Source organism: Gottfriedia acidiceleris (assembly GCF_004138285.1).
GTDB classification, from domain to species: Bacteria; Bacillota; Bacilli; order Bacillales; family Bacillaceae_G; genus Gottfriedia; species Gottfriedia acidiceleris_A.
Window position 1 is genome coordinate 461,371 of the sequence record NZ_SCFN01000005.1, and the last position, 115,343, is coordinate 576,713.

Below are 115,343 nucleotides of genomic sequence, written 5' to 3' on the forward strand. Positions count from 1 at the left end.
GGAAGCTAGAAAGTCGACCGAAACGACAAGTAGTAATTCATTAAATGTATAATAGAATGTGAAGGAGATGAGTGAAAATGCCTACCGACACAAATAATGAACAAATTGCATTTCAACTTATATTACATTCCGGTAATGCTAAGAGTTTATTAATGGAAGCAATGTATAAAGCTCGTGATGGAGAGTTCGAGGAAGCTCGTGGGAAAGTAAACGAGGCGAATGCGGAACTTAGGCTGGCTCATCATTCACAAACTTCACTTATACAAAGTGAAGCAGGTGGGCAACAATACAAAATTAATATTCTTTTAGTACATGCACAGGATCATTTAATGAACACTCTTACAACAAGAGATTTAGTAGAGGAAATTATTTACTTGCATGAAAAAATTTCACTTTAATAATTGATAAAAAAAGTGGTGTAGATTAATTCTACATCACTTTTTTTCATAGATCACATAGAACAAAATGTATAATTTAAGTAAGAATCGTAAAAGTGTTTTAAAACACTACAATTTAATGTACATAAATCTCGACACACTAACAGGGTAACAACACACTAAAACAATTTAAGAAGATTGATGAACTATATTTAACACACTAGACGTTTTAAGTTCTTTTCCTTTTAAAGCAAAGAAAAAAGATTTATGACTATGATTCCTTATAGGACAAGGTTTTAAAGATTAAATTATATATTTTTCATTTAATCAGAAAAAGTTGGCACGCCATTTGCTATATAAAGAGTGTACAAAATAAATTAATTTGTAGTTGCTAGAACGATTTGTTTCTTACTTTCAAACAAATCTGTAAGCGCTATACTAATTCTAAAAATTGGAGGAATAACAATGAATATTTTATTAGCTTGTTCAGCGGGAATGTCTACTAGTTTACTAGTAACTAAAATGGAGGATGCAGCAAAAGTAAAAGGGATTGACGTAAAGATTTGGGCAGTTTCAGGTGATGCTGCAAAAGAAAATTTAGATAAAGCAGATGTTCTTTTATTAGGACCACAAGTACGTTATTTAGCTTCTGAAATGAAAAAAGTTGCCGAGCCAAAAGGGATACCAGTTGATGTAATCAATCCAGTACATTATGGGCTTATGAATGGTGAAGCTGTTTTAGAATTAGCACTTAGTTTAAAAAAATAGTCATGATTGTTGCATAAATTTTAAACAAAAGGGAGTCTTAAAAAATGATGAATTTTGTAGATAGATATATAATGCCAGCTGCAGCAAAGTTCGGTAACCAACGTCATTTATTAGCAATACGCGATGCGTTAATCGGTATGATTGCCATTACTATGGTCGGTTCATTTGCAGTTTTATTTAATAATTTAGGTGGAGCGATCAAAGGTTACGACAAAATGATGGAAGCTCTTTTTGGAGTGAACTGGAAGACATTAGGTGGAGACATTTGGTGGGGAACATTCGCATTTATGACTGTTTTTGCAGTTGTAGGGATTGCTTATAAATTAGCTCGTTCTTATGGTGATGAAGGATTTGAAGCAATGCTTGTCGCATTAGCGTCATATTTTGTACTAGTGCCACAATCATTAAATACTGTAACCGTTACATTAGAAAATGGAAAAACAGCTACTGGTAGTGTTTGGGGATTAGTGAACTCTACTTATACTAATTCAACTGCACTTTTTACCGGAATTATCGTTGCAATTATCGCAACTGAAATTTTTGTTCGTTTATCAAGAGTAAAGCAATTAGTTATTAAATTACCAGATGGTGTACCACCAGCAGTTTCAAAAGCATTTGCAAAGCTATTACCAGGTATGCTAACAATCTTTGTGATCGCGATTGTTGGATTGCTATTCAGATTATATTTATCAGATGGAGTATATTTTAATGATTGGTTAAGCTCAGTACTTGTTAAGCCATTAACGAATGCTGCAGACTCTTTACCGTTTGCAATCGGTATAGCATTCTTTATTCATTTCTTCTGGATGCTTGGCTTACATGGACCAAATATTCTAGGTGGAATAACGACACCATTATTTACAGCTTTAGGAAATGAAAATATTGATTTAGCAGCAAAAGGTGTTACAAAGTGGAGTGAATATAATGTAATGGCCGGCCAGTTCTTTGATGCATTTGTATTCTTAGGTGGATCAGGAGCTACGTTAGGGTTAATCATTTCAATGATATTAATAAATCGAAAACGAAATAAACAAATGATTGGATTAGGTGGGGCACCAGGTTTATTCCAAATTAATGAACCAGTTCTTTTCGGATTACCGATCGTGTTAAATCCAATGTGGTTAATTCCATTCATTGGTACACCAATTATTTTAACCGTTATTTCATATTTAGCGATTTCTTTAGGTATGGTTCACCCAGTAACTACGAATATTCCATGGGTAACACCACCAATTTTAGGTGGGTGGTTGATTACAGGGGGACATTGGACAGGTGCAGCCTTAGCAGCATTTAACTTAATTATCTCTGTAGTAATCTATTTACCTTTCGTTGCACTACAAAGACGAATGGAATCTAAAAAAATGAGAGAAGCAGCAAATAATCAAAGTGCTGCTATGTAATGCAGTTTGAGGAGGATACGAAATGAGTACTTTAACGACAATCGAGCAAACAGCATTCCAATTAATCTTACACGCAGGAAACGCAAAAAGCTCATTAATGGAAGCGATGCAGGCTGCTCGAGCGGGTAATTTAGAAGAAGCAAATAGTAAGATTGAAGAAGCAAAGGTAGAATTAAATCTTGCGCATCATGCACAAACTTCATTAATTCAAGGTGAAGCACGTGGAGAGAATGTTGAATTAAGTATCTTATTAATTCATGCTCAAGATCATTTAATGAATGCATTAACGATGAGAGATTTAGTAACAGAAATAATTTTCCTACATGAAAAATTAAATAAATAACAGAAAATAGAAAAGTAGTTTCCTAGAATGATCGAGCTACTTTTCTCCTATCATATAAAAGGAGTGAAGAAAATGAGAAACGGTATTAAAATAGCAACAATTGGTGGCGGTTCAAGTTATACTCCAGAATTAGTTGAAGGATTTATTAAACGTTATGATGAACTACCTGTAAGAGAGTTATGGCTAGTGGACATTGAAGAAGGTAGAGAGAAACTTGAAATCGTTGGAAACCTTGCGAAAAGAATGGTAGAAAAAGCAGGAGTACCAATGGAAATTCATTTAACTCTTGACCGACGTGCTGCTCTTAAAGATGCTGATTTTGTCACAACACAATTTCGTGTAGGCTTACTTGAGGCTCGTATGAAGGATGAGCGTATTCCATTAAAATATGGGGTAATTGGTCAAGAAACAAATGGTCCAGGTGGTCTGTTTAAAGCACTTCGTACAATTCCGGTTATTTTAGATATCGTCAAGGATATTGAAGAGCTTTGTCCAAATGCTTGGCTAGTAAACTTTACGAATCCTACAGGTATTTTAACAGAAGCGATTTTAAGATACACAAATTTCCGTAGAGTAGTCGGTTTATGTAATGTACCAATTCATATCCACATGAACATTGCAAAAGGTCTAGGGGTAGAAGCTGAGCGTGTGCATATTGATTTTATGGGATTAAATCATATGGTTTACGGAACGAAAGTATTGTTAGATGGTGAAGATGTAACAAGTCGTGTTGTAAGTGAGTTTGCACGCCCTGCTGAAAGTATGACGATGCAAAATATTAAGGCAATGGATTGGAATCCTGATTTTATTGAAGCACTTGGAGCGATTCCATGTCCGTATCATCGGTACTACTATCAAACGAAAGTAATGCTAGAGGAAGAGCTTGATGCAGCGAAAAAAGATGGTACACGTGCTGAGGTTGTAAAAAAATTAGAAGAATCATTATTCGAATTATATAAAGATCCTAATTTAAATATTAAGCCACCACAATTAGAAAAACGCGGCGGAGCTTATTATAGTGATGCTGCATGCCGATTAATTTCATCTCTATATAACAATAAAGGTGATATCCAACCTGTTAACACAATGAATAATGGTGCTATTGCATCAATTCCAGATGAATGTGCTGTTGAAGTAAGTGCCGTTATTACAAAAGATGGCCCAAAACCACTTACGATGGGTGACTTGCCGGTTGCAGTACGCGGTTTAGTTCAACAAATTAAATCATTCGAACGTGTCGCTGCTGAAGCTGGAGTAACCGGTGATTATAAAACAGCATTACTTGCTATGTGTATTAACCCACTAGTTGGATCTGATAATTTAGCAAAACAAATTCTAGATGAAATGTTAGAGGCTCACAAAGAGCATTTACCTCAATTCTTCAAAAACGAAAAAGTAGCAGCAAATTAACGATTAAAAAGAGGGATGTAGCTCGAATGAAAGAGTACATCCCTTTTTATCATACTAAAAGAAAAAGGGGAATGAATGATGACGAAGCTAATTGTAAATGCAGATGATTTCGGATATTCAAAAGGTGTAAATTATGGCATTATTGAAGCTCACTTGAATGGAATAGTGAATTCCGCGACTATGATGATGAATATGTATGCTGTGGAGCATGGAATTGAATTAGCAAAATTACATCCTACTTTAGGATTAGGTGTACATCTTGTATTAACTGCGGGCAAACCTTTATTAGCGGATCTACAAACAATCGTTGATCAAAATGGGGATTTCCTTAAAAATAGTTATTGGTATGACAATCCAGTTATTAATGTTGAAGAAGTTGAAAAGGAATGGGATGCTCAAATTCAAAAGTTTCTTTCTTATGGATTGAATCCTTCACATCTAGATAGTCATCACCATGTACACATGATCCCAATTCTACACCCAGTAATTGCAAAACTATCTCAAAAATATGATCTTCCAGTCCGTATTTCTCCAAAAAGTCAAATAGACGGAATCACGCCTTTTACGGATCAATTGTTAATCGATTTTTATGGTAGTGATATTCCAATAAACTATTTTGAGACAATAGAAGACAGATTAAATAATAGTATCGAGTCAGTAGAGGTTATGGTACATCCTGCGTTTGTAGATAATCATTTAAAAAATGGTACATCTTATTGCTTTGAGAGATTAACAGAACTAGATATCTTAACGAACTCAAAACTTCCTGAGGGAGTAGAGTTAGTAAAGTATTAATATAGAGTAAAAAGCCAGTTTCTTCAACGAAGTAACTGGCTTTTTACTTATTTTATATAAAAGTCTTCATCTAACCTGCTTATATCATTTCTAGAATAAAATTCCATTAAGTAACATATTTCATCATCAGGTATGATAATGTCACAAGCATCCTCAATTTGTTGCAATATTTTTTTTATTTTTAAATATAGCATATAGTCACTATTTATTTTATCTTCTTTATCTTTAAATGGGATTAGAGGCTGTGAGTTTTGAATTCGATCAATCATGCAACTCATATGAATTACAATTCCCATTAGATCCTCGTTTTTGAAAAATTTATCTGTCTGAACTTGTATATCATTTAAGGCACGTCTAATTACACTAATTACTTTTTTAGCATCCTTTAAAGAAATAGTCTCTTGTAATGTTTCAGCCATTTTTAAATACGTTTCTTCATAAGTTATCAATTCTTGTATTGTCTTTGTAGCCTTCATATTTAATACATCTTGTAAATGAAACGTATTAAATGGAACATTTATATCAAAATTCGAAACAATACAAACGATACTTCGTTCTTTAGATATATCATTTAACATTTTTTGTAATTCGTCTTTATTTAAAAGGCTAATTGGTACGATTTCTAGCATCTCTTTATCATAGACCAAGTTATTCGCTAGTATATTTTTAATGGCTATTGCACTTCCCTGACCAGTCAGACATGCAGTTAAAATCACAGAACGATTAAATTCAGGTTGTTTCGTTTTATTCGCATGAGAGTTGATGAAGAAAGTAGTTAAGTTTCGCACGTCCTGATAAAGCTCGTCTAAATTATAACCTAGTGTCGCTTTTCTAGAAGCTTCGATTACATGTGCAGTACTTACCATTTGAATTAAGCGTACAGGAATTGAAAATTCGGCTTCAATTATGTCGCCGATATAAGATAGTGACCCCATATCGATACAAAGTAGAATTCCATTTAATTTACCTAAAGATTTAATATAATCTTTTACTCGAATTAAAAAATCTTGTGGTGGTTCACTTAATGGCATATCGATTCCAATAACTTCCTCGTTTTCTAACAGTTCATTTGTTACATTTGCCATTTCTCTAGCAATTCCATTACCGTGAGCTAATACAATTACTTTTACATTGGAACTAGTCACTTTATAATCTTCGTTTCCATATACAAAAAACATCGTTATAAATGCTACTTCATCAAATGGGATTGAAACATTTGAAAAATCTTCAATCATTTTTACACATTCAATTGAAACGGAAAACTCTTTCTTATATTGATCTCGGATTTGCGTTATATTTGGATGATAAATTTTCTTGTTTGACTGTATACGTTGTAATAGCGTTTGTATGTGTAGGCTAAGTGCAACAAGTATTTTTTCATTAAATCTCTTACTTAATTTTTCTTCTGCTAGTTTTAGTACCTTTTCACTTAGTGTAACGATTTCAGGCTTAATTATTTTTTGGACGTTTTCTTTACTAGATAGTTTGCGATTAATAGAAGTTAAATAATGCGTAAAATAACTTTCAATATCGTTTTCCATTAGTAAGGATAACTCGTCCTGAGCAACGCCACGTTGTTTCAGTTCTTCATATTTCGTATCAATTCGGTCATAAATTGTATCTGCAGAATGATCCAATTGTTGGTTACTAGTAATACCCTTTGTTGGTGAAAATTCAAAATGCTCGTTTAACAGTGTGACTGCATGCTTTACTTTTTTTTCAATGAATAAGCCTTCCTTCACATACCAGTTCAAATCAGTGCTATAAATACGTATTTTGTCATGTTTATGAGTAATAAAATCTGCATAAGCCTTCGCGCAAGCTAATTGGATGTCGGCTTTAAGTTGTCCGATATTGTTTTGACAAGGATAAAATAGAAAAGAGCGAATAGTATTTGCACTTACAACGATCTCTTTTCCAAGACGAACACTTTCTTCCGTGAAAAATCGTTTAATCAATGTCAATCTCTCTTCGTATGTTCGATCACGAAGAGCTGGCAATGTTATGACCATAGGAATCCGGCGCGTAAATGTAGATAATAAAGTGGACCCGGGATCCTCTGTTGTTGCTGAAATGATTAAAACATTCGATGTTCGCTCATTTTCTGTCTCTCCTAGTCTTCTATACAACTTATAATCAATGAACGTAAATAACATTTCTTGACCTTCAGGAGTAAGACGATGAACCTCATCTAAAAATAGTATTCCATTATTTGCTTTCTCAAGTAGACCTTTTTGTTCTGTTGCACCTGTATAAGCACCTTTTCTTACACCAAAAAGCTGACCTAATAATAGTTGTGGATTATTTGCATAGTCTGCGCAATTAAAAATAATGAATGGAGAATCCTTTTCTAAAACATTCGTACGAATTGCGTAATCGTGCATTCTTTTAGCAAAAGCAGATTTACCAACACCAGTCTCACCGAGTATTAATGTGTGCATACCATTTGGAGGATAGAGAATAGCTGATCTTGCTTTTTCGATGGCAGGTCTTAAACTAATATTTTCCTCATAAAAATATTCATATTTATATTCTGAACTTGCTATCTTAATTTGAGATTTATTCGTTTGTTGTAAAGTATGAGATAGAAGCTTAAATACGACCGGTCTAGAATTTGTTTTAATTAATAATTCTTCTTTAACTAATTTATTTAAATCACTGCTAACGTTTGCTCTATCTAAACCGAGCTTTTGAGCAATCTCATTAGCAGTAAAACCTTGCTCCTTACTTTGAAGAAAAACTTCATATATCTGATTTTTTCTGTTCATAATGGCCCACCCATAATAAAGAGTTGTATACTTTTACTATACAGGAAAAAGTAAACGTTTTCACTATATTTAAATTAGTGTAACAATTCGTCAAGTACTATGAAAAAGTTAAATATCGAGTAAAATAGTAATAAGGGAGTGAAGTAGTATGGAAATGAATTTAATGCAAAAACAATCATTGAAACTTGCAATGACTCAGGAACTACGACAAGCCATTACAATGCTTCAATTTAATGCCCAAGAGCTAACTGATTTTTTATTTGAGCAATCATTAGAAAATCCCTTAATTGAGGTCGAAACTCCTTATAACGATTACACTTCTTCAAAAGTCAAACAACAAACTACTTCCAGCGGACAAGGAATGGAGTTATATACTCGAAGAACAGAAACATTACAAGAAGAACTTGTTAGTCAGTTAAATGAGTTGAAAATTGATAATGAGGAATATAAAATTATTAAATATTTAATTTATAACTTAGATAAAAATGGTTTTTTGATGGAATCAGATGAAGAACTTATACACGAATTAAATATTTCTTTCGTTCAGTTACAAATCTGCATTGAAATACTTCAACGTTTTGAACCCTCAGGAGTTGGAGCAAGATCCGTTAAAGAGTGCTTATTGATTCAACTAAATGGCCTTGAAGTTGATACAACAATTGCAAAACAGGTCATTAAAGATTATTTTGATCTATTTGTTAATAAAAACTGGAAAGAAATTGCTAAGAAACTTAAGATTAGCTTACCTGATTTACAAAGGGAAATTGACTTAATTTTAACCCTTCAGCCAAGACCAGGTTTAAATTATTTCCAAGACCAAGTAAATTATGTAGCTCCTGATTTAACAGTCGAAAAAATAGGCGGGGAATTTGTTGTACTGATTAATGATAAAATTATGCCGCGTTTAAAGGTACTTAATGAATACTCTTCAATTTTAAATGGTCAACATGAGAAGGAAGTTTCAGTTTATTTAAAGGATAAAAATACTCAAGTTAACTGGTTAATGAAGAGTTTGGAAGAACGAAAATCAACGATGTTAGCAGTAATGAATTGTATTCTTCGTAAGCAAATTGGTTTTTTTGAAAAAGGTCCTGCAAATTTAAAAACCCTTACTTTAAAAGAGATAGCGGAAGAACTTTCATTACATGAATCGACAATAAGTCGTACTTGTAAAAATAAATATGTACAGACACCGTTTGGTTTATTTGAAATGAAGAAATTTTTCCATCAAGGTGTAAGTGTAGATGGTGAGGAGCTTGCGTCAACGAGTGTTCAGGTATTCATCAAGCAGCTAGTAGATGGAGAAAACAAAGAAAAACCATTTTCGGATCAGAAGCTAGTTGAATTATTAGCTGAAAAACATGGAGTGGAAATCTCTAGAAGAACAGTAGCTAAATATAGGGATATACTTAGAATTCCTGGTTCATCAAAACGAAAGCGCTTTAGTTAAAAAGGAGAATTGGATGTCGGTTAAGTTAACTTTATTTACAAAAGAAAATTGTGGATTATGCGAAGAAGCAAAAGATGCAATTCGTTTGGTTCAATCGGAATATGAAATCGAAGTAAATGAAATTGATATTTATTCTGATGACGCATTATTAGAGGAATATCAACTAATGATCCCTGTTATTCAAATTGATGGGGAAACCGTTGCGTACGGAAAAATTCATAAGATTGACATATTAAATGCCATAAATGGGTAGTTATCAGTTGAAAGAAATGAATGACCCTGTTACAATGTAAATGTAGCAGGGTTATTTCACTTCTGGAGGAGTAAATCTTGTTCGAAAAAACAACGTTGAAAAACGCTGTAATTTTTTTAAAACAAGTGGGACATAATATGTCATAGTGGGACACATTTAGACCCGAGTGAATACTCTGTGAAAGAGGAGATGAAAATGAACCATATTTTAAAGCTACAACAAAAATTATTACCTGATCTAATACCTGTTATCCAAAAGAGATTTCAAATCCTACAATATATACGAATTATGCAGCCGATCGGTCGAAGGAATTTGTCTGCTAGCGTAGGATTAACAGAAAGAGTACTTAGATCAGAAGTTGCTTTATTAAAAGAGCAAAGGCTGATTAATGTCGCATCTTCTGGCATGACATTAACGGATGAAGGACTAAGCTTACTTCTAGATCTAGAAGAACCAATGCGTGAACTATTCGGTTTGAAAAATATCGAAGACTTGCTTAAGGATATGTTTAATCTGAAGGAAGTAATCGTTGTTTCAGGCGATAGTGACGATCTGGACTGGGTAAAAAAGGAGATGGGTCGAGCGGCTGTTGGCTGTATAAACCAAAGGCTAGAAACAAATAATATTGTTGCTGTTACTGGTGGTTCCACTTTAGCTGCCGTGGCTGAAATGATGAATGATGACTCTAAAGATCTAAATACCTTATTTGTACCAGCACGAGGCGGTTTAGGTGAAGAAGTAAGAAATCAAGCAAATACGATTTGTGCAAAAATGGCTGAAATGGCAAAAGGTAATTATCGATTACTTCACTTGCCAGATGAACTTAGTGAAGAAGCCTATCTAACTATGATGGAAGAACCAAGAGTAAAAGAGGTTCTAAATTTAATTCGATCTTCTTCAATTGTCGTACACGGCATTGGAGATGCATTTACGATGGCAAAACGAAGACAATCTTCATCAGAACAGTTAGAAATCTTAACTGAATCTGAAGCTGTAGGAGAGGCATTTGGATATTACTTTAATGAAAATGGTGAAGTTGTTTACAGAGTAAGAACAATCGGTTTACAACTGAATGAATTGGAGAATATACCTTATGTACTGGGAGTAGCTGGAGGATCTTCTAAAGCAAAAGCAATGGCTTCTTTCTTAAAGAAAGGTCATGTAAACATCCTCGTCACAGACGAAGGAGCAGCAAAAGAGTTAATTAAAGGATGTACCCTTTAAAATAAAAAAAGCTTCTACCTATTAAAAGGAGGAAATTAAAAATGGCAACTAAAATTGGTATTAATGGATTTGGACGTATCGGACGTATGGTTTTCCGCGCAGCTTTAAACAACCCAAACGTAGAGGTTGTAGCAATTAATGACTTAACAGATGCTAAAACTTTAGCTCACTTATTAAAATATGATTCAGTTCACGGTTCAGTAAACGCTGATGTAACAGTTAATGGCGATTCAATCGTTGTAAACGGAAGCGAAATTAAAGTAATTGCTGAGCGTGACCCAGCAGTTTTACCTTGGAGCGATTACGGAGTAGAAGTTGTAGTAGAATCTACTGGTCGTTTCACAGATAAAAAAGATGCTGAAAAACACTTAGGTGGATCAGTTAAAAAAGTAATCATCTCTGCACCAGCTTCTAATGAAGATATCACGATCGTAATGGGTGTAAATGATGACAAATACGATGCAGCTAGCCACAATGTAATTTCTAATGCTTCTTGTACAACTAACTGTTTAGCTCCATTTGCTAAAGTATTAGACGAAAAATTCGGTATCAAACGTGGTATGATGACAACTGTTCACTCTTACACAAATGACCAACAAATTCTAGATTTACCACACAAAGATTTACGTCGTGCACGTGCTGCTGCAATGAGCATGATCCCAACAACAACAGGTGCTGCTAAAGCAGTTTCATTAGTATTACCTCAATTAAAAGGTAAATTAAACGGTGGTGCTGTACGTGTACCAACTGCTAACGTATCTTTAGTTGACTTAGTAGTAGAATTAAATACTGAAGTTACTGCTGAAGAAGTAAATGCTGCATTCAAAGCTGCTTCTGAAGGTGAATTAAAAGGTATCTTAGGATATTCTGAAGAGCCATTAGTATCAATCGACTATAACGGTTGCACAAACTCTTCTACAATCGATGCATTATCTACAATGACTATGGAAGGCAACATGGTTAAAATCCTTTCTTGGTACGATAATGAAACTGGTTACTCAACTCGTGTAGTTGACTTAGTAGCTCACATCGCTTCTAAAGGTCTATAATTTTAATAAAAATTAATATGAGGGCGAGGGGAATTTCCTCCCCTCTTTTGTTTGATAAAAATCCTCTTTTGTCACTAATCCAACACAATATTAAAAAATACTCTAGAAATAAATTCCAATTGATGTACATAATCTGTTAAAATTGCGGTGACAATATCACAGAATAGATACGACTTTGCATGAGACGGATCGACCAGTGGAATTGAACATGGATGAATAAAAACAGTACTGGAGGCACCTACTATGAACAAAAAGTCATTACATGACATTGATGTAAAAGGGAAACGCGTATTTTGCCGTGTAGATTTTAACGTACCAATGGCAAATGGTGAAGTAACAGATGATACTCGTATTCGTGCTGCTCTTCCTACGATTCAGTATTTAATAGAAAACGGAGCAAAAGTTATTTTAGCATCTCACTTAGGACGTCCAAAAGGACAAGTAAATGAAGACATGCGTTTAAATCCTGTTGCTACACGTTTAAGTGAAAAATTAGGTAAAAACGTTATTAAAGCTGATGAAGCATACGGACCTAAAGTTCAAGAAGAAATTAGCAAAATGAACGAAGGCGATGTTTTATTATTAGAAAACGTTCGTTTCTACCCAGGCGAAGAGAAAAATGATGAAGCTCTAGCAAAAGAATTTGCTTCTTTAGCTGATGTATATGTAAATGATGCTTTTGGCGCTGCTCACCGTGCACATGCTACAACAGCTGGTATTGCTAAACATATCCCAGCTGTTGCAGGTTTCTTAATGGAAAAAGAAATTAATGTTTTAGGTAAAGCACTTTCTAATCCAGAGCGCCCATTTACAGCTATTATCGGTGGAGCGAAAGTTCGAGATAAAATTGGCGTAATTGAAAACTTATTAGAAAAAGTAGATAACTTAATTATTGGTGGCGGACTAGCTTATACTTTCTTAAAAGCTAAAGGCTATGAAATTGGTAAATCTCTTTTAGAAGAAGATAAAATTGATTTAGCAAATGAATTTATGCAAAAAGCAGAAGCTAAAGGTGTTAAATTCTATATGCCAATTGATGCAATTGTTGCTGACAAATTCGGTGAAGATGCTAATACTAGGGAAGTTGATATTGATAGCATTCCTGCAGATTGGGAAGCTCTTGATATTGGACCAAAAACAACTGCTCTTTATGCAGATGTCATTAAAAGCTCTAAATTAGTCATTTGGAATGGACCTATGGGTGTATTTGAAATCGATAAATTTGCACAGGGAACTAAAGGTGTAGCACAAGCATTAGCAGATTCTGATGCATACTCAATTATCGGTGGTGGAGATTCAGCTGCTGCTGCTGAAAAATTCGGCCTAGCAGATAAAATGAGCCATATTTCTACTGGTGGCGGTGCTTCATTAGAATTTATGGAAGGTAAAGAACTACCTGGAGTTGCATTATTAAACGATAAATAAGTCTTATAGCTTTACAATATTTAGTAATTGAAATAGAGTAAGATTTTATGTCTTACCAATTGTTAGGAAGGTGTTTCTCATGCGTAAACCAATTATCGCAGGTAACTGGAAAATGAATAAGACGCTTAACGAAGCGATGACATTCGTTGAGGAAGTAAAAAATAGCATTCCATCATCTGATAAAGTAGATTCAGCAGTTTGTGCTCCTGCATTATTTATTGCACCTATGTTATACGGCGTAAAAGGAACTGAATTAAAAATTGGTTCTCAAAATGTAAGTAATCAAGATAGTGGAGCTTATACTGGAGAAATTAGTCCAGTAGCACTTAAAGATTTAGGTGTAACTTATGCTATTATCGGACATTCAGAACGTCGTGAATATTATGGCGAAACAGATGAGTTTATTAATAGTAAAACAAAAAAAGCTTTCGAACATGGTCTTACACCAATTCTTTGCTGTGGCGAAACGCTTGAAGAACGTGAAGGCGGTAAATTTGAGGAAGTTATTCGTACTCAATTAACAGCTGATCTTGCAGGTCTTACTGATGAGCAAGTAAAGAATTTAGTAATTGCATATGAACCGATTTGGGCAATTGGAACAGGGAAATCTGCTACAGAAAAGGATGCACAAGATTCATGTAAATTTGTTCGTGATGTTGTAACAAGTCTTTACGATGAAACTGTTGCAGAATCTGTACGTGTACAATATGGCGGCAGTGTAAAACCTGAAAACATTAAAGAATATATGGCTCAACCTGATATTGACGGTGCGTTAGTAGGTGGAGCAAGTTTAGAACCAGCTTCTTTCCTTGCATTATTGGAGGCTGTTAAGTAATGAGTAAACAACCAGTAGCGTTAATTATCCTAGATGGATTTGGTTTGCGCGATGAAACATTTGGAAATGCTGTTGCACAAGCGAAGAAACCAAATTATGATAGATATTGGAATAAATATCCTCACGCACAATTAACTGCTAGCGGTGAAGCAGTAGGTCTACCTGAAGGACAAATGGGTAATTCTGAAGTTGGTCATTTGAATATCGGAGCTGGGCGAATTGTTTATCAAAGCTTAACGCGTGTAAATAAGGCAATTCGTGAAGGCGAATTCGAAAAAAATGATACATTCATCGATGCAATTAAAAGTGCAAAAGAAAAAGATAAAGCATTACATATTTTCGGTCTACTGTCTGATGGCGGTATTCACAGCCATATTAATCACATGTTTGCTTTATTAAAATTAGCTGCCGAAGAAGGTATGAAAAAGGTATATGTACATGCTTTCCTTGATGGACGAGATGTTGGTCCAACTACAGCTAAAAAATATATCGATCAAACAGAAGCAAAGTTTAAAGAATATGGTGTCGGAGAATTTGCAACAATTTCTGGCCGTTATTATTCCATGGACCGTGACAAACGTTGGGATCGTGTAGAAAAATGCTATTGTGCAATGGTATATGGAGAAGGGCCAACTTATACAAGTCCGTACGAATTAATTGAAGATTCGTATGCGAACGGTATCCATGATGAATTCGTTTTACCTTCTGTAATGGTAAAAGAAGATGGAACTCCAGTTGCAACAATAAGTGATGAAGATTCAATCATCTTCTACAACTTCCGACCTGACCGTGCAATTCAAATTTCAAATGTATTTACAAACGATGATTTCCGTGACTTTGATCGTGGAAGTAAGTTCCCGAAAAATGTTCATTTCGTTTGCTTAACTCATTTTAGTGAAACAGTTCAAGGTTATGTTGCATTTAAACCAACAAACTTAGATAACACTTTAGGTGAAGTTCTGTCTCAAAATAACTTAAAACAATTACGAATTGCTGAAACGGAAAAGTATCCACACGTTACATTTTTCTTTAGTGGAGGCCGTGAAGCAGAGTTCCCAGGTGAAGAACGTATTTTAATTAACTCGCCAAAAGTTGCGACTTACGATTTGAAACCGGAAATGAGTGCTTATGAAGTAAAAGATGCATTACTTAAAGAGATTGCTGCAGACAAGCATGATGTAATCATCTTAAACTTTGCAAATCCAGATATGGTAGGACATTCAGGAAAACTTGAGCCGACAATTAAAGCAATTGAAGCAGTTGATGAATGTTTAGGAGAAGTAGTTGATGCAATTCTTGCTAAGGGCGGAAAAGCAATCATTACTGCTGACCATGGAAATGCTGATGAGGAAATTACACCTGAAGGTGAACCTATGACTGCTCACACGACTAACCCTGTACCAGTTATTCTTACTGAAGAAGGTATTACGTTACGTGAAGATGGTATTTTAGGTGATTTAGCTCCAACTGTTCTTGCTTTATTAAAAGTAGAACAACCAAAAGAAATGACTGGTAAATCGCTTATTAAATAAGTGAACAGTTAATATAAAAGTTATTAATTATGCGTATAACGCAACAAAAGGAGAGATTTTATTATGTCAATGATTATTGATGTTTATGCTCGCGAAGTATTAGATTCTCGTGGTAACCCTACTGTTGAAGTAGAAGTCTATACAGAAGATGGTGGCTTTGGCCGTGCACTTGTACCAAGTGGTGCTTCAACTGGTGAATATGAAGCTGTTGAATTACGTGATGGAGACAAATCTCGTTACCTTGGTAAAGGTGTTGAGAAAGCTGTAGCTAACGTTAATGATATTTTAGCTGAAGAAATCGTTGGATTCGAAGTAACTGATCAAGTTTCAATCGACCGTCGTATGATTGAGCTAGATGGTACTGAAAACAAAGGTAAATTAGGTGCTAACGCAATCCTAGGTGTATCTATGGCAGTAGCTCGTGCAGCAGCTGATGAATTAGGTTTACCATTATACCAATACCTTGGTGGATTTAATGCGAAACAATTACCAGTTCCAATGATGAACATCATCAACGGTGGTTCTCATGCTGATAATAACGTAGACTTCCAAGAATTCATGATCTTACCTGTAGGTGCTGATAGCTTTAAAGAAGCAATTCGTATGGGTACTGAAATTTTCCACAACCTTAAAGCTGTATTACATGACAAAGGTTTAAACACAGCTGTAGGTGACGAAGGTGGATTCGCTCCAAACCTTGGTTCAAACCGTGAAGCTTTAGAAGTAATCATGGAAGCAATTGATAAAGCTGGTTATAAAGCTGGAGAGCAAGTATTCTTAGGAATGGACGTTGCTTCTTCTGAATTCTTTAACAAAGAAACTGGTAAATACGATCTTGCAGGTGAAGGACGCACTGGTGTATCTTCAGCTGAAATGGTTGATTTCTACGAGCAACTTTGCAATGATTTCCCAATCCTTTCAATTGAAGATGGTTTAGATGAAAATGACTGGGATGGTCACAAATTATTAACAGAACGTTTAGGTAGCCGAGTACAATTAGTAGGTGACGATTTATTCGTTACAAACACTAAAAAATTAGCTGAAGGTATTGAAAAAGGTATCGCAAACTCAATTCTTATCAAAGTTAACCAAATCGGTACATTAACTGAAACTTTCGATGCAATCGAAATGGCTAAACGTGCAGGTTACACAGCAGTAGTTTCTCACCGTTCTGGTGAAACTGAAGATAGCACAATCGCTGATATCGCAGTTGCTACAAATGCTGGTCAAATTAAAACAGGTTCTGCTTCTCGTACAGACCGTATCGCTAAATACAACCAATTATTACGTATTCAAGACGAGTTAGGCGAAAGCGCAGTATACCAAGGATTAAAATCTTTCTACAACTTAAGAAAATAATTTAATCAAAACTAAGTGCATTAACAAAAAAACATAATCCATTATAGACACGTTAAAAGAGAAGGATCGTCACCTTCTCTTTTTTTATTTGAATTTAGCAAATTCCTTTGAGGTTTTGCAGTTCCTGTCCTTTAAATTGGACTAATAATTCAGAAAAAAGTATAAACTAAATAAGGGATTGATTATTAAAGAATTTTAATGCTAAAATAAGAATATATGTTCTTGGGAACGTTAGTTCTTGTGTAATGATAGTTATACTGAAATCAGAGTAAATTAAAAATAAGAGAGGGGAACAAATGTCTACAACTACTTCAACAGCTTCAAATCCTTCAATGGCTTCTTTGTTAAAAAATCCTTTTATCCAAACAATTCTTACAGCAGGTTTGTTTATTCAAATTGGAATTTGGGTTCGGAATTTTGCAATATTATTATTTGTTGTGGAAAAGACAAATGGTGATGCTACGGCCGTATCACTTATTTCAGTTGCTGAATTTGCGCCGATTTTTATTTTTTCTTTTATCGGTGGAACTTTTGCCGATCGTTGGAAGCCAAAGCGTACAATGATTTGGTGCGATCTTTTAAGTGCAGTATCTATATTTGTAATACTGCTTGCTCTATTATATGGAACTTGGAAGTTTATATTTTTTGCTACACTTGTTTCAGCAATCTTGTCCCAGTTTTCTCAGCCTTCCAATATGAAATTATTTAAAGTTCATGTACCAGGAGAGCAAATGCAAGCAGGTATGTCTATATTTCAAACGATGATGGCAGTGTTTATGATTTTAGGTCCAGTATTAGGTACATTCGTATTCCAACAAGCTGGAATGCATGTTTCGATGGGAATTGTAGGTATTGCTTTTCTTATGTCAGCTTTAGTATTAACAAGGTTACCTAAAGATCAAGAAGAAGAAAAGGCAGAACATACAACATCATTATGGGAAGAGATGAAGTTAGGATTCCGATACGTTTGGTCTCGAAAAATTCTTGTTTATTTAGGTGGAGTATTTGCAGCAGCAGGATTAGGTATAGGCCTTATTCATCCTCTAGCTATTTTTTTAGTAACTGAACGACTAGGATTAGATAAGGAATATTTACAATGGATATTCGCTGCAAATGGAGCCGCTATGATTATTGGTGGTGGCCTAATCATGGTAATTTCTAATAAGTTAGCTCCGCATGTTTTATTATTAATCGGTATGGCGGTCAATGCGATTGGAATATTTGTAATTGGTTGGTCTGAGATGTTCTGGCTAACGCTTGTTGCTGAATTCTTTATCGGACTATTTATGCCTGCATTGCATATAGGTATTAATACTATTATTCTAAAAAATACTGATGAAAAGTTTGTAGGTAGGGTAAACGGTATATTAACCCCATTATTTATGGGGGCTATGGTCATTACGATGAGCTTGGCAGGAGTTTTAAAGGAGCAATTTTCATTGTTCTCTATTTATCAATTTTCCGCTTTATTGTTTATCATTGGAATACTTATTATGGTACCAATGTTTAAGATTATGAAAAATGTAGTAGTCGAAGCAAAGTCATAAAAATTTAATAGTAAAATGTTACCTGGTTATTTTTAATAATCAGGTTTTTTATTTGTTGTCATTTAACTGATATAGATTTATTTTTAAGGATTTAAAAATTTCTAAAAAGAGAAGGTTGTTGACCTTCTCTTTAAAACTGTTTATCGTCTTTTAGTAAATTACTATCTTATGAGGATTTTAGAAATTTTGGCGACTTTCTCATGATGTTCCTTTTCTACATAATAATCATATAATTCTTTAGCATATTTGTTTATAAAAAAGGTATGCTCATTTAGCTGGAAAAAGGGTAAGGCATCTTTTTCTATGAAGTTATAATACTGTTCAAGATTATTCTCTATACGGAAGATCAGAAGCTTGTATATTAATTGATAAAAGTGATTTTTCAACTTTTTTGATAGTAGAATCCCTTCTTGAGCCTTTTTAAGAATCACGTTTTTTCGTTGTAGCTTTCCTTCCAAACTGCTTTCCACACAATTATAGAGGCGATTCATATATGTGATAGAAGACTTATTCGACAGACAAAGTGCTTCTTTATAGTACTTATGTGCATTTACATAATCTTTTCTTTTAAAATATTCAAAGCCCAAATTGTTTAAGAGCACTCCTTTTCGATCATGTGCATTTAGTAATTCGCTATGATAAATTAGATTCTGATAAGATTCCGTCAACTCTTCTAAATCAAAATGCATATCGTTGCCAATCTGTAAAAGCATCATAGACTCCGTTGCGATTGCCATGATAGAGTTATTCGTTTCTCTGAAGTATCGAAGCGCTTTTTCTGCGCAAGCATAAGCCATTATTTTAGAATCGATACAGTGATATGCTAGTGCTAAGTCATAATGATATTCTAGATTGCCATACTCATCCTTACTGATTTTACGCAAGATTTTAATAGCTCTTTGGTGATTTTCGTTCTTTGAGGTAATGCAATTGCATATATAATAAATGCCCCATACATGATACAGTAAGTTTTTTTCGAAAGGGCTAAGAGTCGGATATTCTTTTTGGACATGCTGTAAAATGGTAAATGTTTTTTCAAAATCTTCCTTTAGAATAAAGTACCTTGCCTGAAGTAGCTTATATAAGGCAGCATATTTGGAAAAAACAATCGTCGGGATTTTTTCCAGTTCGTTATTGGTTTCCTCTATTTCTTTCATCTTTCTCATAATAATCGCCTTATGCCAACGATGAAGGTGATTTTCCATATTCTCAAGGCGGCCGATTTCCTCTTGTATATCTATTTGCAAGCGTTCTGATAGTAATTCGATAATCTCCGAAGAACAGGCAGTTTGACCTCGCTCAATTTTACTAACGTAAGAGAGAGTGCAAATGCCTTTTCCTAATTGATCCTGCGTAAGTCCGGCTTTTTGCCGATAAAATTTGATGATTTCTCCCTCTAACATTTAACCCGCTCCTTGTGTCCTAAGTAATCTGTGTTACATCTTTTAGAGCGTTTTTTACTAAAAAGATATAACAATTACGTTAAAAGGTAAGTGAAAAACTTGTTTGTGCTTAATTTGTCTGAATGTATACGAACCAATTATTAAAGATTGTTCGGATCAATCATCAATTACAGGGCTGCTCGTAATTGACGTTTATCTATTTGTTTTTTTATAAATCATAATCTAATTATTTCGAATTACAATACAAAAAACAATTGGGTTAATCTAGAACGTCTATTAAAGGATTTTCATTTCAAAGGTCTTTTTTTTTGTTATTTTTTTAATGAAATGACCCAATTGTATTTTATGAAAATGATCATTCCTGTAACTAAATTGCTAAGTTGAGGTTAAACTGTAGAGGGAATTTTGTCATTAGATGAATCGAAAGTAGGATAAAGCTGATTAAAAAAAAGCAAAGGAAACTAAAAAGAGTGATCCTGTAGAAGATAGGAGAGAACATTTACAAAAATGGAAAGCCATGACGAAAAAGAATTCGTTCATGGCTATAATAAATATTAAACTATTTAATTTACTCCTACGGATGTGTATGCGTCCATTACAGCCTTTGTTTGAGTTGATGGTACGCCATTTTTATCTGGATACAAGTCACGTGAAGCTTGAATAGCAGCTTCGCGCATTTCTTTAAATCCAGAAGATGCTGTTAAGTATTTTGTTAAAGCACGGTAATAGATTTTTTCTACAGTAGCTCTACCTAATTTAGTGATTGTATATCCGTTATTTGTACCACCATTAGCTATTAAGTAAGCTGCTTTGTTGTTAATACCGCTATTTATATGAACGCCACCATTATCTAAATCACCAAGGTAACGGTCTTGGTATGTATCAGGATAATGACCTGATGGCATATATTTCGTACTTGTTTTCTTAGAAGCAGGGTCACTCATAGAGCGAAGTCCTCCGTCATTAGGAATGTTAGGAGTAGTTATATCTTCTCCTAGTTCCCATTCTGTCACTCCTGTAGTGTATTGTTGAGTGAATTCACCGAAGATATCAGCTAATGACTCATTTAAGGCTCCAGATTCACCTTGATAAGTTAAGTTTGCCGTATGTTCGACAACACCATGTGTCATCTCATGACCAGTTACGTCTAATCCACCAGACATTGAACCATATTGAATCCCATCACCATCTCCGTAAAGCATTTCTACACCATTCCAAGCGGCATTATTCCATTTTGCACCAACGTGAACCGAACTGATTAACGCCATACCTTTGTCATCTAAGCTATTACGTTTGTGTATGTTTTGATAGTATTTGCTCACTTTATCAGAGTTTATGTGTGCTGAAACAGCAGCAGGATTAAGGAACATGTTATCAGCCCTGTTTGTTGTCACTTCCCATCCTGTAAATCCCAAAAGACCTGAGGCGATGTTGAAAAGCAATTCATCCGTACGATGTGCGTCAAAAGTAGCAATTGGAACAACAGTAGGTGCAGCACTAGAACCAGTTACAGAACCACCATATAAATAGCTTGTACCTGTTTTAAGATCCTTACCAACAGGGAAAGTTTGCATTTTTCCATGTGCATCCAACCCTTTTGCCATTACTGGTGATAGCGACGCTGGATCTGCTAAGTTATCAATAGCATCAAAGTTATTAATAATTTCTCCACTTGTAGCATCTACAAAGTAATGAAAGTATCCTGGTGCTGGAACAGAAGTTGAAGCCTTAACTAAATACGCTAAGTAATACTTCCCATTATATGGATAGATCGTTAATTGCGCATCGATTTTGTCATAATTATTTACTGTACCGATTTCCTCTTCAATACCCTCTTTAGCAGTTGCAACAGCATCTTCCTCGGAAATAGTCGCTTCTGTTGGAATAACTGAACGAGCTAACTTTTGTGTGACATTACCAAATGATGCATAAACATTGTTATTTGCGTCAAGAGCGACAGCTTGTCCCGATCCATAGATTGGAATTCCTTTGTACTGTTCAACTGTTCTTACATGGTAAGTATTAGTCTCGTTGTCAGCTTGTTCGCTTACAATCTTGAATTGTTCCCATGCAGATCCCGATTTCATTAGATCTACTACTTTTGAATTAAGGTATGTCTTTACAACCTCTTCCTTACTTAATGCTTGATTAACTGTTGCTGCACTTGCTTTTACATTTACAAATGAAGGCAAAGTTGTTAACCCTCCTCCAAAAGCCACCGTTAAAGCCATTAAAGCTGGAATTGCCGCTTTTTTACTCATTCTTTTCTGTTGTTTCTTTTTCAAAAATCTCACTCCTTATGTGAAAGTAATGTTGAAACAATTTAAATTATTGGGAAAATTCACAATAAAATCAATCGTTTTTAAGAAACTTCAATTTGAGATAATTTTGGCCAGTTATTTAAGCTTTTTTTAAAGTTTCGAGCAAAATCATCAAAATTCTACACCGTTTTTTAAGGAAAATATCTCGATATCAATTTACTGATAATTCGGTAATAATGAATGCAAATAGATTTGTTTTGAAGAGGGGAATAAAAATGAGGAGAGCATTTCATAAAGTCATCCTGTTTCCTTGTTTATGCTGCATGTCCTTTTATGTAGGGTCTCAAATAGTAGGAGAAACGGAAGCGTTATTTTCAAGTCAACTTTCTCCAAAACCTATTACAGTAGCCGCAGCATTTGTTTTTCCAGCAACCATCGAAGAGTTGGATAAGCGAGCAGAGGATCTTGAAAATCAGATGCAAGGAAATTATGAATCGATTATGGCAAATACACCAGACCAATCATTACGAAAATTGCGTATCAGACTAACCGAAATCACTACGATTGAACATAAATTATACCAACAATCGAATAGTTTACAGCTTGTGTATGATGAAATGTCTTCTTATGACAATAGGTTGCAGGACCAAAAAATGACAGGAAATCAAACATTCGGTTACGTGCGTGAAGGATTTCAGAAAGTAGATCGCATTATAAAAGAGGTGCAAGATGAGATTGACTTTCAAAAAATAGCCGACATTCGTTCTTCTATTACGTTGCAAATAAAGGACTTAGAAGAAAAGGAAAAAGGCTCTAGAGATCATCTACAAGACACTGATAAAACCGAGATTCCAGCAAACAATCAAGTAGCAGAAAAGAACTCAAATATGGAAAAGCAGGTGACAGAAATTGATAAAGAAAATATTGCGAATAGTAAGTAGTCTAGCGGGAAGTATTTTCCTAGTTTTTGTATGTATATTAGCATTTGTTGTCCTTTCTTCCAGAATAGCTGGAGGAGAACCGACGATTTTAGGATACCAAATCAAAGTAGTTTTATCTGGATCGATGGAACCAACATTCCAAACAGGATCTATCATTTCTATTAAGTTACGAAACAACCATTCTACTTATCAAAAAGGAGACGTTATTACATTTCACAAAGAAAAAGAGTTAATTACTCATAGAATTATTGACATACACAAAGTGAGTGGAAAAGTCCTGTATAAAACAAAAGGTGATCATAATAATGCCCCTGATTTATGGGAGGTTTCAAAAGAGGATATAGTTGGTCAGTATACGGGCTTTACGATCCCATATATAGGCTATGCAATGGATTTTACTAAATCCAAAGAGGCGGGTGCTCTTTTATTAATTGTCCCTGGTATACTACTGCTCATTTCTGCAATGCGTTCAATCATTGGTGCAAAAAAAGAGCTTGAAGTAGAAAAAGCGTAATTATACTGGTTAAATCTCGTGTGTATCCTTACCAAATACGCACGAGTTTAATATATTTTTTTACATAATAGAGGAGGATTTTAAAATGGGATTTACACAAAAGATTACAAAAGGAGTTATGACTGCGGCGCTAGGGATGTCATTAATCGGTGGAGGAACATTTGCATATTTTAATGACGCAGTTGATACACAAAATACATTTGCAGCGGGTACATTAGATTTAGGGATGAATCCTAATGCGGTAGTTAACATCAGCGATATCAAACCAGGTGACCAAATCTATCGTGAATTTACACTGGAAAACAATGGTACATTACAGATTGGTAAGGTCTTACTAGATACAAAATATACTGTTGAGGATGTCAAATCAGATAATAAAGAAGACTTAGCGAAAAATATTAAAGTGACAATTATGTACAACACAAGTAGTGCGACGAACACAGTTGTTGAAACAACACTGTATGACCTTCAAAACCAACAACCAGATATTACTGCAATAGATACTGGGCTTGGATATACTAAACAGGACGGCATTGTTCCTGGAGATAAAGAAAAAATCTTCGTATTATTTGAGTTTATTGATAATGGAGAAAACCAAAATGAATTCCAAGGTGATAAGCTACTGGTAAATTGGAAATTTAATGCACAGACAGAAGGTTCAACTTACCATGATGATACAGACTCAGATAGCAATTAAGAGTCAGGGTTAAGGGAAAAGGAAATTTAAAAAAGACCCACAAGGAAATACTTGTGGGTACTTTTAGTTTATATGGATTTTTGTGATAGGCTCTTTGTTTTATATATTTAATCAATTATTTCTGAAGTTTTTGTATTAATAATAGCCAGTTAACCTAGTCTATTTATTCCTTCTCGTCCTTCTAGCAAATCCAAATGCGACAATGAGTGCTCCAATTGAGTCTGCGATTATATCTGTCATTGTATCAAAATTACCACCGCCTTGAGTATTAGTTCCGAAAAATTGGTCGCTACTGAATTCCCAAATTTCCCATATGGCTCCACAAAATACTCCAAATGAAAAAACAAATAGAAAAATGAATCCGGCGGACATTTCACTCCGATACTGTTTGGTTGTCAATTTTCCCATTAAATCATTTGCTAAAAACGCGACTAGCGTGCCACTTAGAAAATGTAAAAACGTATCCCACCAGCCTAAACTATAAAATCTAAGCATTGAACCAAGACATAGGGACCCTATTAAAAAAGCAAAATAAGAGATAATAAATGAAAATGCAAATCGAATTTTAAAAAACTTATCTAATATGAGTGGCACGAGTGCACAAGCGAAGCCACCTAGTGCGATTGGATATCGATAAGAATCGTCCCTCATGAAAAAAATGACGAATAGGACAAGCATTACAATTGCAAAGACAATGCTTAAGATTGTTTGTATGCCTCTTTTCATTTCGAATCCCCCATTCATTCTGTTTTTATCTCTATTCAAACCTCAATACAAAACATGATTAGTTTAAAATCCTAAAAATGAGCTTAACTTTGACATAAAAGGTTCAACAAATGAACCTATAGAATAAGGAAATTTGGTTTAGTATTGAATTATGGATATGAGTGGCAATTAGTTGGGAGGATAATTATGAACTTTTTCGCATACTTAAAAGATTTTTTTTGGTATACTATTAAAACATATTTACTTCCATTTATTATTGTTATTGCTTCAATAGTAATTGTTTTTTGGAGATTATTAGGTGATGAATTTACATTTAAATACATACGATTAGAAATAATCTATTTCATTTGTTTTTTCTTATTAGTATCTTTTACAACATATGAGATGAAGGGGCATAAAAATGAATAATTGGGAAGGATTAATTTCGGCGAAGGATCGAACAAAAATCTATTTGCGAAAATATATTCCTGCTGAACCAATTGCTGTAATTCAAATTGTACATGGAATGGCAGAACATGGTGGGGCTTATGAAAAATTTATTGAATATTTAGTTCATAATCAGTTTGCAGTCTTTATACATGATCAAAGAGGTCACGGGAAAACAGCTGCGCTTGAAGATGATTTAGGTTTTTTTGGTGAAGAAATCGGCTGGGATGAAGTTGCTAAAGATATCATTTTTATAAGTAAGATGATTAGAAAAGAATTAAAAGATATCCCTTTAATTCTATTTGGACATAGTATGGGGTCTTATTTAAGCAGACGAGTAGTTCAATTAAATGGAGGACTATACGATGGTCTAATTATTTCAGGAACCGGATGCGATCCAGGAATACTAAGAAAATTAGGCGTCTTTATTTCAAGTGCTGAGGCATTTTTGATTGGTGCTAATAAGAGAAGTAAAATTTTAGACTTCTTAACTTTTGGGAACTTCAATAATCATTTTAAGTTTCCTAAAACAAAATATGATTGGTTAACAAGAGATGAAGCTGAGATTGATCGCTATATAAAAGATCCATTTTGTGGTTTTATTTGTTCTTCAAGTTATTATCGTGAACTGTTGAAAGGGATCGGTATTATACATCGTAAAGAGGAAATAAAGAAGACACCAACTTCAATGCCAATTTATATTTTTTCTGGAGATAAAGATCCAGTTGGTCAAAATGGTAACGGTGTAAAGAAGGTTTATGGGTTATATAAAGATATTGGATGTACAAATGTAAAGTTGAAATTATATGAAGAAGGTCGCCATGAGATGCTTCATGAAACCAATAAAGATGAAGTTTATCAAGATGTAAAAACTTGGATAGAAGAAACGATCTTAAAACATTAAATAAGTGTTGTACTCTCATATTGAAGTATAGTATTCTTCATAGTAGAATAGGAAGTAACAGTATTTTACTGTGGAGGTGAAGAAATGCATACGTTTTTATCTGTACTTTTAATTATTGTTTCAGTACTTATGATTGTTTTAGTTCTACTTCAATCTAGTAAAAGTAACGGTCTATCAGGTGCGATATCTGGTGGTGCTGAGCAACTGTTTGGCAAGCAAAAAGCTCGTGGTTTTGAACTAGTTTTACAACGAATAACAGTTGTTGTAGCAGTTTTATTCTTCATTCTATCGATTGCTGTAACATATTTTAAACTGTAATAAACAAGCTGCCTACAGGGGTGGCTTTTTTATTTTGTTAAAATTGTAATAAATAGGACATCATTTTTGATATCTATTTATACTGTAGTTAAGAGTAGAAAATAAGGTAATTTAAGTAATAGTTGGAAATATGTTCAATAATTAATATAGAGATGTTGATTAGGATTAAAAAAAATACAGCCAAGTTTTGGCTGTATTTTAGTATGTAGATAAAAGTTTAAAAACTTAACCCTTCATTGCAGCCCATTCTTCTTTACTTGGACCGTACATTCCAGGAATAGCTAATCCTGCTTGTCTCATTAATACAGTCATTTGGCCACGGTGATGCGTTTGGTGTGAAATTGCCATACGTAGTAATGCATAAATAGGCATTTCAAGGAATCCAAAAGCGTTAATAATTTGATTTAAATCTTTTTCTTTCCATTCTTTTTGTGCTGCTTCAATCATTGCTTTACTAGCTTCTGCGTATTTTTCAGTAATTTCCTTCGCAGTTGCAGGCATTTCTTCCTTGCTCATAGATGCTTCGAATTGTAAACCAGATTGTGAAATGATCGCTTTAATTGCTGTAGTTATATGCCAAGCTAATTCTCCTAAAGAACTAAAATCTTCACCAATTGATTGATCAAGTGATTCATCAGTCATAGCATTTAGTAATTTGATCGTGTTTTCTTCTTCCATTTTCCATTCAGTAATAAATTCTTCAACATTATTAAACATAACGTATCCTCCTCTTGTTGGTTAAATTACCAACATTATTATTACCACACCTTTTATTAAATCATAACAAGTTAATTAAAAAAACTGTTTATTGGTAAATCTTTGCAATGAAAGGTAAAATAAAAGAATCTTTACGTAAAATTAGTTAAATCTTATTATTGATAAATTAAAATTGAGAAATGAGAAGATGACAATTAATTATTTAAATGAATGAAATCATTTAAAGGTATTATAAAAGTAACGAAAGAAAAATGGATAGAAAAGTTTTGGAGTGAGTATATATGAGAGTAACAATGCCGAAGCCATTTACATTTGAAGGTGGAGATCGAGCAGTTTTATTATTACATGGATTTACAGGACATTCTGCGGATGTTCGTATGCTTGGCCGTTTTTTAGAAAAACAAGGTTATACTTGTCATGCACCACATTATAAAGGACATGGTGTACCACCAGATGAGCTTGTTCATACTGGACCAGAGGACTGGTGGAAGGATGTAATGGAAGCTTATCAATATCTAAAGGATAAAGGACATCAAAAAATTGCAGCGGTAGGTCTATCTTTAGGAGGAGTATTTGCATTAAAGCTAGGTTATACTGTTCCATTGAATGGTATTGTCACAATGTGTTCGCCAATGTACATAAAAAGTGAAGAAATTATGTATGAAGGTGTCCTAGCTTATACAAGAGAGTTTAAGAAACGTGAAGGGAAATCTCCTGAACAAATTGAAGTAGAAATGGAAGAGTTTAAAAAAACTCCGATGAATACATTAAAAGCTCTTCAAGGTTTAATTAAAGAAGTGCGTGAAAATGTTGATACAGTGTATGCACCAACATTTGTCGTACAATCTACTGTAGACGAGATGATTAATACAAACAGCGCAAATATTATTTATAATGAAGTACAATCTGATCAGAAAAAATTAAAGTGGTACGAAAATTCAACGCATGTTATTACGCTTGGACAAGAAAAAGACATGTTACATGAAGATGTGCTAACATTTCTTAATGAATTGGAATGGTAGAATGAAATCTTTCTGGACAAACTTAAATTATATACCCTTTAGCAATTAGAAAAAGGAGGGAAAAGTATGAATCAACAATGGAAAGAAAAATTATTGGAATTGATGAAAAGAGAAGATTATAAGCCTTTAAATATACAAGGGATTGAAGAGGCTATGGAGTTGACTGATGCAAGTGACTTTCGAGAAGTAGTAAAAACGCTCGTTATTTTAGAAGATGAGGGGTATATTGTACGTTCTCGAAATAATAAATACAGTTTACCTGATCAATCTAATTTAGTTAGAGGTAAATTAACCGGCCATGCTAAAGGCTTTGCGTTTGTCATTCCAGAAGAAGCAGGGGCAGAAGATGTATTTATTTCACCGTCAGATTTAAATGGCGCTTTACATGGAGACATCGTTTTAGCTCGTATTACAAAAGAAAAAAGTGATGCACGTAGAGAAGGTACAATTGTAAAAATTGTTGAACGTGGTCAAACGAAAATGGTAGGTACATACCAAGCTCAGAAAAGTTTCGGATTCGTTATTCCTGATGATAAGCGATTCGGAAGTGATATTTTTATAACAAAGAGTAATTCTCAAGGTGCAGTGGAAGGTCATAAAGTTGTTGTAGAACTTACTCAGTTTCCTGAGAATGGTAAAAATGCAGAGGGTATTGTCGTTCAAGTACTAGGACATAAAAATGATCCTGGTGTTGATATTCTATCGGTTATTCATAAGTTTGATTTACCTCAAGAATTCCCTAAGGAAGTAATGGATCAAGCGAATGCTGTACCAGATGAGATTGATGAATCAGCAATTGGCACTCGTCGCGACTTACGTGACGAACAAATTGTAACGATAGATGGAGCTGATGCGAAGGACTTAGATGATGCCGTTACAGTAACAGCGCTTGAAAATGGTCATTACAAGTTAGGGGTACATATTGCAGACGTTTCATACTATGTCACAGATAGCTCACCAATTGATCAAGAAGCACATGATCGTGGAACAAGTATTTATTTAGTTGACCGAGTTATTCCGATGATTCCGCATCGTTTATCTAATGGAATTTGTTCATTAAATCCAAAAGTAAACCGATTTACACTTTCATGTGAAATGGAAATTGACCAAAAAGGTGAAGTTGTTAAGCATGAAATCTTTGAAAGTATTATTAAAACAACTGAACGAATGACATATAGCGATGTAAATAAAATATTAGATGAGCAAGATGTTGAATTACGTGAACGTTACGAACCGTTAGTCCCAATGTTTGAGGAAATGGCTCAATTAGCGAAAATTTTACGTAATCGACGAATGACTCGTGGAGCAATCGATTTTGATTTTAAAGAATCAAAAGTATTAGTTGATGAAGATGGTCATCCAACTGATGTCGTCATTCGCGAGCGTTCAACTGCAGAAAAACTAATTGAAGAATTTATGCTTGTAGCGAATGAAACTGTTGCTGAGCATTTTCACTGGCTAAATGTACCGTTCATGTATCGCGTACATGAGGATCCAAAAGAAGAAAAATTACAACGATTCTTTGAATTTATTGCATCATTTGGCTATACAGTAAAAGGCGCTGGAAATGAAATTCACCCGAGAGCGTTGCAACAAGTTCTAGATATGGTTCATGGGCAACCAGAGGAGACAGTAATTTCAACAGTTATGCTTCGTTCGATGAAACAAGCGAAATATGAGGCTGATAATCTTGGCCACTTTGGATTGGCAGCGGAGTATTATACTCATTTCACATCTCCAATACGTCGTTATCCGGATTTAATTGTCCATCGATTAATTCGTAAATATTTAATCGAAGGAAAAATGGATAATGAGACAAAACGTGAGTGGGATGATAAATTACCTGCAATCGCAGAGCATGCATCCAATATGGAGCGTCGCTCAGTTGAAGCAGAAAGAGAAACTGATGATTTGAAAAAAGCAGAGTACATGCTTGATAAAATTGGTGAAGAGTATGAAGGTATTATTAGCTCTGTAACAAATTTCGGTATGTTTATTGAACTGCCAAATACGATTGAAGGATTAGTTCGAGTTGCTGATTTATCAGATGACTACTATAACTATGACGAGCGTACGTACGCAATGATTGGTGAAAGAACAGGGAAAATCTTCAGAATCGGTGATGAGGTATCAGTTCGAGTAGTTAATGTTAATAAAGAAGAACGAGCAATCGATTTTGAAATTGTTGGTATGAAATCGAACAAACCTCGTAGAAGCGGCGATAGAGGGCCGGTTAATCTTGGCGGTGGCTCTGGTGGCGGCAGAGGAAGAGGTGGACGCGGAAGAGGTTCTTCAGATCGAAATGGAGACAGCTCTCGCAGTGGCCGTTCTCGTGGAAGACGTGGCGATAGTTCACCTCGAAATGAAGAGAAAGATAGCGGACGTGGTGGTAAATCATCGAGAAATAAACGCGATGATCGTTTTAATCCAACGAAAAGTAAAAGTAAAAGCAAAAAGAACAAGCCTTTTTACGAAAAAGTAGCTAAAGGTAATAAAAAACGATAGTAAATAAAAAAGCAGTGGACAAAATTGTCCACTGCTTTATGTATACAAACATATTTTATGGTAAAATAAGTAAAGATAGAGAGGTGTTATTTATGCCAAAAGGTGAAGGGAAAGTAATTGCTCAAAATAAAAAAGCGTATCATGATTACTTTATCGAAGAAACGTATGAAACAGGTATCGTATTACAAGGTACTGAAATAAAATCATTACGTGCTGGAAAAGCTAATCTAAAGGATTCATTTGCTCGTGTTCAAGGTGGAGAAGTATGGCTTCATAATATGCATATTAGTCCATATGAGCAAGGTAATCGCTACAATCACGAACCATTACGTACTCGAAAATTATTGCTACATAATAGAGAAATCGTAAAGTTAATCGGTTATACAAAGGAAACAGGCTATACTTTAGTACCTTTAAAAATCTATTTGAAAAATGGCTATGCTAAGCTATTACTTGGATTAGGTAAAGGTAAGAAACAATACGATAAACGTGATGATTTAAAGAAAAAAGAAGCAAAACGTGAAGTAGAGCGTGCATTTAGAGATCGTCAACGAATCTAATTGGATAATTGTAGAAGCATTGGAATTCTGTTTTTCTTTTAGAAACAATTGTTAATTGCAACTTGTGTTGGATATGCTATAATAAGTTTGTAAGTTAATCAGCAACATAAATTGCACGATGTGCAGATTTTATAGATTATGAAGCCTTTGCTTTATGCTTCGTAAGTCACTCATAGCGAACATATCTGAATAAGTTATGTGAGCATTTTATATGGGGACGTTACGGATTCGACAGGGGTAGTTCGAGCTTAAGTCGCGAGTCGAGGGGTCGGCCTCGTTAAAACGCAAAAGCCAATAACTGGCAAAAACAACAATTTCTCTTTAGCTGCTTAATTGCACTAAAGGCTCCTCCTATGTATCGCCCATGTGCATAGCTTAGAGGGGTTCACTCATTAGTGGGCTACGCCGGACCTCACCGTCTGAGGGGAAAGGAAGAGATTAACCAGACTAGCTATCAGGAAGCCTGTCATTGGGCCAAATGGTATGCGAAATTCTAATACAGTGACTACGCTCGTAGAAGCTTAAGTGCCGATATTCTTGGACGTGGGTTCGACTCCCACCGTCTCCACCAATACATATTGTTTGGTGGTTTTTTTATGCTTAAAATTATGAGAAATTATACCTCTTAAAACGTTAATTTATTAATGTTTTAAGAGGTTTTTTTATTTTAGGAATTAATGCTGGTTATTATAGTCAGAAAATCAAAATGGATAATTGTTGAAGCTTTGGAAACCAATCTAATGTTTTAGAAACAATTGTTAATAGTAACTTCAGATGGATATGCTATAATAAGTTTGTAAGTTAATCAGCAACATAAATTGCACGATGTGCAGATTTTATAGATTATGAAGCCGTTGCTTTATGCTTCGTATGTCACTCATAGCGAACATATCTGAATAAGTTATGTGAGCATTTTATATGGGGACGTTACGGATTCGACAGGGGTAGTTCGAGCTTAAGTTGCGAGTCGAGGGGTCGGCCTCGTTAAAACGCAAAAGCCAATAACTGGCAAAAACAACAATTTCTCTTTAGCTGCTTAATTGCACTAAAGGCTCCTCCTATGTATCGCCCATGTGCATAGCTTAGAGGGGTTCACTTATTAGTGGGCTACGCCGGATCTCGCAGTCTGAGGGGAAGGGAAGAGATTAATCAGACTAGCTATCAGGAAGCCTGTCATTGGGCCAAATGGTATGCGAAATTCTAATATAGTGACTACGCTCGTAGAAGCTTAAGTGCCGATATTCTTGGACGTGGGTTCGACTCCCACCGTCTCCACCAATACATACTGTTTGGTGGTTTTTTTTTATACTAAAATAATAATTCGTAAACCTCTTGAAACTTTGATTTATAAAAGTTTTAAGAGGTTTTCTTTTTTTCCTCCAATAAATCTGTTTTTACTAGTCCTGTTTATCTCTTAGAAGCGAGGATGTAGAATGACTAATATTATAGAAAAGAAAGTTAAAACTAGCGTTTCGGTTAAACTCATGAGAAATTTCTTACAGTTTTAAAAAGGTATTTAGTTATGTCGTTTATGTATGAAAGACATTAAATTCATTTAGGAAAATATTGTATTCTAAAATAATGAAATGAATTTAATTATAAAAATGCTAAAATTCCCCCAAATTTGAATGTTTTGTATTCATTTTTTTAAAACCAAAGTATTTAACTGTTATGTTAAGTTGATGGAACTAAAAAAATGGCATAAAACGACAATTCAAAGCATTAAAACAGTAAAATACCTTTTTTTTGTAGCAAAACCTATTGTTTTTTTTCGTCAAACGACGACAAAATATCGCAAATTCCCCCAATACATAGCTACCTTTTAGTGGAGTATTATTAAGTGGAAGATTAGTATTTGAATATTGTAAATACTTAAATACTTAATCAAAGTTGACTTAAAATGGGGGGAAAACCATGAAAAAGAGACAAAAGAAACGAACATTTTCGGCTGTTGCATTAAGTAGTGCAATGTTACTAAATGTCTTATTACCGCAAAGCGTAATTCTTGCACATGCGGAGTCGAATGTCGATCAAAAAAGCTCAAAAAGCTCATCTGATGGAAAATTTTCAGCAGATGAAGTGAATCGCATTTTGGCTGGATTGACACCAGAACAAAAGGCTAACATAAATAAGCTCACTGGAGCAGACAATGCCAAAAAAATTCGTGTCGATCAGAAAGATTTGAATAGTCCTGAAAAAAATATTAAAGTACTAGTTCAATTTAAAGAAGATCCAGCTAAGATCCAAATCATAAAGCAATCGTTGGCTAAAGGCGGAGCAACTGTAAATAGTCAAGCTTTTGCAAACGAATATTCTGACGCACAAAATAAGGTCAAAGATTCTCATGCCAAATTTAAGAGCTTTGTAAATGCACAGCCTAAAACGCAAATAGTTGGCGGGAAAACTGTTAAAACGGGTATTAGTATAACGAGAGAATATACAGAAGCATTTAATGGAGTTGCTTTATCACTACCTGCAAAATTAGTTGAAAAAATTGCAGAAAATCCAGAAGTTGCTTCTATTTGGTCTCAAGTAGAATATACGGTTGCTGAAGGAAGTGCTCCACAAGCTCAAGAGGCAAGTGGATCTGTAGGCAAGCCAACATCAGCGCTTTCCTACTTAGGATTAGATAAACTTCAAGCTGAAGGTAATACAGGTATTATTAAATCGGGTCCTCGAAAAGGCCAAAAAATTAAGGTTGGTGTACTCGATACTGGTATTGATTACAATCACCCTGATTTGAAGGCTGTCTATAAAGGAGGACATGACCTTGTAAATAATGTAGGCGTTGATGAAAATGGAAATGTAAAATATGTTGATGACCATGATCCAATGGAAACAACTTATGATGATTGGGTAGCTGATAGGGAGCAACCGGATGTAATTTCTGGTCCACCTCCTGCAGATTACAAGCAGTATATTACATCTCATGGAACGCACGTTTCAGGGACAATTGCTGCAAATACGACAAATAATAACGATGTCTATTCAGCGAATGGAGTAGCGCCAGATGTAGACCTTTATGGATACCGTGTATTAGGACCAGGTGGCCATGGTACATCAGACTCGGTATTAAACGGTATTGATCTAGCTGTTAAGGACCATATGGATGTTATCAATCTTTCTCTTGGTGCAAATGTTAACGACCCAATGTATCCAACTAGTATTGCGATTAACAATGCTACTTTAGCGGGTGTTGTTTGTGATGTTGCAGCGGGTAACGCTGGTCCAGGTACAGCAACTGTCGGTTCACCAGGAACTTCTGCACTAGCGATAACGGTTGGTGCAAGTACGATTCCAGGTGAGATTCCTTCGATGACACTAAAGAACGGATCAGCTTCATACAAAGCTCGATTATTTGGTAAAAACTTCGCACAAGCAGACGACGCGTTTAAAGGTAAAACATTTCCAATTGTTGATGTTGGCTTAGGGAGTGCGGCAGATTACAATGGGTTAAATATGTCTGGTAAAATTGCGCTTGTGAAGCGTGGCGGTGAGTTTTTACAAACAAAAATGGCCAATGCACATAAAGCCGGCGTAGCAGGTATGATCATTTGGAACAATAATGCCGATGAAGAGAACCAAGGATTTATTAATAGCTTCTTAGGCGTTAGCATGGATAATGTGTATTCCATTTCATTGACTCAAGCAGAGGGACAAGCTCTTTCTGATGCGATTTACAAGGATCCTAAATCAGCAACAATTACGTTCCCAGATACACTGGATGCGCCAATCGCAAAGAAAGGTGACGAGTTGGCAGGCTTTAGCTCAACAGGACCAGTAAAAGATTGGACAATCAAGCCAGATGTTGTAGCGCCTGGTGTTGACATTTCGTCGACTGTTCCATATGACCTTTGGGAACCACAATCAGATGTAAGTGTAGACCAAAGAGATTATAAGTATTCTTATGAATTAATGTCAGGTACTTCAATGGCAACGCCTCATGTTGCAGGTATTTCAGCATTGATTTTAGCTGCAAATCCAGAATATACTCCGGCAGATGTCAAGTCGGCATTAATGAATACAGCTAAAGATATAAATACAGATTCAAAAACTTATAGCGTATACCAAGTCGGTGCTGGACGTGTTGATCCTGCACGCGCAATTAATGAGGATGTAAAAATCCAAGTTTTAGATAAGGCATATGCTGTTAATTCAGATTCGATGCTAACTCAAGTTGATAACCTTACAGGAAGCATGTTCTTTGGCTTTAAAGGTAGAGGAGAAGGATCAACGAACGGATCTGATGATGTGATTTCATCAAAAGATTTTAACGTAACGAACAAAGGAACAAACGGTAAAACATTTAACGTAAGTACAGAGTTCATTTCAACAAAATTTGCTGAATCGAATAAAGTAGGTCCTGGCACAGGAAATGATGTCAAAATCGCATTTTCTACTGGTGGGTCAAACGTGACATCTATTAAAGTTGATGGTGGTAGTACCGTAAAAGCAACAGCAAAAATTACAGTACCATCAAATGCATTGGATGGCACTTATGAGGGATATATTAACCTTGTAAATGCGGCGGACTCATCGGAGTCTTATCGAGTTCCGTTCACGATTGCCGTAGCTGAGAAAGGCATTGATTCGTTTAAAGTGACGACGAAGGCAATGACACCGAATAGCCTAACGACTTACAACTTATCGGTGAATAATGCAATGAAAGACTTCTATATGGTCTTAAAAGATAAGGACGGAAATTATTTAGGGTTGACGAACTCTCTAGTGGATGCAAGCGAGATTACTCCAGGAGTCCAATACAACAGTCGAATCACACTCTACCTGGGGCAATATCTTCCATTTACGAAGCCATATGATGGTTCATATGATCCATCCGGAGTAGCAACAAAACCTGCAGTGATAAAAGAGGGAACTTATTCTCTTGAAATGATCATGACGGATGAAGCAGGAAAACGCTATACAAAAGAAGATACACTTTATGTAGACAACACACCACCAACGATCAAGATGGACAGTGATTCAAAACCAGGAATTTATGAAATCGATACGACAGGTTACCAACCTGGTCAAGAGATTAAAGGATTTTATGGTTCAGTCTACGATTCAAACGTCGAAGTGATGAAAAATAATGGCGAAACCACGGTGCCAAGTCCAAAAGATGGGTCACCTGTACCTGTCGACCAAGGGTTGAACACAGTTCTCGGTTTCCAAGATAGTGATTCGCCAACTGTAAGGTTCGATACGGATGAGAAAGGTCGATTCCATTTCGGCATTACGCCTGAGGACGTAGCGTCAAAATTCGGTAGCTATTTCTGGGTCTACCCACTTGATTATGCTGGGTCTGGTGATCCATCGATGACGAAACAGGAATATTATTTCATTAAAAAAGGTACCCCATATTTAACAGTTACCAATTCTGGAGGTGTTGATGCGGGGCCAGGCAATGAAGATAAAGTTGTTGTCGATGCGAATAAACCGTTCAAAACGACAATCGCAACAAAGCACAGCGTGGGTATGACAGGCGCTAAAATCACACTCAATAGTAATAACGTTTACAAATTTAGTAATATAAGATTAACAGATGAGTATAAAAACTATTTAAACAGCAAAGGGATTGACCCGACTAAGGTATTAACTGTAGGTGAACCTTATACTGATCCAGTCTGGCAAAGTGGTAAAAACACAGATATTACGATATCTGGCATTGGTGCAAACGGTGCACTTGACCATGATATGAATATTATCGAAGCAGATGTAACCTATGATAACCCAGATCCGATTACAGGACCATTTGAATTTTCGTTTTTGCGATCCACTTTAACGTTATCAGGTGAGGATACGAAAGTTACGTGGTTCCCAACAAATGTACCTTATATCAGACAGTCAATTTCCGTGCTTAGAGGTCAATTGGCGGCTGAAGCTTTTGCAAGAAACAACGTAAGCAATGAATATCCTCAATTCACAGTGGATTCAGGAGCGAAGGTAACGGTTAAAGATGTGAAGGGTAAAACGTTTGAAACGGATAATCCTACATCGTTTAATAACACAATGGCTTATACGTTTATTAACCCGTATTATGCTGTAACAATGGATGTAAGTGACTCTCCATATTCTGTCGAAGCGAGTGTACCAGGACATTTCAAAGGATATGAGAAAACACCAGTCATTGGTGAAAACAAATTTGGCTACCAATCAGGAACAATAAAAGATATCAGAGGTCTTTTCCCGATTCTTTCAGGTGGAGATGTTAATGGGGATAACGTCATTGATATCAATGACATAACTTCGGAGATCCAAGCTTATAACGATTATTCGTTCCTAAGTGCGCTTCTTGGTGGAAACGATCCAGCAGTTAAATCGTTATTAAGAAACGTTCGTAACAATGATATTAACTATACGGGTTCGATGATTGCGACAAGTAAAATTGATTACAATGATTTCTATTTTATTTTCAAAAACTTTGGGTTGAAAAATCAAAGTGCGATCGACGCAGGGTTAACGGTTCCAGAACCGCAACTAAAGTTAACGGAAGATGTGACGATTGGAACAAACAGAGGAAGTTATACAGATCCAAGATTCGATAGCCTTGCAAAAACATTCACCTTACATGCTGGTGATGGAATCGAACAAATAAGAGCAGCGCTAAATTTTGCAGGTCCAAGACAAAAAACAACTGATACGACCATTCCAAAGTTACAAGACTTACAAAATGGTTCGTCAATCTCTCTCATCCCAGTTAGTGATGTGTTTAAAGATGATGTGGTATGGAGAAAAGCGATCACAAAAGTGATGCTAGATTCAACAGACGTAACAAATTTAGTGAAAATCTCAGAAGCATATACGTATTATGATCAATTTGGCGCGTTAGCGGTTATGCCTTCTAAAATTACGTTACCTGGTTCTTTATTTACGACGGCTAAGAATTACACGGTTACGATCAAGGCTACTGGTTATCAAGATGTAACGAATAGCTTTACGGTTTCAACGGTACCAATTCCGACGCCTACCATTCCAGAAGTGACTGACCCATCAAAAGCACATGTAGGTAAGGATTTAACGTTTACCTTTACAGATGATGCGAATTGGCGTAATGGAATTAATAATATAAAGGTGAGAACACAAAACAACGCAACCCTTCTAGATATCACAGATTTGAAAGACGCTAGTGGGAACAAATATTACGACATTAGTGTACCAGGTCAAATTACGTTTAAGGCAGATTTATTCAAGACGAATGATGCAGCTGTTAGTCAAGCTTCGCCAATCAATCCAGGTGGAACGAACTGGTTGCCTCAGTTGTATAAGTTTGATATCAGCTCAAAGGGTGCAGATAATACAATTTACCCAGTTAAAACAATCGGACTTGATTCAAACGGTTTTTATACTCAAGCAGTTGGATATGGTATTACGTTTGATAGTCAAGGTGGGGCACCAGTTGATCCAATCGCAGTTGGATTTAGACCGGGTAAAACCCATGTAAATAATGATGTCATTTACAATCAAGCTGGATATCAAAGCAATCCTAGTACAACAAGACCTGGCTATAAATTTATGGGTTGGTTTAACGATCCATCTGGTACAAGTATTTGGAACCCAACTGATAATATAAGTGCAGATCAAAAAGTTTATGCGAAATGGCAAGTTAATTTTACGCAAAACTATTCACCAGTTGATGTTACGAAACCAAATGGACTGAAGTTTGACGGAATCAGTGAAGCAAGCGGTATTGGTTGGGTACTTGGTGAAGGAGATTTGAAAGTCAATATTCCAGATTATGCAGCGAATATCCCTTGGTTAACGGGTAAAAATCAAATTGCCAAAATCGAAGCCACTTACTATAAATTAAAGAGTGATGGAACGGCAGAGGCTACACCGACAACTTATACGTTAGATCCAAGCACATATGACATGTCAACGAATGATCGAATTGGAACGCTTTCATTTACGACTGCGACGGAAAAATTTGCAAGTGAACATCCAGATCAAAAATTTGCGTTTAGTGCAGCACCAAGTTTATCAAATGCAGGGCAAATTAGTGGATATAATTTAACACTTACTGCAACGACTGGTGAAAAGATCGTGATTCCAAATATTAAACTTAGTTACAGACGTCATATTGACTTAAACGGCGGAACGGTAAAGAACTCAAGTGACTTATACTTCGCCGATGGCCTAGTGAATGGGATTGCTAATGCACCTAGTATGCAATCAGCATTATCACATATCACAAATGGAACGCTTTCACTAAGTGAAAAATTATATCTAGACAGTGCAAACTCAATTGACAAAGTAGCACCGATTTCACAAACTATCGGTATTTATTTAACAGATAATGCAACTTACTATGTATGTTGGATTAAAACACCGCCAAAAGTATTGAAGGATACAGTTGGAAACACTGTAGGTAGCGATATTACGTTACCATTTACAGATGATGGAACATGGAAAAATAATATCAAAGCAGTAAAAATCGGTTCAAAAGATTTAGTTTTAAACAAGGATTTCACAATTAGCAATAACGCAATTACGTTAAACCATGATCTATTCACAGCAGGACAAAAGGTCAATGTGACGATTGTTTCTGAAGGTTATGCGGATGCAGTTGTTACCGATCAAGTAATCGGATATCAAGTAACGTTTGTATCAAATGGTGGTGATCCTGTTCCGGCTCAAATCGTAGATCGAAATGCAACAAAGCCACTAGATCCTACAAAAGTTGGCTATAAGTTCTATGGCTGGTATACAGATCAAAATTTAACAACACCATATGATTTTTCAAACATTGTAACAAAACCAATTACACTTTATGCAAAATATGCTTTAGTCGGATCTCTAGTTTTAACAGATACGACAGATAACGCGCTAGGTAACGATATTACACTTGAATTCGTTGATTCTGAGTGGGCAAATGCTATTACTGGAATTAAAGTTGGTGCAGTTACTTTAGATGGAACAAAATATAAAGTAGATAAGGCTACACGTACGATTACAATTGATAAGAGTGTCTTCACTAAAACTGGAGATTTCAAGATCAATATCAGTGCTACTGATTATGCAGATGTAAACGTAACCCAAAAAGTGGTGAATGGATATAATGTACATTTCGTTCTTTCAAGTGATGCTCCTAAAGAAGTTAAGGATGCAACAAAAGATCAAATTGTATCACGCAGAATAACAGCTCCGACTGTTAATGGCTATGAATTAGCTTGGTTCGCAGATGCAGAATGTACAATTCCTTGGGATTTCACAAGCTCGATCTATTCTACAAAAACACTTTATGGACAATGGAAACTAGCTAAATACACTGTAATCTATGACACGCAAGACGCTGGACTTGTAGTATCAGTAAAAGCAGAGTACAACTCATTACTTGATGAATCAAAACCAACAAGAACAGGCTATACTTTCCTTGGTTGGTACAAAGATGCAGAAGGTAAAACACCATGGAACTTTGAAACTGATAAAGTATCAGGGGACATGATCTTGTATGCGAAATGGAGTATTAACTCTTACAAGATTCACTATATTAGCAATGGCGGCAGTCAAGTGGCTGACAAAACTGCAAATTATAATAGCGTTATTAATTTACCAAAACCAACAAGAACGGGCTATACATTCGTTGGTTGGTACAAAGATGCTACATTAAAAACAGCAGTTGGACCAAATGTAACATTAACAAGTAATATTACACTTTATGCAAAATGGAACATTAACAAATACGCTGTTAAGTTTAACAGTAATGGTGGAAGTTCTGTAGCTACTAAAACAGTGAATTACAATTCAACAGTAGGTCAACCAGCATCACCTACTAGAAAAGGTTATGTATTCCTTGGATGGTACAAAGATGCTTCAGGTAAAGTAGCTTGGAACTTTGCGAAGGATCGAGTTACAACAAACACGACAATTTATGCGAAATGGGTAGCAATTCCAGCTAAACCATCAAATGCTAAAGTGACAAAGTACGGAAAAACTTCAGCTAAATTAACGTGGTCAAGTGTGTCAGGTGCTACAGGTTATGAAATTGTTAAATCAACTTCAAAAACTGGTTCTTATAAGCACTTAAGTGACGTAAAAACGACGTCATACACAAATACTGGATTAACTAAGGGTAAAACTTACTATTACAAAGTCCGTTCATTTAAAATTGTTGGATCGAAAAAAATCTATAGCGACTGGTCAAGTGTTGTAGCGATCAAACTATAAAAAATGTAATAACAAGCAGTACAAATTCTCTCAAGTAAAATTAAAAAGGGTGTTGATAAGGTAATTGATTTAACACCCTTTTTGAAAAGTAAGCAGGTAAAACGATTAGTATAACTTTTTTCATATAAACTTTCCCTTAAAAATAATAAAAGACAAGAATACAATTTTAGTATTCTTGTCTTATTTTTTATTTTAATAAAACCGTAATTATATTAAAATACAATAAAATTTTTGATAACAATTATTGGCACCACGAATTAGTAAATTAATTTTTTTTAAAAAATATTTAAATTCCCCCAAATTTGAACAAAATGGATTCGGTTTTGTTAATTAACAATATTTTGCTTAATAAGAGCTTTTTTTACAAAATCTTATAAAATTTTATTGAATTTAATAAAAATATTATAGTTTTTAGTTGGATTATGTCGCTTTTTGTAATTAATATACGAAAAAAATATAGTGAAAAGTGCCCAATTCCCCCAATGTACGATTTGATAATCGTCGAGTAATATTTATTTATATTTAAGTGTTTAGAAAATTTTCAATACTTAAATTACTAAAAATAGAAAAGCAATTTGCTTATCAGGGGGGAAACTAATGAACATCAAGAAAAGATGGATTAAAGGCGTATCATCTTTATCACTTTTCGGACTTATTATGTCAAACATGTCATATGTAAAAGCCGAGGATTTAGCGCAACAATTACCGATCATTACAGATGACAAAGATCCCAATCAAGGTATTTTAGTAACGAATAGTGAAAACAATCTAAATACACTGAACTTGACGGAAGATATGATCACGGCTCTTAAAGAAAAAGGTAAAAAAGCATTAGACGCTGAACATACAAAGGCTCAGAAAGACTTATTTAAGAATAAAGAAACAATTGATGTTGATACACATAAACCAGATGATTTAGTATCAGTAATCGTTCAGTTAAAAGGTCAAACAGCTTCTGAGATGACAAGTGGTATTGGTGTCAGCCAAATGTCTATAAGTACTGCAACAAGTCTAGTACAAAAAGATATTCAATCAACTAAGAATGAAATTATGAGCTCATTATCAATTAGTAAAGTGAAGAGTGATAATGGCCTTAATTTTAAACAAGAATATACAAATGTTTTTAAAGGTTTTAGTATTGATAATATTAAGTACGGAGATATCGATACAATTAAATCATTGTCAAATGTTAAAGCAGTTACTTTACAAAATAAATACTACCCAGCAGTTAACCAACAACATGAATTAACAGGTATTAAAAATGTTTGGAACGGTTCAGCAGTTGGACAACCTTCTGGATATAAAGGGGAAGGAATGGTTGTTGCAATCGTTGACACAGGTGTTGACTATACGCATGAAGCATTCCCTGATCCAAAAGATATGAGTAAAGCTCGAATTAAAACGGGCAAATTCAAACGTGATGATGGAACGACTTCGCATAAAGTTGTTGATGGATACGACTGGGCGGATCAAGATAGCGATGTAATCCCACACGTAGAGCTACCGGATAGTAATACAAGTTCACACGGTGTGCACGTTGCAGGTATTGCAGCAGGTTCTGGACCAGTCATTCAAGGAGTTGCACCGGAAGCACAAATTATCGCAGAAAAAGTATTTTCGGATTACTCACCAGGTGCATTTACTGAAGATATTATTAAGGGGATTGACCATGCAGCGTCATTAGGTGCAGATGTAATTAACATGAGCCTTGGTTCATCTTCCTCATTTGACACAAGGGACCCTAATGATCCAATGGGAATTGCCATTCGAAATGCTACTGATGAAGGCCATGTTGTAGTAGTTGCAGCTGGTAATGCATCAAATGCATATGCAGATCGTGTAGGTGGAATGGGTCAATCAATAAAGATTGGTCAAACACCTGATTTAAATAAAATCGGAAATCCTGGAGTATATCCAGATTCATTTACAGTTGCGGCAGCTAACAATATCGTATCAAATCATAAGTATACATTTACATCAAATGATGCTCTAACATCTGGTGGAACAGTAGGCTCATTTACTGGCGATGGTCTTGATGATTGGCACTGGAATAATGACGCAAGCAAGGAATATAAGTTAGTTTCATTAGGCAAAAATACCGATGGAACGCCAAAAGTTGGTCAGCCATCTGATTACAGTGGATTAGACGTAACAGGAAAAATTGTTTTAATTCAACGCGGTACGATTAACATGACTGATAAAGTAGTCAATGCTCAAAAAGCTGGAGCTGCAGGTGTAATTATTTACAATGCACCAGGTAAAGCGCCATTAGATAATCCAATTGGTTTTGGATTAATTCCATTTACATTTATCAGTAATGATGCTGGAGTCAAACTAGAAGATGCATATTCTAAGTTAAACACCGTTATTGGACCTGGACCTGGACCTGGTATTGGAGGACTTGCGGTCGTTGCGCCGAAGCCTCTTACGCTTAAAATTACAAACGAAAAAATAGGCTCAGCATTTAGTGAGTCAAATCCAGGTGAGCCAACAGACTTTACATCTTGGGGAACTACAAGTGATTTATTATTAAAACCAGAAATCATGGCACCTGGTCATGCAATTTATTCATCTGTTCGTGTAACAGCAGATAAACACGATACGTATGAAAACGAAGATGGTACGTCAATGGCAGCTCCATATGTAACGGGAGCGGTTGCAGATGTGATGCAAGGGTTAATTGCAAAAGGATTCCAACCAGGAACAAGAGCATTTGCACAATTAACAAAAAATCTAATTATGAACACAGCAATTCCAGCAAAAAGAGACTATATAAACGATAACAATCCAGCAGATCGTCAGGATTATATGACAGAATACCAACCAAGAAGACAAGGTGCTGGTATGATTCGACCTGATTTAGCTCTGAAATCGCCGGTTGTTGTAACAAATAAAGATGGTACAGGAAGTGTTAGCTTAAGAGAGATTGGCGACACGACTACTTTTACGATTACTGCACAAAATCTTACTGACAAAGCAGTAACGTACAAATTGAACGGTACTGTTATGACAGATGTCTTAAAAGATAGTAAAAAAGCGAATTCGGATAATATTCGTAGTCGTTATTTAGATGATGCAAAATTAACGTTTGATGAAAATGAAATTACAATTCCAGCAAATACAGTTAAACGAGTTAATGTAACAGTATCACTTGCGGATACAACTACTAAAAATACGTTTATTGAAGGATATGTCTATTTAACGCCAACTGATCAAGCACTTCCAACATTAAACGTTCCTTATAATGGATTTTATGGTAAATGGGATGAGCCAAATGTAATCGATACAAAAGATACAAATGTTTGGACAGCATCTACAAATGGAACTCAACTGGCACTCCAAACACCTGCAGGTATTTTTGGATATGAAACATTATTTGGTCCACCAAGAACTCCTGGAGAACTGGCTCTAGGCGATAAATATTATGTAGTTAATGGTAATCTGCTACCGATACCAATCGTTGCTTTACTTCGAAATGCACGTAATTTAAAAGTGGATGTTGTAGATAAAGATCATAATCTTATCACACATCTAGCAAATAATGACTGGGTTAAAAAGACAGATCCATATTCTGGAGGAACTCCTGGACAAGTGGCTTCGGAAGTATGGCCATTTTGGAATGAAGCTGTAGAAGTTCCAGATGGACAATATTATTTTGCGCTAACTGCGACAGCAGATGCGCCGAATGCAAAACCACAAAAAACAGTTTATATCCCAATGTATAAGGATACAACTGCACCAAAAATGAATATAACTCGTTCAGCAGATTATGACGAAAAAACGCATCCGGAAACAACAGATTCAAATAGCTATACTGTACGTTGGAAAATGGATGATGGCGATGCAGGAAATGTTGATGGTAATGTATTCATGGCCTTAAACGGTTCAGAGCAAGATGGCTATCAACAAAATGTAAAACAAAGTGCAGATGGAACATATGAATTAACAGTAAACGGTTTAGTAGAAGGATTAAACGTAATTCATGTTGCACCGGTGGATAAAATCGGTAATATGGGTGACGCTCATACAATTATTGTGAGAAAAACAAGTAAGCATGTATGGATTGATACAACATCAGCAACTTTAAATGACAATATTCCGAGTATGAAATGGGAAGCAAACGTTAAACCGGGTGACAGCTATAGTTTAGGTTTCAAAGCTGTAGGAGCTACAGACAGTGTTAAAAAGATCCAAGCAGTCATCTTAAAGAATTATTATGATAATAGTACGATTGTTGGGGACCCAATTGATATTGACATGGCGCAAAGTGTTACACAAACGCCATACTTCAGCAATTATAGTGAATATTCAATTAAAGGAAATGTTACAATTCCATCGACATTACCTAAAGGAGCTTATGCAGTTAAGTTTTTACTAATGGCAGAAGGCGAAAAATGGAATGATCCAGGTGTACCAGCGATCGGAATTGAGACATATGTTGATACTGATGCTCCTACAATTACTTCATTGAATACTACTTCAATGAGAGCGGTTGTGAAAAACGATGGTGATCCTGTAGCGCTAATGCTAAATGCTTCTGTGAAAGATGCAGTTTCGAATTCGAGAGGGTATAAAGTAGAGTATTCTGTTGATGGCGGTGCTCCAAAATCAATGGGAGCGTATTCAACTTATAGTACAACATCGACTCAAACGTTTAGATATCCAGTTGTATTACCAAATGCAAGTGGTCAACATGATATTAAAATTATTGCGACAGACACGTTAGGAAATAAAAGCGAATATCCATTAACAGTAAATGTTGCAGCGACTAAAGTTACTGTAAATTACACGCTAAATGGACAAAGTAAGACACAAGACATCGCGATTCAAAAGATTGCTAGTTCAAATATAGCTCCAACTATTACATTAGTAGATAGTTTCAGCTCTAAATCAAAAATTTATGATTCTAATTATGTGTTCAATACTGAAGGTAATGACCCATCGTTAATGGGCTATATTCAAACACCAAACGGTAATCTGAATAGTACCGATACTGCACTTGCTCCTATTTTAATAGGTGGTAATTCGCAAAATAGAGCACAAGTGTTTTATACAAAGACGGGAATCCCGAGTTGGAATATACCAGCTGATAGTTATACTTTCTCAGGACTAGCAACAGGATACAATGATATTGGAGCATATCCTCAAGGAGATAGTGATATCCCAGTTACGATGGTCGATTGCTTAGGTAATGAAACACCTATTAAAGTAAAGCTACACAAAAATGCATATATTCCAAAGGTTAAGCTTAATGATGCGATTATTGACAACAATAACAATCAAACGGCAACATTCTTCACGTATGATTCAAACTTTACGGTAAAAGGAACAATTACTGGTGTTCAAGATCGTTTCTTTGCTACTTGGACTGATTGGCAGCGTGTAGGAGATGGGTTTAATGCTAACAAAAATTTATTTGATCCTACTTCAGACTGGGGTAAATCACCAACTACTTCTGCTGGTGAAATCTATCCAGGGTACGAAAATGATCCAGGAGTAAAATCTTTTAGCTTTAATACAGGTGAACTAAAACCTGGACCTAACTATTTTGAAATTGATGGTGGCAGTATCGTTGGAAGCAATCCAGCTAAAACTTTAGGAGGTACTCATCCACTTGTTAAAAACGTGGTAGTGTATCGTCTTGGTACGGCAGAAGGAGCAGATTTACCATTAGCAACAATTGCAGCTAATGCCTTAACATGGGATAAAATCAATGGAGAAAACAAGGATCAATCATTAATCTTAACGAATTTAGCATTACCTAATTATGATGATGCGAATCATTCGGTAATTAGCTGGAGTAGTAGTAATCCAGCAGTAATCAGAAATGATGGAACTGTTATTAGAACAACTGAAGATACTAATGTAACACTGACTGCAACAGTATTGGTTGGTGGCGCAAGTATAGTAAAAACATTTGACGTAACAGTTGCCGCTAAAGAAGTTAATGATGAAATTGCAGCGAATGAAGATGCATCAAATATCACTTGGGATGTTATTCGTGGTGATAACACAGATTTAAACAACCTAACAGATGCACTATCACTTCCAACATTCGGTTCAAATGGCTCAAGAATCGTTTGGACTTCAGATGATCAAAAGCATGTGACAAATAAAGGAAACGTGTATAAACCATTATTTGACGAAGATGATGCACATGTTGAACTAGTAGCAAAAATTACAAGAAACACATCTACAGTGTATAAAACGTTTAATGTAACAGTCTTAAAAGATACAGCTAATAAAGAAAGAACGCTTGTATTAAGAGCATTTCATGAAGTTCAAGTTGGAGATTTACTTGGTGAAAATAAGGTAGTAACTGATATTACGAAAGACTTAAATTTACCAACAACTTATGGTAATGATGGAGTAACAATCACATGGCAATCTAGTGACCCAAGCGTAATAGCTCCTGATGGAAAAGTGACTAGACCAGCAAAGAATACAGATGTTACTTTAACTGCGATTTACCGTTTAGGTAATGCTTCTATAGCAAACCAATTTGGTTTCGTGGTAAGAAGTGAGGATTCGGACAATTCAGCAATTGTACAAGCAGCAAAAGCTTCACTTGTATGGAATCTAATCAAGAAAGAAAATACAGATTCAAATGCTGTTACAACAAATCTAAACTTACCTACAAACGGTAGCCAAGATACAACGATTACATGGTCTTCAAGTGAACCATCAGTAATTAAAGAGGATGGAACAGTAACTCGTCCTACTTACGAAGCTGGAGACAAGACAGTAACTTTAACGGCGACGATTTCAAAAGGTAGCGACAAAACAACAAAAGAATTTACGATTAACGTATTAAAACAAGAAGATCATACAGCTCCTACATCAGTAGTAATTAATCCAATTGGAGATAATGACGAAGTATTAACTGGTAAAACAGAAGCAAATGCGACTGTCATTGTAAAAATTGGTAATGAGGAAATTGGAACAGGAAAGGCAGATTCAAACGGATCATATCAAATTCAAGTAGGTAAACAAAAAGCTGGTACAGTTCTTTCGGTTACTGCTAAAGATTTAGCAGGAAATGAAAGTGATGCTTTCAATACAACTGTATTAGACAAAACAGCACCTAGCGTGGTTGTTAATCCGATTGGAGATAATGACGTAGCATTAACTGGTAAAACAGAAGCAAATGCAACAATCATTGTAAAAATTGGTAATAATGTAGTTGGATCAGGAAAGGCAGATTCAAACGGATCATATCAAATTCAAGTAGGTAAACAAAAAGCTGGTACAGTTCTTTCGGTTTCTGCTAAAGATTCAGCAGGAAATGAGAGTAATGCTTTCGATACGATTGTATTAGACAAAACAGCACCTAGCGTTCCGGTTATTAACCCAATTGGGGATAATGACGTAGCATTAACTGGTAAAACAGAAGCAAATGCAACAATTACAGTCCAAATTGGAAGTAATGTAATCGGCTCAGGAAAGGCTGATTCGAACGGAAATTATCAAATTCAAGTAGGTAAACTAAAAGCAGGCACAATTCTAACTGTAACTGCTAAAGATCAAGCAGGTAACGAGAGCGGAGCTTCTAATACAATTGTACTAGACAAAACAGCACCTACTTCGCCAGTTATTAACCCGATTAATGATAAAGACGAAACTTTAACTGGTAAAACAGAAGCAAATACAACAATTACTGTTAAAAATGGAAGTAACGTAATCGGTTCAGGAAAAGCAGATTCAATCGGAGCGTTTAAAATTACGATAAGTAAACAAAAAGCAGGTACAGTTCTATCTGTAACAGCAAAAGATCAAGCAGGAAACGAGAGTGTTGCTTCTAAAACAACAGTATTAGATCGCACAGCTCCAAAGGCACCATCTATTACTAGCGTATCTGTAAGCTCAAAAACAGGTATTCAAATAAATGGTAAAGCAGAAGCAAATGCGACGATTGTTATTTCAATCGGATCAAAAGTTGTATCGAATGTAAAAGTTTCAAGTTATGGGACATTTGCTGCAAAATTACCTAAACAAAAAGCAGGTAAAATCTCAACTACCTTACATGCGGTTGATAAAGCAGGCAATAAGAGTGGTAAGGTAGTACGTCAAGTAACTGTTAAGTAAGTAAAATTACAAAAAGGGTGTTTAGAAAAAAGTATAAACACCCTTTTTGTAAAATGAATTAGATCAACTTTTTTCAAAAACTAAACTTTCCCTTAAAAATAAAAAGACAAGAATACAATTTTAGTATTCTTGTCTTATTTTTTTATTTTAGTTGTATTTATATATAAGAGTAATAAAAAAAGTCCTAAAAACGTTATTATTTCTTCTAAAAAATGAGTGATGAATCTATTAAAAAGAGATAATTAATTCTTAAATTTAAGAATTTACGATTAATTGCGCTATTTCCATTGCTTGCTCATTTAAATCCATTTTAGAATAATAGTTAAATAATTCCTTCTTAGAGCGCTCCATTAAAAATGAAAATCCACTTTTCATAAACATAGGTAACGCTCTGTTGTTTAAATAATGATAGTATTCCTTTTCTTTCGACTTTAAGAAATAAAGTAAAAGCTTAAATAAATGGATATATAAAGTGTAACTATGCTTTTTTGCTGTAGAAAGGCCGGTCTCTGCTTGTTGAATTAGTTCTTCCACGTTAGATGCAGCATCTTCAAAGGAACTTCGAATATAGCCTTCTAAAGAAAGTAAATATGATGAACATTCTGAATCTTTCAGATGCATAGATTGCTTATAGTATTTACTAGCTTCTTTATAATTTTTACCTCTGTAATATTCATATGCTAAATTATGCAAAACCTTTGCTTTTCGATCAGGTGAATTACATAACTCACAGCTTCTAATCAAATTTTTAAACCGAATAATAATCTCTTCATCCAAAGTCTCACCTTGTACTTGAATAATCATTAACATTTCAGCGTCAATCACTCGAAGATAGTTATTGATTTGTTTAAAAAATTGATGAGATTTTTCAGCATAATAATAGGTTAATACAGGTGCTTTTAATGTATGATAAGCAACTGCTAAATGGTAGTAATATTCAGGATTTTTATAATTTGTATTATCGATCGACTTTAGAATTTGGATTACTTTAACATATTCTTGTTTTGCTAAATAATAAATTCCTAAAATATGCTTTAATAAATTGCTTTCATATTGTGCTAACTTGGCTTCTTTTTTTTGAATCTTTTTGATGATTTTATAAGCTTCATTGATCTTATTATGAGTTAGATAATATTTAGCTCTTAGTAACTGATACATGTCGTGGTACTCTGAAATTTGAATTAATTCTTCCATTTCAAATTCATAATTTATTTGATCCATCTCTTCAAATAATTGCATGATGATTACATCGTGCCAATGAAGTAGACGTTGTTTGATATTCATAAAATTAGCTACTTCAAATTCCATATTAATGCCTAGTCTTTTAGATAATAAATTAACAATTTCAGGCGCGTATTTTGTCTGTGCACACTCTATTTTACTTATATGGGTAACGGAGCAAATATCTTTTCCAAGCTGTTCTTGCGTTAGTTTGTACTTTTCTCTATAAAACTTGATGATTTTTCCTTCATACATAACTAATTCCACCTCCCATTTCAGGTTTTCAAATATAGTAGTTGATACTAAAATTCTACATTTATCAACAAAAATAGTATATTTAGAATACCGGTATAGGCTGTGAAGTAATACTTAAAGATATGTTAAGGAAAAATAAAATTTGGATAAGTTTATTGAGAAATTATGGATGTTTGTTTATTCGTTTTTCAGTAACAGTAATGAATGTTTTTGGATAATATTGTATGTCTAATCGGACAATTTGAATGAATCATTAAAAACTGTAGGCAATTTTTACATACAGATTTTAATGATTTTTTTTTATAAATACACCAAATCGAAAATTATCTATACGAACTACTGCAATCTGTTACCAATTCTGAAGAGTAATGATAATTGCTTAGCAAGAAAATGAGGTGTATAAGGCATGTCATTTCTTAACCAAGATACAATCGTACCGATTAGAGCGGAAGAGCCGTACCAGATAATAATATCTCTTTGAATATCCATCTTAACGTGTAATGAATCAATTTCTCTTCGTTTTGTTATTGTTTCAGTAATGATATTTAATAATTGCTGAGTAAAGATTGGTGTTTGAGTTGAAGCAAGAACAACTTTATAGAACTTAGCATTCTCAGCTATATGTTCAAGTAAATTTAAGAGGCTTAACGAATCGATTTCTTCTATCGATTTATGATTGATTTCTGATCTCCCCAAAATTTGCTCGATCTCCTCACCCATTTCCTGAGCCATTTTTTCCAACATATCTTGAATATCACGATAATGCAGATAAAATGTTACTCGATTAACTGTTGCTCGTTCAGCTATGCGGTTAACTGTTATTTTGCTCATTTCCATTTCCTCAAGCAAATCGATAAAAGCGTCCTTAATTAATTGGCGTGTACGAGTAATTCGAGGATCCACTCGTTTTTTTGTACCTTCTTTCAAATTAAATCACCTTTCTCAATAAAATTTACAATTATTTCAGATGTGTTTATTATGTTCGAAATTAACTACAGAACCAAAAAGAGTGATAACTACAATACATTTCTAGAAATATTGTCGGTTGTAAGAATTAGCTATCTAATTATAATGTAATTTATATCATGTTAATTATTAAACACTTTGTAAATTATGTCCATGATAAAGAGAGAAAGGATTGATGGGGGATTGAGTAAAAATTCTGTAACAGATACAAATTCGATAAAAAAAGGACCTATTATGTTTATTTTGATTTTAGGTGCCTTCCTTGCAACATTAAATCAAACGCTTATGAGTGTTGCCATTCCTGAGCTAATGGTTGATTTTCATATCAAGGCAGCAACAGCACAATGGTTAACAACAGGATACATGCTTGTAAATGGTGTATTAATTCCGATTACTGCGTATTTAATGCAGCGATTTACAACACGCGAACTTTTTCAAGCTTCAATGGTTATATTTTTAGCGGGAACGATTGTTTCTGCAATTGCGACAGATTTTCCAATTTTGTTAACTGGACGCTTAATTCAGGCAGCGGGTGCTGGAATTATTATGCCACTACTTACAAATGTTATTTTGACACTTTTCCCTCCAGAAAAACGTGGAGGAGCAATGGGGATGGTTGGGCTTGCGATTATTTTCGCTCCAGCAATAGGTCCTACACTTGCAGGGTACGTTATGGAAAATTACAAATGGGAAACGATGTTTTACGGAATGATTCCATTTGCGGTTATTGTAATCGTACTAGGATTTATTTATTTACGTAACGTATCAGATCGAATCATCACTAAATTTGATACTCTTAGTGTTACTTTATCTACTATTGGATTTGGGGCATTACTTTATGGTTTCAGCCGTGCTGGAACATTAGGTTGGTCAGATTCAGAAGTAATCAGCACGGTTGTTGCTGGGGTTGTTGCATTAGTGCTATTTGCATGGAGACAAATAATCTCACAAAATCCTTTACTTGATTTACGTGCATTCAAATTTAATGTGTTCTCATTAACGACAGTTATTAATATCGCAGTAACAATGGTTATGTATGCTGATATGATGCTACTTCCACTTTATCTACAGAATGCTCGTGGCTACACACCAGTAGAGTCTGGACTTCTTCTACTACCAGGTGCCCTGGTAATGGGCTTTTTGATGCCAGTTACCGGAAAGCTATTCGATCGGGTTGGTGCAAAGTGGTTAGCTATTATTGGAATGATCATTACGATTGCTACAACCCTTGGCTTTACAAACTTAACTGACTCAACTAGCTACACTTATCTAGTTCTTATGTCTACGGGACGCCGAATCGGTATGGCTTTAATGATGATGCCGATCCAGACAGCTGGTTTAAATCAATTGCCAAAAGAATTAAATGCACATGGAACAGCAATAACAAATACAATTCGTCAAGTTGCCGGGGCTGTTGGTACTTCACTTCTTGTTACAGTAATGACAGACCGTACTAAAACTCATATGTTGGATTTAATTCCTACAGCAGCTACAAAAGGCTTAACGCAAGCTCAGTTAATTAAAGAGGCTTCAATTCAAGGAATTAACGATGCTTATTTTGTAATCGTCGGAATTGGTATCATCGGCTTACTACTTTCCTTCTTTATAAAGAAAGGGAGGCAAATAGCTTCTGAAGAGACGACAACTCATTTAAAAAAGGTAACAGTAAAAGCCTAAGTACAATACAGACTAATTGGAGGAATTGATATGAGACTTCAAACTAAAGTAGCGGTAGTAACTGGAGCTGGTTCAGGAATGGGGAAAGCCGTTGCTGTCCTATATGCAAACGAAGGTGCACAAGTAGTCGCGTCAGATATTAATATAGAAGCAGCAAATGTTACAGTAGAAGAAATAAGATCAAATGGCGGAAATGCCATCGCTGTTATGGCAAATGTTGCTCACGAAAATGATATTCAAAACTTAATTGATACTGCTGTAAATACTTATGGTACAGTGGACATTCTAGTTAATAATGCAGGAATTATGGATAATTTTGAACCTGCAGGCGATATTGAAGATGACAAATGGGAAAGAATTTTTGCTGTAAATACTACGAGTGTAATGCGTGCAACTCGAAAAATCTTACCGATTTTCTTAGAGAAACAAAGTGGAGTTATTGTTAATGTAGCTTCGGCAGGAGGACTTCAAGGAGCTAGAGCAGGAGCGGCTTATACAGCTTCTAAGCATGCAGTTGTTGGTTTCACTAAAAATACTGGATTCATGTACGCAACGAATGGAATCCGTTGCAACGCGATTGCCCCAGGTGGAGTTGAAACAAATATTGGTTCTTCAATGACAAATATTAATCAATTTGGTATGAAACGTATTCAAGTAGGCTTAGGAGTAAATCCACGTGTAGGTAAACCAGAAGAAATTGCAGCCATTGCTCTATTTCTTGCTTCTGATGAATCGAGCTTTGTGAATGGAACTGTTATTACTGGGGATGCAGGTTGGACTGCTTTCTAACTTTGAGAAAAATATAATGAAAGTAAAAGGCCGTCTGATATTTTAGACGGTTTTTTATTTTAGTGAAATATATTTTGAATTAATAACGGAGTTATTAGGGGGGCTTGAAAATATCTCTTTATTGTGACAGAAATATGAAAAATAAAGGAAGTACACAAAATATTCAGATTAAAAGCACTTGTTGGTTAGATTTAGATGTTAAATTAAAAATATATTAATATTTTATTGGCTTCAGCAATGTTATTGAAACTAATACTAAATTAATTTACCGATTAAATTTCAAAGAAGGAGTGTTAAGTATGAAAAAGAAAATTATTTGTGTTATTTGTTTGGCTCTTCCAATTTTCGCAACATCTGTAGAATCAGCTTCAGCGACACAAAAGTATGAAGGGAAACTCACTGGTTATTTAGAAACTAAAAATTCATTTAATACTTCTAAAGGATGGTTACATGTAAAACATGAACAATATAGTGCAGCGGGTAAAACGATTAAAATAACACCATTAAAGAAAAGTATAGTAGGGTTATACATCCCAGTATATAGTGCTTCACAAACACTTCGTGGAAATACTTCAGTAACATATCAAGAAGGGGTAGGCAATGGTCAGTATAAACTTTCATTTGAAGTTATTAAAGGCGAGGATAAATCGTATGTAGGTGTTAAAGGCCAATTTTGGTAAGGGAAATTGGCCTATATGAAAATAAAACTAAATAATCTATTTATATTACTACTATCTACATTATTTGTATTTTTTGTAATGAGAGCATTTCTTGGAGAATTTCTTTCAAGGCTTATTCCCTATGCAAATGCCTTTTTTGGATATAGTCTATTTTTAAGTATAGTATTAATTGTTAATACGATCATAAATATGATTTTGTACTATACAAAAAATAAGAAATTCTATATTAGTAAATTTGGTTTCGGAGCATTTACACTTACTTATATAGTATTTTTGGTTTCTGTTCTTTTTTCAAGAAACTCACTGGGAAATCATTATAGAAACAATTATATACCTTTTAAAACTATATTAGGGTATTTAGGCGGTAAAGCTGACTTTATTTATATCTTTTCGAATATCGTGGGGAATATTGTAATTTTTATTCCTCTAGGATGTATAGTTTATTATTACTTTTATAGAAAGATGAAAGTTTCTATTTGTATTTTAGTTTCAATATTATTAGTAATACTTATAGAATTTTTACAAAAAAAATATGTTGTAGGAAGTTTCGATATTGATGATATACTATTAAACTCACTTGGGATTTATTTAGGTATAAAAATATTAGTAGGAGAAGGTAACAAAATATCTAAAAACCTTCTTGAAAAATCAGATTAGGACAGTATATAAAATTAAGTGTAGATGGACCAACTCCACCAATAATTCGTTGGTGGCTTTTTTTGGGAGAAGAGTTATAAAAAAATAACCCCTCATCTTAAAAGACGAAGGGTAGTTGCTCAGAGTTTATTATCCAATCTGTTTCTTAACGTCTTTATCATCAACCCAAGCCTCTAACTGATCTCGACCTGGTATGTTTTCGATTTTATCAGCAGAGAAAACAGGGTCCAAACCTTGTTTCTTTTGAGAAACATAATCTTTTAACAAAGCTTTTACAACTTTAGCTAAACGCGTAATTGCGTAAAGATTAACTAATACCATTAATCCCATAAAGATATCTGCTAAAGACCAAATTAATTCAGCGCTATATAATGCTCCGAATAATACCATTCCAATAACAGCAAAACGATATACGTAAATTGATTTTTTCGAGTGCTTCATGAAGCTTATATTTGATTCACCGTAGTAATAGTTACCCATAATTGTACTTAATGCAAATAAGAATACTGAAATTGCAACGAATGTTGCAGCAAAATCACCAAGGCTTACACGTAAAGATTCCTGTGTTAAAGGAATACCTGATAGTTCTGATGTTTTATAAACGCCTGAAACTAATACGATCATTGCTGTAGATGAACAGATGATAAATGTATCTACTATTACACCTAAAGCTTGAATAAAACCTTGTTTTATAGGGTGAGTAACGTCAGCCGTTGCAGCTGCGTTTGGAGCAGAACCCATACCAGCTTCGTTTGAGAACAATCCACGACGAATACCGTGAAGTACTGCAGCGCCCATTACACCGCCAAACATTTGTTTAAACGTAAAAATTCCCTCAGAGAAAATTGCACCAAATACATCTGGTAAAATATCGAAATTTGAAATCATTACCCATAAAGCTAAAATAATGTAAACACCAGCTTTAATTGGTACTAAAACAGTTGAGAATTTTGCAACTGAATGTACGCCACCAAAAATGATTAGTGCTGTAATAATAGCCAGTACAATCGCAGTTGTTTTTGTATTTATGCCAAATTCATTATTAATCGAAGCTGCAATCGTGTTTGCTTGTACTGCGTTAAAAATAAGACCAAAAGATAAAGTAATTAAAATACTAAAAATAACACCAAGCTTTCGATTACCTAAAGCTTTTTCCATATAATAAGCAGGTCCACCACGCCATGAAGAACCATCTTTCACTTTATAAAGCTGAGCTAATGTACTTTCTACAAATGCTGAAGCTGAACCAATTAATGCCATTAACCACATCCAAAATACTGCACCTGGTCCACCTAATGCCACTGCTGTTGCAACACCGGCAATATTCCCCGTACCAATTCGAGCAGCCATTCCGATCATAAATGCTTGTAAAGAAGAAACAGTCTTTTTGCTTTTGTCTCTGTTTCGACCATCAACTAATAATCGAATCATTTCAGGGAAGAATTTAAACTGAATAAATCCTAAATAAACTGTTAAAAATAGGCCGATTGCAACTAATAAAATCACAATTAATTTAGCCCATAGATAGTCGTTGAGTACTGTAACCAATTCTGTCATGAATACCTCTCCTTTGTAAGAATATTCGCAAAATTATCCGATAATTTTGACTACAAAGTGTAATAATAAATTATTCTGCCGATTAAGGCAACATATTTTTAATATTTGTTGAATAAAAAAAGGAAATATTAAAAAATGATTAAAAAAGTAAGTGTTCACTTACTTTTTGTTGACGAATACGAAATCGATGAATATACTAGAAAAGTGAATAAACACTTACTTTTTTTGTAGCATGTAAAATACTAAGAATTAATGCCTTTTTAACAACGTTTTTTAAGGAGGTAAAAAGTGAATAAGGGAGAAAGAACAAAACATCACATCCTAGAAAAGTCTATCCAACTTTTTGCGAAGAATGGTTATGATGGTACGACAATTAATCAAATTGCAAAGGAAAGTAAAATTTCCGAAGCGACGATTTATAAGTATTTTAAAAGCAAGCTGGATGTATTAATTACTTGTGTAAAACCAGATATTCAAGACGTTTGGATGGAAGAGGATTTTAGTAAACTTTCAATTGAGGAATTGCTTAGGTTATATGTTGAGAAAAGGATTAAATGGGTAGAAAAGAATCGAAATCAAATTGAGATCTTGATTAGTGAGACTTTACGACACCCTGAGTTATCAGAAATTTTCTTCCAACAGATCTATCGTAAAACACCAATTGAAGAAGAAATAGAATCAAGAATGCTTGCAAAAGAAACAAATTTTCATTTAGAAATTCCTATACTAAGTTTAAGTATGATTACGACGATTATATCGATACTTAATCTACAAAAGAGTGTTCTGGATAAGGATCCAATGCATATTACAGATGACGCCATAAATAAAATGGTGCAATTAATTTTATTTGGATTAATAGGAAATAAAAGTCCTGAATAAACATGGAAATGAGTTTAACGGGAGAATAGTTTAGTATTACCTTTTATATTTTTAATAAAAGGGAGTATTAAACTATTTAAATGCAATAAATTGACCGAAATACATATTTGGTCAATTGGTCTAAAAGGGGAGTGAGAATGTGTTTAAACAAGAATGGAAAAATATTTTAAAGAAGCCAATGACAATTGCAACAATTATTGCGATTGGTCTTGTACCAATGCTATACTCATTAATTTTCTTATCGGCTTATTGGAATCCTTATAATAAAACAGAAAAATTATCTGTCGCAATTGTTAACAATGACAAGGGTACTGAGTTTAATGATAAAAAGCTTAATGTAGGGAAAGATTTTGTAGAAGGATTGAAAGATAATAAGTCATTCAAATGGAAAGTTACAAGTAAAAAACAAGCAATGGAAGGATTAAATGATGAAAAATATTATTTAGTCATCGAATTACCTTCTAATTTCTCTAAAAATGCAGCTACTTTATTAGATGAAAAACCGCAAAAAATGAAATTAAATTATTACACGAATGCGGGTAAAAACTATGTAGGTGCACAAATTGGTACAAATGCAATGAAAGAAGTAAATGCCAATATCTCAAAAGAAATTACAGAACAATATGCTAAAACAGTATTTGATAATTTCAAGGATATTGGAGATGGCATGACAAAAGCATCTGATGGTGCAGGTAAAATCAATGATGGTGCAGCAAAAATCACAGATGGAACAGATGTTTTAAATAAAAATTTAAAAAAATTAAATGACAGCATGATCACTTTTGAAAATGGAAGTACAAAACTAAAAAGTGGAGCGACACAATTATCTGATGGTATTAAACAATCAAATGATGGTGCTAATAAATTAAATACTGGTTTAAACGCTCTTCTAGAAGGAACTGGTACATTAAAAGCAGGTTCTAGTGATTTAAATAATGGACTATCGCAACTAGTAGATGGTGGCAATAAAATCGAAGCTGGTTCTTCTAAGCTAGAAGCTGGAAGTAACCAATTGAATGATGGACTAAAACAATCTTATGCTGGCTCAACCCAACTGCAAAAAAATGAAGCGGGATTTAATGAGAATCTTGGGGCTACAAATGATGCATTAAAATCAATTGTTAATGGATTGCAAGATGGTTCATTAAGTAAAGAAGATTTACAGAAATTAAAAGCAATCTCAAACACCTTAGATCAACTATCAAAAGGAAGTAATCAAATTAAAAATGGTGTTGATCAAATTGCTGCAGCACAAGGTCAATTATATGAAGGTTCAAATAATCTACTTGCTGGACAAAAAGAATTAAATGCAAATTTAAGTTTATTTAATAGTAAATTGCAAGAAGCGTCTAATGGAGCAAATCAATTAGCTCAAGGAAGTAATGCTTTATACAATGGTACAAAGGAATTAAGTGAAGGAAGTTCATTACTTTCATTAGGCCTAGGTAAATTAAATACAGGTGGGGACCAATTAGTCCAAGGGATCAATCAATTAAATGATGGTTCTAAACAACTATCTGATGGAACGAATAAGTTATATAGTGGGTCTGGAGACTTATTAAAAGGAGCAACTGATTTAACAAAAGGAACAACTGAACTTCATAAATCCCTGAAAGATGGTGGAGATGAAGTAAACAAAGTTAAAACAAGTGATGAAACTGATAAATTCTTTGCAGAACCAACAGAGCTAGTTTCTCATAAATTAAATAATGTAAAAGAATATGGTGTAGGATTAACACCTTATATATTATCTATTGGACTTTTTGCAGGTGGGTTAATGTTCACTTCAGTTTATCCAATGAGAAAGAACTCTATTGCTCCGACTACTGGTTTAGCTTGGTTCTTTAGTAAATATAGCGTTCTTATTTTCGTGGGGATCATGCAATCAATCGTAGCAGATATTGTTTTAATTTACGGTATGGGTCTTGATGTGAAAAACGTGTGGTTATTCGTAGTGTTTACAATTATCACTAGCTTGACCTTCTATTCATTAATACAATTCTTAACTGTTACATTAGGAAATATAGGACAATATTTAGTATTTGTCATGATGTTATTACAAATTGGTGGAACTTCAGGTACTTTCCCAATTTCATTAACACCAACATTTTTCCAAAAGATTCATCCATATTTACCTATGACGTATGCTATAAAAGGATTCAGAGAATTAATCTCTAGTTCTGTTAGCAAAGGGTTTGTATGGGATCAAGTCTATTATTTATGTGGATTCGCAGCATTATTCATTATCTTAACAAATGTAACCTTTGCAGTTCGTGTTAAATTATCAAAGAAAAAACAATTAAGTGAAATCGAGGCTTAAAACGATAAAATAATAAAAAGGATTGAAGTCTAATAAAAAAAGATTTCAATCCTTTTTTACTATTAGTGAAATAAAAATCCAGTATCTTTAGGTCAATCTTTTATTGTAAAATTAGTAATGGAATATGGGAATAATGAAGGAATTAGTATAGAATCCCTTTACATTGTAAGGGACTTATCGTTAAAATTTTAACGTGGTTAATCTGATCTTTGTACATCATGAGCACTTAATACTTGCTATTGTACTATAAAATATAAAAAAATAAGGAAGCGTTTTCATTTAATAGAAAAGTGGTGAATAAATGAAACTAACTGACATCGATAAAAAAATTCTAGAGATGCTCACTAAAAATGGTCGGATGTCATACGCCGATATTGGAAAAGAACTTAATTTATCAAGGGTTTCAATCCGTGAACGTGTGAATCAATTAATAAAAAACGGAGTTATTGAGAGGTTCTCAGTAGTCATTAATTCAGAAAAAGTAGGCAAAGGCGTATCTGCATTCTTTGAAGTAGATTGTGAACCAGCTTATTTAGTAGATGTAGCCGAAGCACTTGCAGATAATCCTGTTGTAGCGAGTTGTTATCAAATGACAGGTCCAAGCACTTTACATATGCATGTATTAGTCGATGATTTTGTCAGCTTAGAACAATTTATAAATAATGAATTATATGCTTTAGAAGGAATAACAAGGGTAGAAAGTCATATTTTATTACGGAGATTTAAGAGTAGAAATGGCTTAAAATTATAGTTGTCATGGCGAGAGATTGTTAATCTCTCGTCTTTTTTTACTATTTTTTGTAAAAATTCATAAAATTATAGAATATTCTGTCTGCTGGGAGTATAATCGAAAATAATTAAAATTTACATTGTTAGGTTATAGGTTGATTAAGGTTAACAAACGTATGTGATTTTAGTTAATATACTTACAAATGGAGTAGGTGGAAAGATGGCGTCACTCATATTAAGAAGGTTGTTTCAATTGTTTTTATTATTGCTAGGTATCTCCTTTTTAGTCTTTGCTTCTATGCATTTAGCACCTGGTGACCCAGCTGCAATCATTGGTGGACCTACAGCAACAAAAGCTGATTTAAATGCCATTCGAGAAAGTTTGGGACTGAACGACTCGTTTTTTGTCCAATATTGGCATTATTTATCAGGCGTATTACATGGGGATTTAGGATATTCCTTTCAAACGAAACAGTCGGTTGCAGAGGCAATTTCAATCCGTTTTCCTAATACTTTAAGTTTAGCAATTGCGAGTATGATCGTTGCAGTAATAATCGGGGTAATAACAGGAATTGTCTCTGCACTTAAGCAAAACTCGTGGTTGGATGTATCAAGTACAATAATAGCCCTTGCAGGTATTTCAGTACCTAATTTTTGGCTAGGTGCCATCCTTATTCTTATTTTTGGAGTTAATCTACAAATTCTTCCAGTTGGGGGACTCGATTCACCAATTTGGACGGTAGAAGGATTTAAGCAAATCATATTACCTGCCATTGCACTGGGAACAGCCTCGGCTGCAATGATTGCAAGAATGAGCCGTTCATCTATGTTAGAGGTAATTCGAGCTGATTACATACGAACTGCAAGAGCGAAAGGTGTAAAAGAGAAATCGATTGTTTGGATTCATGCTTTAAAAAACTCGATGATTCCAGTCATAACTGTTATTGGTTTAAACTTCGGATTTCTTCTTGGAGGAACAATCATTACAGAACAAGTATTTGCGATTAACGGTGTTGGCAGACTAATGATCGATGCAATTGCAGCTAGAGATTTTCCGATGGTTCAAGGGGCAGTATTACTTGTAGCATCCATGTTTGTAATCGTGAATTTACTTGTTGATATTTTATACGTATTTATCGATCCAAGAATTAGCTATGATTAATCGGCTAGAAGGGAGGAACAATTTTGTCTACAGAAGTTGTCATTAATAACATAAATGCAAAGCAATCTATTACAAAAAAGAAGGAAAAATTTATTGTCCAAACGTTTAAACGTTTAATCAAAAATCGATTAGCTGTTTTTGGATTAATCATTATTGTTTTACAAATTTTAATGGCAGTATTTGCACCACTTATTACGATTCATGATCCGATTAAACAAAATTTAGCATCAACAGAACTGCCAATATTCTCTAGCGGACATTGGTTAGGTACAGATAATTATGGTCGGGATATGTGGAGCCGAATTGTATTCGGATCTAGAGTATCACTCGTTGTTGGATTCAGTGCAGTGATTCTTGGCTTAGTTGGTGGTATTACAATAGGCATGCTAGCTGGCTATTTTTCAAAACTTGATGGCTTGCTTATGAGAATAGTAGATTTATTATTTGCTTTTCCTGGAATTCTCCTTGCAATGCTAATTATCGCAATCCTTGGGACAAGTCTAGTGAATGTAGCAGTTGCAATTAGCATATGGTCCATTCCATCATGTGCAAGAATTGTTAGGGGTTCGGTTTTATCTATTAAGAAGCAAGAATACATACAAGCAATGAGGACTTTAGGTGCAAGTAATTTACGAATTATGGTGAAGCATATTTTACCAAACTGTATGGCACCAATCATAGTTTTTGCCACAATGAGAATGGCTACTGCTATTTTATCAACGGCATCACTAAGTTATTTAGGTCTTGGTGCACAACCTCCAACAGCCGAATGGGGATCAATGATTTCTCAAGGGCAAGATTATATGTTTTCTTCCCCACATATGACAATCGTACCAGGGATCGCAATTATGCTGATCGTTTTCTCTTTTAATGTCGTAGGTGATGGATTAAGAGATGCTTTAGATCCAAATATGAATATTAATGATTGAGGAGATGGGTAAATGAAAAAATGGATGTTTATCGTAATTAGTGCAATTCTTCTTCTTGCTGGATGCTCTAGTAAAACAACTGGATCAAATAGCACTAATGTTTCGCAAGAACTTACATATGCTTCAACATCAGATGTAGTAGGTTTATCACCAATCTTAACAAATGATTCTGTATCAGCTAATGTCATCATGCAAGTTTATGAAACATTATTTAAAAGAAATCCTAAAACAATGAAAATCGAACCTTTATTAGCAGAATCTTATACTAATCCAGATGATAAAACTTGGGATATTACATTAAAAAAAGGAATTAAATTTCAAGACGGAACAGATTTTAACGCAGAAGCAGTAAAATACACATTTGATAAATTCCGTGATCCAAAAACTGCTGCTCCACGTGCTTCATTATTAGAACCAATTCAATCAGTTAATGTAATTGATGATTACAAAGTAGAAATTAAAACGAAATATCCATATGGACCACTTTTAGCCGCACTTGCTCATACTGCTGCTTCAATCGTAAGCCCTGAAGCAGATAAAAATAGTGATTTAATGAAAACACCTGTAGGAACTGGGCCATTTAAGTTTGTTAGCTGGACACCTGGTGACCAAATCGTTCTTGAGGCAAACAAAGATTATTGGAATGGTGCACCTAAATTGAAAAAAGTTACTTTTAAAGTAGTACCTGAAGTTTCCACAGCTATTTCAATGTTACAAACAGGAAAAGTACAATTTATTGATGCTCTTCCAGCTGAACAAATTAAGCGTCTAGAATCAATTAAAAATGTAAAAGTGACAAAAGCAGAAGGAACACCAGTTTATTATTTAGGGTTTAACATGAAAAAAGCTCCAATGAATAACTTAGCATTCCGTCAAGCAGTTGCTTATGGACTAGATCGTAAAGCATATATTAATCAGTTAAACGGACTAGGTGTTGAAGGTAATAGTGTAATTGGACCAAAAGTTTTCGGATATGATCAATCTGAAGAAAAAGTTGGCTATTCTTATGATTTAGAAAAAGCTAAAAAGCTGATTAAGGATAATGGATTTGAAGGAAAAGAAGTAAAGATGTTAGTACCAAATCGAGATATGTATATGAAAATGGCTGAAATTGCTCAGTCTCAAATTACGGAAATTGGTCTGAAGGTTAAGCTGGAAACGATGGAATGGGGAACGTTCTTAGATGCAGCAACGAAAGGTCAATACGATGTAACGTTCTTAGGATGGGCAAATAGTACAGCTGATGGTAGTGAATTATTGTATCCAAACTTCCACTCAGACAATGTTGGATCATCAAACCGAATTTCATATAGTAATAAGCAATTTGATCAGTTAGTTAATGAATCTCGTCAAACGATTGACCAAAATGCTCGAAAAGAAAAATTAAAAGAAGCAAATGAATTATTAGTAAAAGATGCTCCTGTAATCGTGATGAATCAAGGTGTAGTAACATCTGCAGTTGATCAATCGGTGAAAGGCATTGAAATTGATCCTACTGGCCAATGGTCATTATACAACGTACACAGAGAGTAGGTAATAGTATGTCAACAGAGCTTCTATCTGTAAATAATTTAGTAACAACGTTTCGAACAGCTGATGGAGAAATCCCAGCTGTTCGAAACGTATCCTTTTCAGTTAATAAAAGTGAAACTTTATGTATAGTTGGCGAATCAGGTTGCGGAAAAAGTATTACTTCATTGTCTATTATGGGGTTATTGCCAAGTAATGGATCAATAAAAAGCGGTTCAATTCAATTGGAAGGAACTGATTTAACTAAGTTAACAACTGATGAATTTAGAAAAATTAGAGGCAATAAAATATCGATGATTTTTCAAGAACCGATGACTGCGTTAAACCCTGTAATCACAATTGGTTTTCAGCTACGCGAGCCACTTATGATTCACCAAAAGCTTTCTAAACAAGAAGCAAATCAAAAAGGAATTGAACTCTTAAAGCAAGTAGGCATACCATATCCTGAAAAAAGAATGACTCAATATCCCCATGAGTTAAGCGGCGGAATGAGGCAACGGGTTATGATTGCTATTTCATTAGCCTGTACCCCTGGACTCTTAATTGCAGATGAGCCAACGACTGCACTTGATGTTACGATTCAATCTCAAATATTAGATTTAATCCATGAGTTACAAGAACAACTCGGAATGGGTGTCATCATGGTTACACATGATATGGGGGTCGTAGCTGAAATTGCTGATAAAGTGATGGTCATGTATGCAGGAGAAAAGATAGAAGAAGGTCCAGTTGAAGAGATTTTTAATCATCCAAGTCATCCATATACTAGGGGGTTATTAAGCTCCGTACCTAATGTAGATGATCCTGATTTCGAATTAGAAGCAATCCCAGGCTCGACACCGAGCTTAAACGAACAAATAACTGGCTGTCGTTTTCATCCGCGTTGTGAACATGCATTAGCACGTTGCAAAGTTGAAGTCCCAAAGGAATTTACAATAAAGGATGGACACACAGTTAAATGTTGGCTGAGTGAGGAGGATGCGATATGACTCTAACAAAAAGTAAATCTTTATTAGAGCTACAAAATGTTAAAAAATATTATCCGATTCGTGGAGGCTTACTAAAAAAAGTTCAAGGTCATGTCAAGGCAGTTGAAGAAGTGAGTCTAACATTATTAGAAGGTGAAAGCTTAGGAGTTGTAGGTGAATCAGGTTGCGGTAAATCTACATTGGGAAAAACGATTTTAGGTCTTGAAGATATTACTGACGGAAAAGTATTTTTTAAAGATACGGAAATCCAACATTTATCGAATAAGAGTCGAAATGATTTTAAGAAACAAATGCAAATGATTTTCCAAGATCCATATGCTTCATTAAATCCAAGACAACGAATTGGAGATGCTTTGGAAGAAGTATTTGTTATCCATACAAATCTATCAAAACAAGAGAGAAAAGAGAAAGTAATCAGTTTGCTTCGTGAGGTAGGCTTAAATGAAGATCATTATGATCGATATCCTCATGAATTTAGTGGTGGGCAGCGTCAGCGTATTGGAATTGCAAGAGCGATTGCTCTTAACCCATCGTTAATTATTTGTGACGAGGCAGTGTCTGCACTTGATGTGTCTGTACAAGCACAAGTATTAAAACTTTTAAAATCATTACAAGCAAAATATAACTTAACTTATTTATTTATCTCTCATGATTTAGGAGTCGTACGATATTTCTGTGATCGAGTTTTAGTAATGTATTTAGGTAATACAGTTGAGCTTGCTCCTGCTGACAAGCTATATAATAACCCACTACATCCTTATACAAGGGCGTTACTATCTGCAATTCCACGTCCAAAGGTAGGAAAAAGACCTGAGAAAATTCGTTTGATAGGTGAAATTCCAAATCCAGCAAACCCACCTTCAGGTTGTACATTCCGTACTCGTTGTCCACTAGCAACAGATCTTTGTGGGCAAGTAAAACCAGAGTGGAAGGAAATTGAAGAAAATCATTTTGTTGCATGTCACCATGTAGATGCTTAAAGGAGAAGATACAAATGCAGTTTGATCATTTAAATAATCCATATTCAGCACAACGCCATACGACATTTGGAAAAAATGGAATGGTAGCTACTTCACAACCTTTAGCGGCGCAAGCGGGGTTAGATATATTAAAAAAAGGTGGTAACGCAATTGATGCTGCAATTGCCACAGCTGCTGCTTTAACAGTAGTTGAACCAACTTCAAACGGTATTGGTGGAGACGCCTTTGCACTAGTTTGGGTAAATGGAGAACTTCATGGTTTAAACGGTAGTGGTCCTGCCCCAAAATCAATTTCGATTGAAAAGCTAAAAGAACAAGGACTCGAGAAGATGCCAACCCATGGTGTTATTCCAGTTACAGTTCCTGGAGTACCTGCTGCATGGGCTGCATTGTCAAAACGTTTTGGTAAATTACCATTAGATGAGGTTTTACAACCAGCTATTACGCTTGCAGAAGAAGGCTTCCCACTTTCGCCGATTTTAGGGAAGTTTTGGAATATAGCATACGAAAAGTTTAAAAAACAATTTACTTCACCAGAATTTGCTGAGTGGTTCAAAACATTCGCTCCAAATGATCGTGCACCAGAGATTGGCGAACTGTGGTCATCTAAAGCACATGCAGAAACATTACGTGAAATCGGTGCAACGAATGCTGAGAGTTTTTATCGCGGTAACTTGGCAGAAAAAATCGTTTCCTTTATGAAAGAACATAATGGATACCTTAGTTCAGAGGACTTAAGTGAATATAAAGTAGAATGGGTTAACCCAATCTCGACAAATTATCGTGGATACGATGTTTGGGAAATTCCACCGAATGGGCAAGGTTTGGTAGCGTTAATGGCATTAAACATTGCCAAAGGTTTTAATTTTTCTACAAAAGATGATGTCGATACATATCATAAGCAAATAGAGGCTATGAAACTAGCTTTTACTGATGGAAAAGCGTTTATTACAGATTCTGAGCATATGGATATTAATGTAGATGAGCTACTATCAGAAGAATATGCCGGGTCGCGTCGAGAATTAATTTGTGAAAAAGCGATAGAGCCAGAAAACTATACGCCTCCAAAAGGTGGCACAGTTTATTTAGCGACTGCTGATGGCGAGGGGAATATGGTTTCATTTATTCAAAGTAACTATATGGGATTTGGTTCAGGGATCGTAATTCCTGATACAGGAATTGCTCTTCAAAATAGAGGTCATGATTTTACTTTAAATCCGGCGCATTCTAATGCACTTAAGCCTGGTAAAAGAACATATCACACAATAATCCCAGGGTTTTTAACAAAAGATGGTGAAGCAGTAGGGCCATTTGGCGTAATGGGAGGATATATGCAGCCACAAGGTCATGCACAAGTTGTCATGAATACTGTGGATTTTAAGCTGAACCCTCAAAGTGCATTAGATGCACCAAGATGGCAGTGGATGGAAGGAAAAAAAGTGGTCGTAGAACCTCATTTTCCAAATCACCTTGCCCAGGCACTAGCAAGAAAAGGCCATCAAATTCAAGTGGCTACAGATTGTAGCAGTTTCGGTAGGGGGCAAATTATTTGGCGCAATCCTAAGACCGGAGTGCTAATGGGAGGAACAGAATCTAGAACAGATGGCGCAATTGCAGTTTGGTAAAGGAATGATTCAATGATAAATCAATGGAAACTTTTTTTAGCTTTTTTTAGAGTAGGAATGCTAGGTTACGGGGGAGGTCCTTCTTCTATACCACTAATCCATACAGAGGTTGTTGACAAGTATAAATGGTTAAATAAGGATGACTTTTCAGATGTACTAGCAATCGCAAATGCTCTTCCAGGACCAATAGCAACAAAGCTTGCAGGATATGTAGGTTGGAGAACAGGTGGCGTAGTAGGTATGTTAAATGCCATTATCGCAACAACTCTACCGACTGTTTTCCTACTTATGCTACTATTATCAACACTAAATCACTTTAAAGGTGTTGCCTGGGTACAAGGTATGTCGAATGCAGTTGTTCCAGTAGTGGGAGTTATGTTAGCAACTTTAACATGGGAATTTATTGAGAAATCGAAAGAATCTCTTGGCTGGAAAATCACTAGTTTGATCGTGGTTGCTAGTTTTATCCTTTTATATTTTTTAAATGTACATCCTGCTATCTTAATTGGATGCTTAGTTGGATATGCCTTTTTCTCAAAAAGTAAAAATGAAAAGAAGAAGAAGGTGAAGGCATCATGATTTATTGGAAAATATTTTTAGCATTTTTCTTACCAGGCATTTTCGGATACGGAGGAGGACCAGCTTCGATCCCTCTTATTGAGAATGAAGTTGTTGATAAGTACGGATGGTTAACTTCAGTTGAATTTAGTAACGTACTTGCACTTGGCAATGCCCTCCCAGGCCCAATTGCTACAAAGATGGCCGGATATATCGGATACGTTGAGGGAGGCATATTTGGTTCCTTTGTAGGATTATTTGCAACAATCGCACCCTCTCTAATCTTGATGATTGCTTTATTAAGTATATTAATGAAGCATAAAAATTCACCAAAAGTCAAAAAGATGACTTCACTAGTTAGGCCTTTAATCGCCGTTTTACTTGGCATTATGGCCTTTGACTTTTTTAACGATTCATATAATGGGGTAGGCGTTACGCAAACAATTATTATTAGTGTACTTTCCTTATTATTTTTAGAACGTTGGAAAATTCACCCCGCATATGTAATCGGAGGGGCTCTTGTTTATGGTGCAGTATTTTTATCTTAAATAATGAACAACTTTTTTAATTCAATCGAAACATTATTGAAGCAATGCCATTATGGGGTTGCCTTCAGTAATGTTTTTTTCGTTAAATAGCCCGGAACTAAAGAAGTAATAAAGTTTGGCAGCGGAGAAGAAAACTCGACGAAGTTGCCAATTTTAAGAATTAAGTATAAGTGCAACTACGCCTCTGTCTTCGCCTAAAGGCTCGCCAATCAGCGAGTTTTCTTTAGCAAAAAATATAACTTTAACAGTAAATGTGAATGATGTCACAAAATAGACAATTTATAGACACGAATTAGACAAATAAGATTAAGTCAAAAACCCCTTTGGAAAAGTAAACTAGAAGTAACAAGAGGTACCATTGAATGGTTCTCTGGAATTTACTTAATGAATTATTTGTGAAAAAATGTTCAAAGTTTTGCTCGGGCTTAATGAAAATTTTTTTGAAATGATCTTTATCCTAAGGGGGATGTACTGTGAGTGTGTTAGAGCTTGCAAGAATACAATTTGGTTCCACTACGATTTTCCATTTTTTATTTGTACCACTTTCAATAGGTTTAGTATTTATGGTAGCAATTATGGAAACATTGTATGTTTTTCGAAATAACGAGGCATATAAAAAGTTAACAAAATTCTTTGGGCACTTATTTTTAATTAATTTTGCAGTTGGTGTTGTGACAGGTATTATTCAAGAGTTTCAATTTGGTATGAACTGGTCTGAATATTCCCGGTTTGTAGGAGATGTATTTGGAGCACCACTTGCAATTGAGGCACTTTTAGCATTTTTTATGGAATCTACATTTTTAGGAATATGGATATTTGGTTGGGAAAGACTTAATAAAAAAATTCATTTAATGTGTATTTGGTTAGTTGCTTTCGGAACTTTAATGTCTGCATTTTGGATTTTAGCAGCCAATTCTTTTATGCAGGAGCCAGTTGGCTTTGCGATTAAAAATGGTCGCGCAGAAATGACCGACTTTTTAGCAATCATTACAAATCCACAACTTAAAGTTGAGTTTCCTCACACAATTGCTGGAGCATTAGCAACTGGAGCGTTATTTGTTGCTGGTGTAAGTGCGTATAAAATCTTAAAAAAACAGGAAACGGAATTATTTAAAAAAGCGTTTAATCTTGCAATGGTGTTCGCTCTAATTGCAGGAATTGGTGTTGCATTTAGCGGACATTCTCAAGCGAAGCATTTAATGAAAACACAGCCGATGAAAATGGCTGCAAGTGAAGGGTTATGGGATGATAGCGGAGACCCTGCAAGCTGGATGATCTTTGGTCTGATTGATTCGAAAAAGAAAGAAAATAAATATGAGGTAGAAGTACCATATTTATTAAGTTATCTAGCTTATGAGAAGTTTGAAGGTAAAGTACCTGGTATGAATACATTACAAAAACAATATGAAAAATTATATGGTCCTGGAAATTATATTCCACCAGTTAATACGACTTTCTGGAGCTTTAGAATTATGGCAGGAGCAGGAATGGTCATGATTTTAATGGCGATGCTAGGTTTATATTTTAGTTATCGTAAAAAATTAGAATCAAAAAATCTATTCTTAAAGGCATCAATTTTACTAATTTCTTTACCGTTCATTGCAAATACAGCTGGATGGGTTATGACGGAAATAGGTCGCCAACCATGGACTGTATTCGGTTTAATGACTACTGCTGCATCTGTATCACCAAATGTTTCAAAAGGATCACTCATTTTTTCAATCACAACTTTTACAACAATGTATGCAATTTTAGCAGTTGTTTTAGTTTACTTGTTTGTGAAAGAAATTAAAAAAGGAACACACCATGTTGAAAAGGAACAGGTTCCTACGGTCGATCCGTTTGAAAGGGAGGTTACCATCGTATGATTGAGTTAAATGAATTATGGTTTTTACTCGTAGCAGTTTTATTTATAGGGTTCTTCTTCTTAGAAGGCTTCGATTTTGGTGTAGGTATATCTACAAAGCTACTAGCCAAAAATGATACTGAAAGAAGAATTTTAATAAACACAATTGGACCGTTTTGGGACGCAAATGAAGTGTGGTTATTAACTGCAGGTGGAGCAATTTTTGCAGCATTCCCAAATTGGTATGCAACGATGTTTAGTGGATACTATATTCCGTTTGTATTTGTATTAATGGCATTAATCGGACGTGGTGTTGCTTTTGAATTTAGAGGCAAAGTTGAAAAGGCAAAATGGGCAAAAGCTTGGGATTGGGTAATTTTCTTCGGTAGTTTATTACCACCATTTTTATTCGGAGTATTATTCTCAAGCATCCTTAGGGGGATGCCAATTGATCAAAATATGAATATATCTGCAGGTTTTTCAGATTACGTTAATTTATTCACCGTAGTTGGGGGTGTAACTGTTACATTATTATGCCTATTACACGGATTAATGTTTTTAACATTAAAAACCGTAGGAGATTTAAGAAATCGTGCACGTTCTCTAGCACGTTTAGTAATCATACCAGTATTCCTTTTCTTAGTTGCATTTACTGGCATGGCATTTTTTGAAACGGATATGTTTAAAGTAAAAGCACAAATAACAGTTCCATTAATTTTATTAATCGTAGTAAGTTATATACTTGCTACACTATTCATTTTTAAGAAAAGAGATGGCTGGTCATTTACTATGACAGGCCTTGGTATTGTACTAACAGTCGGGACAATGTTTACTTCACTATTCCCAAGAGTCATGATTAGTTCGATCAAAAGTACGTATGACTTAACTGTTTATAATGCTTCATCTGGTCCTTATTCATTAAAAGTAATGACAATTGTTGCATGTACATTATTACCATTCGTATTGGGTTACCAAATTTGGAGTTATTATGTGTTTAGAAAAAGAGTGGATGAGAAGGATTTGACTTATTAATGGGAAAAGATCTTATTAAATATAAAGGGATAAATCGTTTATTAATGATCCTATCTTTTTTAACAATTATACAAGTAACGGCAATTATTATTCAGGCATACATGCTTTCACAAGCTATTGTCAGATTGTTTAATGGAGAAAATAGTAGCGATATTTTATACGCTACTATTTTCTTCATCCTTGCATTTATCTGTCGTTATATTATTTCGACTATAAAGCAGAAATGTTCAGAGCATTTTGCAGACATTGCTTCATCCGAAATGAAAATGAAAGTTTTAGAAAAGCTTTTTAAACTTGGACCTAGATTTGCAAGGAAATCAGGAACAGGTAATATTGTAACGCTTATTATGGAAGGAACTACACAACTAAGAAATTACCTAGAAATCGTTCCATTGAAAATGATTAACTTAGCAATTGTCTCACCAGTAATAGTAATCTATATTTTCTTTGTTGATAAGGTTTCTGCACTTATACTAATCGTAACATTTCCAATCATTATTATTTTTATGGTTTTACTCGGTTTGGCAGCTAAAAAGAAATCAAATAAACAATGGAAGGTTTACCGTTTATTATCGAATCATTTTACTGATTCATTACGTGGTCTGGAAACATTAAAGTTTCTTGGTTTAAGTAGAAAACATATAAAAAAAATAGAAAGTGTAAGTGAAAGATACAGAGAAGCAACGATGGGCACATTAAAAGTAGCTTTTTTATCATCATTTGCACTAGATTTATTCACAATGCTGTCGATCGCTACAGTTGCAGTTTTTTTAGGACTTCGTTTGATCGACGGAGTAATTTTACTAGGCCCAGCACTAACAATTTTAATTTTAGCTCCTGAATATTTTTTACCAGTTCGTGAAGTTGGAGCTGATTATCATGCTACTTTAAATGGTCAGGAAGCTGGGAAAGCAATGCAAGATATTTTAGACGAGCAAGAGTTTAAGTCTCAAGATATCACTCCGCTATCAGATTGGAATCATGAAAGCACAATTAAATTAAAAGATGTATCAGTTATACCCGAAAAAGATGGTCAAACGATTTTAAAGAATATAAATATGAGTATTAAAGGGTTTCAAAAAATTGGGATTGTTGGAGAAAGTGGTTCTGGTAAGTCAACGCTTATTGATTTAATAGGTGGATTTTTAGAGCCAGCAAATGGGACTATTCAAATTTCTGGTGAAGAGGTATCACATCTGCAAATACAAGATTGGCATAAACAGTTAATCTACATTCCACAAAGTCCTTATATTTTCTCAAAATCATTAAACGATAATATAAGCTTCTATAAACCTAATGCTACTACAGAAGAAGTTGAAAATGCAGCTGTTCAAGCTGGGTTAACTTCTTTAATAGAAGAATTACCAAAAGGATTAGAAGAAAAAATTGGTGAAGGTGGAAGAGCTTTAAGTGGCGGGCAAAGTCAACGTGTCGCGCTTGCAAGAGCATATCTAGAAAATCGCCCGATTCTTTTGTTAGACGAACCTACTAGTCATCTTGATATTGAAACTGAGTTTGAATTAAAACAAACAATGCTTCAGTTGTTTTCTAAAAAATTAGTGTTTTTAGCTACACATCGCTTACATTGGATGAAAGAAATGGATCAAATTATTGTGATGAATGAAGGTAGCATTATTGAAGTTGGTACCCATGAGGAACTATTAATGAAAAAAGGTCATTATTATCGATTAATTCATAGTTAGAAGGTAAATATATGTTAAATAAAAATGGATGGATTTTACCATATATAAAAGAAAATCGTCGTTTATTTATAGTTGTGATTTTCTTAAGTTCACTGACTATATTTGCAGCGGCTTCTCTTATGTACACTTCCGGCTATTTAATCTCTAAAGCAGCAACTAGACCTGAAAATATTTTAATGATTTATGTACCAATCGTTGCTGTACGTACTTTTGGTATTTTCAGGTCGGCTTCTAAGTATGTTGAAAGATTAGTCGGACACAATACAATTTTAAAAATCTTATCTAGAATGAGAACAAGATTATTTAGTAATCTGGAACCGTATGCACTTACGATCAATTCGAAGTTTAAAACAGGGGATATTTTAGGTCTTTTAGCAAATGACATTGAATATTTACAGGATATTTATTTAAAAACTATTTTCCCTGGAATTGCTTCATTGTTTATCTATTTTATATCGGTAGTAGCACTTGGATTCTTCTCCGTTCCATTTGCAATATTAACAGCAGTAATTTCCTTTGTTTTAATAGGTGTTCTACCGTATTTTTCATTATTAGTTGAAAAGGCGCGTACTTACAAAATAAAAAAGGAAAAGAGTCATTTATATGAAAATTTAACTGATGCAGTTATGGGAATTAGTGATTGGCTTTTTAGTGGTAAACAAAATAGCTTTATAAAACAATATAGAGAAATGGATGAATCGTTAAGAAACATCCAAAGTAAGGAAAAAAGATTTAGAAGACGGCGCGATTTAATTGCTCAATGTATTGTAGCAGTTTTAGTTTTAATGATGCTATATTGGGCTGGGAATGAAAGTTTAGCTGGAGAAATTCCAAGAACTTTTATCGCCGCATTTGTTTTAGTTTTATTTCCTTTAACAGAAGCTTTTATTCCACTATCAAATTCTCTTGGAAGTGTCCCTTTATATACTGATTCAATCAATCGTTTAGAAGAGATTAAAGAAGTGAATCGTGATCAGAAATTACCTATTGTAGAAGGTAATATTGATGATTATCGAAAAATCGAGTTTAAAAATGTATCTTTTCATTACTCGGAAAACGAAACTATTTTAAATAATGTTTCGTTTACAATTGAGGAAAACAAAAAAACTGCTTTATTAGGTCCGAGTGGTTCAGGAAAATCGACTATTCTTAAGCTAATTGAAGGAGTAGAAACTCCTATTGATGGAAGCGTTAAAATAAATAAGATCGAAAGTATAGCTTTAGGAGACAAAATTTCGAAAGTTGTATCTGTACTTAATCAAAAGCCATATTTATTTGATACTTCAGTTTTAAATAATATTCGTTTAGGAAATCCAGCAGCAAGTGACGAAGAGGTAATCGAGGTTACGAAAATGGTTGAACTGCATGATTATATAGCATCACTTCCAGAAGGCTATAATACACCTATGCAAGAAACCGGTGTAAGATTCTCAGGTGGAGAACGTCAAAGAATCGCCTTGGCCAGAATACTTCTTCAAAATACACCAATTGTTATTTTAGATGAACCAACTGTCGGATTAGATTCAATAACAGAACGAAAATTACTTCATACGATCTTTAAAGTATTAGAAGGAAAGACAGTATTATGGATCACACACCATTTAATAGGTGCAGAAATGGCGGATCAAATTCTCTTCTTAGACAAAGGTAGAATTGCTATGAAAGGCTCACATGATGAACTTTTCAAAAATGAGGACCGATATCGCAACCTTTTTGAACTAGATCGACCATTTAGAGTAAGTGAATAGATGCTAATCAAGAGTCTCTGGCTAAATTACCAGAGTCTTTTTTAGATTAATAAATACAGTTTGACTGAAAATGATTTACATGATATATTTATCTCGAATTCGAGATATCTTGAATTCAAAATAAATTTTATTAATTTATTCAGTATTCTTCAGCTATAGATTCACAAAATAAAAAAGCGTATATAGATAAATAATTTAAATGGAGGAATTAGTATGAACGGCTTAAAAGGGATCCATCATGTAACAGCAATAACTAGCAGTGCAGAAAAAAACTATGAATTTTTTACTTATGTTTTAGGGATGCGTTTAGTAAAGAAAACGGTTAATCAAGATGATATTCAAACGTACCATTTATTCTTTGCGGATGATAAAGGGAGCGCTGGAACGGACATGACATTTTTTGATTTCCCTGGAATTCAGAAAGGAGTGCATGGAACAAATGAAATTTCAAAAACATCGTTCCGAGTACCAACTGATGCAGCATTAGATTATTGGGTGAAGCGTTTTGACCGATTAGAAGTGAAACACTCAGGAATTAAAACACAGTTTGGAAAGAAAACTTTATCATTTGTTGATTTCGATGACCAGCAATATCAGTTAATTTCAGATGAGCATAATAAAGGAATTGCTTCAGGCACACCATGGCAAAAAGGACCAATCCCATTAGAATACGCAATTACAGGACTAGGACCAATTTTTATCCGAGTAGCTAATTTCGAATTCTTTAAAGAAGTAATCGAAAAAGTACTTTTATTTAAAGAAATTGACAAAGAAGGTTCATTCCACTTATTCGAAGTCGGTGAAGGAGGAAACGGAGCACAAATTATCGCAGAACATAACGAAATATTACCACAAGCTTACCAAGGCTTTGGTACTGTTCACCATGTAGCATTCCGTGTAGAAGATACGTCTGTTTTAAAAGAATGGATTAAACGTCTAGATTCATTTAGATTACCAAACTCTGGCTATGTAGATCGTCATTTCTTTGAATCATTATACGCAAGAGTTGCGCCACAGATTTTATTTGAATTTGCTACAGACGGACCTGGATTTATGGGAGACGAACCTTACGAAACACTTGGTGAAAAACTATCATTACCTCCTTTCTTAGAACCAAAACGTGACGAAATTGAAGGAATGGTTCGTCAGATTGATACTGTTAGAAGTACGAAGGAATTTGTGAAGGAATAATGTCAGAAAGCACTCACTTTTGAAAGTGAGTGTTTTTTTGTTTGTTGAATTGACGAAATACAAACAAAATATGTGCTTTATTCATATATTGTGAACTTAGTTGAGAAAAAGACTATTTTATTAATAAACCGTAAGTTTTCGTTGATAAATATATAAAACTTTATAGCTCAAGAATTTGTCCGATCTCTAATTTAAACTCTTCTATTACCCCAACTGGAAGCTCCAATACAGAATATGCATCAGAAACTGGTGCAACAAATTTCCATGGCTGAAGATTGTTAATTAGTTTTACGATTTGTTTATTTTTATTTAAAAAAACGACGTCAATTGGAAAATTCATAAAACACATATGGATTGAATTGCATGGGATAATCCAAAGACCTTCTTGATTTAGTGGTTTTTTTCGAAACATTAGACCTTTAAGTCTAGAAGTGAATTTATCTGCTTTTTTTATAGTATATGGAATTGTTCTATTTAAGTCTCTATTAGAAGCCTTTAACATACTTCACACTCATTTCTTAATAATTAATATATTTAAAGTAAGTATAGTAGAGTCTTATTTTGTTCTCAATACGAGAAAATGGTAAAAAATGTTAAGTTTTACATGTTCTACCAATATTTTTTCGCTTGTTTTACAAAATCCCCCAAATTGTAACATTGATGAATCACTGGGAAATATGGGGAATTTGAAACAACTAAATGGAAAATGTGTCTAAATCCCCATATTTTTTCATGAAAAACGTACAAATTCCCCCAATACAGTATTTGTTAAAATTCGATTAAACTAAGAATGTAAACATAATATTACGAATATTACGAATTATACAATTAAAATGTAATAGAAAATAACTGTTTGTTAAAATTCAGAATCATTTGATAATACGGGGGATTAAGATGCTATCGGTATTTAAGAGCCTAGCTGTAAAAGAAGAGGGACAAGCGTTGGTAGAGTATAGTCTTGTTTTTCTCGGAGCTGTAAGTGTATTTATAGTAATAGTTGGTCTATTAGGAAAGGAAATAAGTGATTTAGTTCTTCCTTTATTCGAAATGATTAAGTGATCAGTTATATGAAACTATTAATTAAATTGTTTGATGATGAGGAAGCATATTTTTTGGTATCAGGTAGTCAGAGAGATGTACTAGAAATGCTAGCAAGTCTTTGAGTCTACTTAAAATACATAAATTTATAAACAACTGGAGGAATTAAGAATGTTAAACAAAATCAAGAATTTTGTAGTTGCAGAAGAAGGACAAGGTTTATCTGAGTATGGATTACTTTTAGCTGGTATTGTTGTGGTAGTTATTGCTGCTGTAGCGGTATTAGGAGATGGGATTAGTGAATTTTTAGGAAACGTTATAGAGGATCTTAAATCAGGTACAACTTCAGGTAAAACTTCTTAAAATTACGTTTGACTTACCAATTATTTATTAATAAAAAATATGAGATTTCTTAAGCCCTACTTGTAAATAGTAGGGCTCTCATTCTATTAAAAGCAGAGGTAGATTTATGTTTGTAGATACTATTCTTGTAATAACATTATTAATTTCACTAATTACTGATATTCAAAAAAGAAAAATTTTGAATATCGTCACTCTTCCTGCAATCCTAATTGGTTTTATCTATTATACTGCAACTCTCGGATGGGAAGGATTTCTTTTCAGTGGAAAAGGGTTTCTAACCGGGGCAGCTTTCCTTTTTATCCCCTACCTTTTAGGTGGTATGGGAGCAGGAGATGTAAAATTAATGGCAGCGATTGGAGCATTAACAGGCGCAATGTTTACATTTTACTCTTTTATCTATATAGCTTTAATTGGTGGAATCATTTCTTTAGTTTTAATTATGAAGAATAGAGGAATTTGGAACTCAATTAAGTCATTCTTTTTTGAAATGTTTTACTTAAGAAGCAATCTTGGATCAGTAATTCTTAACGCAAATAAGCAATCAAGTATTTCTTTCCCTTACGGTGTAGCGATTGCACTAGGAACAGTATGTGAGATTATTTTGGGAGTGATGAAATGAGGTCAGAAAAGGGTCAATCGCTAGTAGAATTTGCATTAATTCTTCCTCTTCTAGCAATGCTTTTACTTGGCATGCTAGATTTCGGACGGATTTTTCATGCGTACTTAGCCTTAGATCACGCAGGTCGCGAAGCTGCAAGAGCAGCAAGTATAGGTAAGGACGATGCAACAATTAAAAGTGTTGCTGTTAATGATGCGAGCAGTATCAAATTAACAACAGATAAGATCTCGATTAGTCCAAGTACCCGTTCTTCTGGTAGCAATGTAACGATTACTATTTCTTATCCAGTAGATTTTTTGACACCTGTTATAGGCCAGATTGTTGGTAAGTTAGATTTAAAAAGTACCACTGTTATGAGGGTGGAATAAATGAAAAAGTTACTTAATTTAATAGAAAATCAAAATGGTGCCACGGTTGTATTAGTAGGTTTATTAATGGTGTTTTTACTAGGCATAACTGCTCTTGTAATAGACGGAGGAAGATTATATTCCGAAAAGAGCAAACTTCAGAAAGCCGTTGATGCTGCTGTTTTAGGCGGCGGCCAAGTACTAGTAAACAGTCAATCACAGGCAAAATCGGTAGCAAAGGATTTATCACAAAAAAATACATATTCGCTTACAGACAGTGATTTAGAAGTTACAAGTAGTTATATAAAAGTGTCAAAAAAAGTATCAGTACCAATGACCTTTGCAAAAGTTTTAGGAGTTAAAACTGTGGATGTAAGTGCATCCGCAAAGGTGATCGTAGGACCGTTAAAAGCAGGGAAAGATATTTCTCCTATTGCAGTTGAAAAAAGTGCCATTCCAAATGGAACACAGCTAAAGTGTGATAATACAGGTAATAATACTGGAAATTGTGGCTACCTCGATTTTAATGGTAGTGGAGCAAACGGGTTGGCTGATGCAATTAAAAATGGTAGCGATGTATCAATTAACAGTGATTATGCTGTTACTGAAACTGGTCAAAAATGGGGACCTGTAAAAGATGCTTTTCAGTTTTTAATTGATAGTGATGCTAATAAACCTCAATGTCAGAGTGCTGCTACCGCCGATCAAACTTGTAAACGAGTTCTCTTTGTTGCAGTTATTGATTCATGGAAAGATGCATCTGGGAAAAGTACTGTCAAAATAGTCGGTTTGGCAGCGTATTGGTTAGAAAGTGTAACTGGTAATAAGGAACTAAAAGGTCAGTTTATTAAAATGGTAGGTCCAGGAGAAATAGGAAGTATCGGTATTGGTGAATACAATTTGTACGGCGTAAAGCTTGTTGAATAACAATTAATTTGTCATCTTTTTAGGGGGAACTATGAACACGAAAAGAATTTGGATTTACTCTTTAATATTTGGACTTTTAACTGCATTAGTACTATATATTGCAGTTTTCTCAAACACGGCAACTCCAACAACTGTTAAAGAGACTAAAAAGCCAGTAGTAAAAGCTAATATACAAACCGCAAAAGCGACAGAAAAGAAAATACAAAAAAGAGAAATAAAAAATGAAATGATTCCTGTAAGTGAAGGAAAGAGAGCCATTTCATTAAAAGTAGATCTAGAACAAGGGATTTCAGGATATGTTGAGCCTAATTCGATGGTCGATATCATTGCTTATGAAACGAATATTGATCAAAAAACTAAGAAGGAATTTCGTTCAGCTATTCTGGGTTTTCAAAACATAAAAGTATTAGCATCTGGTAAAGCATCGGATAGTAATGACGAAGCACTTAATTATGAAACAATTACGGTAGAAGTTACTCCAGAACAAGGATTAGAACTAAGTTTGGCCTCAAAGGACAAGAACGGTTTTTACTTTATGCTTCGTAATGTAAAAGATAACAAAGAAGAGACAAAGGATGTCCGTGTAACGAGGGAAGTAGTGAAAGGTGAGGATGAGTAATGGAGATTAATTGGTACTATTTTTCCGATACCAACACTCCACCAGGAGAAATTGATGAGATTCTTAAGCGAAAGAATTATTCCCTAAAAAGTGCTTTGAGATTAGAAGATTTACATCAGCACCTAATCCAAAATGATAATGCAGTTCTTTTTATTAAAGCGATCACGGTTTATAACGTATATGATCTTTGTAGAGAAATTTCTGTAATGTATCCCCATGTTTATATTGTTCTTATTTCTCCAGATAATATGGAAAATATAAAGAAGGCTATGCATGTCGGAGCCTCAGATATTTTACGAACTTCATATGAATTTGAAGATTTGCTTAAGGTAGTTGTTCAAGCCGAGAAATATATGACTCATCGCGCGAAAAAAGAAAATACATATTCTTTGAATCTACTAAAAAGCGACAGTAAAGTTATTTCGATTTGTAGTACAAAAGGCGGCGCCGGTCGTACAACAATGACTGTAAATTTGGCGGCTGCTTTTGCGAAGCAAGGAAAAAAAGTCGCTGTGATCGACTCAGACCTCCAGTTTGGCGATATTGCAATGTATTATGATTTGAAGCCAAAGCGAACAATTTATGAGTGGGTTAAAGAAGGATACGGATATAATCATAATTCGATTGATCAATATATGGTAAAACATGATTGCGGTGTATATGTATTAGCGGCACCACCTCGTCCTGAGTTTTTTGAAATCATCAAAGAGGAGCATATTAAAGCAGTAATTGATGAATGTAAAAAATTGTTTGATGTTGTTTTAATTGATACTTCAGCTTATTTATCTGAGATTCATTTGAGCTGTTTGAAAAAGTCTGACGATATTTTATTGCTGACATCGAATGATTTACCAACACTGCGAAATAGCAAGTTATATATTGACACACTGGAATCTTTAAATTTAAAGGGAAACATGAAGCTCATTTTATATCGAGGGACAAAGATAAAGACATTAGAACCGAAAAAGATAGAAGAAATCTTAGGGAATCCTATTTTCACTACAATTCCAAGTCAGGATCAGATTGTATATTCTTCGGTAAATCAAGGTACTCCATTTGTCTTAACTCATGCTAAAACTCCAGTTGCAAAGGCGATTCTCTCTTTAACAGATAAACTAATCTTTGATGACGGTAAAAGTGTAGAAGAGAAGAAAAAAAATAATCGTAAGTTCTCATTAAGAAGATAGAAGGTTGGGAAGTATCATGTCATTGTTTAAACGATTTAGTGATGAAGGAAATAATGATTCTAGTAAGGCTCAAATTAATTCTCCTGTAATCTTAAAAACTAAAGAATTTTGGGATATGGAATCAATTTTACATAATTACTTAGTCGAAGAGCTTAAGAAATTTAATAGCACGGATATCGAAGAAGAGAAGAAGAAAATTCAGCAATTAGGTGAAACCTTTTTGGAACTAGAAGGAGCACGTTTCACATTTGAGGAGAAAAAAGAGCTTTTAACCTTTGTTGAACATGAACTTTTGGCATTTGGCCCAATCACTCCTTTGCTTGAGGATTCTCGTATTTCAGAAATCATGGTAAATAGCCCTAATGAGATCTACTTTGAGCAAAAAGGTAAACTTTATAAGTCAAACGCAGAATTTCGGGATAATCAACATGTTATTCGAGTAATTGAAAGGATTGTATCTCCTATTGGCAGACGTGTAGATGAAAGTTCACCAATGGTTGATGCACGTTTGCCAGATGGTTCTCGTGTAAATGCGATAATACCTCCGCTTTCATTGAAAGGCCCAAGCTTAACAATTCGTAAATTTTCAGATACGCCTTTTCAAGTGGAAGATTTAATTCGATTCGGTACATTGGACGAGAAGATGGCGAAGTTCTTGGATGCATGTGTAAAATCCCGTTTAAATATTTTTATTAGTGGCGGTACTGGATCGGGAAAAACAACATCCTTAAATGTGTTATCATCATTTATTCCAAATGATGAGCGCATTGTAACAATAGAGGATGCGGCAGAATTAAAACTATCACAAGATCATATTGTTTCTTTAGAATCTCGACCGCCTAATATAGAAGGGAAAGGTCAAATAACAATACGAGATTTAGTCCGAAACTCTCTACGTATGCGTCCAGATCGAATTGTTGTCGGTGAGGTTCGTGGTGCAGAAGCGCTAGACATGCTACAAGCAATGAATACTGGTCACGATGGCAGCTTGAGTACTGGCCATGCGAACTCTCCAAGAGATATTCTATCCCGATTAGAAACAATGGTATTGATGGCTGGATTTGACTTGCCAGTACGAGCAATTCGTGAGCAAATTGCAAGTGCAATTGATCTTATCGTACAACAATCACGTATGAAAGATGGTACGAGAAAAATCACTCATATAACAGAAGTAATAGGAATGGAAGGAGATACAATCGTCCTTCAAGATTTATACGTATTCCGTGAGTCTGGCAGAAGTAATGACGGTTTATTTGAAGGAAAGTTTGTCTCGACCGGAATTCGTCCAAAAGTAGGAGAGCAATTAGAATTAAACGGATTTGAGCTACCTGCTTCAATGTTTATTGGAGAGTGGTAATATGAAAGTATTTTTAGAATTATTAATTGTATCCACTGTTTCAGCTCTTCTTTTTTATGTTGTGGTTAACAATGGGATAAAACGAAGACGTGCAAACCGACGGATTAATGATTTTATTCCTTCATCCTCTATTGGAGAGGTAGCAAATACAAATGAAAAAAAGGAAAGTCTTTTTAGTGGAGTTATTACTGCAATCTCAAAATCGTTTTATGGAGTTAGATTTGTACAGAAATCTGAAAAAAAGCTTCAGGAAGCAGGTAGTAAGTTAAAACCAGAAGAATTTTTTGCTTTAAGAATTGTTGCCGCAATTGGCTCTGGTTTATTTGCTTTATTAATTAATTTGAGTATTTTTTTAGTGATTGTAGCGTTAATAGCTGGGTTTGTACTTCCTTCTTATAATATAGAAAGAAAGAGAAACAAACGATTAAATCTAATATCCACACAGCTTATTGAAACATTAGGTATGATGGCGAACTCTATGAGATCAGGCTTTAGCTTTATGCAGGCAGTCCAATTAGCTGGAAAGGAAATGCCAGATCCATTAGGACCTGAATTCGAACGAGTAGTTCAAGAAGTAGGGCTTGGCGTATCTTTTGAAAAAGCTTTTCAAGATTTATTAGATAGACTACCAAATAAAGAGCTCGAAGTAGTTGTACAAGCTATTCTAGCTCAACGAACGAGCGGGGGAAACATAGCTGAACTAATGGAAACGATGGAAGATACAATACGTGGAAGAATTCGAATACTAGAGGAATTAAAAACATTAACTGCTCAAGGGAAAATGTCTTCTTGGATAATAACGTTATTACCTGTAGGGTTAGCGTTTTATTTGTATTTTTTTAGTCCGGATTATTTCAGACCAATGCTTCATCACCCTTTAGGTTTGTTTATGATTTTTGCTGCAAGCATTTCTTGTTTAATTGGATGGTTCGTTATTCAGAAGATTATCAAAATTGAGGTGTGAAGATGCTACAGTTTATTATCTTTCTGTTAACTGCTGTTTGTTTTACGTTGTTAACAGCAGGTGTGATGTTTTTGTTTTCGCTTTATCAAAGAAAAACTACTTTTAACCAGCGTGTTCATACCTATTTAGGGGAGAGAAATAGCACCAAAAATAAGTTAGATATGGGGAGAAGTGGAAGAACAATTAAGACAAATACACTGTTAAAAGTATTCTGGGAAAAAGGTGTCCAGCAAGTTAGTAATCGAGCTTCTAAAACTAATCTAAAAAAACTAGATGTCATGCTACGTGATGCAGGATTATCTTTTAAACTATCAGCAATTGAATTTCGATTAATTCAGATTTTGTTAAGTGCTGGTGGCGGAGTATTGATTTTTATTTTATTTCTCCCTATTGCTAATAATAAATCGATGCTATGGATCATGGCTATAGCGGTTGCTATGATCGGATATCGTTACCCGATATTTTATTTAGGTAAGAAAAAGACTCAACGTGTAAAAGAAATTAATAAAAATATGGCTGACTTTTTTGATATGGTAAATCTACTTATTGAAGCTGGAATGGGATTAGACGCTGCTATTTCAGTTGTATGCCAAAAAATGAAGGGTCCAATTACAGAAGAGTTCAAACAAACATTGGAAGATATGAAGCTTGGCAAATCAAGAAGAGAAGCTTTTTATGATCTAAGAAAGCGTGTTCCATCTGATACATTTCAAAGTATCATTACATCCCTCATTCAAGCAGATCAATTAGGGATTGGTATGGCGAAGGTGCTTCGAAATATGACAACACGCATTAGAGAACAACGTCGTGAAGCTGCACGCGAACAGGCCATGAAAGCCCCTATTAAAATGTTGTTTCCAATGATTTTTTTCATTTTCCCATCTCTATTTATTGTTATACTCGGCCCTGTAGTAATCCAAATTATTACAAAAAGTCTCTTTGGAGGATAAAAAACACTTACTAATTTTATTAGTGAGTGTTTTTTTATTAAACAACAATTAATTGAACTGTTAAAAATTACCTAAAAAATTAATGCATAATTCGATTTGTTATTCTAATGAAATATTTCACTGAATAAAAATCTTATGAACTAAAATAATTTTTTAGGAGAGGGAACATGAATAGTACATCAGGTAGGCGTTTATCGAAGGATGAAATGGTTACTTTAATTCAAAATGGACTAGAGAAGACAAATAATCCGAAAAAGATTGTTATAGTAGGAGCGGGAATATCAGGATTAGTAGCAGGTTCTTTATTAAAGGAAGCAGGACATGAAGTGACGATTATAGAGGCGAATGGTCGAGTAGGTGGACGAATTTTTACGAAAAGAGCACCTTTTATTAATGATCAATACTTGGAATTGGGTGCAATGCGTATTGCTTCTGATCACAAACTTGTACTTGAATATATAAATAAATTTAACTTAAAAGTAAATGAATTTATAAATGGGAAGTCAGAGGATATTATCTACGTTAACGGGATAAAAACAACTCAGAAGCAATATGAACAAAATCCAGATATTTTAGGTTATCGTGTAGCGGCCAATGAAAAAGGGATAAATGTAGACCAGTTAATTGAAAGGTCGCTAAAGTCCGCAATGGATTTTATTAAACAAAACCCTGATGAAAATTGGAAAACCATTATTGAAAATTATGATCATCATTCAATGGATTCATTTTTAAGGTATAACCCAATTGGAACTCCTTTATCACTTGGTGCAGTGGAAAAAGTAAAAGTACTTCAAGGGATGGAAGGATTTCCTGAACTTGCCTTTACTGCTATTTTAAGAGAGTTTATTGTATTATTTTCAAAGGAAATTAAATTTTATGAGATTACTGGTGGAAATGATCAACTACCTAGAAAGTTTTTAACACAATTAAAGGATAATCTATTCTTTGGACAAAAAATGAATAAAATCGTGCAAGAAAATAATCAAGTAACAATTCACTCAGATCATTATACAAGCCATCTGCCTTATCAAACTACTGCTGACTATGCCATTATTACTATCCCCTTTTCGTTATTAAATTTCATAGAAGTGATTCCAAGAAATTCATTTTCTTATGATAAATGGAAAGCAATTAGAGAGTTACACTATGTTCCCTCTACTAAAATTGGACTTCAGTTTAAAACTAGATTTTGGGAGAAAGATGGGACATTAGGTGGGAAATTAACAACAGATTTACCAATCCGATTTGCATATTATCCAAGCAACCATAATGGTAAAAATGGATCGGGAATCGTTTTAGCTAGTTATACTTGGGAAGATGATGCATTGATTTGGGATAGTATGTCTGAAAACGACCGAATAATGAATGCTTTAAGAGATTTAGCAACTATACATGGTAATCAAGTATATACAGAATTTATTACAGGTTACACTCATAGCTGGGCTCTTTATCCATACTCTGGGGGAGCGTTTTCTATGTTCAAGCCAGAACAAAATAGAGAGCTGACACCGTATATTTCCACTCCTGAGGGGCGAGTTCATTTTGCTGGTGAACATACATCATCTGCGCCTGCATGGATTGAAGGTGCAATCGAATCTGGCATTAGGTCAGCTTTTGAAGTAAATAGCAGAACCTTCATTGAACGATAAAAATTCATTTTTTATATTTCCGTTGAATATAGTGAAAATAGTGGATGTCTTTTTATTTGAGGGAGTGATCAGTTTGAACGAAAATAATCAAGGACTACAATTTACCCCTGTAAAATCATGGAATGTTTTTCATGGCCCGAATGATCCGTGTCCACCAATTGGTACGAAATATTACTCAACACCTCCACATTTATATTTAGGGTTTCAACCACCAGGACTAGAGCAATTTTCTTACAAAGAGGCATTAAAAAAAGGTACGTTATGGAAAGTTTTTTATGACTATTACGAAAATCCATATAAAGTTAGGAGGGATTAAAAAATGACTCAGCAACTTCCTCCAGAGTACTATCAAGATTTAGAGGAACTGCAAGCTGTTGGTTTCGTACTTGTAGAATTAACTTTATATTTAGATACTCATCCAGATGATCAAAATGCAATTAACCAATTTAACCAATATGTTCAATATAAAAAACAAATCGAAGCTAATTTCGAATCAAAATATGGTCCATTATTTCAATATGGTAACAGTTATTCAGATCAAAACTGGAACTGGCATAAAGGCCCTTGGCCATGGCAGGTATAAAAGGAGGGAGTATTAATGTGGATTTATGAAAAAAAATTACAATATCCAGTTAAAGTAAGTACTTGTAACCCTATGCTTGCCAAATTTTTAGTTGAACAATATGGAGGAGCAGACGGTGAGTTAGCAGCTGCTTTAAGATACTTAAATCAGCGATATACAATTCCGGATAAAGTTATAGGACTATTAACAGATATCGGGACAGAGGAATTTGCACATTTAGAAATGATTGCGACGATGATTTATAAGCTAACAAAAGACGCAACCCCAGACCAAATGAAAGCTGCCGGATTAGATACCCATTATGCATCTCATGATAGTGCACTGTTCTATCATAACGCAGACGGTGTTCCATTTACCGCAGCATATATTCAAGCGAAAGGCGATCCAATCGCGGACTTATATGAAGATATTGCAGCTGAAGAAAAAGCTAGAGCAACGTATCAATGGATCATTGATCTTTCTGATGACCCTGATTTAAATGATAGCTTAAGATTTTTAAGAGAACGAGAGATTATACATTCGCAGAGATTTAGAGAAGCTGTAGAAATTCTGAAAGAGGATCGACAACAGCGGAAGATTTTTTAATACTTAATTTTTAAAACCTGTTCCTGATATTTTATCGGGAGCAGGTTTTTTGCTTTGGAAAAATACGAACAAGAAATGTACTTTATTCATTAAGTTGTGAACTATAAAAAGGGGATATTTATTTAGTAGAATTAAAAATTTTTTATTGATTTTCATTTTTGTAATTATTATTTCATTAATCATTAATAAAGGAATATCAATTGATACTAGATTTTTAACCTGGATCACGACCGTCCACAATGGACTAAATAAAATGATTCCAGTTAAATACCGGACCATTTAATCTGTGTCCCACTTTATAGGGAACAATTCAACTCCTTTTAAATTCTCATTTTTCTTAACAACGTTATCTATATACTCGTAAAAATTTTTAATAATTTCTGTAGCTAAATTAGACAAACCCCTTGTCTCAAAATAAATAAGCCAAAAATCTAACCCGATCATTTGATTATTTTCTTTAATTGGAATAAATTTTATATCTCCTTCTAATACCATCTCATAATTAATTAATGCAATTTCCGGCATAATAAAAATTGCATCACTCTCTTTTGCCATCTGGATAAGAAATCTTTCCGAATATGCGTGTAAAAACATTTGATCTGAAGTTAGGTTAAACAATTTTGATAATAAATTAAAATGTGAACGTTTATCCCATAATATTTTGGTATTGTTTAGTTCAGATGGAGTTATATATTCAAGAGAATAAAAAGGTGATTTTTTTCCTGCACCAACACAAAAAGAAGATCTAAGTAAAAGTTTGTAGCCTATATTTTTTAGCTTATTAAAACTTTCTAAAGGAGAGTATGTAATTGCAAAGTCATAATTTTCTTTTATAAAAAATTCAATTACTTCCGTAAAATCCTTCTCAATCATATCAAATGAAATGTCTTTATTTTTCGACTTATAATTATGAAGTGTATCTAAAAGTAGATTACTTATACCAGTAGTAAAGACAATATCTAAATGCTTTTCATTTTTATTTTTATAAATATTAATCTTATTATTCATACTATTTATGGATTTCAATATATTATTAGCTTCTGAAATAACTATTTTACCTTCAAAAGTAGGCGTAATACTTTTTTTTGTTCGATTAAAAATTTTAATTCCTAGCTCATTTTCTAATTGAGTAATTGATTGACTCAACCCTGAAGTAGATATAAATAGTTTTTCTGCAGCTTTTGTAATAGACATTTCATTTGAGACAGTGACTATATGCAACATTTGATCAAAATTCATATTTTTACCTCCACAAAAAGTTTGGGCCAACATAAACAGTGCAATATTATTCTAAGAATACACTGGCTATCTTGAAAAAGGATTTAAACTTCTGTTTTTTCCTTTTTTTGTATCTTTTTATTTTTTGTTTAAGAACTACTTAATATACAATTTTATATTCTTTATAAATGATTCAAGAAATTCTGTAGCTAATCTAAATAGCCCAATTACCAGCTACGCAATTTCGAATATTTATAAATTAATCTGAAATTAGGACATGTTTAGCTCCAAGCGTTATATGACTAACGCATTGCATTAGTTGAACAACGATCGACTGCTTCGGCGTTTTTTTTATGAACAAACGACAGGATCCAAAACTTGTAAAAGTTCTGGACTCGTGATTATAGGATCGTTATTCAACATAATGGCAGTTTGGCTGAATAATCAGCGTTATAAATAGGAAAAAAAGAGTAAGAAAGAAGTATATATTAGTTGAATACATGGATAAAGACTTGGTGTCTGAACAAATCTTATCAGCTAGTAATTGTCTGACTGATTTTTACCCAGATATCAGTGTTTTTATGGGGACGTTCAAAGGAAAGAAAGCAATAATACGCTCAACAATTAAAGATCTCAGAAAGCAGCTATGAAGAAATGGAAAAATGGGTGGAAGATCACTTTAGTGATCCGATTCAAGCAGGAGCGGTAGCCTATTTCAATGTTTTTAACACAATTGAAGTGGCAAGAGAATTTCGTTCCAAATTTCTAAGTCATTTACCCGATGTGAAACTGATCGGAATTGAGTTGCCAGAAGCGTATGTTGGAGACTTTATCGAATTTGAAAACAACCCAGTCATAGGTAGTAGGTTTGTTCCTGCTAATTTTCAAGAAATTTGTTTTTAGCAAACAAATTTAAAATTATTGTTTATACAACTTGTGTAGAACAATATTTTTTCTATTAGTTAAAGTGTAAGAGTAGCCTATTCCAGTGGCTGCTTTTTTTATTAACAAAACATATGAATAAAATCTATTACAATTCTTGTTCTAATTAAAATGACTTTTGTTTTATAAAAATAACATCTTTTTTCAAAAAAATTTTTAAATATTCCCCAAATCATTATCGTGTATCATTCAAAATACTACAATTAATTTAATAAATTTCTACTAAAATCGAGTTAATTTTAATTGGAAATTCAAAACATTTTTTAAACATTCCCCAAATCATTATCGTGTATCATTCAAGATGCTACAATTAATTTAATAAATTTCTACTAAAACCGAGTTTATTTTATGTGAAGATCTAATATAATTTGTATTTTTTTGTAGATTTTTGTAAAAAAATGACAAAGAAAACGTACTATATTCCCCCGATTTACAATTTTTATGAAAATTCCTATTATTGAGAATGTGTAGAAAGCGTCTAATAAAGGGAGAGAGTAGAATTGAATAATTGGAAGAAAGTACCTTTTAAAGTAATGACAACTGCAGTACTTAGTGCGATGCTGTTATCCAATATAGCTGTATCTGCGGAAACACTGGATGATAGTTCAAATGACAGCATTAGCTTGCAAGATATCTTAAAAACAGGTCACGAGATTTTACAAGCTGAACAGCAAAATGGATCCGAAGAAGTAAGCAATGATCCTATGGATTACCAAAACGTTCTTAAAAACAAAAGTAATCAATTTTCTCCAGACCAAGACGTACGCGTGATTGTTGAGTTAGATACTCCATCCGATGAAACTAGCACGTCTTACGAAAAGGTCCAAGATCAAGTAATCGATAAATTACCAAAAGGGCAGTCTAAAGCCGTTAGACATCGTTTCAATAAAGGGTTTAACGGATTCTCTATGGAAACAAAATTCAAAGACTTAAAAGACATCAAAAAAATTGAAGGAGTCAAGCGCGTTCATATCGCACGTACTTACACAGAAGCAGCAGATGAAAGCAAAGGCTTAGTGCAAGCGCAAAAAGTTTGGCAATCTATGGGTTATGAAGGTGAAGGAATGCTAGTTGCAGTTCTTGATTCAGGTGTCGACTACAAGCACCACGACATGACCTTAACTGACAAAGGATTGGCTGCAGAAAAACTTACGTCTTCAAATATTGAAGCAAAACTTGCTTCAACTGAAGCAAACGATGTTTGGTACTCTGACAAAGTCCCAACAGGTTATGACTGGGCTGATAACGATAACGATGTATTCCCAGCAGGCAGTCCGCACGGTATGCACGTATCTGGTATTATTTCAGCAAACGGAAATGAAGCAACTAACGGCGTAAAAGGAATCGCTCCAGGTGTGCAGATTTTGGCTGAGAAAATTTTCTCTAATAAAGGCGGCGGCGCTCAAGAAGATGATCTCATTGCGGGAATCCAGCACGCAGTACAAATGGGCGCAGATGTTATTAACATGAGCTTAGGTACTGATGCAGGTCCTGTAAGCGAAAGTGAAGACCCGGTTCAACAAGCAATTCGTGAAGCAACTGAGCAAGGTGTATTAGTGGTAGTAGCAGGCGGTAATGCATCATACTCTTCAAAGAACAATATGATGATGAGTTCATTAATGCCATATGCGGATAATCCGGATATCGGTGTGGTTGGATCACCTGGAGTTAGCCCATTTGCGTTGTCAGTTGCAAGTTATGAAAACAACAACATTCAAATGAATTCGCTTCACCTTTCAGATGGAAGTGAACTTGCCTACCAGGACCAAACATATTCTGGGTTTGTGCTAGGGGACAAGCTTGATCCGAGTAAAGAGTACGAAGTGGTGAACGGTGTGGAAGGAAAAAGCACCGACATCGCAAACTTGGATTTAACAGGTAAAATCATGATTTGCCAGCCGAAGACTACTTACGCCAATTATTTATATGTACAAAGTGAAGCGAAAAAGAAAGGTGCTGTGGCAACGATTTTTGTTCCACCGACTACCATGACAGATTACCCGCAAATCCAGTTAGTATCGACGTCGATACCAGTTATTTCGACAAGCAAGACGGACGGACAAAATCTTATTGCTAAACTACAATCAGGACAAAAAGTAAACTTTAAATTATCCAAAGGGACTTGGGTTGACAATCCACTAAAAAACACTATTTCATACTTTTCTTCCTGGGGAACGCCTGAAAATCTTGATTTCAAACCGGAAATCACTGGTGTAGGGGGACAAATTTATTCAACGATTCCAAACAATAAATACCAAGTTATGAGTGGAACATCTATGGCAACTCCTCAAGTAGCAGGAGGAGCGGCGTTATTGATGGAATCTATGCGTAAAAAGGGTATAGCGAAAAATGAAGATTCAGCTTTATTAGCAAAACTTGCACTGATGAATACAGCAAACATCATTGCTGATCCAAGAACAAAGAACGAGCTTCCGTATTCTCCACGTATGCAAGGTTCTGGCTTAATGGAGATTCAAAATGCGATTGATACGCCAGTATTGATAAGTAACAAGCGCGCTCCGCTTGAGCAATCCGGAAGTGTAGCTCTTCACGAAATCGGTGACAATCATTTCAATATGAAGCTTGAAATGCAAGCACTAAATGGCATAGATGTTCCAGATTCGATGGAATACAAAGTCGTTGTCGACGTGTTAACCGACGAAAGAACACATGCGTCCTATGATTTGGCGCCGTTCGGATTCAGCACACGCGAAAATGATTATAATACAACCAAAATGACGCGTATCGAAGGAGCAGACGTTCATGTGAACGGCGGAGAATCAATTACGATCAAGCGTGGCAAGCAAAAAGAATTAAGCATTGATGTACAGCTTCCAGACAATATGAAGAAAAATACATTCGTGGAAGGATTCGTACGCTTAGTGCCAACATCTAATAATAAGAGCGACAAAGTTGTTCCGTTATCAATGCCATACATGGGCTTTTACGGGAAATGGGATGAGCCGAAAAACATTGACCCGTCTCCTGAGAATAATGATGCGTTCTTAGGTTACACGACTCTTTGGGATGATATCTCTGATTCACCGCTAGCACTGGATCCAGTTACACATAAATATACCCCAGGCCGTGTTGGTGTATCGCCATATTCTATTAATAATGGAATCATTCCAACATTCACGGTGCTACGTAACTTATCAAAGCTTGAAGCATATATCGTCGACAAAGACGGTAATCAAGTACAATACTTAGGGGACTATAGTGAATTCACAGGCGAGCCGTGGAAATTCCAGAAAAATATCATGAGTACGGGCAATACGTACTACCCAATTATTGACATGGATCAATATTATTGGAAGGCGACAGATGAAAATGGAAATACTGTCCCGGACGGTGATTATAAATACGTGTTACGTTCAACTCTTGATTATCCTGGTGCAAGACCGCAGACAACAGAGATTCCGGTAAAAGTAGACTCAAAAGCGCCACACGCATCAAATATTCAAGTGACTCCGACAGCGGATGGAAAGTTCCAAATCTCGTTTGATATAGCGGACAATGAAGGTGGAGTAGGCTACTTGCAATCCGTTGTTTATCTAGATGGAGTATATAACGTCTTGAAGCCAGGTGCAACGAGCATGATCGTAAAGAAAGCACCAAATAGCATTGTCGTCATGGCAGAAGACTCTGCATACAATGAAGGCTATACGGTATGGGGAGACACTTCTTACATTAGATCGGGTATGTTGATACAGTATTTGGGAGTACAAAACTATACGAAAGTAAACGAAAACAGTCCAGCAAAAATTATCGCATTCTCAGATAATAAACTCCACTGGACCTTCTATATTAAGGACGCAAACGGTAATGTTGTGTTCACTAAAGAATATCCGCGTGAAGATCAAGTCCGATTCTCATGGACGCCAGGTCCGGAAGTACCAAATGGAACTTATACGCTTTATGCGGAAGGCGAAAATGTGGAAGGATTTAAACTTACAGCAGTTGCATCACAAAAGATCAACGTAGCACATTAATACGTGGAAGAAAGAGGGTGTCTCCAAAAGTCATACTTTTTGGAGACCCTCTTTTATTATAAATATTTAGATCGAATTGCAATTGTACATCATTAAACAAAGAAATTTTATGTCAAATCTAAAAAATTTAATTTGTTCCATACACTTCTGTAATCGAAGTAGCTCATCTCAACTGTACTCAAAATTCGACAGTTTTTTATTTTTTGTTTAATTTACTTATATATGAAGTGTTGTGAATATTTGGGTAAATTAAAAAAAACTAATAATTTCATTCTCCCATTTTCGTAGAATCTATTAATTTCCCCCAATAATTAAAAAAGTTAGGAAGATCTAAGTATAACGAGAATTTTTTCAGTATCTCACTTTTAAACCACCGAAAATATTACCAAGTATTAACAAATTTAGTAGTTTAGTTGAATAAAAAAGTACGGAATTCCTCAATACACGACATGAAATTCCCCAATACACGATATATGTCGAATTTAGTAAAATGATTTTAACATTTAAATCTTATGAAAATTTGTAAGATTCTAATAGTTAAAAGAGCGTGTTTTATCAACTGACTATTTTAAGGGGGATAACAAATGGGAAAGTACAAAATTAGAAAAGTACTTGCAAGTGCAACAATCGGTGGCGTATTACTTTCTACAGCAGTTCCGTATAACGTGTTAGCAGCAAGCAATATCCAACAAAACACGATCGCAGGAACAAGTACAGGTAGTCAATCGAATTCATCAAATTTAACACCTGAGCAAGTAAATGTTCTGAAAAGTTTTAGTACAGAAAGTGAAGTTCAAATCGATCCAAAAATAAACGTAAACAACTCTGCACCAGTTAGAGTAATTGTACAATTTAAACAAGCTCCAGCAAAAGTAGCAGTATTACAACAACAAGTAGCAGGCAATGAACTTTCGCTAAAAGAAGCGACTCAAGATGTAAATGATAGTCATAAACTGTTTAAAGATTTTGTTGAAAAAATGGTACCAGCAAGAGGTGGATCGAATACAATTAGTACTTATGCGATTACACCTAATGAAAATACTCCATCTAACACTACTAATCAATCAGACATTCAAATTACACGTGAATATAAGAACGCATTCAACGGAGTGGCAATGACACTACCTGGAAATTATGTGAACCAATTATTAGAATCAGGTATAGTAAACCGAATTTATAAAAATGAAGTTGTAAAGCTTGACCCGAGTGAGCTAGGTACTAAAGATAATGGTACTTCTACAAACATAAGTGGGAAAGCAGTATCTTCATCAACATCTGTTAAACAAGATACTGTAGTACAAAATAACTATCCGGACACAGTTGAAGAGAATTCAATTCCGCTTCCAGGAATAGAAGACTTGCATAAAGAAGGTATTAAAGGTAAGGGAATCAAAGTCGGTGTTATCGACACTGGGACTGATTACAATCATCCAGATTTAACGGGTGTATATAAAGGTTATCGTAAAGTAAATGGGGAAGATCCAGCAAGCATTGACCCTACTACTGTAAAAGGTTGGGACTTTGTTGATAATGATGCAGATCCAATGGAGACGACTTTAGATGATTGGAAAAAAGCTGGTTCTCCAGTTAATGAAGGTGGGGTATATTATACTTATCACGGCACTCACGTTTCAGGAACGATTGCAGGACAAGCAAAAAACAATATTAAATATCCAGTGTTAGGTGTAGCGCCTGATGTTGATTTATATACTTATCGTGTATTAGGACCTTATGGCAGTGGCTCTACTGATGCTGTTCTTGCAGGTATTGATAAAGCCGTAAAAGATGGAATGAACGTCATTAATTTATCGCTAGGCGCTACAGTGAACGACCCATTTTATCCAACTTCGGCAGCAATAAATACTGCTACACTAGCTGGTGTAACTTGTGTTGTTGCAGCTGGTAACTCTGGGCCAAATGAAGGTACACTTGGTTCGCCAGGTACAGCAGCATTAGCGATTTCAGTTGGAGCTAGCGATTTTTCAATGAATATTCCTACAGCATCAGCTACTGTAGGTGCCGAAACTTTCAGCAATATGAAGCTATTAGGTATGGGGTATAATGATGATTTAAACAAGCTTGTTGATAACTCATATCCTGTTGTATATGTTGGTTTAGGTGGTGCTGATGATTTTAAAGAAGCAAATGGTCAAAAGATCGATTTAACAGGTAAAGTAGCATTAATTCAGCGTGGTACGTATGCACTTGCGGAAAAAATTAGAAATGCAAAAAATGCTGGAGCTGTAGCTGTAGTTATGTATAACAATATTGACGGTGATATAGACAATTATCTAGCACAAGATGTTGGTCTTATACCGACTTACCGTCTTCCGAAAGCGGATGGAGAACGTTTAAAAGCTGCGGCAGCAACATCTTCAATTAAGTTTACAGGTGCTGGTTCGTTTATCACGGACGGAAATCATCTGGCAAGCTTCAGTTCTAGAGGACCAGTAAACTACTCCTATGATGTGAAACCTGATATTGTAGCACCGGGTGTATCAGTTTATTCTTCTTATCCTGAATATGTTCATAGTCCAGAAGATGGAATCGATTATTCGTCAGCATACGCTCGTATTTCAGGTACGTCTATGGCAACACCACATGTTGCGGGAATTGCAGCTCTTATTTTACAAGCTCATCCAGACTACACACCTGCTCAAGTTAAAGAAGCGTTACAGAATACAGCAGATAAATTAAATGGAGATTATTCTGTGTATGAAGTAGGAGCTGGATTAGTTGATGTGAAAGAAGCAGTTCATTCAGACGTTTCGATTGAAGTTCTGAACCAGACGTTAAACTTTGATGCTGGAAGCGGAACTAATAAGCCGATTGACGATAAAACTGGATCGTTCGTTTATGGTACGATCTATAAAAAAGCAACAGGTTCAAATACTGGTGTTAAAAATTTCACTATTAAAAATAAAGGTACACAATCAAAACAATTTGATATTAGTTATGAATATTCGAAAGCGAAAACTGGTGTACTAGACGCAGTTTCAAATAATGTAGTCATAACGACATCTACTCAATCAGTTACGGTTGATGCTGGAGCTTCTTCAAGTTTAACAGCGACGATTAGTGTTCCATCAACTGCTCAATCAGGTAGATATGAAGGTTATGTGAATGTTGTTAACCATGATAATCCTGCGGAGAAATATCGATTACCGTTTGCAGTACGTGCAGTTGAACAAGGGATTGGAAGTAGCTCAATGGCGAATCCTGCTGTCAGTCAGGTGAGTTGGTTGCCTGCGCACCCATTTATGACTACGCCAGGTGTAGCATATGCAAAATACAGATTAAATAGTCCGATGAAGTCTGTTCGAGTAATTCTTTATGACAAAGATAGTCGACCAATAGGAACGACATCTAAAAATGAAGAAATTTCAAATGCGGCAACAAAAACGCTTAATCAAGATATATGGGCGGGAATTGCTACAAATGATTACCTACCATATGTTGGCGATCCAAAGAATGAGATTGTGGATGTAAACGCACCACACGGAAAATTAACAGAAGGTCAATATTTCGTAAAATTAAGATTTACAGATATCGACGGCACAACTAAATATGAAACACCATTGCTACAGTTTGTGATCGATAATAAGTTACCTGAGCTGACATTTAAGGACCATGAACCAGGTAAGGTATACGAGTTAAAAGAATCGGACTTTACAACAGAATCATATGAAGGTGTAGCGTATAATGCATTTTGGGTTCATACAAAACTTTATGATGAAGGGACAAGTAAATTAGCACCGTCTGGAATCACTCAATCAGATAACACGCTTTGGTATTACTTCAACCAGAAAGTATTCCCAGATGGAGATTTTCCAGTTGATTCAAATGGAGATGCGAAATTCGCTATCGAAAGACAGGATATCGAGAAGGGTCCAGCTACCGTAACTCTATTCCCAATGGATAAAGCAGGAAATGCCCATCTGTTAAATGAATTTTATAATTATGCGTTTATTAAAGAAGGTTCACCTTATGTTGTTCCATCGTACGATAAACATAAATTATATAAAGATGATACATTGACGATGACCTTAAGTTTGAACAATGTTGAAAAATTGATTTCTGGTTCATATAACGCTAGCTTCTACAAGGATTATCTTAAATTTGTTGATGTAAAAGTAAATCCAAAGTTCAAAGAATATGCAGATGCAAATGGTCTAACTGTGAAAGTAGACGAGCCAGTCGTTAGTCCAAACCCAACTTTGGAAAGACAAGATATCGTAAAAGTAGGTGCACATGTTAGCGGAAATGAAGGGTTTAGTGGCGACATGCCATTCCTTGATGTCACATTTAAATTATACAATGATGAGTATAATATTCTTTATTCGAATATTAATCCAAATGACAATACAACAACGTTTTCTTATACGAAAAAAGGTGAAACGGAAGCGACAGAAATCCCTGCGTTTAACCAAATTGATAGTTTTAAAATTATTCCAACACACTCTTATGTAACGTCATTTGCACGTTTACAAGGAGTAGGATCACCTTTAAAAGATTCGGGCCTTTCGAAGTTTGTAACAAGTGCCTATGCTCAAAGTTCTGATGGGAAGAAATACCCAGGAACAGTTGCTGAAAAAAACTATATTGATATTCATAATATTCCACTTTCAAATGACCCATATGATATCGTATTTGAAGCGCCAGGCTATTTAAAAAGTATCCAAAAAGTGAAGCTTGGTACAAAAACATCTTGGGGCGAAGACATGGGTGAAATAAAATTCGTCGCAGGTGCTCAACCGCAAGCTTTAGCTGGAGAAGTAAATGGCGATGGTATAATCGATGTCTTAGATGCGAAGCAAGTATTTGATAAAATGGGACAACAGGATAATGTGAATTATCTAATTGAAGATTTTAACAAAGACGGTATTGTTGATAAAAAAGACATGCAGTCTGTTGCAAATAATATTTATAAATCAAATCCAGATGTAACGACAAAACCAAAAGAAGTCATCAAAGTTGACGGTAAAGATATGTACGCAACAGATTTCTTCAATTTAGCAAAAGTATACAGCAATGTAATCACGTTTAAAGTTGATTCAAAAAATGCTAACTCAGCTACACTTAATTGGTTAGCGGTAGATTCTGCTGGTACAAACGGCGTGAAAATTCAGCAACAATCAAGCAAGGACGGTATCACGTGGCCAGATAGCTTCACTTGGATGGATGCAAAACTGGAAGCACCGATTACAGTTAGCTCAACTAGTGCGAAAGTGACAGGATTAAGCGATAGTACGTACTACCGTTTTAGATTGGTAGTAACGGGTGGTTTGAATGGAACACTTAACGGTGGTTATTCGAATGTTATTCAGATGACAACATTACTTTTAACACCAACAATTGATGTAATTGATGATAATGATCCAACGATTACTGGTAAAGCAAATGCAAACGTTAATATTGTTGTAAAAAATAATGGTAATGTAGTAGGTTCAGGAAAAACTGATGCAAATGGTAACTATACTATTCAAATTAAACCACAAATTGCAGACAGTGTATTAACAGTAAGTGCTACTAATGAGTCTGGAAATCAAAGTGAACCAGCATCGATTGTGGTAATAGACCGTACAGCACCAGATGCACCAATCGTTAATAAAGTAACGAAAAAAGATCAAACCATAACAGGTAAAACCGAAGCAAATGCGACGGTTACGATAAAAATCAAAAATGAAGTGAGTGAAGTACAAGCAGATAAAAATGGGGACTTCAGCTTAGCAATACCTCATAGAGATTATGGCGAGTTCACTGGAATTGTCATCACTGTTACGGCAAAAGATGCTGCAGGGAATGTGAGTGCTGCAACTGAAACAGTCGTTTTAAACAAATAGTAATAAAAATGGAGAGACGCTGATCATTTAAACAAGACAATTGTAACGGGTACAGTTGATTCTAAAGGTAAATTTAGTATCAACTGTACTAAACAAAAAGCGGGAACAATCCTTTCGGTTACTGCAAAAGATAAAGCTGGAAGCCAAAGTTCTGCTTCTACTATTAAGGTTTTAGACAAAACAGCACCTTTGGTAGTAAAGTAGTAACAAAAATTAAAGTTCAACTAGTGGAACATTTACAGTAAATTTAACTAAATTAGCTAAAGGTAAAAATACGATTACACTTTATGCAATTGATAGTGTCTCAAACAAAAGCGTTGAAGTAAAACGTACTGTAACAATTAAGTAATATATGTTAGTAGATTTATAGCTTTCGAAATGTCCTTGGTTTTGTTTGGAGGGGTATTGAAATCTACTAAATGACAAAAAAGGGGATTATTATATTATTAAGACATGAGATTAATCACCCTTTTTGAAAGTAATACGATTAGAACATCTTTTTTCAAATACAAATTTCCCCTTAAAAATAATAAAAGACAAGAATACAAATTTTGTATTTCTTGTCTTATTTTTTTGAAAAGGTTCTATTAGAGTAAAATGTTGATATTTAGTAAATGAAAGAGGACTGTCAATTTTAGACAGTCCTTTTAGGATTTTCTTCAACTAAAGCATGCAATAGTTCAACAAAAGTAGGTATGTTTTTTCTTTATTTATATTCTCCCTACAAATTATTTGCGATTCTTTTGTTTATTGGGAAAACCATGTGTTTTGTTATTTAAATTAGTTAAATTTCCTCTATGAATTATATCTTGAAATTCTCCAGGGCGACGTTTAGGATTTGTTCAACAAAAACGGCAATTTTTTCATGATTAGAGTGCTGAGGTTGTTCGGTCAATTCGGTCAGTACTCATTAGCAAATTAAAAAACGTTAATGGTTTTCCTTCGAGTGCATCTTCAACGATTCTTGATTCCAATATATAGTCAACGTTGATTGCTCCAATTCGTTCTTTTACTATTTTCAATACGGCTTGGTCAACTGTGTCGTTTAAGTAAATAATCGTGATCGACGTTTTTGATTCTTTACCATATGAGTCACTTTCAATCGTATGTGAAGGTGTTCGAAGTATATTTCTGAGTAAATAGATATTCGTTGTGCACTTTCTGTAAATCCTTGAATCGGCCCCTTAATTGAACACTCACTATACAGTTCTTCAATTGAGCGTTCCTTCCAATCTTGTGTCGCAACAAGTAATCCAGTTGATTCCCCATGAATCGAAATGTATGTGAATAAGAAAAGGCTTTGTCTATATTGGCAAACCCTTTTTTAATGTCTTCATCACCAAATAAGGCGCATTCAAATCAACCATTACATCGAACAGTTGAGAAATACGCATCGCCTACATTCGATCGACATTTAAGATATGTACCTGAAAATGTGGTTCGATATTCATATGCGGAAAGTCTGCTTTCCAGTCCATTGATTGCCATATTTTCGGATGATACGCCTTGATTCGTTCGCCAATCCTGATTAAATCACAATTCGCTTTTTGCATGGTTTGAATGGTCTCTAATGCTTTTTTGTCTAATTGATTACCTAGTTCTTTTTCGATTTTATTCACATATTTTGCATCAAGTTGGTGATATGCTTTTCCAAAATCGAATACATTGATGTCGATGTTAACATTGATATTCACTTTTGGTGGTCTTTTTGATTGTGGTATCACACGTACAGTTGAAGTTCCTTTTCTTAATGAAAAGCTGTAACTACGATAAGCGTTCTTTTCCTCACTAACTTTCTCTAATTTACCACTATATCGTTGTCTTCCTTTTTCTTTCCCATTTAGTAACATCAACATACGCAATTGTTCTTTATTGAGTTCTACATCAGTATTTTTTCCATGGCTAAATAATAGAGCACCATCTAATTCTGTACCCTGCTCTTTTTGCTTCACAACAGGAATTGCAAGATTTACTAATTCGTCTTCTTTTGATTCTAATAATTGCATCATCGTCACACTAGGAATGATACTATTCTTATTTAACGCCAAGTTAAAGGAATAAAAATTACTAGTGAAATTTCCATTTTGTTTCGGAGTTGTTTTTAAAAATGTTGCTAAGTCCCCCTTGAATACAACAACCGGTGTGTTAATAGACGAATACGGTGCATGCAGTAAAAAATTAAGTTGCGAAATTGGATCGTTTTTCACAAATGATTCACTCATTAAATAAATCCCTGTACTGATTCCTAAAAAGGCGCTTGATCAATATACTCCCCTTGACTAATTGCTTCAACAACATTCGCTCCTTTTAATACAACCGTATCAGAAACTGGTTCACCTGAACCTAGACCAGTACTTTTTATGTTTGTGACGACATAATTTAATTCGACTTCACGATTCATTTCATTCCAATCGAGTCCTGCAATATCGACAAATTGTAATTTTCTTAAAGGTAAGCGGTCCCAACAACCTGTTAAAAGTGGCAACAACAACAGTAAAATGGCAACTTTTCTCATCCATTTGCCACCTTTTCACGTAGAATCGAACCAAGCAAAAGAGCTGTTGGTAGCACAACGATCATGATGAAAGAAATAACATTGTTAACATCGGAATAACGAAAAATTCGTTGTCTATCAGCACAAAAGCAAGCAATGACAAAGCCAAAAAAGGCAATCAACCAAACCAATAAAGAATGACGATTGATTTCATTTTTTCGTATACTTGCGACATACCGTGCAGACAAAAATAAGTACATATAGACGGTCGCCGTTGTGACAGATAACCAAATCGTCATGAAGACGATATCTAAACTTTGCACGACAGGCCACCTGAATTTACGTAAAATGAACACCATTGGTTCTGTAATGGTATTTAATTGGGTTTCGCTAAAATTATAGGTGACGATGATGGCTATCAACGTATAAAAGAATGTCGTAATTCCGTTTGCAATAGACATTGCAAATAATATCTCAATCTTTTTTTTACACTGTACAAATGGAAAAACGTATAGAAGTAATTCGAATCCAGTATACGCCCAAAATGTTGGAATCGAGTCCTTTAAGACCGCCCCGATTCCATGTGTGCCAATCGGTAAGAAATGAAGCCAACTCCCTTTACCTATGCCACTTATAATGATAATCACCGCACAAATAACAAACAATGTGAGTACGGATTGTGAGACGGTCGAAATACTCCTTAGCGAAGAAGATGCGGTATAGGCTGCCATCAGAAACGAAAAACCGATAAGTACAATCCAAGGTGTTTCATATAACACCCACCGATGAAGGATATCTGCATAAGAGATCACAACAATGATACAATTCTGCGCGCAAAAAAGGGCAAGCAATAAGTTTAAAATGACACCAATTGGTCTTCCAACAATCTGATAGAGATACTGCTGAAATGTTAATGTAGGATAACGCTTACCAAGTCGATAAATCACTAGTATCACTACTTGTGAGAACACACCTCCAACCAAAACAGACATCCATGCATCATATCCTGTATGGCGAGATTCGTGGTACGGTATCGACAAGACATGTGCGCCAATTTGTGTTGTAATCACAAGGCATATCAGTTGGTTAATTGAAATCTTTTTCAGATGAATCATCTTCAACTACCCCTTTGGATTCTTTAGTCTTGTCATATCTTTTGCGACACTTTCGATTGGTCGTTTTTTTAGACGTTTGATCGGTGCTCGAAATAGGGTATCTTTTATCGCATCTTTGGTAAACCACGCATAAAAATAAGGAATCCCTATCGTGTGAATCCGAGCTAAATGCGTCAATAACAAAAAGAAGCTAATCTCTAACCCAATCAATCCAAAAATAGAAGCCATCACTAAGAAGGGGTACGTTATGAATCTTGCGACATTACTCATTTCGTATGAAGGAATAATAAAAGAAGATACACCCGTGATCGCAGTAACGACTACCATCATATTTGAAATCAGATTCGTTTGAACAACGACTGTACCAATGACAATTCCACCAACCACCCCAATTGTTTGACCGATCGGACCTGGTAGTCGAACGGCTGATTCACGTAAGATTTCGAGCGTAACAAGCATGATTAACGCTTCTAAAATTGGAGGTAAAGCAACCAATTGCATTGAACTTTTAAGTGATAAGGCAATTTCAAATGGAATAATTCGTGGGTCGAATGTTACGAGTGCTACATACAATCCTGGTAATGAAATAGCAAAGATGAAACAAACAATACGAAGAAAACGAAACATACTACCAATAATCCAACCAACTTGATAGTCATCAGGTGTTTGGAAAAAGGACCAAAATGAAACCGGAAGAATAACACATTCCGGTGACCCATCTGTTAAAATGGCAATTTTCCCATCCATTAGATAAGATCGGATTCGGTCTGTACGTTCAGAGATGAGAAATTTCGGAAATAGTGAAAATTTATCATCACTTATTAATTCCTCTACAAAACCAGGCGACTCGACATAATCGATATCGATACTGGCGATTTTTTTCTCTAATTCCATTAAGACGACTTCGTTCGCTAATGAATGCAAGTATAAAACGGCCACTTTTGTATTCGAACGACGCCCAACTGTGTAACTTTTTACGATCAGATCTGGTGTTTCCGCTAATTTGCGTAACATGTTTACATTTGTATCGATATTTTCATTTAGTGCTTTATGAGAACCACGTAAAACACGTTCATTCATTGGAATGGTAACGGTACGTTCATTTGTTAGTTCAGTGTCTAATAGATAACAGATTGGTTCTCCATTTTTTTGAACCACTGTTTTTCCTGCGACTAGTGCTTTTGATACGTCAGCTAACATTTCAGTTTCTTGATAATTAAGAATGTTTACCGCTTCACGAACACTCGTGTACTGTGTATGAAGTAACGGGCGGATGATGTGTTCATGCACAACAGCTGAGTCAATCATCGTATCTAAGTAGTAAAGACGGTACCATTCTTCCCCAACACGCACATCACTTGTTTTAAAATCGGAGGTATTAAGCAACATCTCTCGAAGGTTTTTTTCATTTGCATCTATAAGTGGTTCAATTTTCATGAAGAGACTCTCCTTTCTTCAAGTTAACCTTACATTTCCCGTTGAGTTCGATTTCCTTACCTAGCAATCAATGTTATTTTTGGTTAAAAATTCCTTACTAATTTTTTGTTTCTGAACGAACGAAAAAAGCGACCCTCACATACCTAGTGGTCGCTCGCCTATTTTTACTGGCTCATTTTAATCCTAGAAAAATCGATTCTGTTTGGCAAACGAATGAATCGGGACGAATTGGAGAAGGAGTTTTTAATATTATTGTTGTGTAAAAACATAGCTTAATGCTATGTTTTTTATTTTATATTTTTACTAAAAAAAGATTGTTTTAAGAAGGGCGTGTGAAATTTATAAAAACTTTGATAGAATTCCCCAATTTTCACAAGTTTAGTCCTCAGGTAAAGAAATCTCTATTTAACTGAAGGTTTAGGTAAATAGAACAGAAAATAATAAAAAAAAAAACGACATTTTATGGAAGAGAAATTAATAAATAGTCTGTATTTTTTTATCAAAACCAATAGATTTTCTTCGTCAAACTCCGACACAAAGTTGCAAATTCCCCAATACGCAGTCATTTTTAGTGAAGTATTATAGAATTGTAGATTAGTGTTTGAATATTTTAAATACTTAACCAGAGACGACTAAAATGGGGGGAGAAGTATGAAGAAGAAACAAAGAAGAAGAACATTATCGGTTGTTGCGCTAAGTACGATGTTATTAAATGTTGGAATACCTCATGGTTCGGTACTTGCAAATACGCAAATCAACCAAAATGATATAAAGCACTCAGATGGAACGTTCACTGCTGAAGAAGTAAACAAGATTCTAGCGGGATTAACACCTGAGCAAAAAGCAAGCATCAATAAGCTGACTGGCGCAGATAACACACAAAAAATACACGTCGATCAGAAGGATTTAAAAAGCGGGAAAAATATTGACATAATCGTACAATTTAAAGTAGATCCAGCAAAGATTCAAATGATAAAGCAATCACTTGAAAAAGGAAGCGCAAGTAAGCAAACATTTGCTGCTGATTACTCAGAGGCAAAACAAAAAGTTGCTGATGCACATGCGAAATTTAAAGCTTTTGTTAAGGCGCAACCGGGTAAGCAAATCACTGGTGGAAAAGAAATTTCGACGAATATCCTAATCACAAGAGAGTACACTGATTCATTTAACGGGGTTGTGCTATCTGTTCCACCGAGTATGGTTGAAACGATTGCAAGCCAGGCTGATGTCGCTTCTGTATGGTCAGTGGTCCAATACGAAGCAGAAGAAGGAACCCCTTCAGCAGGCGAAACACCGACAGCGATTGGAAAACCAACTGCAGGACTTTCGTTAATGGGAGTCGATAAACTACAAGCAGAAGGCCATACAGGAAAATTCCAATCAGGCCCTCGTAAAGGTCAACGTGTTAAAGTTGGAGTTCTTGACACAGGAATTGACTATAACCATCCTGACTTATATAAAGTAACACACGATGAGAACGGTCAATTATACGGAGGACACGACTTTATTAATTCTAAGGTTGATGCAGAAGGAAACGTGATCCAAGTAGATGATCATGATCCGATGGAAACAATCTATCCGGATTGGGAAGAAGCAAGAGAAAATTCACCTGGAAGTGTATCTTCTAATTACAAAGATTATGTTACGGAGCACGGTACACACGTATCAGGTACGATTGCAGCAAGTACGACAAATAATAATGACGTTTATTCAGCGAATGGTGTTGCACCAGATGTTGAACTTCACGGCTACCGAGTACTCGGCCCGGGTGGACATGGTACTTCTTACTCCGTACTAAGTGGAATTGAACAAGCAGTGATAGATAAAATGGATGTGGTGAATCTATCACTTGGTGCGATCATTAATGACCCATTTTATCCGACTAGTATCGCGATCAACAACGCAACATTACAAGGTCTCATTTGTTCAGTCTCTGCAGGAAACGCAGGACCAGGCGTCGCGACACTTGGATCACCAGGAACTTCACCACTTGCCATTACGGTTGGTGCAAGTACCGTTCCAGTAAAAATTCCTGTCCAAACATTGAAATTCGGAAACACGCCTTTTAAAGCACGTTTATTCGGGAAACATTTTGCAGACGCTGATGATGCGTTCAAAGGATTGTCGATCCCAATCGTCGATGTTGGTCTAGGAAGCCAAGATGATTATAAGGGAAGAGATATGAGTGGAAAAATAGCCATTGTTAAACGCGGAGGCGATACTTTATCTCAAAAAATGGCTAATGCGAAAGCTTCTGGGGCAAAAGGTATGATTATTTGGGATAACCAAGCTGATGAAGCAACTCAAGGTTATATTCCAAACTTCTTAGGAGTTAGCGGTGACAATGTTTATGGTGTTTCGATTACACAAGCACAAGGTGAAGAACTGGTTAACGCAATCAAAGCCGATCCCGGGAACGCAAAGATTACTTTCCCAATGACACTGGATGCCCCAATCAACAAACCCGCTGATGAATTAGCATCGTTTAGTTCAACAGGACCAGTAAAAGATTGGAGCATCAAACCAGATGTCGTGGCACCAGGTGTCGACATTTTCTCAACTCAACCATACGATGTGTGGGAACCAAATAGTAATAAAGATTATAAGTATGCGTATCAATCCATGTCAGGTACATCAATGGCTGCACCTCACGTAGCAGGAATTGCAGCGCTTGTACTAGCTGCACATCCGGATTATACACCAGCCGATGTCAAAACGGCTTTAATGAATACCGCAAAAGATATCAATATGGATTCAAAAACATATAGTGTGTACCAAGTTGGTGCAGGACGTGTCGATCCAGTCCGAGCAGTTCACTCAGACATCAAAGTCCAAATATTAGACAAAGCGAAAAGTATTACAACAATCGATGGGCAAACTCAAATTACGCAAATCGATAACACGACAGGTAGCTTATCGTTTGGATTTAATGGACGCGGAGAAGGAGCGAAACCTGGCTCTGATGATGTTGTTCAATCAAAAGAGTTCGCGATTACAAACCTAGGTTCAACAAGTAAAACCTTTAATCTAAGCTCTAAGTTTATTACAACAAAATTTGCGGGTTCAAATCCAGTAGGAGAAGGTACTGGAAATAATGTGAAAATCGACTTTTCGACTGATGATACAAATGTAACGTCTTTAAGTGTGAACGGTAGTAGCACAGTGAAAGCAAACGCAACGATTACTGTGCCAGCGAACGCATTAGATGGTACGTATGAAGGTTATGTAAATGTTGTGAATGCAAATGACGCGAACGAATCATACCGCATTCCGTTCACAATCACCATTGCTGAAAAAGGAATTGATTTTAAAGTGGACGTCAAAGCGATGACACTTACAGAGCGATATACTGGAAACTATAACCCAAATATAGGAGCACCAGGTTCTGGATATACTTTTTCTGTTAATAGTGGAATGGAAAGTAGCTATGTTCTATTGAAGGATAAAGATGGAAACTATATCGGAGTCGTACAAAATATTAACGATATAAGTGCGGCTGGTCCTGGGGTCATTTATGGTCCTATACAAATGCTTGTTGGTGGAAGATATTTACCATTTACAAAACCATTTGATGGCTCACTTGATCAAAATGGAATCGGAAAAACGCCTTCGATTCTTGAAGAAGGTACCTATTCAGTTGAGATGATTGCAACTGACAAAGATGGGAAAAAATTCACAAAAGAAGACACTCTTTATGTAGACTACAAAGCTCCTACATTAACGATGGATAGTGATTCGCAGCCAGGTATTTATGAAATCGACCCAACAGGGTACAATCCAGGACAAGAAGTGAAGAGATTTTATGGTACAGTTTATGATTCGAATATTGATGTCATGAAAAATAATGGCGAAACTACTTTAAAAGATATCGATACTCTTAAACCTGCACCTGTAGATCAAGGACAGAACACGGTTTTTGGTTATAAAGATGGTCCATTTATAACATCTATTTTTAGAACGGATGGAAATGGTCGTTTTAATTTCGGTTTAACACCTGATGATATTAAAGCAAAAGGAATGAAATTTGTTATCTATCCTAGTGACTTTGCTGGGGCAGGTGACTGGTATACAACGAAGAAAAAATATTACTTCATCAAAAAAGGATCTCCTTACGTAAAACTAACAGCTTCTGGAGGAGTAGACCCAGAGCTAGAAAGCAAAGGCAACGTGGTCGTTGAACCGAAAAAACCATTTAAAGTGTCACTAACGACGAAAAATGGAAATGGAATGGCCGGCGGTACGTTTTCAATTGAAGCTTCCTATACGCTTGAATATTCGAATATTAAGCTTTCTGACGAGTATGTAAACTATTTAAGTAGTAAAGGAATTACACCTAAACTAACAGTTGGACAGCCATATTTAAATCAAAACACAGGAAAAAATGCAATCGATGTGACCATTTCTGGCATTTCTCAAGCGGGTGCGCTGACGCAAGACATGAAGATTTTAGAAGCAGATTTGACTTATAAAGATGAAAATGCTTATGTTGGCCCAATAGACGAAAGTTTCGCTGTCGAAAAATCAAGTTTCATAATCGATGGAGAAGACACAAACGTTCCGGCTTTCTTAACGAATATGCCACTTGTCAAACAACCGATCTCACAAGTGACGGGCCCTCTGTTTGCGGAAAGCTTCAGAGCAAACAGTCTAAGCGGAAATTTTACAAATATTACGAAGGATTCAGGCGCGTTCGTTACGGCAAAAGATGCGGATGGTAATACGTATGTAACAGATAATGCAAGCGACACAAACACTGTTCAATACCAAAATCAAACGACAGGTACGTATTCCATAACAATGAAAGCAAGTGACAAACCATATTCAATTGAAACGAATATGCCAGGTCATTTCAAAGGATATCAAACAACGCCAGTTATTGGTTACAACAAATTCGGTTACCAATCAGGCTCATACTTTAATTTCGCATCGATAAACTCACCACTTTTACTTGGTGGAGATGTAAATGGCGATAATGTAATTGATATGAAGGATTTAGTTTCAGAAATTCAAGCATATGCTGATTTCGATTTTCTAAAAGGTGTATCAGCACCTTCAAAGGAAAAAGCAGAATTCTTTACAAATTCTACAGCTCATCGAAATAATGACATTAGCTGGGCTTTCTCTGGACTAAATTCATTTGGAAGTTACTCTTTCAGTAATATTGATTACAGTGATTTTTACTTTATCTTTAAAAACTTTGGTAAAAAAAATCAAAGTGCAATTGATGCAGGTAAGGTAGTCCCAGAACCACAACTTACTTTGACAGAAAATCTGTCTATCACATCAAATAGAGGAAATTATACTGCTTCTTCTTATGATTCAAAAGTTAAAACTTATGACTTATCTGGTGGTAATGGTCTAGGTGAAGTAATGGCAAAGCTAAACTTTGCTGGTCCAGCGCAAAAAACATCAGTAACACAATTACCAACTTTACAAGATTTGAAAAATGGTTCGACCGTTTCGTTCATTCCAACAAGCAATGTCATGTTAGATGATGTGGTATGGCGAGATGCGATTACAAAGGTTGAATTAGGCATAGGCGGAAATTTCACTGACGTAACGGATGCAGTTGTACCAAATACAACCAATCCAGCTGTATGGATTACAAAAGGAACTGCTACATTTGATCCGAATAAAGGGACTGTATATTTGCCGGCTAAATTAACGTTACACGGTTCCTTAATTAATACGACTGGCACGTACACGGTTCGCATCTCGGCTGATGGCTATCAACCAGTCACGACAAGCTTTACAATTGCTTCAGTGCCGATTCCAACTCCGACCATTCCAATGGTCACGGATCCAGCAAAAGCTCATATTGGAAACGATATTACGTTTAACTATACATTTGCTGATGACGCAAATTGGCGAAATGGAATCAATAAAATCGTTGTAAAAACAGCAGGTTTAACAACAGGCTTAGATATTACGGATCTAAAAGATGGTAATGGTAACTACTATTATGATCTTTCGCAACCTGGAAAAATTACATTTAAGGCAGATTTATTTAAAACTGATGCAAAACTTGATCCGAATAACGCAAATTCGTATAAAGCAGCCATCAATCCAGGTGGAGCTAACTTTTTACCTCAGTTATATAGATTTGATATCGATTCAAAAGGTGAAGATGGAACCATCTATCCGACGGTAACGATTGGTGGAGATGGTACAAATGCGGCTCAACCAATTGGATATGGCATTACGTTTGATACAAAAGGTGGAAATGAAATTAAGCCATTTGCAGTCGGGTTCAGTCCAGCTAATTCTAAATATGGTAGCTCAGGATTCACTATATTTAATAGTAATTCAAGTGGAAATCCGCTTCCTGTCAAACCTGGTTATACATTTGCTGGTTGGTATAATGTTGATCCAGTGACGAATGAATTAACAACCTTTTGGTATGCACCTGGCATCTTAACGTCTGATTTAAAAATTGCTGCAAAATGGCAAGTGAGTTACACACAAAACAATTCACCTGTTGATTTGTCGAAGCCAGATGGTGATAAATTTGTTGGTACAGTACTTGGTGAAGGTCCAGTTACGATTAAAATTCCAGACTATACAACGAATACACCATGGTTAAAGAAAAAGAGCGATATTGCAAAAATTGACGCAAAGTACAGAAAAATGAAAGCAGATGGCACATTTGAAACAACAGATAGTACGTATACGTTGGATCCTACTACGTATGATTTAGTTGATAATGGTGACGGTAGTGGTACGTTAACCTTCACAACGGCGACAGAAGCCTATGCAACAGCTCATCCAAGTGAAAAATTTGCATTTAGTCAAGCGCCAAGTTCAAATGGCTATCAACTGACATTAACGTCAACAACTGGAGAAACCGTTCAAATTCCAAATGTGAAACTAGGTTATCGCCGACACATTGATTTAAATGGAGGCACATTAAATTCACCAGGTGATGAATTCTTTAATGACAAGCTAGTTAACGGGAAAGCATTTGGTATTGATATGCTTTCAGCAGCACAAAGAGTGAAAAATGGCACCCTTTCAATGATGCCAAACCTTTATTATGATGCAGCCGGAACAAGCGGACAAGATGTACCAATTTCAACAGCAACTGGTAAGGTATTGAAAAACAATGAAACGTACTACATCGCTTGGATGAAAACACCGCCTCAAGTCACAAAGGATGTCGTAGGAAATATTGTTGGAAGTGATATTACGATCGCCTTTACAGATGACGGAACTTGGCGAAATAATATCAAGAAAGTAAGTATTGGTTCAAAAGTACTAAATGCGGGTACTGATTATAAAATAACGTATGATACAGTCACACATAAAGGTTCAATTACACTTGATAAATCATTATTTACAGCAGGACAAAAAATCAATGTAAACATTTCGTCAGAAGGGTACTTGGATGCGATTGTTACAGACCAAGTCATTGGTTACACAGTCACATTTGAAACAAACGGAGGCGATGCAATCGAACCGCAAATCGTCGAATCACGTGTTGCAATGCCAACGGAACCAACAAAAGTTGGTTACAAATTTATGGGATGGTACAGTGACGAAGCGTTAACGACACCTTTTGATTTCACAAGCGTTGTCACAAAACCTATTAAACTGTATGCAAAATATGCCTTAGCAACATCGATTGTATCAGCTGATACAACTGATAATGCGTTAGGCAATGAGATCACACTCGAATTTAGCGACAGAGATTGGGCAAATGCGATTACGAGTATCAAAGTAGCTGGCTCAGTTATTGATGCAACAAAATACAAAATCGATGCAATACATGGCACACTGACAATTGATCAAAGTGTATTCAAAAAAACAGGTGACTTTATCATCAACATTAGCGCAAAAGAATATGCAGATGTGACAGTGACTCAAAAAATCGTAAACGGAAATACCATTCACTTTGTGCTAAAAGGTGAAACAGCACCATTTGAAGTAAAAGACCAAATTGTTGTACGTCGTATTACAGAACCAACCGTACACGGATACGATTTAAAATGGTTCGCAGATGAAGATTGCACAATCCCTTGGGATTTCACAAGTTCTATTTACTCTGCAAAAACAATTTACGGAAAATGGTCACTTCATAAGTTTTACGTTATTTTTGATAAACAAGATGGTAGCTTAGTTGAAAGCAAGGCGGCAGAATATAAAACAACAATTACAGCACCAACAACTCCAACAAGAACTGGTTATACATTTGTTGGCTGGTATAAAGATTCAGAAGGACAAACTGCTTGGAATTTTGCAACTGATAAAGTAACAGAAGATACTGTTTTATATGCGAAATGGAGCATAAATAAGTACTCTGTTAAATTTGATAGCCAAGGTGGTAGTACAGTAGCTGAGATTACAGCAAACTATAACACTACAATTGCAAAACCATCTTTCCCAACAAAAACTGGTTATACATTTATTGGTTGGTATAAAGATGCTGCAGGCCAAGTGGTATGGAATTTTGAAACTGATAAAGTGACAAGTAATGTAACGCTTTACGCAAAATGGTTACTAAATGGACCAGTTATTAATCCAATAGATGAAAATGATACAAAGGTTTCAGGAACGACGTTAGCAAATGCGACGATCACTATAAAAATCGGTAGTGATGTAATTGCAACAGGACAAGCTGATTCTAAAGGATTATTTAGTCTGAAGATTAAACAATTGAAAGCAAATACAGAGTTATCAGCATATGCTATAGATGCAGCTGGTAATCAAAGTGCTATTACAACAGTCAAAATTTTAGATAAGAAAGCATCATAGATTACAAGTTTTATCTAAAAAATAAAGAAGTTCAAATTAAGGTACAGCTGAAGTAAACACGACGATTTACGCTAAATGGGTAGCAATTCCAGCTAAACCATCAAATTTTAAAGCAACAAAGAGCGGAAAATCTTTAGCTAAATTAACATGGTCAAGTGTGTCAGGTGTTGCAGGTTATGAAATTGTTAAGTCAACATCTAAAACAGGTTCATATTCTCACCTAAGCGACGTAAAAACGACATCTTACACAAATAATGGATTAAGTAAAGGTAAAACTTACTATTACAAAATTCGTTCTTTCAAATATGTTGGATCGAAAAAAATCTATGGCGACTGGTCAAGTATTATAGCGATCAAACTATAAATGTTTAAATAAAATTAGTACAAATTATTTTAAGTAAAATCAAAAAGGGTGCTAATCAGAGGCAATTGATTAAACACCCTTTTTGTAAAAAAATTAGATTAACCTTTTTCAAAATACAAACTTTCCCTTAAAATAAATAAAAAAACCGTTCGTAAATGAGTAATGCACCTCCAATTGTTAGTTGTGTCTTACAATTGGAGGTGCATTACAATAATACGAGTGGTTTTATTTTTTTGATTTATTAGATTATAAATTTAAAACCAAATCACTATCGAATGAACTTCGTACGTAGCCTTCTAATGACAATATATATTGGAGAGACTGTGGATTCGCTTCATTGAGTATCATTGATTCTGAATAATATTTTTTTGCTAGGTCGTAGTTTTTTCTTCGGAAGTATTCATAAGCAAGATAATAATATATTTTTGATTTTCTGTCTGGTGAATTACATAAATTACAACTATTAATTAAATTTTTATAGCGGTTAATAATCTCATCACCAACAGCATCTTTGATTTGAATGATCATTAATAATTCAGCATCAATTGCTCTTGGGTAGTTGTTCATTTGTTGAAAGTATTGTTGTGCTTTTTCAGCATAATAATAGGCTAAAATATTAGAGTCAATTTCATTATAAGCAACTGCTA

General features: G+C 35.0%; 83 protein-coding genes and 2 other RNA genes (2 of these 85 only partly in view). 69 read left to right on the plus strand and 16 right to left on the minus strand.

Annotation, left to right across the window (positions count from 1 at the left end; all coding sequences use genetic code 11):
- The 7 genes from EP747_RS10845 to chbG all read left to right on the plus strand — a co-directional run.
- Positions 1–52 carry the 3' end of a PTS sugar transporter subunit IIC gene (locus tag EP747_RS10845; protein WP_129689877.1) on the plus strand. The gene continues 1,304 nt to the left of window position 1, outside the view, so the window shows 52 of its 1,356 coding nt (coding positions 1,305–1,356); its start codon lies off the left edge, out of view; its stop codon occupies positions 50–52.
- 25 nt (positions 53–77) lie between these two features.
- Entirely contained in the window at positions 78–398 is a 321-nt protein-coding gene (locus tag EP747_RS10850) for a PTS lactose/cellobiose transporter subunit IIA (RefSeq protein ID WP_056469854.1), read from the plus strand.
- Between the two features lie 444 nt (positions 399–842).
- Positions 843–1,145, plus strand: coding sequence for a PTS sugar transporter subunit IIB (locus EP747_RS10855; RefSeq protein ID WP_129689878.1), 303 nt, complete (start codon positions 843–845; stop codon positions 1,143–1,145).
- A gap of 44 nt (positions 1,146–1,189) precedes the next feature.
- On the plus strand, positions 1,190–2,545 hold the full coding sequence (locus tag EP747_RS10860; RefSeq protein ID WP_129689879.1) for a PTS sugar transporter subunit IIC: 1,356 nt from the start codon (positions 1,190–1,192) through the stop codon (positions 2,543–2,545).
- A 22-nt stretch (positions 2,546–2,567) separates the two neighbouring features.
- The gene (locus EP747_RS10865) at positions 2,568–2,888 is read left to right on the plus strand and encodes a PTS lactose/cellobiose transporter subunit IIA (RefSeq protein ID WP_129689880.1); all 321 of its coding nucleotides are present in this window, start codon (positions 2,568–2,570) and stop codon (positions 2,886–2,888) included.
- A 72-nt stretch (positions 2,889–2,960) separates the two neighbouring features.
- Entirely contained in the window at positions 2,961–4,298 is a 1,338-nt protein-coding gene (locus EP747_RS10870) for a 6-phospho-beta-glucosidase (protein ID WP_129689881.1), read from the plus strand.
- Positions 4,299–4,376: 78 nt separating this feature from the next.
- Positions 4,377–5,093: a chitin disaccharide deacetylase gene (chbG, locus tag EP747_RS10875; RefSeq protein WP_129689882.1), complete on the plus strand. Its 717-nt coding sequence runs from the start codon at positions 4,377–4,379 to the stop codon at positions 5,091–5,093.
- Between the two features lie 47 nt (positions 5,094–5,140).
- Here chbG and EP747_RS10880 read toward each other — a convergent pair whose 3' ends face one another.
- On the minus strand, positions 5,141–7,861 hold the full coding sequence (locus EP747_RS10880) for a sigma 54-interacting transcriptional regulator (protein WP_129689883.1): 2,721 nt from the start codon (positions 7,859–7,861) through the stop codon (positions 5,141–5,143).
- Positions 7,862–8,009: 148 nt separating this feature from the next.
- Between EP747_RS10880 and rpoN the strand changes: the two genes are divergently transcribed.
- The 9 genes from rpoN to EP747_RS10925 all read left to right on the plus strand — a co-directional run bounded on the left by rpoN (position 8,010) and on the right by EP747_RS10925 (position 18,535).
- Positions 8,010–9,311: an RNA polymerase factor sigma-54 gene (gene rpoN / locus EP747_RS10885; RefSeq protein ID WP_129689884.1), complete on the plus strand. Its 1,302-nt coding sequence runs from the start codon at positions 8,010–8,012 to the stop codon at positions 9,309–9,311.
- A gap of 13 nt (positions 9,312–9,324) precedes the next feature.
- On the plus strand, positions 9,325–9,564 hold the full coding sequence (locus tag EP747_RS10890) for a glutaredoxin family protein (protein WP_129689885.1): 240 nt from the start codon (positions 9,325–9,327) through the stop codon (positions 9,562–9,564).
- 195 nt (positions 9,565–9,759) lie between these two features.
- A complete protein-coding gene (locus tag EP747_RS10895; protein ID WP_129689886.1) occupies positions 9,760–10,788 on the plus strand; it encodes a sugar-binding transcriptional regulator in 1,029 nt (342 codons plus the stop codon).
- A 41-nt stretch (positions 10,789–10,829) separates the two neighbouring features.
- Positions 10,830–11,837 (plus strand): type I glyceraldehyde-3-phosphate dehydrogenase, encoded by a 1,008-nt coding sequence (gene gap, locus EP747_RS10900; protein WP_129689887.1) that lies wholly within the window; start codon positions 10,830–10,832, stop codon positions 11,835–11,837.
- Between the two features lie 243 nt (positions 11,838–12,080).
- Positions 12,081–13,262 (plus strand): phosphoglycerate kinase, encoded by a 1,182-nt coding sequence (locus tag EP747_RS10905; RefSeq protein ID WP_129689888.1) that lies wholly within the window; start codon positions 12,081–12,083, stop codon positions 13,260–13,262.
- A gap of 79 nt (positions 13,263–13,341) precedes the next feature.
- Positions 13,342–14,097: a triose-phosphate isomerase gene (gene tpiA, locus EP747_RS10910; RefSeq protein WP_129689889.1), complete on the plus strand. Its 756-nt coding sequence runs from the start codon at positions 13,342–13,344 to the stop codon at positions 14,095–14,097.
- Positions 14,097–15,629 carry a 2,3-bisphosphoglycerate-independent phosphoglycerate mutase gene (gene gpmI, locus EP747_RS10915; protein ID WP_129689890.1) on the plus strand — a complete coding sequence of 511 codons (1,533 nt, stop codon included), beginning with the start codon at positions 14,097–14,099 and terminating at the stop codon, positions 15,627–15,629. The genes tpiA and gpmI overlap by 1 nt, the downstream gene beginning before the upstream one ends.
- A gap of 63 nt (positions 15,630–15,692) precedes the next feature.
- Positions 15,693–16,988 (plus strand): phosphopyruvate hydratase, encoded by a 1,296-nt coding sequence (gene eno / locus EP747_RS10920; protein WP_129689891.1) that lies wholly within the window; start codon positions 15,693–15,695, stop codon positions 16,986–16,988.
- Positions 16,989–17,284: 296 nt separating this feature from the next.
- A complete protein-coding gene (locus EP747_RS10925; RefSeq protein ID WP_129689892.1) occupies positions 17,285–18,535 on the plus strand; it encodes an MFS transporter in 1,251 nt (416 codons plus the stop codon).
- Positions 18,536–18,696: 161 nt separating this feature from the next.
- Here the strand turns inward: EP747_RS10925 and EP747_RS10930 are convergent, their stop codons facing one another.
- Positions 18,697–19,938 (minus strand): helix-turn-helix domain-containing protein, encoded by a 1,242-nt coding sequence (locus EP747_RS10930; protein ID WP_129689893.1) that lies wholly within the window; start codon positions 19,936–19,938, stop codon positions 18,697–18,699.
- 563 nt (positions 19,939–20,501) lie between these two features.
- The gene (locus EP747_RS10935; protein WP_129690184.1) at positions 20,502–22,199 is read right to left on the minus strand and encodes a M4 family metallopeptidase; all 1,698 of its coding nucleotides are present in this window, start codon (positions 22,197–22,199) and stop codon (positions 20,502–20,504) included.
- A gap of 275 nt (positions 22,200–22,474) precedes the next feature.
- On the opposite strand from EP747_RS10935, the gene EP747_RS10940 reads away from it, so the two are divergent.
- The 3 genes from EP747_RS10940 to EP747_RS10950 all read left to right on the plus strand — a co-directional run bounded on the left by EP747_RS10940 (position 22,475) and on the right by EP747_RS10950 (position 24,351).
- Positions 22,475–23,140 (plus strand): DUF4047 domain-containing protein, encoded by a 666-nt coding sequence (locus tag EP747_RS10940; RefSeq protein WP_165346995.1) that lies wholly within the window; start codon positions 22,475–22,477, stop codon positions 23,138–23,140.
- The gene (gene sipW / locus EP747_RS10945) at positions 23,112–23,654 is read left to right on the plus strand and encodes a signal peptidase I SipW (RefSeq protein ID WP_419179306.1); all 543 of its coding nucleotides are present in this window, start codon (positions 23,112–23,114) and stop codon (positions 23,652–23,654) included. The genes EP747_RS10940 and sipW overlap by 29 nt, the downstream gene beginning before the upstream one ends.
- An 85-nt stretch (positions 23,655–23,739) precedes the next feature.
- Positions 23,740–24,351 carry a TasA family protein gene (locus EP747_RS10950; RefSeq protein WP_129689896.1) on the plus strand — a complete coding sequence of 204 codons (612 nt, stop codon included), beginning with the start codon at positions 23,740–23,742 and terminating at the stop codon, positions 24,349–24,351.
- 159 nt (positions 24,352–24,510) lie between these two features.
- Here EP747_RS10950 and EP747_RS10955 read toward each other — a convergent pair whose 3' ends face one another.
- Positions 24,511–25,077: a hypothetical protein gene (locus EP747_RS10955; protein ID WP_129689897.1), complete on the minus strand. Its 567-nt coding sequence runs from the start codon at positions 25,075–25,077 to the stop codon at positions 24,511–24,513.
- A gap of 186 nt (positions 25,078–25,263) precedes the next feature.
- Between EP747_RS10955 and EP747_RS10960 the strand changes: the two genes are divergently transcribed.
- The 3 genes from EP747_RS10960 to secG all read left to right on the plus strand — a co-directional run bounded on the left by EP747_RS10960 (position 25,264) and on the right by secG (position 26,725).
- Complete coding sequence (locus tag EP747_RS10960) at positions 25,264–25,485, plus strand: hypothetical protein (protein WP_129689898.1); 222 nt, start codon at positions 25,264–25,266, stop codon at positions 25,483–25,485.
- Positions 25,478–26,407 carry an alpha/beta fold hydrolase gene (locus EP747_RS10965; RefSeq protein WP_129689899.1) on the plus strand — a complete coding sequence of 310 codons (930 nt, stop codon included), beginning with the start codon at positions 25,478–25,480 and terminating at the stop codon, positions 26,405–26,407. Before EP747_RS10960 ends, EP747_RS10965 begins: the two co-directional genes overlap by 8 nt.
- An 84-nt stretch (positions 26,408–26,491) precedes the next feature.
- Positions 26,492–26,725 (plus strand): preprotein translocase subunit SecG, encoded by a 234-nt coding sequence (gene secG, locus EP747_RS10970; protein ID WP_129689900.1) that lies wholly within the window; start codon positions 26,492–26,494, stop codon positions 26,723–26,725.
- Between the two features lie 225 nt (positions 26,726–26,950).
- Here secG and EP747_RS10975 read toward each other — a convergent pair whose 3' ends face one another.
- A complete protein-coding gene (locus tag EP747_RS10975) occupies positions 26,951–27,442 on the minus strand; it encodes a DinB family protein (protein WP_129689901.1) in 492 nt (163 codons plus the stop codon).
- Positions 27,443–27,723: 281 nt separating this feature from the next.
- On the opposite strand from EP747_RS10975, the gene EP747_RS10980 reads away from it, so the two are divergent.
- The 7 genes from EP747_RS10980 to EP747_RS11010 all read left to right on the plus strand — a co-directional run bounded on the left by EP747_RS10980 (position 27,724) and on the right by EP747_RS11010 (position 49,781).
- Entirely contained in the window at positions 27,724–28,464 is a 741-nt protein-coding gene (locus EP747_RS10980) for an alpha/beta hydrolase (RefSeq protein WP_129689902.1), read from the plus strand.
- A gap of 66 nt (positions 28,465–28,530) precedes the next feature.
- Positions 28,531–30,969 (plus strand): ribonuclease R, encoded by a 2,439-nt coding sequence (gene rnr / locus EP747_RS10985; protein WP_129689903.1) that lies wholly within the window; start codon positions 28,531–28,533, stop codon positions 30,967–30,969.
- Positions 30,970–31,061: 92 nt separating this feature from the next.
- Positions 31,062–31,529: an SsrA-binding protein SmpB gene (gene smpB, locus EP747_RS10990; RefSeq protein WP_056469927.1), complete on the plus strand. Its 468-nt coding sequence runs from the start codon at positions 31,062–31,064 to the stop codon at positions 31,527–31,529.
- 213 nt (positions 31,530–31,742) lie between these two features.
- Positions 31,743–32,100: a transfer-messenger RNA gene (ssrA, locus tag EP747_RS10995) on the plus strand.
- Positions 32,101–32,449: 349 nt separating this feature from the next.
- Positions 32,450–32,807: a transfer-messenger RNA gene (gene ssrA / locus EP747_RS11000) on the plus strand.
- Positions 32,808–33,443: 636 nt separating this feature from the next.
- The gene (locus EP747_RS11005; protein ID WP_129689904.1) at positions 33,444–41,696 is read left to right on the plus strand and encodes an InlB B-repeat-containing protein; all 8,253 of its coding nucleotides are present in this window, start codon (positions 33,444–33,446) and stop codon (positions 41,694–41,696) included.
- A gap of 597 nt (positions 41,697–42,293) precedes the next feature.
- Positions 42,294–49,781, plus strand: coding sequence for an Ig-like domain-containing protein (locus EP747_RS11010; RefSeq protein ID WP_129689905.1), 7,488 nt, complete (start codon positions 42,294–42,296; stop codon positions 49,779–49,781).
- Between the two features lie 255 nt (positions 49,782–50,036).
- Here the strand turns inward: EP747_RS11010 and EP747_RS11015 are convergent, their stop codons facing one another.
- Both EP747_RS11015 and EP747_RS11020 read right to left on the minus strand, forming a co-directional pair.
- On the minus strand, positions 50,037–51,257 hold the full coding sequence (locus tag EP747_RS11015; protein WP_129689906.1) for a helix-turn-helix domain-containing protein: 1,221 nt from the start codon (positions 51,255–51,257) through the stop codon (positions 50,037–50,039).
- A gap of 336 nt (positions 51,258–51,593) precedes the next feature.
- Positions 51,594–52,184, minus strand: a complete 591-nt coding sequence (locus tag EP747_RS11020) for a TetR/AcrR family transcriptional regulator (RefSeq protein WP_235832817.1) — start codon at positions 52,182–52,184, stop codon at positions 51,594–51,596.
- A 192-nt stretch (positions 52,185–52,376) separates the two neighbouring features.
- Here EP747_RS11020 and EP747_RS11025 point away from each other — a divergent pair, with 192 nt between their 5' ends.
- From EP747_RS11025 to EP747_RS11040, 4 genes are all read left to right on the plus strand, one after another.
- Complete coding sequence (locus EP747_RS11025; RefSeq protein WP_129689907.1) at positions 52,377–53,900, plus strand: DHA2 family efflux MFS transporter permease subunit; 1,524 nt, start codon at positions 52,377–52,379, stop codon at positions 53,898–53,900.
- A gap of 30 nt (positions 53,901–53,930) precedes the next feature.
- Complete coding sequence (locus tag EP747_RS11030) at positions 53,931–54,689, plus strand: SDR family oxidoreductase (RefSeq protein ID WP_129689908.1); 759 nt, start codon at positions 53,931–53,933, stop codon at positions 54,687–54,689.
- A 299-nt stretch (positions 54,690–54,988) separates the two neighbouring features.
- Positions 54,989–55,369, plus strand: coding sequence for a hypothetical protein (locus EP747_RS11035; protein ID WP_129689909.1), 381 nt, complete (start codon positions 54,989–54,991; stop codon positions 55,367–55,369).
- Between the two features lie 15 nt (positions 55,370–55,384).
- Positions 55,385–56,026, plus strand: coding sequence for a VanZ family protein (locus EP747_RS11040; protein WP_129689910.1), 642 nt, complete (start codon positions 55,385–55,387; stop codon positions 56,024–56,026).
- Between the two features lie 129 nt (positions 56,027–56,155).
- On the opposite strand, the gene EP747_RS11045 is transcribed toward EP747_RS11040, so the two are convergent.
- Positions 56,156–57,583, minus strand: a complete 1,428-nt coding sequence (locus EP747_RS11045) for an alanine/glycine:cation symporter family protein (protein ID WP_129689911.1) — start codon at positions 57,581–57,583, stop codon at positions 56,156–56,158.
- A gap of 288 nt (positions 57,584–57,871) precedes the next feature.
- Here EP747_RS11045 and EP747_RS11050 point away from each other — a divergent pair, with 288 nt between their 5' ends.
- The 16 genes from EP747_RS11050 to EP747_RS11125 all read left to right on the plus strand — a co-directional run bounded on the left by EP747_RS11050 (position 57,872) and on the right by EP747_RS11125 (position 77,352).
- The gene (locus EP747_RS11050; RefSeq protein ID WP_129689912.1) at positions 57,872–58,462 is read left to right on the plus strand and encodes a TetR/AcrR family transcriptional regulator; all 591 of its coding nucleotides are present in this window, start codon (positions 57,872–57,874) and stop codon (positions 58,460–58,462) included.
- A 139-nt stretch (positions 58,463–58,601) separates the two neighbouring features.
- Entirely contained in the window at positions 58,602–60,782 is a 2,181-nt protein-coding gene (locus EP747_RS11055) for a YhgE/Pip domain-containing protein (protein WP_129689913.1), read from the plus strand.
- 301 nt (positions 60,783–61,083) lie between these two features.
- Positions 61,084–61,533, plus strand: coding sequence for an Lrp/AsnC family transcriptional regulator (locus EP747_RS11060; protein ID WP_114345524.1), 450 nt, complete (start codon positions 61,084–61,086; stop codon positions 61,531–61,533).
- A 198-nt stretch (positions 61,534–61,731) separates the two neighbouring features.
- Positions 61,732–62,673, plus strand: a complete 942-nt coding sequence (gene nikB, locus EP747_RS11065) for a nickel ABC transporter permease (RefSeq protein WP_129689914.1) — start codon at positions 61,732–61,734, stop codon at positions 62,671–62,673.
- 23 nt (positions 62,674–62,696) lie between these two features.
- Complete coding sequence (locus EP747_RS11070; RefSeq protein WP_235832818.1) at positions 62,697–63,602, plus strand: ABC transporter permease; 906 nt, start codon at positions 62,697–62,699, stop codon at positions 63,600–63,602.
- 12 nt (positions 63,603–63,614) lie between these two features.
- Positions 63,615–65,135, plus strand: coding sequence for a glutathione ABC transporter substrate-binding protein (locus tag EP747_RS11075; RefSeq protein WP_129689915.1), 1,521 nt, complete (start codon positions 63,615–63,617; stop codon positions 65,133–65,135).
- 8 nt (positions 65,136–65,143) lie between these two features.
- Positions 65,144–66,121 (plus strand): ABC transporter ATP-binding protein, encoded by a 978-nt coding sequence (locus EP747_RS11080; RefSeq protein ID WP_129689916.1) that lies wholly within the window; start codon positions 65,144–65,146, stop codon positions 66,119–66,121.
- Positions 66,118–67,101 carry an ABC transporter ATP-binding protein gene (locus tag EP747_RS11085; RefSeq protein WP_129689917.1) on the plus strand — a complete coding sequence of 328 codons (984 nt, stop codon included), beginning with the start codon at positions 66,118–66,120 and terminating at the stop codon, positions 67,099–67,101. Before EP747_RS11080 ends, EP747_RS11085 begins: the two co-directional genes overlap by 4 nt.
- Before the next feature lie 14 nt (positions 67,102–67,115).
- On the plus strand, positions 67,116–68,726 hold the full coding sequence (ggt, locus tag EP747_RS11090; protein ID WP_129689918.1) for a gamma-glutamyltransferase: 1,611 nt from the start codon (positions 67,116–67,118) through the stop codon (positions 68,724–68,726).
- Between the two features lie 15 nt (positions 68,727–68,741).
- Positions 68,742–69,305 carry a chromate transporter gene (locus tag EP747_RS11095; RefSeq protein ID WP_069034998.1) on the plus strand — a complete coding sequence of 188 codons (564 nt, stop codon included), beginning with the start codon at positions 68,742–68,744 and terminating at the stop codon, positions 69,303–69,305.
- Positions 69,302–69,832: a chromate transporter gene (locus EP747_RS11100; protein WP_129689919.1), complete on the plus strand. Its 531-nt coding sequence runs from the start codon at positions 69,302–69,304 to the stop codon at positions 69,830–69,832. Before EP747_RS11095 ends, EP747_RS11100 begins: the two co-directional genes overlap by 4 nt.
- Before the next feature lie 473 nt (positions 69,833–70,305).
- Positions 70,306–71,700, plus strand: a complete 1,395-nt coding sequence (locus EP747_RS11105; protein ID WP_129689920.1) for a cytochrome ubiquinol oxidase subunit I — start codon at positions 70,306–70,308, stop codon at positions 71,698–71,700.
- Positions 71,697–72,710: a cytochrome d ubiquinol oxidase subunit II gene (cydB, locus tag EP747_RS11110; RefSeq protein ID WP_129689921.1), complete on the plus strand. Its 1,014-nt coding sequence runs from the start codon at positions 71,697–71,699 to the stop codon at positions 72,708–72,710. Before EP747_RS11105 ends, cydB begins: the two co-directional genes overlap by 4 nt.
- Positions 72,710–74,413, plus strand: a complete 1,704-nt coding sequence (gene cydD, locus EP747_RS11115) for a thiol reductant ABC exporter subunit CydD (protein WP_129689922.1) — start codon at positions 72,710–72,712, stop codon at positions 74,411–74,413. Before cydB ends, cydD begins: the two co-directional genes overlap by 1 nt.
- A gap of 11 nt (positions 74,414–74,424) precedes the next feature.
- Positions 74,425–76,161, plus strand: coding sequence for a thiol reductant ABC exporter subunit CydC (cydC, locus tag EP747_RS11120; protein WP_129689923.1), 1,737 nt, complete (start codon positions 74,425–74,427; stop codon positions 76,159–76,161).
- A 213-nt stretch (positions 76,162–76,374) separates the two neighbouring features.
- Positions 76,375–77,352 carry a ring-cleaving dioxygenase gene (locus tag EP747_RS11125; protein ID WP_129689924.1) on the plus strand — a complete coding sequence of 326 codons (978 nt, stop codon included), beginning with the start codon at positions 76,375–76,377 and terminating at the stop codon, positions 77,350–77,352.
- 160 nt (positions 77,353–77,512) lie between these two features.
- Here the strand turns inward: EP747_RS11125 and EP747_RS11130 are convergent, their stop codons facing one another.
- Positions 77,513–77,854: a DUF192 domain-containing protein gene (locus EP747_RS11130; RefSeq protein ID WP_129689925.1), complete on the minus strand. Its 342-nt coding sequence runs from the start codon at positions 77,852–77,854 to the stop codon at positions 77,513–77,515.
- Between the two features lie 392 nt (positions 77,855–78,246).
- Between EP747_RS11130 and EP747_RS11135 the strand changes: the two genes are divergently transcribed.
- The 14 genes from EP747_RS11135 (at position 78,247) to EP747_RS11200 (ending at position 88,540) form a co-directional block, all read left to right on the plus strand.
- Positions 78,247–78,411, plus strand: a complete 165-nt coding sequence (locus EP747_RS11135) for a Flp family type IVb pilin (RefSeq protein ID WP_129689926.1) — start codon at positions 78,247–78,249, stop codon at positions 78,409–78,411.
- A gap of 150 nt (positions 78,412–78,561) precedes the next feature.
- A complete protein-coding gene (locus EP747_RS11140; RefSeq protein WP_129689927.1) occupies positions 78,562–78,753 on the plus strand; it encodes a Flp family type IVb pilin in 192 nt (63 codons plus the stop codon).
- Positions 78,754–78,859: 106 nt separating this feature from the next.
- Entirely contained in the window at positions 78,860–79,372 is a 513-nt protein-coding gene (locus tag EP747_RS11145) for an A24 family peptidase (RefSeq protein WP_129689928.1), read from the plus strand.
- On the plus strand, positions 79,369–79,740 hold the full coding sequence (locus EP747_RS11150; protein ID WP_129689929.1) for a TadE/TadG family type IV pilus assembly protein: 372 nt from the start codon (positions 79,369–79,371) through the stop codon (positions 79,738–79,740). Before EP747_RS11145 ends, EP747_RS11150 begins: the two co-directional genes overlap by 4 nt.
- Positions 79,741–80,646, plus strand: coding sequence for a TadE/TadG family type IV pilus assembly protein (locus EP747_RS11155; protein WP_129689930.1), 906 nt, complete (start codon positions 79,741–79,743; stop codon positions 80,644–80,646).
- Positions 80,647–80,677: 31 nt separating this feature from the next.
- Positions 80,678–81,265, plus strand: a complete 588-nt coding sequence (cpaB, locus tag EP747_RS11160; RefSeq protein WP_129689931.1) for a Flp pilus assembly protein CpaB — start codon at positions 80,678–80,680, stop codon at positions 81,263–81,265.
- The gene (locus tag EP747_RS11165; protein WP_129689932.1) at positions 81,265–82,452 is read left to right on the plus strand and encodes an AAA family ATPase; all 1,188 of its coding nucleotides are present in this window, start codon (positions 81,265–81,267) and stop codon (positions 82,450–82,452) included. The genes cpaB and EP747_RS11165 overlap by 1 nt, the downstream gene beginning before the upstream one ends.
- 16 nt (positions 82,453–82,468) lie before the next feature.
- On the plus strand, positions 82,469–83,809 hold the full coding sequence (locus tag EP747_RS11170; RefSeq protein ID WP_129689933.1) for a CpaF family protein: 1,341 nt from the start codon (positions 82,469–82,471) through the stop codon (positions 83,807–83,809).
- 1 nt (position 83,810) lies between these two features.
- Positions 83,811–84,773 carry a type II secretion system F family protein gene (locus tag EP747_RS11175; protein ID WP_129689934.1) on the plus strand — a complete coding sequence of 321 codons (963 nt, stop codon included), beginning with the start codon at positions 83,811–83,813 and terminating at the stop codon, positions 84,771–84,773.
- A 2-nt stretch (positions 84,774–84,775) separates the two neighbouring features.
- The gene (locus tag EP747_RS11180; protein WP_129689935.1) at positions 84,776–85,723 is read left to right on the plus strand and encodes a type II secretion system F family protein; all 948 of its coding nucleotides are present in this window, start codon (positions 84,776–84,778) and stop codon (positions 85,721–85,723) included.
- Between the two features lie 167 nt (positions 85,724–85,890).
- A complete protein-coding gene (locus tag EP747_RS11185) occupies positions 85,891–87,372 on the plus strand; it encodes a flavin monoamine oxidase family protein (RefSeq protein ID WP_129689936.1) in 1,482 nt (493 codons plus the stop codon).
- A 73-nt stretch (positions 87,373–87,445) separates the two neighbouring features.
- A complete protein-coding gene (locus EP747_RS11190; protein ID WP_129689937.1) occupies positions 87,446–87,688 on the plus strand; it encodes a spore coat associated protein CotJA in 243 nt (80 codons plus the stop codon).
- Between the two features lie 3 nt (positions 87,689–87,691).
- Positions 87,692–87,955 (plus strand): spore coat protein CotJB, encoded by a 264-nt coding sequence (locus EP747_RS11195; protein ID WP_129689939.1) that lies wholly within the window; start codon positions 87,692–87,694, stop codon positions 87,953–87,955.
- A gap of 15 nt (positions 87,956–87,970) precedes the next feature.
- Complete coding sequence (locus tag EP747_RS11200) at positions 87,971–88,540, plus strand: manganese catalase family protein (protein ID WP_129689941.1); 570 nt, start codon at positions 87,971–87,973, stop codon at positions 88,538–88,540.
- 279 nt (positions 88,541–88,819) lie between these two features.
- Here the strand turns inward: EP747_RS11200 and EP747_RS11210 are convergent, their stop codons facing one another.
- A complete protein-coding gene (locus EP747_RS11210) occupies positions 88,820–89,779 on the minus strand; it encodes a LysR family transcriptional regulator (protein ID WP_165346997.1) in 960 nt (319 codons plus the stop codon).
- Positions 89,780–90,412: 633 nt separating this feature from the next.
- Here EP747_RS11210 and EP747_RS11215 point away from each other — a divergent pair.
- From EP747_RS11215 to EP747_RS25355, 4 genes are all read left to right on the plus strand, one after another.
- Positions 90,413–90,661: a hypothetical protein gene (locus EP747_RS11215; protein WP_129689947.1), complete on the plus strand. Its 249-nt coding sequence runs from the start codon at positions 90,413–90,415 to the stop codon at positions 90,659–90,661.
- Between the two features lie 539 nt (positions 90,662–91,200).
- A complete protein-coding gene (locus tag EP747_RS25205; RefSeq protein WP_328590724.1) occupies positions 91,201–94,692 on the plus strand; it encodes a S8 family serine peptidase in 3,492 nt (1,163 codons plus the stop codon).
- A gap of 584 nt (positions 94,693–95,276) precedes the next feature.
- The gene (locus tag EP747_RS25090) at positions 95,277–100,535 is read left to right on the plus strand and encodes a S8 family serine peptidase (RefSeq protein WP_129689949.1); all 5,259 of its coding nucleotides are present in this window, start codon (positions 95,277–95,279) and stop codon (positions 100,533–100,535) included.
- Between the two features lie 78 nt (positions 100,536–100,613).
- On the plus strand, positions 100,614–100,739 hold the full coding sequence (locus tag EP747_RS25355; RefSeq protein ID WP_419179307.1) for a hypothetical protein: 126 nt from the start codon (positions 100,614–100,616) through the stop codon (positions 100,737–100,739).
- A gap of 665 nt (positions 100,740–101,404) precedes the next feature.
- On the opposite strand, the gene EP747_RS11230 is transcribed toward EP747_RS25355, so the two are convergent.
- The 5 genes from EP747_RS11230 to EP747_RS11255 form a co-directional block, all read right to left on the minus strand.
- The gene (locus EP747_RS11230; protein WP_129689951.1) at positions 101,405–101,704 is read right to left on the minus strand and encodes a spore germination protein; all 300 of its coding nucleotides are present in this window, start codon (positions 101,702–101,704) and stop codon (positions 101,405–101,407) included.
- A gap of 228 nt (positions 101,705–101,932) precedes the next feature.
- A complete protein-coding gene (locus EP747_RS11240; protein ID WP_129689953.1) occupies positions 101,933–102,757 on the minus strand; it encodes a Ger(x)C family spore germination C-terminal domain-containing protein in 825 nt (274 codons plus the stop codon).
- Between the two features lie 23 nt (positions 102,758–102,780).
- Entirely contained in the window at positions 102,781–103,050 is a 270-nt protein-coding gene (locus tag EP747_RS11245; RefSeq protein WP_129689955.1) for a hypothetical protein, read from the minus strand.
- Complete coding sequence (locus EP747_RS11250) at positions 103,047–104,144, minus strand: GerAB/ArcD/ProY family transporter (RefSeq protein ID WP_129689957.1); 1,098 nt, start codon at positions 104,142–104,144, stop codon at positions 103,047–103,049. The genes EP747_RS11245 and EP747_RS11250 overlap by 4 nt, the downstream gene beginning before the upstream one ends.
- 6 nt (positions 104,145–104,150) lie before the next feature.
- A complete protein-coding gene (locus EP747_RS11255) occupies positions 104,151–105,581 on the minus strand; it encodes a spore germination protein (RefSeq protein ID WP_129689959.1) in 1,431 nt (476 codons plus the stop codon).
- 651 nt (positions 105,582–106,232) lie between these two features.
- On the opposite strand from EP747_RS11255, the gene EP747_RS25210 reads away from it, so the two are divergent.
- Positions 106,233–114,332 (plus strand): S8 family serine peptidase, encoded by an 8,100-nt coding sequence (locus tag EP747_RS25210; protein WP_129689961.1) that lies wholly within the window; start codon positions 106,233–106,235, stop codon positions 114,330–114,332.
- 85 nt (positions 114,333–114,417) lie between these two features.
- Positions 114,418–114,696, plus strand: coding sequence for a fibronectin type III domain-containing protein (locus EP747_RS11265; protein ID WP_235832851.1), 279 nt, complete (start codon positions 114,418–114,420; stop codon positions 114,694–114,696).
- A 246-nt stretch (positions 114,697–114,942) separates the two neighbouring features.
- Here EP747_RS11265 and EP747_RS11270 read toward each other — a convergent pair whose 3' ends face one another.
- Positions 114,943–115,343, minus strand: partial view of a helix-turn-helix domain-containing protein gene (locus EP747_RS11270; RefSeq protein WP_129689965.1) — the 3' end only. The gene runs 553 nt beyond the window's last position; 401 of the gene's 954 nt are visible here — the last part of the coding sequence; its start codon lies beyond the right edge, outside the window — the gene reads right to left on this strand; it ends in the stop codon at positions 114,943–114,945.

Coding starts and splice junctions, on each gene's coding strand:
- rnr (WP_129689903.1), top strand. CDS start 28,531: ATGAATCAACAATGGAAAGAAAAATTATTGGAATTGATGAAAAGAGAA.
- cydC (WP_129689923.1), top strand. CDS start 74,425: ATGTTAAATAAAAATGGATGGATTTTACCATATATAAAAGAAAATCGT.
- EP747_RS11100 (WP_129689919.1), top strand. CDS start 69,302: ATGATTTATTGGAAAATATTTTTAGCATTTTTCTTACCAGGCATTTTC.
- EP747_RS11130 (WP_129689925.1), bottom strand. CDS start 77,854: ATGTTAAAGGCTTCTAATAGAGACTTAAATAGAACAATTCCATATACT.
- EP747_RS11165 (WP_129689932.1), top strand. CDS start 81,265: ATGGAGATTAATTGGTACTATTTTTCCGATACCAACACTCCACCAGGA.
- EP747_RS11245 (WP_129689955.1), bottom strand. CDS start 103,050: ATGAGAAAAGTTGCCATTTTACTGTTGTTGTTGCCACTTTTAACAGGT.
- EP747_RS10880 (WP_129689883.1), bottom strand. CDS start 7,861: ATGAACAGAAAAAATCAGATATATGAAGTTTTTCTTCAAAGTAAGGAG.
- EP747_RS11140 (WP_129689927.1), top strand. CDS start 78,562: ATGTTAAACAAAATCAAGAATTTTGTAGTTGCAGAAGAAGGACAAGGT.
- EP747_RS11170 (WP_129689933.1), top strand. CDS start 82,469: ATGTCATTGTTTAAACGATTTAGTGATGAAGGAAATAATGATTCTAGT.
- EP747_RS25090 (WP_129689949.1), top strand. CDS start 95,277: ATGGGAAAGTACAAAATTAGAAAAGTACTTGCAAGTGCAACAATCGGT.
- EP747_RS11035 (WP_129689909.1), top strand. CDS start 54,989: ATGAAAAAGAAAATTATTTGTGTTATTTGTTTGGCTCTTCCAATTTTC.
- EP747_RS11185 (WP_129689936.1), top strand. CDS start 85,891: ATGAATAGTACATCAGGTAGGCGTTTATCGAAGGATGAAATGGTTACT.
- EP747_RS25210 (WP_129689961.1), top strand. CDS start 106,233: ATGAAGAAGAAACAAAGAAGAAGAACATTATCGGTTGTTGCGCTAAGT.
- EP747_RS11040 (WP_129689910.1), top strand. CDS start 55,385: ATGAAAATAAAACTAAATAATCTATTTATATTACTACTATCTACATTA.
- EP747_RS10895 (WP_129689886.1), top strand. CDS start 9,760: ATGAACCATATTTTAAAGCTACAACAAAAATTATTACCTGATCTAATA.
- nikB (WP_129689914.1), top strand. CDS start 61,732: ATGGCGTCACTCATATTAAGAAGGTTGTTTCAATTGTTTTTATTATTG.
- EP747_RS10865 (WP_129689880.1), top strand. CDS start 2,568: ATGAGTACTTTAACGACAATCGAGCAAACAGCATTCCAATTAATCTTA.
- EP747_RS10975 (WP_129689901.1), bottom strand. CDS start 27,442: ATGTTTAATAATGTTGAAGAATTTATTACTGAATGGAAAATGGAAGAA.
- EP747_RS10980 (WP_129689902.1), top strand. CDS start 27,724: ATGAGAGTAACAATGCCGAAGCCATTTACATTTGAAGGTGGAGATCGA.
- EP747_RS10955 (WP_129689897.1), bottom strand. CDS start 25,077: ATGAAAAGAGGCATACAAACAATCTTAAGCATTGTCTTTGCAATTGTA.
- EP747_RS10965 (WP_129689899.1), top strand. CDS start 25,478: ATGAATAATTGGGAAGGATTAATTTCGGCGAAGGATCGAACAAAAATC.
- smpB (WP_056469927.1), top strand. CDS start 31,062: ATGCCAAAAGGTGAAGGGAAAGTAATTGCTCAAAATAAAAAAGCGTAT.
- EP747_RS11145 (WP_129689928.1), top strand. CDS start 78,860: ATGTTTGTAGATACTATTCTTGTAATAACATTATTAATTTCACTAATT.
- rpoN (WP_129689884.1), top strand. CDS start 8,010: ATGGAAATGAATTTAATGCAAAAACAATCATTGAAACTTGCAATGACT.
- EP747_RS11150 (WP_129689929.1), top strand. CDS start 79,369: ATGAGGTCAGAAAAGGGTCAATCGCTAGTAGAATTTGCATTAATTCTT.
- EP747_RS11030 (WP_129689908.1), top strand. CDS start 53,931: ATGAGACTTCAAACTAAAGTAGCGGTAGTAACTGGAGCTGGTTCAGGA.
- EP747_RS10850 (WP_056469854.1), top strand. CDS start 78: ATGCCTACCGACACAAATAATGAACAAATTGCATTTCAACTTATATTA.
- EP747_RS11195 (WP_129689939.1), top strand. CDS start 87,692: ATGACTCAGCAACTTCCTCCAGAGTACTATCAAGATTTAGAGGAACTG.
- EP747_RS11060 (WP_114345524.1), top strand. CDS start 61,084: ATGAAACTAACTGACATCGATAAAAAAATTCTAGAGATGCTCACTAAA.
- EP747_RS11215 (WP_129689947.1), top strand. CDS start 90,413: ATGGAAAAATGGGTGGAAGATCACTTTAGTGATCCGATTCAAGCAGGA.
- EP747_RS11005 (WP_129689904.1), top strand. CDS start 33,444: ATGAAAAAGAGACAAAAGAAACGAACATTTTCGGCTGTTGCATTAAGT.
- EP747_RS11015 (WP_129689906.1), bottom strand. CDS start 51,257: ATGTATGAAGGAAAAATCATCAAGTTTTATAGAGAAAAGTACAAACTA.
- EP747_RS11210 (WP_165346997.1), bottom strand. CDS start 89,779: ATGAATTTTGATCAAATGTTGCATATAGTCACTGTCTCAAATGAAATG.
- cydD (WP_129689922.1), top strand. CDS start 72,710: ATGGGAAAAGATCTTATTAAATATAAAGGGATAAATCGTTTATTAATG.
- secG (WP_129689900.1), top strand. CDS start 26,492: ATGCATACGTTTTTATCTGTACTTTTAATTATTGTTTCAGTACTTATG.
- EP747_RS11075 (WP_129689915.1), top strand. CDS start 63,615: ATGAAAAAATGGATGTTTATCGTAATTAGTGCAATTCTTCTTCTTGCT.
- EP747_RS10925 (WP_129689892.1), top strand. CDS start 17,285: ATGTCTACAACTACTTCAACAGCTTCAAATCCTTCAATGGCTTCTTTG.
- EP747_RS10960 (WP_129689898.1), top strand. CDS start 25,264: ATGAACTTTTTCGCATACTTAAAAGATTTTTTTTGGTATACTATTAAA.
- EP747_RS10905 (WP_129689888.1), top strand. CDS start 12,081: ATGAACAAAAAGTCATTACATGACATTGATGTAAAAGGGAAACGCGTA.
- EP747_RS10860 (WP_129689879.1), top strand. CDS start 1,190: ATGATGAATTTTGTAGATAGATATATAATGCCAGCTGCAGCAAAGTTC.
- EP747_RS11175 (WP_129689934.1), top strand. CDS start 83,811: ATGAAAGTATTTTTAGAATTATTAATTGTATCCACTGTTTCAGCTCTT.
- EP747_RS10890 (WP_129689885.1), top strand. CDS start 9,325: ATGTCGGTTAAGTTAACTTTATTTACAAAAGAAAATTGTGGATTATGC.
- EP747_RS10930 (WP_129689893.1), bottom strand. CDS start 19,938: ATGTTAGAGGGAGAAATCATCAAATTTTATCGGCAAAAAGCCGGACTT.
- gpmI (WP_129689890.1), top strand. CDS start 14,097: ATGAGTAAACAACCAGTAGCGTTAATTATCCTAGATGGATTTGGTTTG.
- EP747_RS10855 (WP_129689878.1), top strand. CDS start 843: ATGAATATTTTATTAGCTTGTTCAGCGGGAATGTCTACTAGTTTACTA.
- EP747_RS11255 (WP_129689959.1), bottom strand. CDS start 105,581: ATGAAAATTGAACCACTTATAGATGCAAATGAAAAAAACCTTCGAGAG.
- tpiA (WP_129689889.1), top strand. CDS start 13,342: ATGCGTAAACCAATTATCGCAGGTAACTGGAAAATGAATAAGACGCTT.
- cpaB (WP_129689931.1), top strand. CDS start 80,678: ATGAACACGAAAAGAATTTGGATTTACTCTTTAATATTTGGACTTTTA.
- EP747_RS11025 (WP_129689907.1), top strand. CDS start 52,377: ATGATAAAGAGAGAAAGGATTGATGGGGGATTGAGTAAAAATTCTGTA.
- EP747_RS10935 (WP_129690184.1), bottom strand. CDS start 22,199: ATGAGTAAAAAAGCGGCAATTCCAGCTTTAATGGCTTTAACGGTGGCT.
- EP747_RS11135 (WP_129689926.1), top strand. CDS start 78,247: ATGCTATCGGTATTTAAGAGCCTAGCTGTAAAAGAAGAGGGACAAGCG.
- EP747_RS11125 (WP_129689924.1), top strand. CDS start 76,375: ATGAACGGCTTAAAAGGGATCCATCATGTAACAGCAATAACTAGCAGT.
- cydB (WP_129689921.1), top strand. CDS start 71,697: ATGATTGAGTTAAATGAATTATGGTTTTTACTCGTAGCAGTTTTATTT.
- EP747_RS11200 (WP_129689941.1), top strand. CDS start 87,971: ATGTGGATTTATGAAAAAAAATTACAATATCCAGTTAAAGTAAGTACT.
- EP747_RS11240 (WP_129689953.1), bottom strand. CDS start 102,757: ATGAGTGAATCATTTGTGAAAAACGATCCAATTTCGCAACTTAATTTT.
- eno (WP_129689891.1), top strand. CDS start 15,693: ATGTCAATGATTATTGATGTTTATGCTCGCGAAGTATTAGATTCTCGT.
- ggt (WP_129689918.1), top strand. CDS start 67,116: ATGCAGTTTGATCATTTAAATAATCCATATTCAGCACAACGCCATACG.
- EP747_RS11085 (WP_129689917.1), top strand. CDS start 66,118: ATGACTCTAACAAAAAGTAAATCTTTATTAGAGCTACAAAATGTTAAA.
- EP747_RS11080 (WP_129689916.1), top strand. CDS start 65,144: ATGTCAACAGAGCTTCTATCTGTAAATAATTTAGTAACAACGTTTCGA.
- EP747_RS10940 (WP_165346995.1), top strand. CDS start 22,475: ATGAGGAGAGCATTTCATAAAGTCATCCTGTTTCCTTGTTTATGCTGC.
- gap (WP_129689887.1), top strand. CDS start 10,830: ATGGCAACTAAAATTGGTATTAATGGATTTGGACGTATCGGACGTATG.
- EP747_RS10950 (WP_129689896.1), top strand. CDS start 23,740: ATGGGATTTACACAAAAGATTACAAAAGGAGTTATGACTGCGGCGCTA.
- chbG (WP_129689882.1), top strand. CDS start 4,377: ATGACGAAGCTAATTGTAAATGCAGATGATTTCGGATATTCAAAAGGT.
- EP747_RS11155 (WP_129689930.1), top strand. CDS start 79,741: ATGAAAAAGTTACTTAATTTAATAGAAAATCAAAATGGTGCCACGGTT.
- EP747_RS11180 (WP_129689935.1), top strand. CDS start 84,776: ATGCTACAGTTTATTATCTTTCTGTTAACTGCTGTTTGTTTTACGTTG.
- EP747_RS11045 (WP_129689911.1), bottom strand. CDS start 57,583: ATGACAGAATTGGTTACAGTACTCAACGACTATCTATGGGCTAAATTA.
- EP747_RS11250 (WP_129689957.1), bottom strand. CDS start 104,144: ATGATTCATCTGAAAAAGATTTCAATTAACCAACTGATATGCCTTGTG.
- EP747_RS10870 (WP_129689881.1), top strand. CDS start 2,961: ATGAGAAACGGTATTAAAATAGCAACAATTGGTGGCGGTTCAAGTTAT.
- EP747_RS11010 (WP_129689905.1), top strand. CDS start 42,294: ATGAACATCAAGAAAAGATGGATTAAAGGCGTATCATCTTTATCACTT.